The sequence below is a fragment of the Streptomyces sp. NPDC002577 genome, from assembly GCF_053594815.1.
In genome coordinates this window covers 339,018-421,852 of record NZ_JBSFWK010000003.1, presented here as the reverse complement: position 1 = coordinate 421,852, position 82,835 = coordinate 339,018, and the positions used below count along the sequence as shown (strand labels likewise).

Below are 82,835 nucleotides of genomic sequence, written 5' to 3'. Positions count from 1 at the left end.
CACCCCCCCCTCTACACTTTTCCCCCCCCCCCCCCTTTTCCGATGTGGTCCCCGTAAACGGCGCGAGGCCCGGCCCCTGCTGGGGTCCGGGCCTCGCGCCGTACTCGGTCCTGCGGGTGCAGTGGGCCTTAGAGCCCGGCCGCCTTGCGCAGCGCGTCCACGCGGTCCGTGCGCTCCCAGGTGAAGTCCGGCAGGGCACGGCCGAAGTGACCGTACGCCGCGGTCTGGGCGTAGATCGGGCGGAGCAGGTCCAGGTCGCGGATGATCGCGGCCGGGCGGAGGTCGAACACGGCGCCGATGGCCGCCTGGATCTTCTCCTGGTCCACGGTGTTCGTGCCGAAGGTCTCCACGAAGAGGCCCACGGGCTCGGCCTTGCCGATCGCGTACGCGACCTGCACCTCGCAGCGGGCCGCGAGGCCCGCTGCCACGACGTTCTTGGCGACCCACCGCATCGCGTACGCGGCGGAGCGGTCGACCTTGGACGGGTCCTTGCCGGAGAAGGCGCCGCCGCCGTGGCGGGCCATGCCACCGTACGTGTCGATGATGATCTTGCGGCCGGTCAGGCCGGCGTCGCCCATCGGGCCGCCGATCTCGAAGCGGCCGGTCGGGTTGACCAGGAGGCGGTAGCCCTCGGTCTCGAGCTTGATGCCGTCGTCGACGAGGGCCTTCAGCTCCGGCTCCACGACGAACTCGCGGATGTCGGGGGCGAGGAGCGACTCCAGGTCGATGTCACTCGCGTGCTGCGAGGAGACCACCACGGTGTCCAGACGGACCGCCTTGTCACCGTCGTACTCGATGGTGACCTGCGTCTTGCCGTCGGGGCGCAGGTAGGGGATGGTCCCGTTCTTGCGGACCTCGGTCAGGCGGCGCGAGAGCCGGTGGGCGAGGTAGATCGGGAGGGGCATCAGCTCGGGCGTCTCGTCGCAGGCGTAGCCGAACATCAGGCCCTGGTCGCCCGCACCCTGCTTGTCCAGCTCGTCTTCGTCACCCTCGACACGGGACTCGTACGCCGTGTCGACGCCCTGCGCGATGTCCGGGGACTGCGAGCCGATGGAGACGGAGACACCGCAGGAGGCGCCGTCGAAGCCCTTCTTCGAGGAGTCGTACCCGATCTCGAGGATCTTGTTGCGCACCAGCGTCGCGATGTCCGCGTACGCCTTGGTGGTGACCTCGCCGGCCACGTGCACCAGGCCGGTGGTGATCAGCGTCTCGACTGCGACCCGGGAGGTCGGGTCCTCGCGCAGAAGCGCGTCGAGAATGGTGTCGCTGATCTGGTCAGCGATCTTGTCGGGGTGACCCTCGGTCACGGACTCCGAGGTGAACAGGCGACGGGACACAACGCTCCCTGTGGTTGCAGCGGCTGCTGGCTGATCATTGACGGACCGGCCGGAGGCTGCGCCCGGCAATGTCCGAGACCAGTTTATCGGTCGTGCCCGGCCGCCGGACCACGTGTCTCGACACATGGGACCCCCTGTGACCTGGGGCACTGGCATTCTGCGGTACGGCGATCGGCCCGCGCCAGGTCCGCGGACCCCGAAAACACGGGGTCCGCGACGTGCGGCGGAAGGGTATCGCTGTTCACCCGGGCCGCAACTCGGGTCGCCGTTCGAGTGAACGATGACACGATCGACTGTCTGCCCTTCGGCGTGTCGCGCCACCGCACCGGCCAATGTCCGGGCCCTGGGCGACTGCCAGGGGGCGGACGTCGCCGCCCACTCAGGCGAGGCGCTCTGCGACCAGGTCCCACACCGTGTCCGCGAGCGCCTCCTTGGGGCCGTAGGGCACGGGGGTCTCGCTGCCGTCGGCGCTGAGCACCACGGCCTCGTTCTCCCCGGAGCCGAAGGTCTTGTGCTCGCCGACCTCGTTCACGACGAGCAGATCGCAGCCCTTGCGCTGCAGCTTGGTACGGCCGTTTGCCAGTACGTCGTCGGTCTCGGCGGCGAATCCGACGATCACCTGGCCGGGGCGGGGCCGGTCGGCGGAGATCTCGGCGAGGATGTCCGGGTTACGGACCAGGGCGATCGGCTCCGGGTCCTCGCCGTCCTTCTTCTTGATCTTGCCCGTGGCGTACGCCGCCGGGCGGAAGTCGGCCACGGCGGCGGCCATGACGACCGCGTCGGCATGGGCCGCGGCCTTGATCACGGCCTCGCGGAGCTGGACGGCGGTGCCCACGGGGACGACCTCCACGCCCGCCGGGTCGGGCAGCCCGGCGGTGTTGGCGGCGACGAGGGTGACGCGGGCCCCACGCGCCGCCGCGGTACGGGCGAGCGCGTACCCCTGCCTCCCGGAGGACCGGTTCCCCAGGAACCGGACGGGGTCGAGCGGTTCACGGGTGCCGCCCGCGCTGACGACGACGTGGCGGCCTGCCAGGTCGGTCGCGTGCGTGCCGCGGGCCAGTGTCCGGCGGCAGACCTCGAAGATCTCCACGGGATCCGGGAAGCGGCCCTTGCCCGTGTCGACGCCGGTGAGGCGGCCGACGGCGGGCTCGATGACGACGGCGCCACGGCGCCGCAGCGTCGCGACGTTGTCCTGCGTCGCCGGGTGCTCCCACATCTCGGTGTGCATGGCGGGGGCGAAGACCACCGGGCACCGGGCGGTGAGCAGCGTGTTCGTGAGCAGGTCGTCGGCGAGGCCGTGGGCGGCCTTGGCGAGGATGTCCGCGGTGGCGGGCGCGACGACGACGAGGTCGGCGGTCTGCCCGATCCTTACGTGCGGGACCTCGTGCACGTCCGACCAGACCTCGGTCGCCGCGGGATGGCCGGAGAGCGCCGACCATGTGGCGGCGCCGATGAAGTGCAGCGCGGACTCGGTGGGCACGACGCGTACGTCGTGCCCCGACTCGGTCAGCTGCCGCAGCAGCTCGCATGCCTTGTAGGCGGCGATGCCACCACTGACGCCCAGAACGACCTTCGGCTTGTCCACCGTCTGCTCTTCTCCCTGCCGGCCCGCCGGCTCCCGGCCTTCCGACCTGCCGACCTGGTGACCTGCTGACGAACGCGTACCCACTCATGACACACCACAGGCCCGGCAGTCGAGCTGCCGGGCCTGTGGTGCCACGAAACGCCCCCTTGGGCGCTCCGGAAAACGCCTTACTGCGCCGGGCCCTCGACGGACTCGGAGGTCAGCAGTCCCGCGTTGATCTCGCGCAGGGCGATCGAGAGCGGCTTCTCGTGCACGTGCGTGTCCACGAGGGGACCGACGTACTCGAGGAGGCCCTCACCGAGCTGCGAGTAGTACGCGTTGATCTGGCGAGCACGCTTGGCCGCGTAGATCACGAGGCTGTACTTCGAGTCGGTGGCCTCGAGGAGCTCGTCGATCGGCGGGTTGATGATGCCCTCGGGCGTGGTGATGGAAGAGGACACGCTCTACCTTCCGATGGATGGGAAAACCAGAAAGATCAAACAGTGGAGTCCGGGGATCCGGGGTTGCTCCCCACCGGGCTCGTCCGCCCGCTGTGGGGCGGTCCCCGCCGGGCGTGGATCCCTAGTCCCCAGAAGACACCGGCATCAAGGCTAGCAGCTCACGCGCCACGTCCTCGACGGAGGTGTTGACCAGGGTCATGTCGAACTCGGACTCGGCCGCGAGCTCGACCTTGGCTGCTTCCAGACGGCGCTCGATGACCTCGGGCGGCTCGGTGCCCCGTCCGGTCAGCCGGCGTACCAGCTCGTCCCACGAGGGGGGAGCCAGGAACACCAGCAGGGCCTCCGGCATGGACTCCCTGACCTGGCGCGCGCCCTGGAGGTCGATCTCCAGGAGGACGGGCTCGCCGGTCTCGAGCCGCTCGAGCACGGCCTGGCGCGGGGTGCCGTAGCGGTTGCCCGCGAACTCGGCCCACTCCAGCAGCTCGCCGTTGGCGATCAGCTTGTCGAACTCCTCGTCGGTGACGAAGAAGTAGTGGACGCCGTTCCGCTCGCCGGGGCGCGGCTTACGGGTCGTCGCCGACACCGAGAGCCACACCTCGGGGTGCTTTGCGCGCATATGAGCGACGACCGTGCTCTTGCCGACCCCGGAGGGGCCGGAGAGCACGGTCAGCCGCGGACGTACGTCCGGGGGTGCGGGGGTCGCCCCCCGGGTTGTTGCAGCCATGCAGTGATTATCCAGGTTCTCAGGGGTGCCCGAGAACGTCAGGCGGCACCGCCGCCGAACTCGCGTTCAAGCGACGCGATCTGGTTGGAGCCGAGGCCGCGCACCCGACGGCTCTCGGAGATACCCAGTCGCTCCATGATCTGCTTGGCGCGGACCTTGCCCACGCCCGGCAGGGACTCGAGGAGGGCGGAGACCTTCATCTTGCCGATGACGTCGTTCTCCTGGCCCTGCTTGATGACCTCGTGAAGGGAGGCGCCGGAGTGCTTGAGTCGATTCTTGACCTCGGCCCGCTCCCGGCGAGCCGCGGCGGCCTTTTCGAGCGCGGCTGCGCGCTGTTCGGGGGTAAGGGGCGGAAGAGCCACGCCTACGTCACCTCGGATGTCGAACTGTCGGATACGGACCGGTGAGGAACCTAGTCGCCCCACACCTGGGGAGCAACGAGCAACGCTTTGCCCGTGCACTCTCGACGGAGACTAGCGGCCAAGTCCGCCGGAGTCAGCGAGAACAGACGAAAAGTCCTGGTCAGCCTCCATTGAACCCGACATATCGGGCATATTGCCCAGGATTTGAGGGTGTATTCGCACGGAGCTCGGGCCGCGAGGCCCTGGAACGGGGAGTTCGGGCGTCCTGTGCGGCACCCGGAAGCGTCGCGCAGGACGCCGAAGAAACGCTTCCTTGCCGCCGAGCTGCGGGGTGGGGCGGACAGGGGCAGGCCCGGACCGCGGCCCCCTGCGTCCGTCCGCAGCACCGCCCGGCGCGACAGACGCCACAGTGGCGGCGCGGTGACGTGCCGGGCCGGGCCGGTGACGTGCCTCCGGTCCAGGGGCCGGGCCGGTCGGCGAGCACCGAGGCGAGGACACCGGTACCGGGCCGCGGTGGGCGATGCCCACCGCGGCAGGACGAGCCACCAAGCGATACGCGGCCCCGGTGTCACGTCTCGGCCCCGGACCGGTCAGCGAGCCCGACCGATGCAGGCCGCCATCCATGCCGCGGGTCCTCCAGGCCTCCAGGCCTCAGAGGACCCTTGCCACGGCACGACAGAAACCGGGCCGCATCGCACACCGCGCGGGGTGCCACGCCTCGGCTCAGGACCGGCCGACCAGGGCCGTGCCGTGCCCGCCCTGGCGGGCACGGCACGGCCCTGGGATGAGCCGACGCGGGTGTCGCGGTCTCAGCCGTGGGCCCGGGCAGTAAGGGCCGGGGTTATGCGAGCCAGTACCGGGAGCGGATAAAGGCCGTAGTGGTAGAAGTCGACCGCGTCGGCCGTCGTGGTGCTCGCCTGGATCTTCTCCGCGAGGTGGGTGCCCGTCGAGGTGTCCGGGTTGCCCGGGCGCAGGACCGCCCGCAGCTCGGGGCCGTCGCCGATGGCGGCCCGGTAGGCGGTGAGGTCCTGGACGATCCTGTCCGGGTCGCGGGCGTATGCCAGTACGGCGTACCCGGCGGCCGAGGCGGCCACGGCTGCCGGGTCCACGCCGCAGCGCCATGCGTCGTCCACCGCGGGGCCGCCCGTGGGCAGGCCGTCGGCGTATCCCTTGGCCGCCCCGATGAGGTCGATGAAGACGAGCCGTGAGCCCTCGTCCGCCACGGCCGACGCCACTGTCGCCACCAGCGAGCTGACCGTTTCCCGGCGGCCGGTCGCGTAGTCGGCCACGGACCGTCCCACCTGTTCGGCCAGCGCCGCCGGGCTGAGCGGCCCGGGCAGCGGTGTCGCCCCGTCCAGCACCCGCTCCACCGCGCCGGCGGCCTCCGCACGTGCGGACTCGGCGTCCACGCCGTCCGCCCCGGCCCGTCGGAGGCAGTGGGCGCAGAAGCAGAGGCCGAGCAGGAAGTCCTCCACGGGACCCAGCCCGACGAAGTCGCGCTCGTGGTGGTAACCGTGCCCGAACAGGCCGAAGTGGAGCGACTCCGCGACGACCGCGTCCACGCCGGTGCGGGCGACGGAGCGGGCCAGCGCGGTGGCGTAGTCGCGTACGTCCGGGTGGGCGGGGCACAGGTCTGCGGGTGCCGCGCGGTCGCCGAAGCAGTTCTCCTGGGTGATGTCCGGGTGGGCCAGCCCGAGCGTGGTGTTGTGCAGGAACACCGTCCAGCCGGACAGCCCGGCGCCGCGCTCGGCGGTGAGGCGGCGTACCTCGCGCAGGGGCTCGTCCTCGGCCCCGTCCTGGACCGGCGGCTGGAGCCGCAGCCCGTCGAAGAGATCCGCGGGAGGGACGAAGTGCACCCCGTCCCGGCGCAAGGTGACCCGTGACGAGCCGTGCGGCGTGACGTCGCGTGCCCGGTGGTAGGCGGCGGCCAGCGTCAGGCCGCCGCAGCCGTACTCACCGAGCACGCGGTCGAGCACCTTTTCCGGCCCCTCACCGCGCAGGTCCTCGATGAACGCGTAGAGGGACGTCTCCATGTGCACTCCCTGATGACTCGATGACTCGATGGCTCGGTGACTCAATGGCTCGGTGACTGTTGATGACTGGATGGCTCGATGACTCGCATGAGTCGATGACGACGAATCCAGGGCCTCAGCGGGCGGTGTCGCGGCCCCGAGGGGATCCGAGCACCCGCGAGATCTCCAGCCCCGTCCTGGCCACGACGGGGGCGACCTCACGGACCCGGGAGGGCGTCATCCGGGTGGTCAGCCCCGAGACGCTGAGCGCGCCCGCCACGCCGTCCGTGTGGTCGAAGATCGGCGCGGCGACGCACCGCACCTCCGGTTCGTTCTCGCGGTCGTCGATGGCGTAGCCCTGGCGTCGTACGCGTTCCAGTTCGGTGCGCAGCCGCGCCGGGTCGGTGACGGTGTGCTCGGTGACACGCGGCATCCCCGCGGCCACCACCAGATGGAACGCCTCCTCGTCGAGCCAGGCGAGGATGGCCTTGCCGACGGCCGTGCGGTAAGCCGGGACCCGGCTGCCCACGCGGGAGGCCATGCGTACGTGGGCCTCGTTCTCGACCTTGTCGATGTAGACCACGTCCGGGGGCTCGTAGACCACGAGATGGCACGTCTCGCCCACGGCCTGCTGGAGCAGCCGGAGGGGTTCGGCGGCGACGGTGCGCAGGTCGAGCGATGACAGGTAGGCCTGGCCGAGCCGCAGTGTGCCGTGGCCGAGCCGGAACCAGCCGGTGTCCCGGTCGCGGACCAGCAGGTCGGCCTCGATGAGGGGCGTGGCGAGCCGCAGCACGGTGCTCTTGTTGATGCCGAGGTCCTCGGCGATGCGGCTCAGGGACATGCCCCGGCCGGATCCGGCGTGATCACGGACGTACGCGAGGACCACGAGCGCTCGGCGGAGCGACGTCGACTGGTTGCGGGGAGCCGGTGTGGTCGTCATGTGGTACTCCTCGGCAGCAGGCCGCGGGCCACCGTGGCTCCTGCGGCTTCGAGGTGCCGCCCCGCGCGGGCCAGGGAGATCTCGTGGTGGCCGGGGAACAGCGCGTCGACGTCGAGCGTCGCGAGCCGCGCGAGGCTTGCGGCGTACTCCGGAACCCTGCAGTCGTGCAGGTTCTGCAGCGAGACCCGGCCGCCGGTGAAGACGCAGTCCCCGGAGAACAGCGCCCGGTGGCCGGGCGCTGTGAGCAGGAAGCACAGGTGGCCGTCCGCGTGACCTGGCGTGGCCAGCGCCCGGAGTGCCACGCCGCCGCCGAGGTCGATGTCGTCGCCGTCGAGCAGGGGCGCGACGCCGGGGCAGGGCGGGAACGTGTAGTCGGGCGGGTACACGCCGGCCGCCTTGCCCCGGTCGAGGCTGAGGCGTGCCTCGTCCGCCTCGGCGATCCACGTGTGGGCCGGTGCCCCCGCCAGCACGCGCATTCCCGGCAGCCGTCCGGCCAGCGCCGCGGCGCCGCCCGCGTGGTCGGCGTGGCCGTGTGTGAGCAGCAGGTACTCCGGATCGGCGCCGGCGTCGGCCACGTTGCGCAGGACGGCGTCGGCGGAGGGGCCGACACCGGCGTCGACCAGGGCGGCGCTGTGTGCGCCGCGGACCAGGTAGACGTGGCAGTCCAGCGGATCGGTGAGGTCGAACCCGGCGGCTCCGCTGCCGACGAGGGTCACGTACGTGTTCAGTGGCACGGCACCGTTCAGCCTCACGGCGCCTCCGTCTCTGCGGCCCGCGTGCCGACGGCTGTCGACCCGGCTTCCGACCCGGTGCCGGGGCCGACCGCCCGAGCCTCGCCCTCGCCCTCGCCCTCCTCGCCCGGCACGGCATCCGCGGGCCTGAGGTGGCGCAGCGTTGCCGTCACGATGCCGGATGCCAGGGTGACGTCCGCAAGGGCCACGGACTCGGTCGCTGAGTGGGCGTCCGTGACAGAACCCGGGCCGAAGACCACGGACGGTATGCCCGCGCGTGCGATCTTGCTGGCGTCGGTGCCGAAAGGCATGCCTGTCACGTCGTGCGGCAGGCCGTGGTCCGCCAGGACCTGGCACAGGGTGGCGACGACCGGGCTGGTGGCCGGGGTGTCGAGGGCGAGATCGACGGTGAAGGGGGCGTCCACCTCGACCGGGCCGCCCAGGGCGGTGAGTTCGGCCCGGTCCTGGCGCCAGACTTCCGCCGGGTCCTCGCCTGGCAGGGTGCGCCTGTCCACATCGATCTCACAGGTGCCCGGGACGGTGTTCGGCCCGGTGCCGCCGCGTATGCGCGTCACGCACCGCGTGGCCGTGCCCAGCAGCGGGTGCGCGGGCGTTCCCGGGGCCGTGGCGGCGAGGTGCACGATGACCGGGGCCATCAGCGACACGGCGTTGACGGCGTCCCCGGGCCGGGAACTGTGTCCGGCCCGGCCCGTCGTACGGACCGTGTAGCGCACGACGCCCTTGTGCGCGGTCACCGGGGCGAGCCCGGTGGGCTCGCCCACGATCGCGCCGACGACCGTCCGCCCGCCCAGGTGCTCCAGCAGACCGAGGACGCCGCGGTAGGCGTGCTCCTCGTCGCAGACCCCGGCGAGCACGACACTGAACGCGGGCGGCTCGCCGCGGGCGAGCTCCGCGGCGGCCAGCATCAGCGCGGCGAGCGGCCCCTTGGCGTCGCACGCGCCGCGCCCGTACAGGCGGCCGTCGCGCACCTCACCGGCGTACGGATCGACCGTCATGCCGTCGGTCTCGACCGTGTCCAGATGCGATTCGAGCAGCACGGCTCGCTCGTCGCGGCCGGGTACGACGGCGACCACGTTGCACCGGCCCGGCAGCACCTCCTCCAGCGTCGCCCGTACGCCCCGGTGGGCCAGCCAGTCGTGGACGAACCGCGCGACCGCCGTCTCACCACCCGGGCCCGGGGCACCCGGCGCGGCGTGCCCGTCTCGCGGGTTGACGCTCGGGATCGATACCAGCGCTCGGAGCAGCGACTCCACGTCCTCGTCGGTGGCCGTCATGCCCTGCGCTCCGGCTGTCACGTTCTGTGCTTCGGCCGTCACGTTCTGCGCTCCCTTGCGTAGACCAGCAGCAGCGCGATGATCAGCACACCGAGAACGACCTGGCGGAGGCCCTCGGACATGTTCCAGGACGTCAGCAGCGCGGTGAGGAGTGTGAGCAGCAGCGCACCGGCCACCGTGCCCAGGACGTGGCCGCGCCCGCCGAGGATCGATGTGCCGCCGAGCACCACGGATGCGATGGACAGCAGCTGGTACGGGCTGCCCATGGTGAGCGAGCTGGTGCCGGTGAATCCGAGGAGGACGAGGCCGGCCACCCCGGCGAGCAGCGCGCAGGCCGGGTAGGCGATGAACGTCGTAGCGCCGAGTGGCACGCCGGAGGCGCGGGAGGCCGGCTCGCTGGTGCCGAGCGCGAAGATGTACCGGCCCGTACGCGACAGATGCAGCGCCCACCCGGCGACGGCGGTGATCACCAGCCACAGGACGAAGGCGAGCGGCACGCCCAGAACCCTGCCGTTGGCGAGCGAGTCGAGCAGCGGCACCTTCGCCGAGCTGGGTGAGCCGTCGGTGTAGACGAGCAGGCCGCCCGAGATGATCGTGCCCGTCGCCAGTGTCATCACCATGGGCGGCACCCGCAGCCACACCACACCGGCGGCGTTGACGGTGCCGACGAGGACGCTGAGGGCCAGGGCCGCCGTGATGCCCGTCGCGCCACCGGGTCCTGAGGCCACCTTGGCGCACACGACCGCCGAGAGGGCCACCACGCCCGACACGGAAAGGTCGATCCCGCTCATCATGACGACGAGCGTCTGGCCTACCGCGACGATGCCGAGGAACGACGCCGTCTGGACGAGGAAGCGGAAGCTGGAGGCGGTGTCGAAGCCCGATGCGAACAGCACGGCCGCGATCCAGGTGACCGCGAGGACGGCGAACGCCAGACCCGCGCGGGAGCCGCGCAGCGCCTCCAGGAGCCGTGGTGCGGTGACGCCCGGCACGCCGACGGGCCGATCGGATGACGCACTCATGCCAGGGCCTCCTTGTCGGTCGTGTTCCTCGTCAGGAACGTCTTCAGCGCGAGCGCCGCGATGAGGACCACGCCCTGGAGGATGAGCTGGTAGAAGGGCGAGATCCCGGTGAACAGCAGCAGATTGGTGAGCAGTCCGATCACGAGTGCGCCGAGCACGGTCCCGCGCATCCGGCCGACGCCGCCGAAGAAGCCGATTCCGCCGAGTACGGACGCGGCGATGGAGTTCAGCGTGTACGGCGTGCCGATGGTGGGGTCGGCGGAGCCGGTCTGGATGGCCAGGCCGATCCCGGCGAGCCCGGCGAACACGCCGGCCAGCGCGTATCCGCCGATCTTCACGCCTCGCGTGTGGAGGCCGCTGGCGTACGCGCCGTGTTCGTTGCCGCCCACGGCGTACAGGGCCAGGCCGTGCCGGGTCGTGCGGAAGAGACGCCACAGTGCGAGGGCGACGGCGATCGCCACCGCGGGGAGCGCGATGCCGTACCAGCCGTTGTTGTAGGCGTCCACCAGGCCCGCCGGCACACTGCCGCCGGGCTGTGGCAGGACGACCAGGGTGACGCCGGCCCACAGGAACGACGCCGCCAGGGTCACGATGATGGGCGGCAGTCCCGCGTACGCGACGAGCGCCCCGTTGACCGCGCCCGCCACGACGGCCGCGCACAGGGCGAGGATCGCCGCCAGGACGACGTCTCCGGCGCTCCGCGCGTCGGACACCGCGAACACCGCCATGGCGATCCCGAGCACCGCACCCAGCGAGAGGTCGATGCCGCCGAGGAGCATCACCGTCGTCTGGCCCGCGGCGGCCAGGATGAGCGGCAGGAACTGGGCCGAGAGGATGGTGACGGAGGCGGGGGTGAGGAAGCTGGAGTCGTAGCGCTGGTAGGCGACGAGCAGGACGAGCAGCAGTCCGAGCAGGCCGAGGATGTCCGCGTTGCCGCGGGCGGCGGTCCCTATACGGTCACGCACGGGCCACGCTCCCGGGTATGTCCCCGGCTCCGCCCGCGGACCCGGCCGGGGCGGCTGCCGAGGATCCGGCGGAGGGCGGGACATCGGGCAGCGCGGCGCCGTCGGTGTCTTCACCGGAAGCGTCGGCGACGCCGCCGGCGTCCTCGCCGGAGGCCTTCGCGGCAGCGCCCGTGACCGAGGCCCGGACCAGACTCTCCTCCGTCAACTCGCTGCCCGCGAGCCGTTCGACGATCGAGCCCTCGTACATCACCGCGACCTCGTCGCAGAGGCCGACCAGTTCCATGGTGTCTCCCGAGGTGACGAGCACCGCCATGCCGTCGTCGGCGAGGCGGCGCAGCAGGTGGTAGATCTCCCGCTTGGTGCCGACGTCGATGCCGCGCGTCGGTTCGGCGAGCAGCAGCACCCTGGGCTCGGTGGGCAGCCACTTGGCCAGGGCGACCTTCTGCTGGTTGCCGCCGGACAAACGGCGGGACTCCTGGTTCGGCGACGACGCCTTGATGCGCATGCTGCCGGTCAGTTCGGCCACGAGCCGGGTCTCCGCGCCCCGGGCCACGGTGCCCAGCCGGTTCGCCGGCGCCAGTCGGCGCAGGTTGGTGAGGGCGAGGTTCGCCCGGACGCTCTGTGCGACGTGCAGACCCTCGGTCTTGCGGTCCTCGGGGACGTACGCGATGCGGTGGCGGATCGCCTCACGCGGCGAGCCGATCCTGCAGGGCCGTCCGTCGAGTTCCAGCCGCCCCGTGTGACGCTCGAGGCCGAACAGGGCGCGCAGCACATCGCGTTGGCCCTGCCCCTGGAGGCCGCCGAGGCCGATGATCCTCCCCGGGCTGAGATCGAGGTCGACGCCCGAACAGGCGCGGGGGACACTGAGCGCCCGCACCCGCACCGCGGGCTCCGCGGTCTTGGTGGCCGCAGCCTGCTTCGCGGGGAAGAGGTCGGACAGTTCGCGCCCCACCATGAGCCGGACGATGTCGTCGTGATCGGTGCGGTCGCGCTGCCTCGTGGCCATGACCTCGCCGTCCTTGAGGACGGTGAGGCGGTCGCTCACCGCGAAGAGCTCGGCCATCCGGTGGCTGACGAAGATCACCGAGCCGCCCTGGTCGCGCAGTTCGCGCACCACCCGGAAGACGGCCTGCACCTGGTCCTCGTCGAGCGCCGACGTGGCCTCGTCGAGGACCAGCAGCCGCGGCCCGGATGCCAGTGCCTTGGCCAGTTCGACCAGTTGCTGACGGCCCAGCGGAAGCCGGCCGACCCGGGTACCGGGGTCGACGTCCAGGCCCACGCGCTCGAGCAGCGGCTGGGCGCGGGCCGCCAGGTCCCGGGCCCGCACCAGCCCCCGACGGCTCGGCCAGGCGCCGAGGAACACGTTCTCCGCCACGGTCTGGTGGGGATTGAGGCTCAACTCCTGGTGCACGGAGCTGATTCCGGCGGCCCGGGCTCGGTGCGGCGACCACGCCCGGACCGGTTCGCCGTCGTACAGGATCCGGCCCGAGTCGGGAGAGAGCAGGCCCGTGATGAGCGAGAGCACGGTGCTCTTGCCGGCCCCGTTCTCCCCGACCAGGGCCAGCACCTCCCCGGGCTGGACGTCGAAGCTCACCTCACGGAGCACGCGGTTGCCCGCGAACGACTTCGACACCTGATCCACGTTCAGCACTGTCACGGCTGCACTCCTCGGGGCCGGGGCCGGTTACTTGCCGATGAGCTTGTCGATCTCGGACTGCGGCAGCGCCGTGATCGGGTACGAGTCGTCCGGCTGGTCCGGCTTCACGTACTGGCCGAGATTGCTGTCGGTGATCTCAGGAAGCGGGACCGTGATGTCGGACGGCACGTCCGTGCCCTCGCGCTTGGCGACGGCCGCTTCGAGGGCGATCACAGACAGGTAGTTGGGCTGTGCGGTGGCGAGCGAGGAGAAACCTTCCTTCTTTTTGGACTGCCACAGCTTGAGGAAGCCGTTGTAGTTCTCGCCGGTGATCGGGATCAGCTTCTTGTCCTGCTTGACCAGGGTCTGCAGGGCGGCCGCCGACAACGCGCCGCCCTGGGAGAAGACGCCGTCGACGTCGGGGTGCGCGGAGTAGGCAGAGGCGAACGCCTGCGCGGCGGGGGCGAGGTTGTACTCGCTGTGCACATTGCTGACGATCTTGATGTTCGGGTACTTCTTGAAGACCGCCTCCGCTCCGGCCCACCGGTCCTCGCTGACGGCCACGCCCGCGGGGCCGTTCATGGCGATGATGCTGCCCTTGCCGCCGAGCTTGCCGGCGAGCCACTGGGCCATCATGCCGCCCCACTTCTTCTGGTCCGTACCGACCTTGACGACCTTGCTGCTCGTCACCAGCGAGTCGAACGACACCACCGTGATCCCGGCCGCGACGGCCTGCTCCAGCGCCGGGTTCAGCGCGGTGGACGAACCGGCGTCGACAAGGATGACGTCGTACCTCTGCTGGATCATCGCGCGGATCTGTGAAATCTGCTGCGAGGTGTCGCCGTTGGCGTTGAAGGTCTTCAACGACGCAACCTTGCCCTCGGACTTCAGCTTGGAGACGTCGTCCTGAAGCATCTTCAGCGTCTGCTGCATCCACGACGGCGTCAGATAGATCGTCGACCAGCCGACCTTGAGGTCCTTGACCGATGCGGTGCTGCTCTTCGCTGAACTGCCGCCGTCCTTGGCGCTGTCCTTTGACTGAACGTCGCATCCGGTGGCCGTGGCCAGTGCGCTCAGCACCACGACCGCCACGATCCGACGTCTGAATCCTGCGCTCATCGAAGCTCCTCAGGGAGGAAGGGTGCCCGGCTCTGGACAGGAACCGGCGCATGAAGGGAACTCCGGGGCGTTCCGGGCGAATGGCTGCCCGACCCGTTGACAGGCGAAGGTAGAAGGTGGCCGTCGCGCCGCGCCACGTATGCAAGACAGAATTTTGTACTGCACAACACGACCGGTCGGCGTGGGGAATTGCGACCGGTGGAACGGGCGTCGGGATGGAACTCACATCGCCTCAGGGCAGTTGGGCGCACGACGGGGCCATCGCCCAGCACAGAAACGACTCGGCGGGACGGTGCGCCACGAGCCACGGCCCTCTGCAGGCCGCAGACCCGGAGCACACCGCCCCGCCGTATTCGTCAGGTGTTCAGCCGTGCGCGCTCACGCGCCCGACACCGCCTCGCGCACCTCGTCCGCGAAGCGGACCGCCGCCTCGCGCAGTGCCGCCGCCGAGGGGCCGGCCTTCAGCACGGCCCGGCTGACGTTCGGGACGACGTTGCGTACCGCGTCGCCGAAGACCCGCGGCAGGTCGGCCGGGGTCGCCCCCTGGGCACCGATGCCGGGGGCCAGCAGCGGGCCGTTGATGGCGAGGTCGTACGACGAGAGGTCGCCGAGCGTCGCGCCGACGACCGCGCCGAAGGAGCCGAGCGGCTCGGCGCCCGCGTTGTCGTCGGCGAGGTGCGCGAGCATGGTCGCACCGACGGTGCGACCGTCCGCGAGGACCGCGTGCTGGACCTCGGCGCCCTCCGGGTTGGAGGTGAGGGCGAGGACGAAGAGCCCGGCACCGTTCTCGCGGGCGAGATCGACGGCCGGCTTGAGTGATCCGTATCCGAGGTACGGGGAGACGGTCAGCGCGTCCGAGAAGAGCGGTGCGTCCTTGCGGAGGTACGTCTCGGCGTACGCGGCCATGGTCGAGCCGATGTCGCCGCGCTTGGCGTCCATGACGACGAGGCCGCCCGCGTCGCGCAGGTCCGCCACCGCCTTCTCCAGGACGGCGATGCCGCGCGAGCCGAAGCGCTCGAAGAACGCCGACTGCGGCTTGAAGACGGCGACCTGGTCGGCGAGTGCGTCGACGACGGTGCGGGTGAAGGTCTCCAGGCCCTGGATGTCGTCGTTCAGGCCCCAGGAGGCGAGCAGCGACGCGTGCGGGTCGATGCCGACGCACAGCGGCCCGCGGGTGTCCATGGCGTGGCGCAGGCGCGCGCCGAAGGGTTCCAGGGAGCTCATGCGGATGCCTTTCGGATATCGGCGCCGACGGCCTCGGCGAGGGTGGCGTACGGGCTGGTGCGCAGCCGCGCGGCCAGGCCCTTGTGGATGGCGCGCGCCCAGAACGGGCCCTCGTAGATGAAGGCGCTGTAGCCCTGTACGAGGGTCGCGCCCGCGAGGATGCGCTGCCAGGCGTCCTCGGCGCTCTCGATGCCGCCGACGCCCACGAGGGTGATGCGGTCCCCCACGCGCGCGTAGAGGCGCCGCAGGACCTCCAGGGAGCGCCCCTTGAGGGGCGCGCCGGACAGGCCGCCGGTCTCCTTCACCAGAGCGGGGTCGGAGGCGAGGCCCAGCCCGTCGCGCGCGATGGTCGTGTTCGTCGCGATGATGCCGTCCAGGCCGAGCTCGACGGCGAGGTCCGCGACGGCGTCGATGTCGTCGTCGGCCAGGTCCGGCGCGATCTTGACGAGCAGCGGCACGCGGCGGTCGGGGACGCTGCGGTCGGCTGCCTCGCGCACGGCGCTGAGCAGGGGGCGCAGCTGGTCGACGGCCTGGAGGTTGCGCAGTCCGGGGGTGTTCGGCGACGACACGTTCACGACCAGGTAGTCGGCGTGGCGGGCGAGCCGCTCGGTGGACTTCACGTAGTCGCCGACGGCCTCGGCCTCGGGCACGACCTTGGTCTTGCCGATGTTGACGCCCACGGTGGTCTTGAAGACCGGTACGCGGGAGGCGAGGCGCGCGGCGACGGCGGCCGAGCCGTCGTTGTTGAAGCCCATGCGGTTGATCAGGGCGCGGTCCGGGACCAGCCGGAACAGCCGCTTCTTCGGGTTTCCGGGCTGCGGCTCGCCGGTGACGGTGCCGATCTCGATGTGGTCGAAGCCGAGCATCGACATGCCGTCGATCGCGACGGCGTTCTTGTCGAAGCCCGCGGCGAGCCCGAACGGGCCGTGCATGCGCAGCCCGAGGGCCTCGGTCCGCAGCTCCTTGTAGCGGGGCGCGAGCGCGGCGGCGACGAAGGTGCGGAGCACCGGGATGCGGACGGCGCTGCGGATCCAGCGGAAGGCCAGGTGGTGGGCCTTCTCGGCGTCCATTCCCTGGAAGACCAGCCGGAAGAAAAGCTTATACATGGTCATGTCCTCATGAAGGGCCTCATGGAGCCTCGTGAAAAGGCCTCACGAAGAGGGGGACACCGTTTCCGGTGTCCCCCTCCTGGGCTGCTAGTCGCGGGCCGCGGTCAGATGCTCTGCGTGTTCCTGCAGCGAGCGCACTCCCACGCCTCCGTGGTTGAGCGCGTCGATGCCCTGGACGGCCGCGGCGAGCGCCTGGACCGTCGTCAGGCACGGCACGGACCGCGCGACGGCGGCCGTACGGATGTCGTAGCCGTCGAGGCGGCCACCCGTGCCGTACGGGGTGTTGACGATCAGGTCGACCTCGCCGTCGTGGATCATCTGCACGATCGTCTTCTCGCCGTTCGGGCCCTCGCCCTCGCTCTGCTTACGCACGATCGTGGCGTTGATGCCGTTGCGCTTGAGCACCTCGGCCGTGCCGGACGTGGCGAGCAGCTCGAAGCCATGGGCGACGAGTTCACGCGCCGGGAAGATCATCGAACGCTTGTCGCGGTTGGCGACGGAGATGAACGCGCGGCCCTTGGTCGGCAGCGGCCCGTAGGCGCCCGCCTGCGACTTGGCGTACGCCGTGCCGAAGACGGAGTCGATGCCCATGACCTCGCCGGTCGAGCGCATCTCCGGGCCGAGGACGGTGTCGACGCCGCGGCCGTGGATGTCGCGGAAGCGCGACCACGGCATGACGGCTTCCTTGACGGAGATCGGCGCGTCGAGCGGGAGCTCGCCGCCGTCGCCGGTCGCCGGAAGCAGACCCTCGGCCCGCAGCTCGGCGACGGTGGCGCCCAGCGAGATACGGGCGGCGGCCTTCGCCAGCGGCACCGCGGTCGCCTTCGAGGTGAAGGGGACGGTGCGCGAGGCGCGCGGGTTGGCCTCGAGGACGTACAGGATGTCGCCCGCCAGCGCGAACTGGATGTTGATCAGGCCCCGCACGCCGACACCCTTGGCGATGGCCTCCGTGGAGGCGCGCAGCCGCTTGATGTCGAAGCCGCCGAGCGTGATCGGGGGCAGCGCGCACGCCGAGTCGCCGGAGTGGATACCGGCCTCCTCGATGTGCTCCATGACGCCGCCGAGGTACAGCTCCTCGCCGTCGTACAGCGCGTCCACGTCGATCTCGATGGCGTCGTCGAGGAAGCGGTCGACGAGGACCGGCCGGGTCGGGCTGATCTCGGTCGACTCGGCGATGTACGAGGACAGCCGCGCCTCGTCGTAGACGATCTCCATACCGCGGCCGCCGAGCACGTACGAGGGCCGTACGAGGACGGGGTAGCCGATCTCGTCGGCGATGGCCTTGGCCTCGGCGAAGGTCGTGGCGGTGCCGTGCTTCGGAGCCGGAAGACCGGCCTCCGCGAGGACCCGCCCGAAGGCGCCGCGGTCCTCGGCCGCGTGGATGGCCTCCGGAGAGGTGCCCACGATCGGCACGCCGTTGTCCTTGAGCGCCTGCGACAGGCCCAGCGGGGTCTGGCCGCCGAGCTGGACGACGACGCCCGCGACGGGGCCGGCGAGCGACTCGGTGTGGACGATCTCCAGCACGTCCTCGAGCGTCAGCGGCTCGAAGTACAGGCGGTCGGAGGTGTCGTAGTCCGTCGAGACGGTCTCGGGGTTGCAGTTGACCATCACGGTCTCGTAGCCCGCGTCGCTGAGCGCGAACGAGGCGTGGACGCACGAGTAATCGAACTCGATGCCCTGGCCGATGCGGTTCGGGCCGGAGCCCAGGATGATCACCGCGGGCTTGGTGCGGGGCGCGACCTCGGACTCCTCGTCGTAGGAGGAGTAGAAGTACGGCGTCTTCGCGGCGAACTCGGCGGCGCAGGTGTCGACGGTCTTGTAGACCGGGCGGACGCCGAGGGCGTGCCGGACCTCGCGGACGACGTCCTCGCGCAGGCCGCGGATCTCGGCGATCTGCGCGTCGGAGAAGCCGTGGCGCTTGGCGTCGGCGAGCAGCTCGGGGTCGAGGCGCTCGGCGGCGGCCAGCTCGTCCGCGATCTCCTTGATCAGGAAGAGCTGGTCGACGAACCACGGGTCGATCTTCGTCGCCTCGAAGACCTCCTCCGGGGTCGCACCGGCGCGGATGGCCTGCATGACGGCGTTGATGCGGCCGTCGGTCGGGCGGACCGCCTCGCGCAGCAGCTCGGCCTTGTCGCCGGGCTCGCCGACGAACGTGAACTGGCTGCCCTTCTTCTCCAGCGAGCGCAGCGCCTTCTGCAGGGCCTCGGTGAAGTTGCGGCCGATGGCCATCGCCTCGCCGACCGACTTCATGGTGGTGGTCAGCGTGGAGTCGGCGGACGGGAACTTCTCGAACGCGAACCGCGGAGCCTTGACCACCACGTAGTCGAGCGTCGGCTCGAAGGAGGCCGGGGTCTGCTCGGTGATGTCGTTGGGGATCTCGTCGAGCGTGTAGCCGACGGCCAGCTTGGCGGCGATCTTCGCGATCGGGAAGCCGGTGGCCTTCGACGCCAGGGCCGAGGACCGCGACACCCGCGGGTTCATCTCGATGACGATCACGCGACCGTCCTCGGGGTTCACCGCGAACTGGATGTTGCAGCCGCCGGTGTCGACGCCGACCTCGCGGATCACGGCGATGCCGATGTCGCGCAGGATCTGGTACTCGCGGTCGGTGAGCGTCATCGCCGGGGCGACGGTGATCGAGTCACCGGTGTGCACGCCCATCGGGTCGAAGTTCTCGATGGAGCAGACGACCACGACGTTGTCGTTCTTGTCGCGCATCAGCTCCAGCTCGTACTCCTTCCAGCCGAGGATGGACTCCTCCAGGAGCACCTCGGTGGTCGGCGAGAGCGTGAGGCCCTGGCCCGCGATGCGGCGCAGTTCCTCCTCGTCGTGCGCGAAGCCCGAGCCGGCGCCGCCCATGGTGAAGGAGGGGCGGACGACCACGGGGTAGCCCCCGAGCGTCTCGACGCCCCCCAGGACGTCGTCCATGGAGTGGCAGATGACCGACCGGGCGGACTCGCCGTGGCCGATCTTCTTGTTGACCTCCGCCACGACCTCCTTGAACAGGTCGCGGTCCTCGCCCTTGTTGATCGCCTCGACGTTGGCGCCGATGAGCTCGACGCCGTACTTCTCGAGGGTGCCCGCCTCGTGCAGCGAGATCGCCGTGTTGAGGGCCGTCTGACCGCCCAGCGTGGGCAGCAGGGCGTCGGGGCGCTCCTTGGCGATGATCTTCTCGACGAACTCCGGGGTGATCGGCTCGACGTACGTGGCGTCGGCGATCTCCGGGTCGGTCATGATCGTCGCCGGGTTGGAGTTGACGAGGATGACCCGCAGGCCCTCGGCCCGCAGGATGCGGCACGCCTGGGTGCCGGAGTAGTCGAACTCGGCGGCCTGGCCGATGACGATCGGGCCGGAGCCGATGACCAGGACGGACTGGATATCGGTGCGCTTAGGCACGCTGGCCCTCCATCAGGGAAACGAAGCGGTCGAACAGGTAGGCGGCGTCGTGCGGGCCCGCTGCCGCTTCGGGGTGGTACTGGACGCTGAAAGCCGGGCGGTCGAGGAGCTGCAGCCCCTCCACCACGTTGTCGTTGAGGCACACGTGGGAGACCTCGGCCCGGCCGTAGGGGGTGTCGGAGACCTTGTCGAGCGGGGCGTCGACGGCGAATCCGTGGTTGTGCGCGGTGACCTCGACCTTGCCGGTCGTACGGTCCTGCACGGGCTGGTTGATGCCGCGGTGGCCGTACTTCAGCTTGTAGGTGCCGAAGCCGAGCGCGCGGCCCAGGATCTGGTTGCCGAAGCAGATACCGAAGAGCGGCGTGCCGCGCTCCAGCACCGCCTGCATGACGGAGACCGGGTGGTCGGCGGTGGCGGGGTCGCCGGGGCCGTTGGAAAAGAACACGCCGTCGGGGTTGACCGCGTACACGTCCTCGACGGTCGCGGTGGCGGGCAGCACGTGCACCTCGATGCCGCGCTCGGCCATGCGGTGCGGGGTCATGCCCTTGATGCCGAGGTCGACCGCGGCGACGGTGAATCGCTTCTCCCCGATGGCCGGGACGACGTACGTCTCCTTGGTGGCGACCTCGGCGGAAAGGTTCGCGCCCTTCATCTCAGCGGCCTGGCGCACCTCGGCGAGCATCGTGCCCTCGTCGGGCAGAGCGTTGCCGGAGAAGATGCCGACGCGCATGGCGCCACGCTCGCGCAGGTGGCGGGTGAGTGCCCGGGTGTCGATGCCGGAGATGCCGACCACGCCCTGCGCGGCGAGCTCCTCGTCCAGCGAGCGCTTGGCGCGCCAGTTGGACGGCACGCGCGCGGGGTCGCGTACGACATAGCCGGAGACCCAGATCCGCTTGGACTCGGGGTCCTCGTCGTTGACGCCGGTGTTGCCGATGTGGGGGGCGGTCATCACGACGACCTGGCGGTGGTACGACGGGTCGGTGAGGGTCTCCTGGTAGCCGGTCATGCCGGTGGAGAACACCGCTTCGCCGAAGGTCTCCCCCACGGCCCCGTAGGCACGGCCGCGGAAGATCCGGCCGTCCTCCAGGACGAGTACGGCGGGAACCTTCGAGGCTCCCCTTGTGGAGGTGGTCATCGTGCGCCTTCCGTTTGCTTGATCATCTGGTTCAGGGTGTCGACCCACTCGGTGTGCTCGGCCGAGCGGTCGGAGCGGAATCCGGAGTCCAGCAGCTTGTCGCCGTGGGCCCAGGTGACGACGAGCAGTCCGCCCTCGGTGAGGACCTTGCCCGCGATTCCCTTGTCGAGCCTGGCCTCGCGCAGCTGTGCGGCGGGGACGAAGAAGTCGGTCGCTCCGGGACGTACGACGTCCAGTCCCGCGTCCGTCAGCGTGAGCTCGACCCGGCTTCGGGTGCCCAGGCCGTGCGCCACGATGCGGTCGAGCCACTGTCCGGCGGTGGTGGAGCCGTGGTAGCGGCCGCTCATCGTCAGTTTCGCCGGGCCGGGGTCGGCGGGCGCGCCGGGCAGCTCGGGCAGGTCGCTCTGGAGCGTGCCGCGCCACTTCCAGCCCTCGCGCATCAGCCAGTAGACGAGGGCGATGAAGAGCAGCAGCCCGACGACCCAGCCGATGCGGGCGGACCAGTCGGTCACTTGCGCCGACTTCTGTTCCGCGGCGGTGTACGCCGCGGAGGCGTACGTCAGAGGTGTCAGAGCTGTCACGCGAGCTTCCCGTCGACGAGCGTGGCCCGGCCCCGCAGCCACGTGTGGGTGACGCGTCCCGGCAGCTCACGCCCCTCGTAGGGGGTGTTGCGGCTGCGGGACGCGAAGCCCGCGGGGTCCACGGCTCCACGGTATGCCGTATCGACCAGCGTGAGGTTGGCGGGCTCACCAGCCGAGACGGGCCGGCCGTGGCCCTCGGCGCTGCCGATCCTCGCCGGCTTGAACGACATCCGTTCGGCGACGCCCGCCCAGTCGAGCAGGCCGGTCTCGACCATCGTGTGCTGGACGACGGAGAGCGCGGTCTCCAGGCCGACCATGCCCATAGCGGCCGCGGCCCACTCGCAGTCCTTGTCCTCGTGCGGGTGCGGGGCGTGGTCGGTGGCCACGATGTCGATCGTGCCGTCCGCCAGCGCCTCACGCAGCGCCATCACGTCGCGCTCGGTGCGCAGCGGCGGGTTGACCTTGTAGACCGGGTTGTACGAGCGGACCAGCTCGTCCGTGAGCAGCAGGTGGTGCGGGGTGACCTCGGCGGTCACGTCGATGCCGCGGGACTTGGCCCAGCGGACGATCTCGACCGAGCCGGCGGTCGAAAGGTGGCAGATGTGCACGCGGGAGCCGACGTGGTCGGCGAGCAGCACATCGCGGGCGATGATCGACTCCTCGGCGACGGCAGGCCAGCCGCCGAGGCCCAGCTCGGCGGAGACGACGCCCTCGTTCATCTGGGCGCCCTCGGTGAGCCGAGGCTCCTGCGCGTGCTGCGCGACCACGCCGCCGAACGCCTTCACGTACTCCAGCGCACGCCGCATGATCACGGCGTCGTGGACGCACTTGCCGTCGTCGGAGAAGACGGTGACGCCGGCGGCCGACTCGTGCATGGCGCCCAGCTCGGCGAGCTTCTTGCCCTCCAGGCCGACGGTGACGGCGCCGATCGGCTGGACGTCGCAGTAGCCGTGCTCCCGGCCGAGCCGGTAGACCTGCTCGACGACACCGGCGGTGTCGGCGACCGGGAAGGTGTTGGCCATCGCGAACACCGCGGTGTAGCCGCCGCTCGCGGCGGCCCGGGTGCCGGTCAGGACGGTCTCGGAGTCCTCGCGGCCGGGCTCGCGCAGATGGGTGTGCAGGTCGACGAGGCCCGGCAGCAGCACCTTGCCGTCGGCCTCGACGACCTCGGCACCGTCGGCGGACAGGCCGGCACCGACCGCGGCGATCGTCTCGCCGTCGATCAGCACGTCCTGCGGCTCGCCGCCGAGCACCTTCGCACCACGGATCAGGGTCTTGCTCATCGTTCTTACTTCTCCTCGGTGCGGGTGTGGGTGACGGCGGGTTCGTTGCCGCCGAGCAGCAGGTACAGGACGGCCATCCGGATCGAGACACCGTTGGCGACCTGCTCGACGACGGTGCAGCGCTCGGAGTCGGCGACCTCGGCGGTGATCTCCATGCCGCGGACCATCGGTCCCGGGTGCATCACGATCGCGTGCTCGGGCATGCGGGCCATGCGGTCGCCGTCGAGCCCGTACCGCCGCGAGTACTCGCGCTCGGTCGGGAAGAACGCGGCGTTCATGCGCTCGCGCTGCACACGCAGCATCATCACGGCGTCGGACTTCGGCAGCACGCTGTCGAGGTCGTACGCCACCTCGCACGGCCAGTGGTCGACGCCGACCGGCAGCAGCGTCGGCGGGGCGACCAGGGTGACCTCGGCGCCGAGGGTGTGCAGCAGGTCGACGTTGGAGCGGGCGACGCGGCTGTGCAGGACGTCGCCGACGATCGTGATGCGCTTGCCGCTCAGGTCCTGGCCGAGCCCTGCGTCCCGGCCGATGAGGCGGCGCCGCATGGTGAACGCGTCGAGCAGCGCCTGCGTGGGGTGCTGGTGGGTGCCGTCACCGGCGTTGATCACGGCGGCGTCGATCCAGCCCGAGGTGGCGAGCCGGTAGGGCGCGCCGGACGCGCTGTGCCGGATGACGACGGCGTCGACGCCCATGGCCTCCAGCGTCTGGGCCGTGTCCTTCAGGGACTCGCCCTTGGACACGCTCGAGCCCTTGGCGGTGAAGTTGATGACGTCGGCGGAGAGCCGCTTCTCGGCGGCCTCGAAGGAGATGCGGGTGCGGGTCGAGTCCTCGAAGAAGAGGTTGACGACGGTGCGGCCGCGCAGCGTCGGCAGCTTCTTGATCGGCCGGTCGGCGACGCGGGCCATCTCCTCGGCGGTGTCGAGGATGCGTACGGCGTCGTCGCGGGTGAGATCGGCGGCCGAGATGAGGTGTCGCTTCATCTTGGGAAGGCTCCGTAAGGCGGTTCAGGAGAGCGGGGCCCGGGGTGTGTCGCCCCGGACGCGGGCATGCGGGCGCGCAGGCGCGCACTCGGGCTGCGGAGAGCCGAGTACGGCTACTGCAGGCCGGCCGGGGAGGTCTGCTTGGCACCGAGCAGCACGGCGTCCCGGCCGTCCTCCTCGGCGAGCTGGACCTTGACGGTCTCCCGCAGCGACGTGGGCAGGTTCTTGCCGACGTAGTCGGCGCGGATGGGAAGTTCGCGGTGGCCGCGGTCGACGAGGACCGCGAGCTGGACCGCGCGCGGACGGCCGATGTCGTTCAGCGCGTCGAGGGCGGCGCGGATGGTGCGGCCCGAGAAGAGCACGTCGTCGAGGAGGATCACCAGGCGGCCGTCGATGCCGTCACCGGGGATCTCCGTGCGGGCCAGCGTCCGCGGCGGCTGCAGGCGCAGGTCGTCGCGGTACATCGTGATGTCCAGGGAGCCGACCGGGACCTTGCGGCCGGTGATCTCCTCGAGCTTGACAGCGAGCCGCTGGGCGAGGAAGACCCCTCGAGTCGGGATGCCGAGGAGCACCACGTCGTCGGCGCCCTTGGCGCGTTCGACGATCTCGTGGGCGATGCGGGTCAGCACCCGCGCGATGTCCGGGCCCTCGAGAACGGGGCGCGCGGCATCGGAGCCGACAGCGGGGCCGCTGCCGGGAATCTTTGCGTCCATACGAAACGGACCTCCTTCTCCGCCTCACGGGACGGACCTTAAAGGACGTCGGATTTGCGCCATCAACGGTACCAGGCCGCCCAACGCCGCTGATCACGCCCCCACCCCCGGCTCGAACCCGTGATGACCTGCTACACGGAAGTGTCGGTCGGGACCATTCGGCTTGACGGAGGGCCGTAACGCTGCGTAACCTCACAGTGAGTCACCAGTCTGCGTCCGGGGAGCTATATGTCCAGCGAATACGCCAAGCAGCTCGGGGCCAAGCTCCGGGCCATCCGCACCCAGCAGGGCCTTTCCCTACACGGCGTCGAGGAGAAGTCCCAGGGACGCTGGAAGGCCGTCGTGGTCGGTTCGTACGAGCGCGGCGACCGCGCCGTAACCGTGCAGCGCCTTGCCGAGCTGGCCGACTTCTACGGTGTGCCGGTGCAGGAGCTGCTGCCCGGTACGACCCCCGGCGGTGCCGCCGAGCCCCCGCCGAAGCTCGTTCTGGACCTGGAGCGCCTCGCCCATGTCCCGGCCGAGAAGGCAGGGCCCCTCCAGCGGTATGCCGCCACGATCCAGTCACAGCGGGGCGACTACAACGGCAAGGTGCTGTCGATCCGCCAGGACGATCTGCGCACGCTCGCCGTGATCTACGACCAGTCCCCCTCGGTCCTCACCGAGCAGCTGATCAGCTGGGGCGTGCTCGACGCGGACGCGCGCCGTGCCGTCGCCCACGAGGAGAGCTGACACCCAGCAGAAACGTGCCGTCGGGGCGTTCGGGACCATGGGCTTGGTCCCGAACGCCCCGACGGCGTTTCGGCTCACCGGCACCGCCGCGTGCTCGGCCGCGACCTCTCGCCCAGCGCGGCCGGCAGGGCCGCGATCACCGGGGGACGTGCGCTCGGGCAGCGCGCCCTCGTCACCGAGCTCTGACATGTACAGAACCTAGAGCATGCCCCGGAAACGCACCAGGCCCGAAGCTGAAGGAGATTCAGCTTCGGGCCTGAAGGTGTGACCGCACGGCGCGGCAGGGGCGGGGCGCCGGATCGGTTCCGGCTACTCCGCCCTGCGCAGCGTCGGCTTGAGCTCCTTGAGCCGGCCGAGCAGGCCATTGACGAAGGCCGGGGACTCGTCCGTGGAGAACTCCTTGGCGAGCTCCACCGCCTCGTCCAGCACCACGGCGTCCGGCGTCCCGTCGACCCAGATCAGCTCGTAGGCGCCGAGCCGCAGGATGTTGCGGTCGACGACCGGCATCCGGTCGAGCGTCCAGCCCACGGCGTACTGCGCGATCAGCTCGTCGATGCGGTCCGCCTTCTTCGCGTACCCCTCGACCAGCTCCATCGTGTACTCGCTGACCGGCGGCTGCCGGGTGTCGGTCCGGGAGTGCCGGATCCAGTCCGCGAGGACCGTGAGGACGTCGACGCCACGCTGGTCGCCCTCGAAGAGGATCTGGAAGGCGCGCTTGCGGGCCGTGTTACGGGCAGCCACGGTTAGCTGTTCACCCGGCCGAGGTAGTCGCTGGTGCGGGTGTCGACCTTGATCTTCTCGCCGGTGGTGATGAAGAGCGGAACCTGGATCTGGTGGCCGGTCTCCAGCGTGGCGGGCTTGGTGCCGCCGGTGGAGCGGTCGCCCTGGACGCCCGGCTCGGTCTCCGCGATGGTCAGCTCGACGGCGGCGGGCAGCTCGACGAAGAGCACCTCGCCCTCGTGCTGCGCGACGGTCGCCGTGAAGCCCTCGATGAGGAAGTTGGCGGCGTCGCCGACGGACTTGCGGTCGACGTGCAGCTGGTCGTAGGTCTCCATGTCCATGAAGACGAAGTAGTCGCCGTCCATGTACGAGAACTGCATGTCCCGCTTGTCGACGGTGGCCGTCTCGACCTTGACGCCGGCGTTGAAGGTCTTGTCGACGACCTTGCCTGAGAGCACGTTCTTGAGCTTGGTGCGCACGAAGGCCGGGCCCTTGCCGGGCTTGACGTGCTGGAACTCGACGACGGACCAGAGCTGGCCGCCTTCGAGCTTGAGCACCAGGCCGTTCTTGAGGTCGTTCGTGGAAGCCACGGTTGCGGAATCTCCTGGACTGACGTGACGACCAGGGGACCGCGCGGAGCGGCGCCGGAGAAGTGCGGGTGCGTTCCCGTGCCGGGCGGCGCGGGGACGTGCCTGAACTTCCCTGGTGTCGCTAGAGCGCGAGCAGCTCCTTGGTCGTGATGGTGAGTAGCTCGGGTCCGCCATCCGCCTCAGGGCGGACGACGAGCGTGTCATCGATCCGGACACCACCCCGTCCCGGGAGGTGGACCCCCGGTTCGACAGTGACCGGCACGCAAGCGTCCAGTTTACCCATGGCCGCGGGGGCCAGCTGCGGGTCCTCGTCGTTTTCGAGCCCCACGCCGTGCCCCGTGAGCTGTGCGAGGTCCTCTGCGTAACCGGCGGAGTCCAGTACCTGGCGGACCGCGCGGTCCACGTCACGGCAGGCGGCGCCGGGCGCCAGCGACTCCCGTCCCGCCCGCTGAGCGGCGAAGACGAGGTCGTACAGCTCGATCTGCCAGTCCGCGGGCGAGGTGCCGATCACGAACGTGCGGCCGATCTCGCAGCAGTAGCCGCGGTAGGCGGCGCCGAGGCATACCGAGAGGAAATCTCCCTCCTCGACGCGTCGGTCCGTGGGCCGGTGACCGCCGCGGCCGGAGTTGGGGCCGGTGCCGACGGAGGTGGGAAAGGCCGGCCCGTCGGCGCCGTGGTCGACCAGGCGGCGCTCCAGTTCGAGCGCGAGATGGCGTTCCGTACGGCCGACGAGGATGGACTCCAGCAGCTCGCTCAGGGCCTGGTCGGCGATCTCCGCGGCGATCCGCAGACAGCCGATCTCCTCCTCGTCCTTGACCAGGCGCAGCTGCTCGACGGCTCCGCCGAGGTCCGTGAGCCGCAGGCGGGGCGCGACGGATCCGATCGCGCGGTGCCGGGCCACGGTCAGATGGTGCTCCTCGAGGGCGAGCGAATCGACGCCGTGGGACGCGGCGAGGTCGGCGGCGGCCACCGCCGGGTCACCGTCCGTGCCCGGCAGCACCTGCGTGGGCAGGGCCTCATCGGGGCGCTCGTCCTCCGGGCGGCCGGCGAGGGGGCCTGCGTACAGCAGGACGTCTGTGTCCCTGCCGAGCAGGAGCACGGCGCCGTGCGGCGCCGCGCCCGCGAGATAGCGGACGTTCGCGGGACGCGACACGAGCGCGGCCGCGCTGCCTCCCGCAGCACATCGCTCCCGTAGCCGCTCCCGGCGGGCCGCGTACACCTCTGACATATCTCGAGCGTACGAGCGGGAGCGAGAGGCGGCCGGTTGTGCGCGGCCGTCCGGGTCGGGCGGGGCGGCCGGCCAGTGGGCGGTTCGCCCACTGCCCGTGGGTGGATCGGGCAGCTTCTGCGGCTGCCGGCCCGCGGCGGGCTCGCCACCTTCCGGTGGCAGGGTCGGGCGTTGCGCGGCCGCGGGCTGTTATCGGCTGGGGCGCCACCTGCCGGTGGGCCGGGTCGCTGCGTGCGTGTCTGCGGGCGGTGGTCGGCTGGGGCGCCTTCTGCCGGTGGGTGGGTCGGGGCCGCGCCGGGATGTACTCCCCCAGTGCCTCAAGGGCCTGGGAGGTGCCCCCAGGTCTGGCGCCGAGCCGTACGTCGTTCGGGCGAGCCCACACTGTGCGCCAGCCTCCCCCAGCGCCTTAAGGGCCTGGGAGGTACCCCCAGCGGGCGCACATCCCGCCACGTCCCCTTCGGCACGTACGCGGCTAACGGCCGGTGGCCGGTACCGCCCTTTGCGGCGAGGGGCTAGGGCCTAGCCCTAGCCCCGGCCCCCGCTCACCACGTCGGCGGGCTCGCCAACGCGCGGGCCAGCACATCGTCCAGTACACGGGCCGTCCCCGGGACGTCCAGCTGCGAGTTGTCGATGATCGGCAGCCCCGAGCCGTACCAGCCGGCCATCCGGCCGTGGATACGAGCCACCTCCTCGTCCGTGAGGCGTCGGTTCCCGGCGCGCTCGGCGTTGCGCTCCAGGACGACGTCCAGACCCGGCAGGAGGACGACCGGCAGCAGGCCGGGGCCGACATGGCGCTTCCAGCCGCCGAGGCCGACGACCGGGCGGTCGGGGAAGACGGCGTCGTCGAGGATGCACGAGATGCCGTTGGCGAGGTAGTTGCGTGCGGCGAAGCCGCAGGTGCGGCGGGCCAGGCGGTACTGGGCCTCGGAGTTGTCGTTCCAGCCGGACTGGGGGTTCGCGAAACCGGAGCGGACCCATTCGCGTACGTCGTCGAGGCTGATGTGCGCGGTGGGGACGCGGCGCTGGTCCGCCCAGTACCGGGCGACACTCGTCTTGCCCGCGCCTGCGGGGCCGATGAGCAGCACGGCGAGCGTGGTCGAGGCGGGGTCGGCGGCGCCCTGGGCGGGCGGCGTGCTCGGCATGGCCACGGGCCCGCCGGGCGGCAGCCGGACGTGTCCCGTGGTGTCCAGGGTGGGGGGCCTCGGGACCTGGTGCGGGGGCACATGGTGTTGCGGCGCGGGCGCGGACGGCTGTCCCGGGGTCTGCGGTACGGCGGGCCCGTGCGGGTGGGCGGCCGTGCCCTGGGGCGGGGGCGGAGTGGTCGGATAGCCCGGCGGGGTCGCCGGTGGGCCCGCGTGCGGTGTCGGCTGCTGCGCCGCCGGCGGCCGGCTGTCGGCGGATCCCTGCCCCGGCGGGTAGGCCGGCGGCAGCGGAGCCCCCACTGGATGCTGCATCCGGTGCCACTCCGTCTCGTACAGGCAACTGGTGCGGGCGAGCGGGGTCTTGCGGGCCCACTCGCTACCGAACGGTACCTTCCCCGGCCGCCGTTGTGTGAACGGCCGGGGATGTCACGAAGTGCCCAGGAGGACTACCGGGGGTGGCACCGGACGGACAACGCCCCTGCTCAGCCCGCGACTTCGCCGTATGCGGCGAGCAGCACGGCCGGGTCGGGCCCCTCCAGCACGGTGGGCTTGGCGAGGCCGTCGAGGACGATGAAACGCAGCACGTTCCCGCGGGACTTCTTGTCGACCTTCATCGTCTCGAGGAGCTTGGGCCACTGGTCGTAGCGGTAGCTGAGCGGCAGCCCCACCGACGCCAGGATGGTGCGGTGCCGGTCGGCGGTGGCGTCGTCCAACCGCCCTGCCAGACGGCCGAGTTCGGCGGCGAAGTGCATGCCGACGGAGACGGCCGCGCCGTGCCGCCACTTGTAGCGCTCGTTCTTCTCGATGGCGTGCGCCAGCGTGTGCCCGTAGTTGAGGATCTCCCGCAGGCCCGACTCCTTGAGGTCGCCGGAGACCACCTCGGCCTTGACCCTGATGGAGCGTTCGATGAGCTCGGCGGTGTGCGGTCCTGCGGGGGTGCGGGCCGCCTGCGGGTCCTCCTCGATGAGGTCGAGGATCACCGGGTCGGCGATGAAGCCGGCCTTGATGATCTCAGCGAGCCCCGACACGAAGTCGTTGACCGGCAGCGAGTCCAGCGCGGCCAGGTCGCACAGCACGCCCGCGGGCGGATGGAAGGCGCCGACGAGGTTCTTGCCCTCGGCGGTGTTGATACCGGTCTTGCCGCCGACCGCGGCGTCGACCATGCCGAGCACGGTCGTCGGTACGGCGATCCAGCGCACCCCGCGCAGCCAGGTCGCGGCCACGAAGCCGGCGAGGTCCGTGGTGGCGCCGCCCCCGACGCCGACGACGACGTCCGTGCGGGTGAACCCGGACTGGCCGAGCGCCTTCCAGCAGTAGGCGGCGACCTCGGCGGTCTTGGCCTCCTCGGCGTTCGGCACCTGGATGGCGACGGCCTCGTAGCCCTGCTCGGCCAGGTCGGCGCGGAGCGCCTCGCCGGTCTCGGCGAGCGCCTCGGGGTGGATGACGGCGACGCGCTGCGCCTTCTTGCCAATGAGTCCGCCGAGCTCGCCCAGCAACTGCCGCCCGACGAGCACCTCGTAGGGTTCGGTGCCCGCCGTACCGCCGACGTGGATACGCGTCACTGCCTGCTCCGTCAACGTCTTCTCCTGCCGGGGGTCCGGGGGTTGCCCCCCGGGAATCACAGCCTTCAGCTCCAGTGCGTCGAGGACGGCTTGTGCGACCTCTTCGGGGGTACGGCCGTCGGTGGGCACGACGGCGTCGGCGACTTCGGTGTACAGATGGCGGCGCGCCTCCATCAGCTCGCGCCACTGGCGGCGCGGGTTGACCGCGAGGAGCGGGCGCGCGGCGTTCAGGCCGGTGCGCTTGACGGCCTCCTCGACGTCCATCGACAGGTACACGACGCGGTGCGGGGCGAGCAGCGCGCGGGTGTCGGGGTCGAGGATCGCGCCGCCGCCGAGTGCCAGCACACCGTCGTGTTCGCCGATGGCGGTGTGCACGGCGCGCTTCTCGATGGCGCGGAAGACCGGCTCGCCCTCGTCCACGAAGATGTCGGCGATCGTCCTGCCCTCGGCGGCCACGATGTCGTCGTCGGTGTCCCGGTAGCCGCAGCCCAGCAGGTCGGCCAGCAGCTGGCCGACCGTGGACTTGCCGACCCCCATGGGCCCGACGAGGACGACGGCCGGCCGCCCGTTCACCGCGCTCACCGGATCTTCAGGTTCTCGAGGTACGAGGTGACGTTGCGCCGGGTCTCGCCCACGCTGTCGCCGCCGAACTTCTCCGCCACCGCGTCCGCCAGGACCAGCGCGACCATGGCCTCGGCCACGATGCCCGCCGCCGGGACGGCACAGACGTCCGAGCGCTGGTGGTGCGCCTTGGTGGCCTCACCGGTGACCACGTCGATGGTGGCGAGGGCCCGCGGCACGGTCGCGATCGGCTTCATCGCGGCACGAACACGCAGCAGTTCGCCCGTGGACAGACCGCCCTCGGTACCGCCGGAACGGCCCGACGCGCGCTTGATGCCGTCCTGGGTGGCGAGGATCTCGTCGTGCGCCTTCGAGCCCGGCACCCGCGCCAGCTCGAAGCCGTCGCCGACCTCGACGCCCTTGATCGCCTGGATGCCCATGAGCGCGGCGGCCAGCCGCGCGTCGAGGCGCCGGTCCCAGTGCACGTGCGAGCCGAGGCCCACCGGCACCCCGTACGCCAGGACCTCGACGACACCGCCGAGGGTGTCGCCGTCCTTGTGGGCCTGGTCGATCTCGGCGACCATCGCCTTCGACGCGTCCGCGTCAAGGCAGCGCACCGGGTCGGCGTCCAGCTTCTCGACGTCCGACGGGGTCGGGTACACGCCGTACGGGGCCTTGGCGCTCGCCAGCTCGACGACGTGCGAGACGATCTCGATGCCGGCCGTCTCCTTCAGGTACGAGCGGGCGACCGCGCCCAGCGCGACCCGGGCCGCCGTCTCGCGCGCGGAGGCGCGCTCCAGGATCGGCCGGGCCTCGTCGAAGTCGTACTTCTGCATGCCCGCGAGGTCCGCGTGGCCGGGCCGCGGCCGGGTCAGGGGGGCGTTGCGGGCCAGCTCGGCGAGCTCGGCCGGGTCGACGGGGTCGGCCGCCATGACCTGCTCCCACTTGGGCCACTCGGTGTTACCGACCATGATCGCGACCGGCGAGCCGATGGTGAGGCCGTGGCGGACGCCGCCCAGGAAGGTGACCTCGTCACGCTCGAACTTCATCCGCGCACCGCGCCCATAGCCGAGGCGCCGCCGGGCCAGGTGGTCCGCCACCATCTCCGTGGTGATCGGCACGCCGGCGGGAAGTCCCTCCAGCGTCGCGACGAGTGCGGGTCCGTGCGACTCCCCCGCGGTCAGCCAGCGCAACCTGCTCAACGGTGCTCCTCATGCTCGCGCCTGGAACTGCGTTCTACGACGGCGCGACCGGGTGCGCGGCCCTGGCCCGCCACCCCCGATCCTCCCACGTCGGGCGGCGGGCCCGGCTCTCGGTCCATCAGACGGACGGCCGGACGGTCGGGAATGCCGACGAGTGCGGCCTGGCGACAGGCCCTAGCGGGCCGCCAGTGCCTCTTCGCCGGCCTTTCTCATGACGCCGACCGGCGCCGGCACATGCCCGGTCATCTGCTCGACCTGGAGCACCGCCTGGTGCACGAGCAGGTCGAGTCCGCTGACGACCGCTCCGCCGTACGCCGACCAGCGTGCCGCGAGGTTGGTGGGCCACGGCTCGTACAGCACGTCGAAGAGCGTGGCCGGCCGTTCGGGGACGGCAGAGGCGAGAGCGTCCGTGGTGCCCGCCGGGGTCGTGGCGATCACCAGCGGGGCGCGCAGCGCCTCGGCCGCGTCGGACCAGTCCTCGGTACGCAGCTGTACGTCCAGGCGCTCGCCCCACTCGCGCATCTCGGCCGCACGCGCCTCGCTGCGGACATAGGCGACGACCTCGCCCTCGCAGATCCGCGCGAGGGCGGCCAGCGCTGACGAGGCCGTGGCGCCCGCGCCGAGGATGGCCGCGGATGCGACACGGTCGATGCCGCGCTCACGCAGGGCCTCGACCATGCCCGGGATGTCGGTGTTGTCCCCGAGGCGCCTGCCGTCCTCGGTGAACACGACCGTGTTGACCGCCTCGACGGAGGCCGCGGTGTCGCTGATCTCGTCGAGCAGCGGAATCACCGCGCGCTTGAGCGGCATCGTCAGGGACAGGCCCGCCCACTCAGGGCCCAGCTTCTCGATGAATCCGGGCAGCGCCGCCTCGTCGACCTCGAACCGGTCGTACGTCCAGTCGCCCAGGTGAAGTGCCTCGTACGCCGCGCGGTGCAGCACCGGCGAGAGGGAGTGGGCGATAGGAGAGCCCAGAACTGCGGCTCGGCACTTTTTGTCGGTGACGCTCATTGCCCGTTCTTCTGCTGTTGTTCGAGGTATTTCTGGCGATTGCGGTTCTGCTCTTCGTTCGTCTCGGCGAACAGCGTTTCGTCCTCGCTGATGGAGACGAAGTAGTACCAGTTTCCCTTGGCGGGGTGGAGTGCGGCCTTCAGTGCCACCTCACCCGGGTTGTCGATCGGTCCGGGCGGCAGACCCTTGATCTTGTAGGTGTTGTACGGATCGTTGATCTGCCGCAGCTGGTTGACCGAGCCCGTGGCCAGCGTCGACTGACCGCGCAGGTAGTTCACCGTGGAGTCGAAGTCGAGCAGGCCGTATGTCTCGGTGTTGTCCGGCTTCAGACGGTTGTAGACGACGGTCGCGACCTTTTCGAAGTCGTGTTTGTACTTTCCTTCGGCCTGGACCAGGCTCGCCACCGTCAGGACCTGCAACGGGTTGTCGAGATTCAGGTCGTCGGCCTTCTCCTTGAGGCCGAGTTCGTCGTACTTCTCCGTGGCCTGCTTGACCATGCCCTTCAGCACGACCTCGGGCTTCATGCCCTTGGCGACCGGATAGGCGGACGGATAGAGGAAGCCCTCGAGGGGATCCTTGATGTCCTTGTCGTTGTTCGCCCAGTCGGGAAGTCCGAGGCTCTTCCATTCCTTCTTGGCGACGCTCGCCGTGGTGCCCTTCTTGAGCTCCAGCCGCTTGTCGATCTCCGCGTAGACCCAGGAATTCCGCTGGCCCTCGGGAATGATCAGGTTGTTGCGGCTCTTCGGGCTCAGCATGAGCTCGACCGCGGCCGCCGCCGACATCTTGACGTTGAGCGTGTAGACGCCCGCCTGGATGGTGGTCCCGTTCGGATTCTCGCTCTGGGCCGTCACAAAAGCGTCGACGCTCTTGACGACGCCTGCCCGCTTCAGGGCCTGACCGATCTCATAGCCGCCGGCGCCCTTGGGGATCTCGACCGTCACCTTCTCGCTGGTCCCGCTCCCCGCGTAGTCCGGAGCCGGGCCGAAACGATCCTGGTAGAACTGGTAGCCGAAGTATCCGACCCCGCCGATGCCGCCACCGAAGACCAGCACCAGGACCAGGCACGCGCATCCACTGCGCCGCTTCTTCGTCCCGCCGCCGCGGCCGCGCCGGTCGCCGCGTCCCCTGCGGCCGGGTGTGTCGTCGTCCCGGTCGTCGTCATCGTCGCCGCCCGCGAAGAAGGCGTGCTCACCCTGGTCCGGGCCCGGGTCCCAATCGCTCTCCGGCTCGGGCGCGGCGCGTCGGCGGGTGGGTGGCTCGGGCGGCGGGTAGGCGTCGGACGTGCCGTAGTAGTCCTGCTGTTCACCGCCGTACGCCCCGCCCTGAGCGCCGTAGGGGTCGGCCGCATCCGCACCGTACGGAACCTGACCGTGCTGACCCGTGTCCCAGCCACCGCCGTACTGCTGTCCGTCGTAGCCGCCGGACTGCTGCCCGCCGTAGCCGCCAGGGGGCTGCGTGCCATAGCCGCCCTGCTGCTGCCGGGGGTCGTAGCCGGCGGACTGCTGCTGTGGCTGGCCGTAGGCAGACTGCTGGCCGGTGCCCCAGTCGCCGTACTGCTGGGGTTGCTGCGGCTGCTGGGGTTGTTGCGGCTGCTGCGGATAATGTCCCGGCTGGCCGCCGTAGGGGGACTGGCCGGCGCCCGCCTGCTGCCCTCCCCATCCGCCGTCCCCGTACAACGGGTCCTCCGGATGCCACGGTTCGGAGCCTGGGCCCCGGCCATACTCAGTCATCGATCCCCTAGAGCCGCGAGGCGACGGCTGCTCGGCGCTTGTGGCACGGCTCCGGTCCCGCCTCTCTGCTGTGCGGCAGCTGTTCGAACGCTGACCGCATCGCGCGGAACGTTACCGTATCGCGATCAGATGACCACTTCGACGCCCTCGCCCGGAGCTTTACCTGACGCCCGTTCGGTCTCCAGGGCGTTCTGGAGGATGATGACCGCTGCCGCCTGGTCGATGACAGAGCGCCCCTTCTTGGACTTCACACCCGAGGCGCGCAGTCCCTGACCTGCGGTGACTGTGGTCATCCTCTCATCCACGAGTCTGACCGGGACGGGCGTGATGCCACGGGCCAGCTCCTGGGCGAAGGCCCGGACCTTGGCCGCGGCCGGGCCCTCGCCCCCATGGAGGGAGCGGGGCAGGCCCACGACGACCTCGATCGGCTCGTACTCCTCGACGAGCTGGCGCAGCCGCCGGTGGGCGGCCGGGACATCGCGTCCCGGCACGGTCTCGACCGGCGTCGCGAGGATCCCGTCGGGGTCGCACGAGGCGACCCCGATCCGGGCGTCCCCGACGTCGATCGCGAGGCGACGGCCGCGGCGCATGTCCGTCGTCACGCCGTCTCGGCGACGAGGCGCTCGACAGCGGCGACGGCCTCGCCGATGGCGGCCGGGTTCTGACCGCCGCCCTGGGCGACGTCCGGCTTGCCGCCGCCACCGCCGCCGAGGGTCTTGGCGGCCGTGCGGACCAGCTCGCCGGCCTTGAGGCCACGCTCGCGGGCGGCCTCGTTGGTGGCGATGACCGTCAGCGGCTTGCCGTTCACCGTGGTGAACAGGGCGACGACGGCCGGGCGGTCGCCCTGGATGCGGCCGCGCACGTCGAGGACCAGCTTGCGCAGGTCGTCGGCGGTGGTGCCGTCGGGGACCTGGCCGGTCACCAGAGCCACACCGCGTACGTCCTGGGCGCCCTGGGCGAGACCGGCGGCGGCCTGGAGGACCTTCTCCGCGCGGAACTTCTCGATCTCCTTCTCGGCGTCCTTCAGCTTGCCGAGCATGGCGGCGATCTTCTCCGGGAGCTCCTCGGCGCGGCCCTTGACCAGCTCCTGGAGCTGGGCGACGACCGTGTGCTCACGGGCGAGGAAGTTGTAGGCGTCCACGCCGACGAGGGCCTCGATACGGCGCACACCGGAGCCGATCGACGACTCGCCGAGCAGCTTCACCAGACCCAGCTGGGCGGTGTTGTGGACGTGCGTGCCGCCGCAGAGCTCCTTGGAGAAGTCGCCGATGGTGACGACGCGCACGCGCTCGCCGTACTTCTCGCCGAACTCGGCGATGGCGCCCTGCTTCTTGGCCTCGTCGATGCCCATGACCTCGGCCCGGACGTCCAGGTCGCGGGCGAGCACCTCGTTGATCTTCTGCTCGACGTCGGTCATCACGGCCGTCGGTACGGCGGACGGGGAGCCGAAGTCGAAGCGGAAGCGGCCGGGCTGGTTCTCCGAACCGGCCTGGGCGGCCGTCGGGCCGAGGGCGTCGCGCAGCGCCTGGTGGGTCAGGTGCGTGGCGGAGTGGGCGCGGGCGATGGCCTTGCGGCGGCGCTGGTCGATGGTGGCGTGCGCCTTGGCGCCGACCGTCACCTCGCCGACCTGGACGACGCCCTTGTGGACGTACACACCCGGGACCGGCTTCTGGGTGTCACGGACCTCGATGACGGCACCGGAGTCGGCCTTGATCCGGCCCGTGTCGCCGATCTGGCCGCCGCCCTCGGCGTAGAACGGGGTGCGGTCGAGGACGATCTCGACCTCGTCGCCCTCGGTGGCGGCGGGCGAGGAGACGCCGTCGACGAGGATGCCGACGACCGTGGACTCGCCTTCGGTGTCCGCGTAGCCGATGAAGTCGGTCTCGCCGGAGGCGTCGGCGATCTCGCGGTAGGCGCCGAGGTCGGCGTGGCCGGTCTTCTTGGCCCGGGCGTCGGCCTTGGCGCGCTCCCGCTGCTCCTTCATCAGGCGGCGGAAGCCGTCCTCGTCCACGGAGAGGCCCTGCTCGGCGGCCATCTCGAGGGTGAGGTCGATCGGGAAGCCCCAGGTGTCGTGGAGCAGGAAGGCCTTGTCGCCGGGCAGCACGGCGGAGCCGGCGTCCTTGGCCTCGGTCACGGCGGTGTCGAGGACGTTGGTGCCGGCCTTCAGCGTCTTGAGGAAGCGCTCCTCCTCGGCGAGGGCGACGCTCTCGATGCGCCCCCGGTCCTGGACGAGCTCCGGGTACTGCTGGCCCATCGTGTTGATGACGACGTCGATGAGGTCGCCGACGACCGGCCCGGTGGCGCCGAGCAGGCGCATGTTGCGGATGGCGCGGCGCATGATGCGGCGCAGGACGTAGCCGCGGCCCTCGTTGCCCGGGGTGACGCCGTCGCCGATGAGCATGACCGACGTGCGGATGTGGTCGGTGACGACGCGCAGCGAGACGTCGCTGGCGTGGGCCTCGCCGTAGCGGACGCCGGTGAGCTCGGTGGCCTTGTCGATCACGGCACGCGAGGTGTCGATCTCGTACATGTTCTGGACGCCCTGCAGGATCATGGCGAGGCGCTCGAGGCCGAGACCGGTGTCGATGTTCTTGCTCGGCAGGTCGCCGAGGATCTCGAAGTCCTCCTTCGAGGTGCCCTCGCCGCGCTCGTACTGCATGAAGACCAGGTTCCAGATCTCCACGTACCGCTCGTCGTTGACGGCGGGGCCGCCCTCGACACCGAACTCGGGGCCGCGGTCGTAGTTGATCTCGGAGCACGGGCCGCACGGGCCGGGGACGCCCATGGACCAGAAGTTGTCCTTCTTGCCCAGGCGCTGGATGCGCTCGGCGGGGACGCCGATCTGGTCGCGCCAGATGGCCTCGGCCTCGTCGTCGTCCTGGTAGACGGTGATCCAGAGCTTCTCCGGCTCCAGGCCGTAACCGCCCTTGTCCTGGGGCGCGGTGAGCAGCTCCCAGGCGAGCTTGATGGCGCCTTCCTTGAAGTAGTCGCCGAAGGAGAAGTTGCCGCACATCTGGAAGAACGTGCCGTGCCGGGTGGTCTTGCCGACCTCTTCGATGTCCGGCGTGCGCACGCACTTCTGCACGCTGGTGGCGCGCGGGGCGGGCGGGGCGACCTCACCGAGGAAGTACGGCTTGAAGGGGACCATGCCCGCGTTGACGAGCAGCAGGGTCGGGTCGTCCGCGATCAGCGACGCCGACGGCACGACGGTGTGCCCGCGCTCTTCGAAGAAGCGCAACCAGCGGCGGCGGATTTCAGCCGACTCCATCAGTGGTCCTCATTCCGGTTGTACGAGTTCGCCGTTCTGTCGGCGTACTTCGGGTTGTTGCGGTTTTCGATGGCGGCGAGGCGCCTGGGGGCCGGGAGTCCGGACTCGGGTCCGGCGTTCAGCCCGAGCGCCTCGTCGAGCTCGGCCTCCCGCTGGGCCATGCCGTCGCGGACGTCGAGTGCGAAGTCCTTGAGCCGGTGGCCCGCCTCGATCGCCTTGTTCGCGGCCTGCGCGGCGAGGCTCTCGGGGGTCAGCTGCTTCAGCTTGCGGTTGACCTTGGTGGTGGCCCACACTCCGGCGGCTGCGCCTGCGGTGAACCAGAATGTTCGGCGGAACATCGCTGCGTCAGTCCTTCTTCCGCTTCCCGCGCCGTGCGGAGGGGAGGGTGCGGCCCACGATCACGGTACGCCGGGAGCGCTCGGCGGTCACCTGCGGTTCGGCCGGGCCCGTCCTGCGGCCGATGGCCCGGCGCACGCCGTAGCCGAACGCCGCGACCTTGACCAGGGGGCCGCCGAAGGTGGACGCGACGGTGGTGGAGAGCGCCGACGCGTTCGACGTGACTTCCTGGACGTCCGACGCGATGGCGTCGACCCGGTCGATCTGGGTCTGCGCGGAGCGCACTGCCGTGGAGGCGTCGGCCAGCAGCGGGACGGCCTGCTCGGTCACATCCGCCACGAGCTTGGTGGTCGCTCTGAGCGTCTGGGCCAGCCTCGCCAGCGCCACGGCGAGGAAGGAGACCAGGATCGCCCAGAAGACGGCCACCAGGATCCCGGCAACCTCTCCACCGGACACTGTGCACCGCTCTCTGATCGTCGTGCCTGAACATCCAAAAGTCGTCCCCGAGCCTATCGCGCCGGGGGTGCCGCTCCGCACCGCATTACCGCTTGGGGCACGGCCGTCCCGGTACGGGAGGATCGACGGGAGTTGTGTGAAGCGATTGTACGGATAGCGCATGCCTGAGTACGCTGCGTCCGCATGCGGCACTTAGAGCGCTTTGGCCCCGGCCCGGGAGAATCCGACCCGAGATCATCCAAACCCGGCAATCTCTCCATCGAACTCAGCACGTTCGTGGGCCGCGCGGCCGAACTGGAGGAGCTCAGGGGCGCGCTGGAGGCGGAGCGCCTGGTCACCGTGACGGGGGTGGGCGGGGTCGGCAAGTCCCGGCTCGCGGCGCGGGCCGCGTCCATTGCCGAGCCGCGCGACGGCGTCTGGATGGTGGAACTGGCGTCGTTGCAGGAGGCCGAACTCGTCGAGTACGCGGTCGCGGAGGCGCTGGAGCTGACGGACCACACCTCCCGGCCACCCCGCCAGGTGCTCGTCGACCATCTCGCGGAGCGCCAACTCCTCCTCGTACTGGACGGGTTCGAGCACCTCGTCGACGCGAGCGGGTCACTCGTGCGGGACCTGCTGGGCCGGGCGCCCGGACTGCGGGTGCTGGCCGCGGGGCGCAGGCCGCTGGGCGTCGAGGGCGAACGGCTGTTTCCTCTCTGCCCGATGGCGGAGGAGGAGGCCGCCGAGCTGTTCGCGGACCGTGCCGCGACCGTGCTGCCGGATTTCACACTGGATGTCGGCAGCCTCCCCGACGTCCTGGAGGTGTGCCGGCGCCTGGACGGGATTCCGCTCGCCGTCGAGCTGGCCGCGGGCAGGCTGCGGGCGCTGTCCCCGGCGCAGCTGCTGTCCCGGCTCGACGACCGGTTCGGGCTGCTCACGGGCGACCGGCACGGCGCTCTGCCGCGCCACCAGACGATGCGTACCGCCATCGGCTGGAGCCATGAGCTGTGCAGGCCGGACGAGCGGCTGCTGTGGGCGCGGCTCTCCGTGTTCTCCGGGCACTTCGATCTTGAGGCGGCCGAGTACGTCTGCGGTGGCCACGGGCTGGCCGACGATGCGGTGCTCGACGTGCTCGGCCGGCTGCTCGCGCAGTCCCTGGTGGCCCGCGAGGAGACACCGGCCGGAGTGCGCTACCGGATGCTGGACACCGTCAGGGCGTACGGCGCCGACTGGCTGGAGGCGACGGGCGACGCCGCCCGGCTGCGGCGCCGGCACCGCGACTGGTACCTGGGCCTGGCCACCTGGTGCGAGCTGGACTGGTTCTCGGCGCGGCAGCCGGATGTCGCGGCGCGCGTCGAGGCGGATCTGCCGAACCTGCGGATCGCGCTGGACCACTGCCTGTCGGAGCCGGGCGAGGCGCATGTGGGCCAGCATCTTGCGAGCACGTTGTGGTTCTACTGGGTCGGCTGCGGCCGGCTGGCCGAGGGCCGGCACTGGCTGGAGCGCAGTCTCGAGCTGGGAGCCGACCATGCGGAGTCGCGGCTGAAGGCCCTGTGGGTGCTCGGCTATGTGGCGATCCTGCAGGGCGACATGGCGCCCGCCCTGGCCGCGCTGCACGAGTGCCGGGAAGGGGCCGAACGCGGCGGTCATGCGACGGCGGCCGCCTGTGCGATGCACCGGACCGGCTGTCTCGCGCTGGTGACAGACGACATGCCGCGCGCGGAGCAGCTGCTGCGCGAGGCCCTCGACCGGTACCACGAGATGGGCGAGCTCAACACCTATGTGCTGATGTGCCAGGTCGAGCTGGCGCTGGCGATGGCCTTTCAGGGGAATCTGCCCGGTGCTGTCGAGCTGTGCGAGGACGTGCGGCTGGTGTGCGAGGACCACGGCGAGCGCTGGGCCCGGGCGTATGCGCTGTTCGTCCTGGCGTACGCGGCCTGGGCGGACGGGCACCCGGACCGGGCACGGGAACTGCTGGAGCAGTCACTCGCCATCCATTACGGCTTCCAGGATCTGCTGGGCACGGTGCTGACCTTCGAGCTGCTCGCGCTGGTCACGGTGGCGGAGGGGGATCCCGTGGAGGCCGCCGTGCTCCAGGGGGTGGCAGGCCGGATCTGGCCTTCGGTCGGGCTGCCGCTGTTCGGCTCGAGCCACTTCAACGCGCCGCACCAGCTGTGCGAGGAGCTGGTGCGCGAGGAGCTCGGTGCCGATCGGTACGCGGCGTGCCTCGTCGCCGGGGCACGGCTCGGTACGGATGCCGCGGTGGCGCGCGTGCTGAGCGGGCAGCGCACGGACCTGCGGGGGCTGCTGCCGCAGCAGCGTGAGCCGATGCCCGGCGACGCCTCCGGCGATGCCCCGGACATGCGGAAGCCCGCCGCTTCCCCCACCCAGCAGGGCGGGGAAGCGGCGGGCTGAATCGCGGTGTCTACGACCGGATCAGGCGGGGCTGATCAGCGGGCGTAGTACTCGACGACGAGCTGCTCGTCGCAGATCACCGGGATCTCCTTGCGGTTCGGGTCCCGGTCCAGGCGGAACGCCAGCGCCTTCAGGTTGACCTGCAGGTAGCGCGGGGTCTCGCCGTCGAGGGCGTAGCCACCCTCACGGGCGACCTGGAAGGGGTGCTTCTCGCGGGAGCGCTCGCGGACCATCACGACGTCGTCCGGGCGGACGCGGAAGGACGGCTTGTCGACCTTCTTGCCGTTGACCTCGATGTGGCCGTGGACGACCATCTGGCGGGCCTGGTAGATGGTGCGGGCGATGCCGGAGCGGAGCACCAGGGCGTCGAGACGGCGCTCGAGCTCGATGATCAGAGCCTCACCGGTCTTGCCCTGGACCTTGCTGGCGCGCTCGTAGGCGCGGACCAGCTGACGCTCGGAAACGTCGTACTGCGCGCGCAGACGCTGCTTCTCGAGCAGACGGACCTTGTAGTCCGAGTTCTGCTTGCGGCCACGGCCGTGCTCACCCGGCGGGTAGGGGCGGGCCTCGAAGTACTTGACGGCCTTCGGGGTCAGCGCGATACCGAGTGCACGCGACTTCTTGACCTTGGGACGGGACTGGTTCGCCACGAACCAAACCTCTCTATCTCTGTGATATCGGCTTCACCAGGGTTAGGGGAGGTCGCATCCGCAGCCGGGGAAACCCGTCGGGGCCTGCCGGGATCGTGGTGATCCCGGCGGTCTCGGCGGGCAGCCGCTCCCTGGTCTGGGCACATACGTGCAGCACGCGAGTGGCCCACCGACCGCCGTATCACCGGGGTGGTGGGCTGCCCGCGACACCGTTCGACGGTGCGCGACGCTCCTGGAGATCCCCGCCCGAGGGCATTGGGGGCTCCGGCTGCCTGTCCCGTTCTGGTGGTGCCGGCCGAAACCGGACACGGGACGCAGCGCTTCTGGTGAGTCTACTAGGTCGCAGACAGTGCTGCGGACTGGTCCTGACGCTCAGCCGTCCGCTGTTCCCGGCTCCTTCGGCGCTCCCGGCTGCTCGCCCCTGAGGCGCTCGCGGACCCGCTCGGCCACGTCCGCGTACCGCGCCTCCGCGCCGTACCGCGTGGGCCTGTAGTACTGCCTGCCGTCGATGGCATCCGGGGCGTACTGCTGGTGGGCGATGCCGCCCGGCACGTCGTGCGGGTACACATAGCCCTGCGCGTGGCCGAGCTTGGCCGCGCCCTTGTAGTGGCCGTCGCGCAGGTGCGGTGGGACGGGGCCCGCGAGGCCCTTGCGTACGTCCTCCAGGGCCGCGCCTATCGCCAGGGTCGCCGCGTTCGACTTGGGGGCGAGGGCGAGGGCGATGGTCGCATGGCTCAGCGTCAGCGCGGCCTCCGGGAAGCCGATCATGGCGACGGCCTGGGCTGCCGCGACCGCCGTCGGCAGGGCGGTCGGATCGGCAAGGCCGATGTCCTCGCTGGCGGAGATCATCAGGCGGCGTGCGATGAACCGGGGGTCCTCCCCCGCCTCGATCATCCGCGCAAGGTAGTGCAGTGCGGCGTCGACGTCCGAGCCGCGGATGGACTTGATCAGGGCGCTCGCCACGTCGTAGTGCTGGTCGCCGTCCTTGTCGTACCTCACGGCCGCGCGGTCGACCGAGTCTTCGAGGGTCTGGAGTGTGATCTCCTGCTCGCCCTTGGCGAGGGCGGACCCGGCGCCCGCCTCCAGGGCGGTGAGCGCCCGCCGCGCGTCGCCGCCGGCGATGCGCAGCAGATGGGCCTCGGAGTCCTCGGGCAGGCCCACGGCTTCGCCGAGCCCGCGCTCGTCGGCCAGCGCACGGCGCAGCAGGCCCCGGATGTCGTCGTCCGTGAGCGGTTCGAGCGTGAGGAGCAGGGAGCGCGACAGCAGGGGGGAGATCACCGAGAAGTACGGGTTCTCGGTGGTCGCCGCGATCAGGGTCACCCAGCGGTTCTCCACGGCAGGCAGCAGGGAGTCCTGCTGGGCCTTGCTGAAGCGGTGGATCTCGTCGAGGAAGAGGACGGTCTCCTTGCCGAAGCCGCCCGTGGCCCGGCGGGCGCCGTCGATGACGGCACGCACTTCCTTCACTCCCGCGGTGATCGCGGAGAGCTCGACGAAACGCTTGTTCGTGGCCTTGGAGACGACATACGCGAGGGTGGTCTTGCCGGTGCCCGGCGGGCCCCAGAGGATCACGGAGGACGGCCCCGCGGGGCCGCCACCGCCCTCGCCCACGAGCCGGCGCAGGGGTGAGCCGGGCTTCAGCAGATGCTGCTGGCCCACGACTTCGTCGAGCGTGCGCGGACGCATCCGCACGGCCAGGGGACTGCTTGCCGGGTCCTTCTCCTGGCGGGCTTCTGCGGCGGCGGTGAACAGGTCGGGCTCCACGCAGTGAACCCTATGTCACCCGACCGACAGTCCCTCCGCGCCCGTGCGCCGCAAGGCGTCGGAGCCTTGCGGCGCACGGGCGGGGGCGTTCGCGGGCCCCGGGGTCAGCTCGTCCAGAAGTCCCACCAGCGGGTCAGGATCAGCATCCCGATGATCCCGACGTGCAGCACCGGCACGACCCAGGTGAACTCCTCGAAGAAGCCGCGCAGCCATCCCGGTGCGGGCAGCAGGCCGCCCCGGATGTTGAACGACGTCACGTACCAGAACATGAAGATCGTGGCGACCCAGGCGAGGGAGCACCACAGGCACAGCGCGTTGATGTTGTACAGCGACTGGTACTGCAGCCAGGTGCAGAAGCCGACGCCGAAGAGCGTGCCGGCGTTGAACGTCAGCCAGTACCAGCGCGGGAAGCGGGCCCGGCCGAGCAGGCTCATGCCGACGCAGATCACGATGCCGTACGCCACGAGGCCCAGCATCGGGTTGGGGAACCCGAAAGCCGCGGCCTGCTTGCTCTCCATCACGCTGCCGCAGGAGACGACGGGGTTCAGGCTGCAGCCCGGCGTGAAGGTCTTCCCCTCGACCTTGGCCTCGAGCAGCTTGAACTTGTCGATGGTGATGACCCAGGCGGCGAGGAGCCCGGCCGCGCCCGTGATCACCAGCAGCAGCGCGAAGGCGCGGCTCCCGCCGACCGTCCGTGGGCCCTCGGGCCGGTTGTCGCCGGCGGGCTCGGAGGAGGAGACGCCGTCCCTTGCTGTCATCGTCTTGCTCATCACGCCGTTCCGTCGTTCGAGTGGGGGCCTGCGGGCACCGTCATTGTGCCGCACGCGCGCGTGTGTCCACCGTTCGATGGACACAATCGAGAACGACCGAGGGGCCCGGAACGTTCGGTTCCAGGGGGACGCTCGACGACATGACTGCACACGCGAACGAATTCGCGGTGCGCGTACGGGGGCTGCGCAAGCAGTACGGCGACGTGACCGCGGTCGACGGCATCGATCTCACCATCCGACACGGGGAGGTCTTCGGCATCCTCGGGCCCAACGGTGCGGGCAAGAGCACCACAGTCGAGATCCTCCAGGGCAACCGGACCAGGGACGCGGGCGACGTCTGCGTACTCGGCGCCGACCCGGCAGCCGCCACGCGCGCGTGGCGCTCCCGCGTCGGCATCGTCTGGCAGGACGAATCGGCGCCCGCCGAGCTGACGGTCCGGGAGACGGTGCGGCACTTCGCCCGGTACTACCCGAAGCCGCGCGACCCGGACGAGGTCATCGCGCTCGTCGGTCTGGAGGCGAAGGCCCGCAGCCGGATCAAGGGGCTCTCGGGCGGCCAGCGGCGGCGGCTGGATGTGGCGCTCGGCGTGATCGGCGGACCCGATCTGCTGCTCCTGGACGAGCCGACGACGGGCTTCGACCCGGCGGCCCGCCGCCAGTTCTGGGAGCTCGTCCGGCAGCTCGCCGACGAGGGCACGACCATCGTCCTCACGACGCACTACCTGGAGGAGGCCGAGGCGCTCGCGCACCGGCTCGCGGTGATCGCGGCCGGGAAGGTCGTCGCCGAGGGCGAGGCCGGGGCACTGCGCGACCGGTACGGGGCGGAGGCCACCGTCGCCTGGACGGAGCCCGACGGAAGCCCGCGCAGCGAGACCACGAACACCCCGACGCGTACCGTCGCCGAGCTCATGCGCCGCTTCGACGGCGAGATCCCCGGGCTCCGGGTCAGCCGCCCCACCTTGGAGGACGTCTATCTGCGGCTCACCGGCCAGCTCACCCGGCACGAGCCCGCCGCCGATCAGCACACCCAGGACCAGGCCACCCGAGAGGAGACCGCGCGATGAGCACGGCCACGGCGACCGGATCCCGTTCCGTCGACGACCGCACCGCCGGGCGGCTGCCCGGCGCCTGGGGACTGGGGCTCCACCAGGGCGCGATGGAGCTGCGCCAGTTCTTCCGCCAGCGCGACCAGGTGGTCTTCACCTTCGCGTTCCCCATCGTCTTCCTGTGCCTGTTCGCGTCGATCTTCAGCGACGACGTGGAGGGTGCGGGCATCTCGGCCTCGCAGCTGTACGTGCCCGCGATGATCGCCGCGGGCGTCATGTCCACGAGTTTCCAGTCCCTCGGCATCTCGATCGCCATCGAGCGGGACGAGAAGGTGCTGCGCCGGCTGCGCGGCACTCCGATGCCTCCGGCCTCGTACTTCCTCGGGAAGGTGTGGCTCGTCCTGGTCACGGGGCTGCTGGAGACGGCGGCGCTGCTGCTCGTCGGCGCGACGCTGTTCGACGTCGATCTGCCGTCGAGCGCGGAGAAGTGGCTGACCTTCGGCTGGATCTTCTTCCTGGGTCTCAGCGGCTGTGCGCTGCTCGGCATCGCGATCAGTTCCGTCCCGAAGTCGGGCCGGAGTGCCTCCTCCGTGGTCGTCCTCCCGTTCCTGGTGCTGCAGTTCATCTCCGGGGTCTACATCTCGATCGACACCCTCCCCGACTGGATGCTGAACATCGGCGCCCTCTTCCCGCTGAAGTGGATGTGCCAGGGCTTTCGCGGGGTGTTCCTGCCCGAGTCCGCCAAGGTGCTGGAACAGGCGGGGAGTTGGGAGTACGGACGGATCGCCCTGGTGCTCGGCGCCTGGTGCGTCGGAGGATTGCTGTTGTGTCTGCTGACCTTCCGGTGGAAGAACCGGCGAGACGGATGACCGATCCGGCGGGCCCCCGCGACTCCGACGTCTGGGACCGCACCTTCCGACTCTGGGACTGCTACTTCGCCGTCGTGTGGGTGGCCACCCTGGTGTTCGTGCTCGGCACGGACTTCCCCGGGTGGCCTGTCCGCGCGGCCGCCGGCGGACTGCTCGTCCTGCTGATCCCCTGGTACGTGGGGGTGGGCCGCCCGATCCTCATGAGAGAGGGCGAGGACGAACGCCGGAGCCTCGCCTATGTCGCCGGGACGATCCTGCTCTTCCTGCCGCCCGGCATCCTGGTCGGCGAGACGCGGCTGATCACCTTCGCTCTCATCCCGCAGTGCTTCATGACACTGCGCATGCGCCCCGCGCTGACGGCCGCCGCCGTGATCAACATCGCGCCGGTCGTGGGGTGGGCGCTGCTGTGGCGGCCCGATTCCCACGATGTCTTCTCCAACTCGGTCTCCGCGGTGGTCAGTCTGGTCTTCTCGGCGGCCTTCGGCACCTGGGTCATCCGCGTGATCGAGCAGAGCGCGGAACGGGCCGCGCTCATCGCCGAGTTGGACGCCAGCCGCGAGGAGGTCGCCCGGCTGTCCGCCGAACGCGGGGCTCTGGACGAGCGGGAGCGCATGTCACGTGAGATCCACGACACCCTGGCGCAGGGATTCACGAGCCTGCTCATGCTCATCCAGGCCGTCGACGCCGAACTGGAACGCGACGCACCGCAGGCCCGCCGGCACCTGGTGCTGATGGCAGAGACAGCCCGGCAGAACCTCGCGGAGGCACGGGCCCTGGTCGCCGGTGGCGCACCCGCCGATCTGGACAGGAGTTCGCTGCCGGACGCCGTGCGCAGGCTGGCCGCCCGGCATGGAGCGGGCGTTTCGGTCGAGGTCACCGGTACCTCGAGGCCACTGCCCCCGGGCATCGAGGTCGTGGCCCTGCGCTCCTGCCAAGAGGCCCTCGCCAACGTACGCAAGCACGCGGGGCCCGATGCCGCCGCGACCCTCAGCCTCCGCTATGCGCCGTGCGCCCTCACCGTCACGGTGCGCGACACGGGGCGTGGCTTCTCCGCCGGCGTGCCTCACCAGGGGTACGGGCTGCGCGGCCTGCGCGCACGCGCCGCCGAAGTCGGGGGCACGGCCGAGGTCCGCAGCGCCCCTGGTGAGGGCACCACCGTCACCGTCCGGCTTCCCGTTCCCGAAGGACTCGAGAGGACTTCCGCGTGATCCGCATCCTGCTCGCCGACGACCACCCCGTCGTACGGGAAGGGCTGCGCGCCATGCTGAGCGCCGAGCCCGACCTGGACGTCGTGGCCGAGGCGTCCAGCGGCCCTCAGGCCGAGGCCCTGGCCGCCGAGGTGCGGCCGGACATCGTCCTGATGGATCTGCGGATGCCCGGCGGCGACGGCGTGGAAGCGATCGTACGGATGGCCGCCGCGGGGCTGCCGTGCCGGGTGGTCGTGCTGACGACGTACGAGACCGACCGGGACATCCTGAGAGCCGTCGAAGCGGGCGCCGCGGGCTATCTGCTCAAGGACATGGCGCGGGCGGAACTGGCGGACTCGGTACGGGCGGCGGCGCGTGGCGAGACCGTGCTGGCGCCCTCGGTCGCCGCCCGGCTGGTCGACCAGCTGCGGACGAGGCCCGAGCGGCCGCGCCTGTCGGAGCGTGAGACGGCGGTGCTGCGTCTGGTGGCGGAGGGCTGTACGAACGCGGAGATCGGACGCCGTCTGTACATCGGCGAGTCGACGGTCAAGACCCATCTCCTGCGCGTCTTCGGCAAGTTGGGGGTGGACGACCGGACGGCGGCGGTGACGAGCGCGATGCGGTTCGGGTTGCTGGACTGAGGGTTCGCCCCCGCCGAGGGGGCTCCGCCCTTGGACCCCTGCTCCTCAGACGCAGGAGAGGCTGAATTACACGCCGGAGGGGCTGAAGTGTCAGCCCCTCCGGTGTGACGGACCTCAGCCCAGCCGAGCCTGCAGCTCCGCCACGATGTCGTTCGCGCCGATGGCCACCTGCTCCCCGGACTCCATGTCCTTGAGCTGGACGACCCCGTCGGCGAGATCGCGCTCACCGGCGACCACCGTGTACCGGGCGCCCGACCGGTTGGCCGACTTCATCGCGCCCTTGAGGCCTCGGCCGCCGTACGCGAAGTCGGCGGCGACGCCGGCCTTGCGCAGCTGGGTGACCACGCCGAAGAGGACCCTGCGGGCCTCCTCGCCGAGCGGCACCGCGTACACGCTGGTGCCGGCCGGGATGTCCAGCTCGATGCCCTCGGCCTGCAGCGCCAGCACGGTGCGGTCCACGCCGAGCGCCCAGCCGACGGACGGCAGGGACGGGCCGCCGATCATCTCGGACAGGCCGTCGTAGCGCCCGCCGCCGCCCACCGCGGACTGCGAGCCGAGCCCGTCGTGCACGAACTCGAACGTGGTGCGGGTGTAGTAGTCCAGGCCGCGCACCAGCTTCGGGTCGTCCTCGTACGCGACGCCCGCGGCCGTGATCAGGTCGCGGACCTCCGCGTGGTACGCCTTGCAGGCGTCGCACAGGTAGTCGCCGAGGAGCGGCACGCCCACGAGCTGCTTCTGCACGTCCTCACGCTTGTCGTCGAGGACCCGCAGCGGGTTGATCTCGATGCGGCGCCGGGTGTCCTCGTCCAGGTCGAGGCCGCGCAGGAAATCCTGGAGCGCGGCGCGGTAGACGGGACGGCACTCCTTGTCGCCGAGGCTGTTCAGCAGGATGCGGAAGTTGCTGAGGCCCAGCGAGCGGTACGCCTGGTCGGCGAGGATGATCAGCTCCGCGTCGAGCGCCGGGTCCTCGGCTCCGATCGCCTCGGCGCCGACCTGCGAGAAGTGGCGGTAGCGGCCCTTCTGGGGGCGCTCGTAGCGGTAGTACGAGCCGGAGTACCAGAGCTTGACCGGCAGGTTGCCCGCCTTGTGCAGGTTCGCCTCCAGGGCGGCGCGCAGCACGGACGCGGTGCCCTCGGGGCGCAGCGCCAGCTCGTCGCCGCCCTTGGTCGTGAAGGCGTACATCTCCTTGGTCACGATGTCGGTGGACTCGCCGACCCCGCGGGCGAACAGCTCGACGCTCTCGAAGCCGGGCGTCTCGATGTAGCCGTAGCCGGAGTTCTTCAGGGGCGCAGCGATGGCCTCGCGCACGGCGAGGAAGGTCGCGCTGTCCGGCGGGATCAGGTCGTACGTGCCCTTGGGGGCCTTGAAGGTGCTCACAGAAAGAGTCTCGTCACATTCCTCGTCGGGGTGCCGCCGCGGGGGCGGCTCCCTGGCCGGCGGCCACCTGCCGCAGATACGGGTTGGTGGCGCGCTCCTGGCCGATGGTGGTCTGGGGGCCGTGGCCGGAGAGCACCACGGTCGAGTCGTCGAGCGGCAGGCACACGCGGGCCAGCGACGCGAGCATCTCGTCCATGGAGCCACCGGGCAGGTCGGTGCGTCCGATGGAGCCGGCGAAGAGCAGATCGCCCGAGAAGAAGACCGACGGGATGTCGGACGTCTCGGGCATCCGGAAGGTCACCGACCCCTTGGTATGGCCGGGCGCGTGCGCGACGGAGAAGTCCAGGCCCGCCAGGGTCAGCTCCGCGCCGTCGGACAGCTCCCGTACGTCGTCGGGCTCCCCCACGGTCAGCTCGCCCAGGAGCGGCATCCCGATGGAACGGCCGAGCGCCTTCTCCGGGTCGCTCATCATGAACCGGTCCCCGGGGTGGATCCAGGCCGGTACGTCATGCGCTCCGCAGACCGGGACGACGGAGGCCACATGGTCGATATGGCCATGGGTGAGGATGACCGCCACGGGCTTGAGCCGATGCTTCTTCAGTGCGTCCTCGACCCCCTGGGTGGCCTGATGGCCCGGGTCGATGATCACGCACTCCTCGCCTGCGGCGGGGGCGACCAGGTAGCAGTTGGTGCCCCAGGCTCCGGCGGGAAACCCGGCAATGAGCACGATCGTCCTTCGTTCATCTCGTCCGGCGGGAGGCCGCCGCACCCTCCCGTACGGCTCCTGTGGATGCTCCGGAACTCTCCGGCGGGGGATGCAGCACATGAGAGCCTACCGGCGCTGCCGATTCCACAGCGAACCCATATACGGTACGGGACACAACGAAAGGCCATTGACTCACGGCGCAGGCGCCCCACAGGACGCAGGCGTCCCACCCCGACGTATTGAGACGCACGAGGAGAGAACACCGGTGGTCAGCCAGGAACAGCGGCGGCGGCAGCTCGCCCGGGAGAAGTTCTTGCGGCAGCAGGAACGGCGCAGGAGCACACGGCGCAAGGCACGCACGCGTAACGCGGTGATCGCATCAGTGCTCGGCGTGATCCTGGTGGGCAGCGTCGTGTCGTATGCGACCGGGGTGTTCAAGAACGACGACTCGAAGGACACGGTGGCCGCCGAGGTGACTCCGAGCGCCTCCGCCACCAGCAAGGCCCCGGACCCGTGCGAGAAGGCCGCCGCCGGCAAGGTGAAGTCGCTGAGCTACAAGAAGGAGCCGGCGATGACCATCGACACGTCGGCCAAGTACACGATGAAGCTGCAGACGACCTGCGGCGACATCGACATCGCGCTCAAGACCGCAGCCGCCCCGCACACGGTGAACTCCTTCAACTTCCTGGTCGGCAAGGGCTATTTGGACCACACCAAGTGCCACCGGCTCACCACCATGGGCATCTACGTGCTCCAGTGCGGCGACCCGCAGGGCACCGGCACGGGCGGCCCCGGCTACACGATCCCGGACGAGAACCTGAAGGACAAAAGCCTGAAGGGCAACGTCTACCCGGCGGGCACGGTCGCGATGGCCAACCAGTACAACTCCTCGACGAAGGAGGGCCGCGACACCGGCGGCAGCCAGTTCTTCCTCGTCTACCAGGACAGTCAGCTTCCGCCCGACTACACACCGTTCGGGACCATTTCCGATGCGGGAATGAAGGTGCTGAAGAAGATCGCGGCGGCTGGGGAGAGCACCGGGCAGGGCGATGGCACCCCGAACGCAACAGTCGTGATCAACAAGGCGACTGTGACCAAATCCTGAGGCCCAACTGCCTAATTTCGGTCGCGCGGGATGCGGACAGCCGCCCCGCCGGTCGCCTATGTTGGCCGTGACGAAACTGTGGACGATGCCCGGGGGCCGTGGAGCCCGCCGCGCGCATCATGTGGAGGAGGCGCTGTGAGCAGCGACCCGTGGGGCCGCGTCGACGAGACGGGGACCGTGTACGTGCGTACGGCCGACGGCGAGCAGGTCGTCGGTTCCTGGCAGGCCGGTTCGCCCGACGAGGCCCTGGCCTATTTCAAGCGCAAGTACGAGGGCCTGGTTGTCGAGATCGGCCTCCTCGAGCGTCGGGTGAGGACCACCGACCTGTCCGCGAAGGACGCCCAGACCGCGATCGACCATCTGCGCGAGCAGGTGGACGCGCACCACGCGGTCGGCGACCTGGACGTGCTGCGGGCCCGGCTGGACAAGCTCGTCGAGGCGGTCGAGGCGCGCCGTGAGGAGCGCAAGGCACAGAAGGCGAAACAGTCCGACGATGCCCGGCACAACAAGGAAGCGCTGGTCGCGGAGGCCGAGGAGCTGGCGCAGAGCGAGCAGTGGCGGGCGGCCGGTGAGCGGCTGCGGGCCCTGGTGGACACCTGGAAGGGCCTGCCCAGGCTCGACCGGAAGTCCGACGACGAGCTGTGGCACCGCTTCTCGCACGCGCGCTCGGCGTTCTCCAAGCGGCGCAAGGCGCACTTCGCGGCGCTCGACGCGCAGCGCGAGGAGGCCCGCAAGACCAAGGAGAACCTGGTCGCGGAGGCCGAGGCGCTGTCCGGGTCGACGGACTGGGGTCCGACGGCCGCTCGCTACCGCGACCTGATGACGGAGTGGAAGGCCGCGGGCCGCGCGCAGCGCGAGCACGAGGACGACCTGTGGAACCGCTTCCGCGGCGCCCAGGACGTCTTCTTCGCGGCCCGCAGCTCGGTCTTCGCCGAGCGGGACGCCGAGCAGTCGGAGAACCTCAAGCTCAAGGAGGAGCTGGCCGAGGAGGCCGAGAAGCTCCTGCCGGTGACGGATCTGAAGGCGGCCCGTGCGGCCTTCCGCTCCATCAACGAGCGCTGGGAGGCCATCGGCCACGTGCCGCGCGACGCCCGGCCGAAGATCGAGGGCCGGATGCACGCGGTGGAGCGGGCCATCCAGGAGTCCGAGGAAGCCGAGTGGCGGCGGACGAACCCGGAGGCACGCGCGCGTGCCGCTGGGCTCACCGGCCAGCTCCAGGCGGCCGTCGACAAGCTGCGCGACCAGATCGAGGCGGCTCGCGCGGCGGGCAACACCGCCAAGGCCGACAAGCTCCAGAAGGAGCTCGAGGGCCGCCAGGCGCTCCTGGACCAGGCGCTGAAGGGCCTGCAGGAGTTCGGCGGCTGAGGTTTCCGCGCCTGATACGCCGAAGGGGCTCCCGTACGCGATGTACGGGAGCCCCTTCGGCGTGGTCGGGCCGGTCAGGGCCTGCGCGCCGACGTCACCCGGTACACGTCGTAGACGCCCTCCACTCCCCTGACCGCCTTCAGGACGTGTCCGAGGTGCTTGGGGTCGCCCATCTCGAAGGTGAAGCGGGAGGTCGCGACGCGGTCGCGGGATGTCTGCACGGCCGCGGACAGGATGTTCACGTGCTGGTCGGACAGGACGCGTGTGACGTCCGAGAGCAGCCGCGAGCGGTCCAGCGCCTCGACCTGGATGGCCACCAGGAACACCGACGACTGGGTGGGCGCCCATTCGACGTCGAGGATCCGCTCGGGCTCCCTGGACAGCGACTCGATGTTGACACAGTCGCTGCGGTGAACCGATACGCCGCTACCGCGCGTGACGAAGCCGATGATCGGGTCGCCCGGCACCGGTGTACAGCATCGGGCCAGCTTGACCCATACGTCGTCGACGCCCTTGACCACGACGCCGGGGTCCGCGCTGGAGCGGCGCTTGCGGCCGCGCCCGCGGGACGGGGGTGCGGTCTCGGCGATGTCCTCGGTGGCGGCCTCCTCGCCACCGAGCGCTTGGACGAGCTTCTGCACGACGTTCTGCGCGGCCACGTGGCCCTCGCCGATCGCCGCGTACAGGGACGAGATGTCCGGGTAGCGCATCTCGTGGGCGAGCGTGACCAGCGAGTCGCCGGTGAGGATGCGCTGGATCGGCAGGTTCTGCTTGCGCATGGCCCGCGCGATGGCGTCCTTGCCCTGCTCGATCGCCTCGTCGCGGCGCTCCTTGGAGAACCATGCGCGGATCTTGTTCCTGGCCCGTGGCGACTTGACGAAGCCCAGCCAGTCGCGCGAGGGCCCGGCGCCGGCCGCCTTGGAGGTGAAGACCTCCACCAGGTCGCCGTTGTCCAGGGTCGACTCGAGCGGTACGAGACGTCCGTTGACGCGGGCGCCGATGGTGCGGTGGCCCACCTCGGTGTGCACGGCGTACGCGAAGTCGACGGGGGTCGCGCCCGCGGGAAGCGCTATCACGTCGCCCTTCGGCGTGAAGACGAAGACCTCGTTGCGCGACAGGTCGAAGCGCAGGGACTCGAGGAACTCGCTCGGGTCCTCGGTCTCCTTCTGCCAGTCGAGCAGCTGCCGCAGCCACGCCATGTCGTTGACGGCGGCGTCCCTGCCGGCCTTGCCGCTCGTGCTCTTCGGGGCGTCGGTGCGGACCTTTGAGGCGCCGGCGACGGCCTCCTGCTTGTACTTCCAGTGCGCGGCGATGCCGTACTCGGCGCGGCGGTGCATGTCGAACGTACGGATCTGGAGTTCGACCGGCTTGCCGTTGGGGCCGATGACCGTCGTGTGCAGCGACTGGTACATGTTGAACTTCGGCATCGCGATGTAGTCCTTGAACCGGCCGGGGACCGGGTTCCATCGCGCGTGCACGGTGCCGAGTGCCGCGTAGCAGTCGCGGACCGTGTCGACCAGGACACGGATGCCCACCAGGTCGTAGATCTCCGCGAAGTCACGGCCGCGGACGATCATCTTCTGGTAGACGCTGTAGTAGTGCTTCGGCCGGCCGGTGACGGTGGCCTTGATGCGGGCGGCGCGCAGGTCGGACTGGACCTCGTCGGTCACTATCGCGAGGTACTCGTCGCGCTTGGGGGCGCGCTCGGCGACGAGACGGACGATCTCGTCGTACATCTTCGGGTAGAGGATCGCGAAGGCGAGGTCCTCGAGCTCCCACTTGATCGTGTTCATGCCCAGCCGGTGCGCCAGCGGGGCGTAGATCTCCAGGGTCTCGCGGGCCTTCTTCTCCTGCTTCTCGCGCTTGAGGTAGCGCATGGTGCGCATGTTGTGCAGGCGGTCGGCGAGCTTGATGACCAGGACGCGCGGGTCCTTGGCCATGGCGACGACCATCTTGCGCACGGTCTCGGCCTGCGCGGCCTCGCCGAACTTGACCTTGTCCAGCTTGGTGACGCCGTCGACGAGCAGGGCGACCTGGTCGCCGAAGTCGCGGCGCAGCGCGTCCAGGCCGTACTCGGTGTCCTCGACCGTGTCGTGCAGCAGGCCCGCCATCAGCGTGGCCGGGTCCATGCCGAGCTCGGCGAGGATCGTCGTCACCGCGAGGGGGTGCGTGATGTAGGGGTCGCCGCTCTTGCGCTTCTGACCGCGGTGCCAGCGTTCGGCGACCTGGTAGGCACGCTCGATCTGGCGGAGAGTCGATGTCTCGATCTTGGGGTCGTTGCTGCGGACTATGCGCAGCAACGGCTCCAGGACCGGGTTGTAGGGGTTGGACCGCTGGACGCCGAGGCGGGCGAGGCGGGCGCGTACGCGGTTGGAGGAGCCGGAGCGCGCGGGCGAACCCGCCGGCCGTGCCGGGGGCGCCGGGGTGGGCGCGGGGGCCTGGCGTTCGGGTGCGGGTTTGGGGCGGGGCTCCGCCGGGGGGTTGAGGCGCGCCTGTTCGGCCGCGCGGCCGCCCTGCGCGGCGCCCGGGTTCTGGGCGGCTGCGGGCTTCGCGTGCTCCGCCGACGCCCGGCCCTGGGCTGCGCTCGCGTGCGTCGAGGGCAGGGCTGACGCCGCCGTGGCCTGGCCTGGCTGCTTCTGGTCGGCCTTGGCGGCTGAGGGTGTCCCCAGGCGTTCGGCACTGGGGGAGAGTGACTGCGCCTCGTCTGGCAAGAGGGCTCCTCGTGCGCGTTCCGGGTCCCCCGGTCAGGCCCCGGAAGCCCATGGTATCGATCCCCGGCCTCCGGTTCGTCCTCGGCCGGTGACACGGGCTCGTACTTGTGAAACGCGAGAGGCGGGTCCCGGATTCCTCCGAGGCCCGCCCCTCGCTGTGCCGACCAGGTCGACCAGGTGTTCAGACGATGAGCAGCGACTCCAGCGGTGCACCGTCCAGGGCGCTCTCCAGGCGCGCGCGGCCGCCGAGGAAGCCCAGCTCCATCAGCATGACCACGCCGGCGACCTCCGCTCCGGCGCGGCGGATGAGCTGCAGCGACGCCTCGGCGGTGCCGCCGGTGGCGAGCACGTCGTCGATGACGACGACGCGGTCGCCGGCGACCAGATCCTCGGCGTGCACCTCGATCTCGGCCGAGCCGTACTCCAGGTCGTACGCCTGGCTGAGCGTGGCACCGGGGAGCTTGCCCGCCTTCCGTACGGGGATGAAGCCGATGCCGGCGCGGACCGCCGCCGGGGCGGCCAGGATGAACCCGCGGGCCTCCAGGCCGACCACCTTCGTGGCGCCGTTCTGCACGCAGAAATCGGCCAGCGTCTCGGTGAGCGCACCGAACGCCTCGGGGTCGGCGAGGAGCGGCGTGATGTCCTTGAACATCACGCCCGGCTTCGGGTAGTCCGCCACATCCCTTATGCGGCTGAACAGCAGTTCTTTCAGTTCGTTCTTCTCGGTCATCGACGCTTACCTGACGGGCGGCCGCGGCCGCGGCTGCGGGACACGGGCTGGGCGCGGGGGCCGACGACCGCGTGGGCCGCGTCCTCCGGCTCGGCGTCCTCGGGCTCCGTGGCCCCTGACGCCGTGGCTTCCGCCGTCTCGCCCTTCTCGGCGGCCGCGGCACGCTTGGCGAGCACCCGCTTCTTCAGGGCCTTCATCTGCGGCTCGCGCTCCTTGAGCTCGGCGACGAGCGGCGTGGCGATGAAGATCGACGAGTACGCACCGGCGGCGAGACCGACGAACAGCGACAGCGAGATGTCGTTCAGCATGCCCGCGCCGAGGACGCCGCCACCGATGAACAGCAGGCCCGCGACGGGCAGCAGGGCGACCACCGTGGTGTTGATGGAACGCACCAGCGTGCCGTTGATCGAACGGTTGGCGACCTCGCTGTAGGTCCAGCGGGTCTGCTTGGTGATGTCCTTCGAGCTCTCCTTCAGGGAGTCGAAGACCACGACCGTGTCGTACAGCGAGTAACCGAGGATCGTCAGCAGACCGATCACCGTGCCCGGGGTCACCTCGAAGCCGACCAGGGCGTAGATGCCGACCGTGATGGTGATGTCGTGGATCAGCGCGACCAGTGCCGCCACGGCCATGCGCCATTCGAAGGCGATCGCCAGGTAGATCACCACGAGAACCATGAAGATCGCGAGACCGGTCCAGGCCTTGTTGGCGATCTGCTCGCCCCAGCTGGGGCCGACGAGGTCGGCGTTGATGTCGTCCGACTTGACCTTCAGCTCATCGGCGAGCTGCGACTTGATCGCGTCGGACTTTGCCGTGTCCACGCCGCTGATCTGGATGCGGAGACCGCCCGTGCCGAGCTCCTGGACGATGGCGTCGTGCCCGGAGGCCTCCTCCGCCGTCTTCTCGGCCTGGGTGGCGGAGACGCTGGTCTTCGGGGTGGTGAAGACGGCGCCGCCCTGGAACTCGATGCCCATGTTGAGCCCCCGGACCGTGAGGCCGAGGATGGCAGCGACGGTGATCAGGAGCGAGATGCCGTACCAGATCTTGCGCTTGCCGACGAAGTCGTAGCCGACCTCGCCGCGGTGGAGTCTGGCGCCGAGAGTGCCGAGTCGCGACATCTCAGGCCTCCTTGGGGTCGACGGGGGCGGATACGCGGCGGGTGCGGCGCAGCGGGGGCTTGGCTCCGAGCCGCTTCGGGTCCAGGCCGGACCAGGTGTGACCGCTCGAGAAGAACTTGCTGCGGGCGAGGATCGTCATCAGCGGCTTGGTGAAGAGGAAGACCACGACCACGTCGAGCACGGTGGTCAGGCCGAGCGTGAACGCGAAGCCCTGCACCTTGCCGACGGTGACGATGAAGAGCACCGCTGCGGCGAGGAACGACACGAAGTCGGAGACCAGGATGGTGCGCCGGGCGCGCGGCCAGGCCCGCTCCACGGCGGGTCGCAGCGTGCGGCCCTCGCGGATCTCGTCCCTGATGCGCTCGAAGTACACGATGAACGAGTCCGCTGTGATGCCGATCGCGACGATGGCACCGCAGACCGCCGGCAGGTTGAGCGCGAAGCCGATGGTGGGGCCGAGCAGCGCCATGATCGTGTACGTCAGCGCGCCGGAGACCAGCAGCGACGCGATGGCGATGAGCGACAGGCCGCGGTAGTACACCACCAGGTAGATGACGACCAGCGCGAGGCCGATGGCACCGGCGATCAGGCCCGCGTGCAGCTGCTCGCCGCCGAGGGCGGCGGTGACGGTGGTGACGCTCTGCTCCTCGAAGGAGAGCGGCAGCGCACCGTAGGAGAGCATGTTGGCCAGGTTCTGCGCAGACTCCTGGTCGAAGTTTCCGGAGATCTCCGCGCTGCCGCCGGTCAGTGCCTGGTTGACGTACGGGTCGGAGACGACCTCGCCGTCAAGCACGATGGCGAACTGGTTCTGCGGGGACTGGTTCTGCGCGAGCTTGCCGGTGATGGTGGCGAACTTCTTGGCGCCCGCGCCGGTGAAGTCCATCGTGACTTTCCAGCCCGCGGCGTTCTGCGTGTCGTAGACGGCCTTGGCCTCGTCCACGTCGGTGCCCTCGACCTCGGCGGGACCGAGGACGTACTTCTGCCACTGGCCCTGCGAGTTCTTGCCACAGGCCACGGTCGACTCGGACGGCTTGACGCCGTCACCGGCCTTGGCGCGCTGCGCGGGGTCCGTGCAGTCGAGGTTGGCGTACTGCTGCTCCAGGCCGCTGGTGTCCGAGGTGCTGGTCGCGGACGGAGAGGGGCTGGCCGAGGCGGAGGCGCTCGCGGCCGGCGAGGCGGAGGCACTCGCGGCCGGCGAGGCGGTGGAGTCCGCCTTGAGCGCGTCGGTGACCGCGCGTCCCTGGGAGGTGGCCGTGGCCGACGGGGTCGCGGAGGACGAGGGGCTGGCGGAGGAGTCGGACGAGGTCGCCTTGTCCTTGTCGGCCGACGGGGAAGCGCTGCCGGACGCGCTCGGCGAGGGGCTGGCCGTCGAGTTCCCGGCACTGACCTCGGTCGCGAGAACGGGGCGGAAGAAGAGCTGGGCGGTGGTGCCGACCTGCTCGCGCGCCTGCTTCTCGTTGGTGCCCCGGGGGATGTTGACGATGATGTTGTCGTTGCCCTGGGTCTGCACCTCGGCCTCGGAGACACCGAGACCGTTGACACGGCGCTCGATGATGCTCACGGCCGTGTTCATGTTGGTCTGGTTGACCGCGTTCTCCTGACCCGGCTCACTCTTCGCCTTGAGCGTGATGCTGGTGCCGCCGGCGAGGTCGATGCCGAGACGCGGAGTGGTATGCCCGGAAAGGAACATTCCCCCGGTGAGCGCCGCGATGGCGATCAGGATGAGGACCAGCGAGCGGCCGGGCCTGCTCTGGGCGCCCGTTCTCCGGCCCTTCTTCGGTGCTGCCACCTTCTCGTTCTTCCTCTCCAACCGTCCTGCGCGTGAATCTACGCGCATCCGGCCATGACATGGTGTCGAGACGTGCCGAATCCGCACGCCCCGGGGACCGCGGCGCGCGGGCGGGCGCTCCGCGGTCCCCGGTCGTGGCTACTTCGTGTCGGACTCGCCGTCGGTCTTCTTCGGCTCGGCGTCGTCCGCCTCTGCGGCCTCGTCCTTCTTGCCGAGGTCGATGCGCGACTCGTCGGAAGCGTCGGCGGGCTCGTCGGTCTCGGTGAGGGAGGAAGCGTCGTCGGGGACGACAGGCGTGTCGACCTTCAGGTCGTCGTCGCCGGTGCCGTGGACGATGCGGTTGTACTCCTCGTCGTCGAGGACGGCGCCGATCGCGTTCTTCGCGAAGACGAGGTGGACACCGGGGGCGGCCTCAAGGAGGACGGTGTCGGTGTTGACCTCCTTGACCGTGGCGTACAAACCGCCGATCGTGCGGACGCCGGTACCGGGCTGCATCTGGTCGCGCATGTTGGCGGCCTGCTGCTGCTTCTTCTTGGCAGAGCGGGTCATCAGGAACATGGCCCCGATGAGCACGATGAACGGGAGGAGAGTCAGGGTATTCACGGGACGGAATTCCTTCGCACGACCGCGTTGGGGAGCGGCCTGATGGATGGGGGTGGGCCTGCCGCCCGCAAAGGCGGCATCGGCGGAGTCTAGGCGAGTCCGCACCGATGGAACAACGCTCGGCATGTCAGCGTAGTTCCTGACCCACGCGGCGTCCGCGCCGTCACGCCCCGAACAGGTCCTGTTGTCCGTTTCCGCCGGTCGCCTGGCGTGGCGGGGTGAGGCCCAGGTGGGCCCAAGCGGCGGGCGTGGCCACCCGGCCGCGCGGCGTCCGGGCCAGCAGCCCCTCACGAACGAGGAATGGTTCGGCCACTTCTTCGACTGTCTCGCGCTCCTCCCCCACGGCCACGGCGAGGGTGGACAGGCCGACCGGTCCGCCGCCGAAAAGCTTGAGCAATGCCTGAAGAACGGCGCGGTCGAGGCGGTCGAGGCCCCGGGCGTCGACCTCGTAGACGGCGAGGGCCGCGGCGGCGATGTCGCGGCTGACCACACCGTCGGCCTTGACCTGGGCGTAGTCGCGGACGCGGCGCAGCAGCCGGTTGGCGATACGGGGCGTGCCGCGCGAGCGGCCCGCGATCTCGGCGGCGCCGTCGGACACGATCTCGACGTTCAGCAGGCTCGCGGAGCGGTGGACGACGCGCTCGAGTTCGACGGGTTCGTAGAACTCCATGTGCGCGGTGAAGCCGAAGCGGTCGCGCAGCGGGGGCGGCAGCAGACCCGCGCGCGTGGTGGCGCCCACCAGGGTGAAGGGCGGCAGTTCGAGCGGGATCGCGGTGGCGCCGGGGCCCTTGCCGACGATGACGTCGACGCGGAAGTCCTCCATCGCCATGTACAGCATCTCCTCGGCGGGCCGGGACATGCGGTGGATCTCGTCGAGGAAGAGGACCTCCCCCTCCTGCAGCGAGGAGAGGATCGCGGCGAGGTCGCCCGCGTGCTGGATGGCCGGGCCGCTGGTGATACGGATCGGGGCGCCCATCTCCGCCGCGATGATCATGGAGAGCGTGGTCTTGCCGAGCCCGGGCGCGCCGGAGAGCAGCACATGGTCGGCGGTGGCGCCACGCTGCCGCGCCGCCTTCAGCACGAGATCCAGCTGCTCCCGGACCCGTTCCTGACCGACGAACTCGTCCAGCGACTTCGGCCGCAGCGCCGCCTCGACGGCCTGGTCCTCCCCGTCGGCCACGGCTCCGACCAGTCGGCCGGCCTGGGTGTCGTCGGTGACGGGTGACGTGTCGTCCCAGTTCACGGGTGATCGCCTCACGGGTTGGTGGCGGGCGTGCCGCCTGTCGTACGGGTGGTGGGGGCCGAAGGTCCGCGGTAAGGACGTCGGGCGCCGGGGCGCGGTGGCCGGGCCGGGCTCCCGGTCGGCCGCGGTCGAGCCTGTCCGGCTCGAGGCGCGCGGGCGGCTCTGTGAGCGGATGCTCGCCGATGGGTGTGTCCGGCACGAGGCACGCGGGCGTCCACATGAACGACTGTTCGCCGGTGGGGGTGGGGCACCGCGACGGATGCCGTTCGGATCCCGTGTGCCGCGGTGGACGTCGCGCCCGCCGCCGCGGGCGTCGCGTATCCCGCCATGGGCATCGCGAACGCTTCTCGGATGCGCAGGATCCGACGCGCTGCCCGGCCGCCGGGCCACGTGCGCTCGGCCGTGGCGGCTCGGCGCCCGTGTCGCGGCGGGCCGACCGGAGTCACGGTGTCCGCCCGGCTCATCGAGTGCGGTTCAGCGTCTGCAGCGCGGCCTTCAGCAACATGCCCACCTGCGGGTTGCCCCCGGCCGCCTCGGCCTGCGGAGTGACCGCGGTGACCGCTTCGTCGGCCTCCCGGGTGGCGTAGCCGAGGCCGACGAGCGCCGCGTGCAGCTGGTCGCGCCAGCCGGACGTGACCGGGGCGCCGACCCCCGTGCCCGTGCCGATGGGCGCGCCGAGACGGTCCTTGAGCTCCAGGAGAAGCTTCTGGGCGCCCTTCTTGCCGATGCCCGGGACGGCGGTGAGGGCCTTCTCGTCAGCGGTCGCGACGGCACGGCGCAGCGCGTCCGGGCTGTGCACGGCGAGCATCGCCTGCGCGAGGCGCGGTCCGACGCCGCTGGCCGTCTGCAGGAGCTCGAAGGTCTGGCGCTCGTCGTCGTCCGCGAAGCCGTAGAGCGTGAGCGAGTCCTCCCGGACGACCAGCGACGTGGCGAGCTTCGTCTGCTCGCCGATGCGCAGGGTGGAGAGGGTGTTCGGTGTGCACTGGACGGCCATGCCGATGCCACCGACCTCGACCACCGCGGCGTCCGGGGCGAGGGCGGCGACGGGGCCGCTGACGAAGGCGATCATCGGGTGACCTTCCGTGCGAGTGTCTGTTCTTGGGCTTGGGCCTGAGCTTGGGCGCGTGTCTGTGCCTGGGCCCGGCGGGCCTCCGCGTGTGCCTGCTGGAGGCGGTTCATCGCGGGCGCGCGCCAGATGTGGCAGATGGCGAGGGCGAGGGCGTCCGCCGCGTCAGCGGGCTTCGGGGGCGCGGCGAGCCGCAGGAGCCGGGTGACCATGGCGCCGACCTGGGCCTTGTCCGCACGCCCTGTGCCGGTGACGGCGGCCTTGACCTCGCTGGGTGTGTGCAGCGCGACGGGCAGTCCCCGGCGGGACGCGCAGAGCATGGCGACCGCGCTGGCCTGAGCGGTGCCCATGACCGTACGCACGTTGTGCTGGCTGAACACGCGCTCCACCGCGACATATTCGGGCCGGTGCTCGTCCAGCCACTGCTCTATGCCCTGTTCGATGGCCACCAGGCGGTGGCCGATGTCGGCGTCAGCGGGCGTACGCACCACGCCGACGCCCAGCATCGTGAGCGGGCGGCCCGCGACCCCCTCGACGACGCCCACACCGCACCGGGTCAGCCCCGGGTCCACGCCGAGTACGCGCATCGCGTGCTCCCCCCTTTGCGGCTAAACCGCCGCCGCTCTCGCGGACTTGGTTGCTCGCCATCCTGGTTTCTCAATTGATGGTTGCGGTCGTGAGGCATCGATCTTGGCCATGACGTCATCAGGCTATCCGCTGTCACCGACAACGACGGTGGGCCGGTGAGGGGTGCTCCCTCACCGGCCCACCGAGTCGCGCCCCGTCAGGCCTCGACCTTCTCCATGATGTCGTCGGAGACGTCGAAGTTGGCGAAGACGTTCTGCACGTCGTCGCTGTCCTCGAGCGCGTCGATCAGCTTGAAGATCTTCTTGGCGCCCTCCTCGTCCAGCTCGACCTGCATGGTCGGGACGAAGTTGGCGTCGGCCGAGTCGTAGTCGACCCCGGCGTCCTGGAGGGCGGTGCGGACCGCGACCAGGTCGGTCGCCTCGCTGATCACCTCGAAGGACTCGCCGAGATCGTTGACCTCCTCGGCGCCCGCGTCGAGCACCGCGCCCAGGACGTCGTCCTCGGTGAGGTCGCCCTTGGGGACGATCACGACGCCCTTGCGGTTGAACAGGTACGAGACGGAGCCCGGGTCGGCCATCGAGCCGCCGTTGCGGGTCATGGCGACGCGGACGTCCGACGCGGCGCGGTTGCGGTTGTCGGTGAGGCACTCGATGAGCACCGCGACACCGTTCGGGCCGTAGCCCTCGTACATGATCGTCTCGTAGTCGGCGCCGCCGGCCTCGAGACCGCCACCGCGCTTGATCGCGGAGTCGATGTTCTTGTTCGGGACCGACTGCTTCTTCGCCTTCTGCACGGCGTCGAAGAGCGTCGGGTTGCCCTCCAGGTCGACGCCGCCCATGCGGGCCGCGACCTCGATGTTCTTGATGAGCTTCGCGAAGAGCTTGCCGCGCTTGGCGTCGATCACGGCCTTCTTGTGCTTCGTCGTGGCCCATTTAGAGTGGCCGGACATCTGCCTGTCTCCTTCGCGTAACCCATCTTTGAAAACGAACTCCAGAGATCCTACAAGGCTCCGGGGTTCCGATTCTCGCGCACCATGTCCACGAACAGGGCATGCACGCGGTGGTCTCCGGTCAGTTCCGGGTGGAACGACGTGGCGAGCACGTTGCCCTGGCGTACGGCGACGATGTGGCCCTCGTGCTCGGCGAGCACCTCGGCACGGGCGCCGACGGACTCCACCCAGGGGGCGCGGATGAAGACGCCCTCCACGGGGCCGCCCTCGATGCCCGCGATGCCGACCGCGGCCTCGAAGGACTCGTTCTGCCGGCCGAAGGCGTTGCGCCGCACGATCATGTCGATGCCGCCGATGGTCTCCTGGCCCGAGCGCGGGTCGAGGATCTTGTCGGCGAGCATGATCATGCCGGCGCAGGTGCCGTAGACGGGCATTCCGGCCTGCACACGCGCGCGGAGGGGCTCCATCACACCGAAGAGGATGGCCAGCTTCGAGATGGTGGTGGACTCGCCGCCGGGGATGACCAGGCCGTCGACCTCGGCGAGTTCCTCGGGGCGCCGGACCGGCCTGGCCACGGCGTCGGCCGCGGCCAGGGCGATCAGGTGCTCCCGTACGTCGCCCTGGAGCGCCAGGACGCCGATGACAAGTGCGTCGCTCATCTGGTTACCAGCCGCGGTTCGCGTAGCGCTCGGCCTCGGGGAGCGTGTCGCAGTTGATGCCGACCATGGCCTCGCCCAGGTTGCGGGAGGCGTCCGCGATGATCTTCGGGTCGTCGTAGAAGGTGGTGGCCTTCACGATGGCGGCGGCGCGCTTGGCCGGGTCGCCCGACTTGAAGATGCCGGAGCCGACGAAGACGCCCTCGGCACCGAGCTGGCGCATCAGCGCGGCGTCGGCAGGGGTGGCGACACCGCCCGCGGAGAACAGCACGACCGGCAGCTTGCCGAGCTCGGCGACCTCCTTGACCAGCTCGTACGGGGCGCGCAGCTCCTTGGCGGCGGCGTACAGCTCGTGGTTGTCGTAGCCGCGGAGGCGGGCGATCTCGTTCTTGATCTGGCGCAGGTGGCGGACGGCCTCGACGACGTTGCCGGTGCCGGCCTCGCCCTTGGAGCGGATCATGGCCGCGCCCTCGGCGATACGGCGCAGGGCCTCGCCCAGGTTGGTGGCACCGCAGACGAAGGGGGTGGTGAAGGCCCACTTGTCGGAGTGGTTGACCTCGTCGGCCGGGGTGAGCACCTCGGACTCGTCGATGTAGTCGACGCCGAGGGACTGCAGGACCTGGGCCTCGACGAAGTGGCCGATCCGGGACTTGGCCATGACCGGGATCGAGACGGCGTCGATGATGCCCTCGATCATGTCCGGGTCGGACATACGGGCCACCCCGCCGTCCTTGCGGATGTCGGCCGGAACCCTCTCCAGGGCCATGACGGCGACGGCGCCCGCGTCCTCGGCGATCTTCGCCTGCTCCGGGGTGACGACGTCCATGATCACGCCACCCTTGAGCTGCTCGGCCATGCCGCGCTTCACGCGCGCGGTGCCGGTCGCCGGGGTGGTGTCGGAGCCGGGCTGGGTGGTGCTGGGGAGCGTGCTGGACACGGGTGACCTCACTCGGTGAAGAGAGTTTCTGCATCTTCGAGGAAACCGTCGCGATGCAGGCCACATCAAGGGCCAATGGTGACGCGGTGGCTCATTTTTCCTCACCACTGTGCTACCACCGTGCCCTCACCACTGTGCCCTCACTGCTGCGGAACAGGCCAACGGCTCACAAGCCGTGGGTCTGAGAAGCCGCTAAGAAGCCGCGCGGTCCGCCAGCGCCGCGGGCGGTTCGTCGTCCATCTCGAAGGCCATGGGGAACGGCGCGTGCCCGGCGAGCCGGAACCATCTCACCTTGCGGTGCCGGCGCAGTGCGCGGGTGGCCCGTACGGAGTCGTTGTGGAAGCGACGGGCCATCGGGACCCGGCGTACCGCCTGGGCCAGCTCACGGGCGGCCTCCTCGCCGCCGGGCGCCTCCCGTACCGCCTCGACCTGCTCCGTCTCGCCGAAAATGGCCCGCAGCGCCTGACTGAGCTCGCTCTCGGCGACCTCGCGCTGCTCCTCCTCGGCTTGCCGCGCCGCGTGCGCCGCCTCGTAGAGCACGATCGACGCGGCCGGGTCGAGCACGCCCGAGGTGGCCAGTTCCTGCGCGACCGACGCACGGCGCAGCAACTGGGCGTCGAGTGCGGCACGCGCCGCGTCGATACGGGCGTGCAGCCTGTCGAGGCGGCCCGCGGTCCAGCTCAGGTAGAGGCCGATCACGACGAGGGCGACGACGATCCAGATCAGAGTGGAGGTCACGGGCGGCAAGGCTACCGGGGGCGGTGGCACGCCGACCGGCCCGGGCAGCGGGGGCACGGGGCCGCACGGCCCACGCCCCGGGGGTTGGCGCACACGCGCGTGCGCCCCCTCTCCGCGGCTCGCCTCAGTCCCGCGCCAGCCCGAACCGGGCCCGCAGTCCGGTGCGCTCGTCGGTGGCCACCGAGGCTGCGCCGTCCGTGACCGTCTCGTAGACCGCGAGGATGTCCGCGCCGACCGTCGACCAGTCGAAGCGGCGCACATGCGCGCTGCCGCGCTCGCGGAGCTCCGTGCGGCGCTCGGCGTCGCCGAGGAGGCGTACCGCCGAAGTCGCCAGTGCGTCCGCATCCTCGTTGGTGAAGAGCTCGCCCGCCTTGCCCTGGTCCAGTACCTGGGCGAACGCGTCGAGGTCGGAGGCGAGGACGGGCGCGCCCGCGGACATCGCCTCGACCAGGATGATCCCGAAGCTCTCGCCGCCGGTGTTGGGCGCCACGTACAGATCGACGCTGCGCAGCAGCCTCGCCTTGTCCTCGTCGCTGACCATGCCGAGGAACTCGACGCGGTCGCGCATCTGTGCGGGCAGGGTCTCGACGGCCTCTTCCTCGTCGCCGCGTCCGGCGACGAGGAGCCGGGCCTCCGGACGCTCCGCGAGGATCTTCGGCAGGGCCTTCATCAGCACCGGAAGCCCCTTCCGGGGCTCGTCGATGCGGCCGATGAAACCGATGGTCTGCCCCTGCCACTCGGCCTTGGGCCGGGCGCTCGCGAAGAAGTCGACGTCCACGCCGTTGGGGATGACCACCGCGTCGCCGCCGAGGTGCTCGACGAGCGTCCGGCGTGCGTACTCGCTCACCGCGATGCGCGCGCTGATCTTCTCCAGCGCGGGCTGCAGGATCGGATACGCCGCGATCATCGCCCGGGACCGGGGGTTGGACGTGTGGAAGGTGGCGACGATGGGCCCCTGGGCGGCCCAGCAGGCGAGCAGCCCCAGCGACGGCGACGTGGGCTCGTGGATGTGGATGACGTCGAAGGTGCCGTCGTGCAGCCAGCGCCGCACCCGCGCCGCGGACAGGAAGCCGAAATTGAGCCGCGCTACCGAGCCGTTGTACGGCACGGGGACCGCCCGGCCCGCCGACACGACGTACCCGGGAAGCGGGGTGTCGTCGTCCGCGGGGGCGAGGACGGACACCTCGTGCCCGAGGCGGATGAGGTGTTCGGCCAGGTCCCGGATGTGGAACTGGACGCCGCCCGGCACGTCCCAGGAGTACGGGCAGACGATGCCGATCCTCACGCCGGCGCCCCCGGCTCCGCGGAGCCCTCCGGCTCCTTGGGCTCAAGGTCAGCGAGCCACAAACGCTGCAGCATGTGCCAGTCCTCCGGATGCTCGGCGATCCCCGTGGCGAAGGCGTCTGCCAGCGCCTGTGTCATGACAGACGTCTTCTCGGCCCGGGTACCTGATTCCGGGACCGGAATGGGCGGATGGACGCATCCCTTCATGACGGCCGAGTCGTCGTACCAGAGGGTGACCGGCAGCAGCAGCGCGCCGGTCTGCTGGGCGAGCATGGCCGGGCCCGCGGGCATCCGGGCGGTGTCGCCGAAGAACCGGACCTCGACGCCGGACGCCGACAGGTCCCGGTCGGCGACGAGGCACACCAGGCCCCCGGCGCGCAGCCGCCGTGCCAGCGTGCCGAAGGCGGCGCCGCCGGTGTGCGGCAGGACCTCCATGCCGAGGCTCTCGCGGTAGGCGACGAACCGGTCGTACAGCGTCTCCGGCTTCAGCCGCTCCGCGACCGTCGTGAAGGGCACGCCGAGGTGCGTGGTGACCCAGGCGCCCGCGATATCCCAGTTGGCCAGGTGCGGCAGGGCGAGTATGACGCCCCTGCCCTCGGCGAGGCCGTCCGTCAGGTAGTGGACGTCCTTCGGGTCGAAGGCGGCGTCCACGCGCTCCTTGCTGAACGCCGGGAGACGGAAGGACTCCATCCAGTAGCGCAGGTAGGAGCGCATGCCCGCCTTGGAGAGCTCGGCGAGGCGCTCGGGGCCCGCGTCGGGCACCACGCGCGCGAGGTTGGCCTCGAGCCGCTGCACGCCCTTGCCGCGGCGCTTCCACGCGATGTCGGCGACGGTCCGGCCGAGCCGCACGGCGACGGGCTCGGGGAGTTGCTTGACGGTCGCCCATCCCAGTCCGTACAGGGCGTCCGTCAGCCGCTCCTGGACAGGGCTCATGAGGCGGCCCCACTCTCCTGCGAGTCCTGTGCCGATGCGGCGGCCTCGGCCTCGGCGGACTCCCTGCGGACGGTCACCACGCGCTGGACGAGGGTGACGAGGCTGCCCACGGCCACGATCCACAGGGCAATCGGCAGCAGCACCTGGATGCCCGGCACCCCGAACGCGTGCAGACCCGCGAGACCGGCAGCGACCAGCGAGATCACCAGCCGCTCGGCTCGCTCGACGAGACCGTTGACGGCGACCGGCAGGCCGATCGATTCTCCACGTGCCTTCGTGTACGACACGACCTGCCCGCTGGCCAGGCAGAAGATGGCGACGGCGCACAGGACGTTGTCGTTGCCGTTGCCCGCGTACCAGAGCGCGAAGCCGCCGAAGATGGCTCCGTCGGCGACGCGGTCGAGGGTCGAGTCGAGGAAGGCGCCCCAGCGGCTGGAGCGGCCGAGCTGGCGCGCCATGTTGCCGTCGACCAGGTCCGAGAAGACGAACAGCGTGATCACGATGGTGCCCCAGAAGAACTCGCCCCTGGGGTAGAAGACCAGCGCGCCCGCCATCACCCCGGCCGTACCGATGAGCGTGACCGTGTCGGGGCTCACCCCTCGGCGGATGAGAAACGCGGCGAACGGTGTGAGGACACGCGTGAAGAATGCACGCGCGTACTTGTTCAGCATGGCCTTCCCGACGGTCGGTGAGCCGCGTGGCCCTGCTGACCACCGGCTGGCCCATCGTAGCCACGCGCGCGTGGCCGCGAGCGCCGGGCGTCGAGGCCGGGTGATCTCGTACGACGTATGGACGCACCGTTACGGGAGTGCAAAGCTCGAAACATCGGGGCGTCGCCGGAGCCGCCACCGCTGGGGTGCCCCCGGCCCATGGCTGGAGGAGGGAAAGCCGCAGGTCCACGTCCTGACAGACCTCACCGTGCAGGAAACCGGGAGGCAGGAAAATGGGCGACAAGGCGAATGCACAATCCGGAGCCGCCGGCAGGGCAGCGACGGCCGACCACCCCTCGTCCGTACGGAATGTGGTTCTGGTCGGCCACAGCGGATCAGGCAAGACGACTCTGGTGGAGGCCCTCGCGCTGACCGCGGGGGCGGTGAACCGGGCGGGCCGCGTCGAGGACGGCGGCACCGTTTCCGACTACGACGAGATCGAGCACCGTCAGCAGCGCTCGGTGCAGCTCTCGCTGGTCCCCGTCGAGTGGGACGGCTACAAGATCAACATTCTGGACACCCCCGGATACGCCGATTTCGTCGGGGAGTTGCGGGCCGGTCTGCGAGCGGCGGACGCGGCCCTTTTCGTCGTCTCGGCGGCCGACGGCGTCGACGGCTCGACCCGCATGGTGTGGGAGGAGTGCGCGGCGGTCGGCATGCCCCGGGCCATTGTGATCACGCATCTGGAGGCGGCGCGGGCCGACTTCGAGGAGATGACGCGGATCTGCGCGGAGACGTTCGGCGGCGACGACCCCGACGCCGTACTGCCGCTGTACCTGCCGCTGCGCGGTGAGCCGGGGCCGGACGGGCACGCGCCCGTGACGGGCCTCATCGGGCTGCTGACCCAGCGGCTGTTCGACTACTCGTCCGGCGAGCGCAAGGAGTCCGAGCCGGGCCCCGACCGGCTGCCGCTCATCGAGGAGGCGCGCAACCGGCTGATCGAGGGCGTCATCGCCGAGAGCGAGGACGAGACCCTCATGGACCGCTATCTCGGCGGCGAGGAGATCGACGTCAAGACCCTGATCGAGGACCTGGAGCGCGCCATCGCACGCGGCAGCTTCCACCCCGTGCTGGCCGCGGCACCCGCCCGGGAAGGCGGCCGCCAGGGTCTGGGCACCGTCGAGCTCCTGGAACTGGTCATCCGCGGTTTCCCGACGCCCATGGAGCACGAGTGCCCGGCGGTCACGACACCGGGCGGCACGTCCCGGCCGGAGGTCACCTGTGATCCCGAGGGGCCCCTGGTGGCGGAGGTCGTCAAGACGGCGTCCGATCCGTACGTCGGCCGCGTCTCTCTGGTACGCGTCTTCTCGGGCACCCTGCGCCCCGACGAGACCGTGCACGTCTCCGGGCACGGCCTGGCCGACCGCGGGCACGAGGACCACGACGTCGACGAGCGTATCGGCGCCCTGTCGGCGCCGTTCGGCAAGCAGCAGCGGACCGTGTCGCAATGCGTCGCGGGCGATCTCGCATGCGTCGCGAAGCTCGGCCGTGCCGAGACCGGCGACACCCTGTCGGCCAAGGACGATCCGCTGCTGATGGAGCCGTGGGACATGCCAGACCCGCTACTGCCGGTGGCCATCCAGGCACACAGCAAGGCGGACGAGGACAAGCTCTCCCAGGGCCTGTCCCGGCTGGTCGCCGAGGACCCGACGCTGCGCCTCGAGCAGAACCAGGACACCCACCAGGTGGTGCTGTGGTGTCTGGGCGAGGCGCACGCGGACGTCGTCCTGGAGCGGCTGCGCGGGCGCTACGGCGTGCAGGTCGACGTCGTACCGCACAAGGTCTCCCTACGGGAGACGTTCGCGGGCAGGTCCGCCGGGCGCGGCCGGCATGTGAAGCAGTCGGGCGGTCACGGCCAGTACGCGATCTGCGAGCTCGAGGTGGAGCCGCTGCCGGGCGGCTCGGGCATCGAGTTCGTGGACAAGGTCGTCGGCGGCGCGGTGCCGCGGCAGTTCATCCCGTCGGTCGAGAAGGGCGTGCGCGCGCAGGCCGCGAAGGGCGTCGCCGCCGGCTATCCGCTCATCGACGTGCGGGTCACGCTCCTCGACGGCAAGGCGCACTCGGTGGACTCCTCCGACGCCGCGTTCCAGACGGCGGGCGCGCTGGCGCTGCGGGAGGCGGCATCGGATGTGCGGATCCATCTGCTGGAGCCGGTCGCCGAGGTCCAGGTGCTCGTCGGCGACGACTACGTCGGCCCGGTGATGAGCGATCTGTCGGGGCGGCGCGGCCGGGTGGTCGGGACCGAACAGGCTCCCGGCGGACGCACACTCGTACGGGCCGAGGTTCCCGAGATCGAGATCGACCGCTACGCGGTGGACCTGCGCTCGATCTCGCACGGCACCGCGCGGTTCAGCCGCCGCTACGCGCGGCACGAGCCGATGCCGCCGCAAGTCGCCGACAAGGTACGCGAACAGGCCCAGGAAGCCGCGTAGTCCGGATCGCGCTCGCCTCCCGGCCGGGCCTCCCGCGGGCCCGGCCGGGCGGTCCGGTGGCCGGCGGCGACCCGCCCAATCCCCTTCTGGGCGGGCGGCCTTCGGCCTGCTCGCGCCGCACATGCCGCACCCGTCGTGCTGCGTGTGCGCCCCCTCGGGCCCACTGACGGATGTCGGTCCCGCCCTATACGCTGATGACCTGATCAAGCTGATGGGCGATCAAGCCGATGAGCCGATCAACAGGTGTGCGGGGCAGGGAAGTCGGGAAGGGCCGCAGCATCGAAGGCGCGGCGGCGATGGGGGCGGCAGTGGCGGACGACGTATTCGATTTCAGGCCCGGGGCCCAGGTGCCGCTGTCGGGCTCCGCGGGGCAGACGGCGGCGACGCAGGCCCTCGCCTCGGCCGCGTACCGGGACAACGAGGTCGACGAGATCCTCAAGGCCAACAGCGACTGGCACAAGTCCGAGGTGAAGAAGGGTCTTTGGGGGGACCTCTTCAAGCCCAACCTCGGCGAGGCCTTCTCCCGTGCCGTCCAGCTCCGGATGCTCGGCGGCGCCCGCAAGCCGCTCATCCAGTCCTTCGGAACGGAACCTCAGGTCGTCGTCGAACACTGTCTCGCGGCCAACCGCATCCGCCGTGAGCGCGACAGCTGGCTCACGGCCGTGATGGTGCTGTGCGGGCTGCTCTTCCTGCCGGGCCTCGTGGTGTGGCTGCTGGTGTTCCAGATCAGGAGGACGGTCGCCAAGACCGAGGACAAGCGCGCGTCCGTGCTCGCCACAGCCGTCCTGGTCGCCGTGGGCGTGCTGGCCGTGATCTTCCTTCTCCGGCTGCCGTTCGGCGGCTTCTGGGCCTGGTACACACGTGCCGCGATCGTCGCTCCCGTGGCCGGCTGGTTCTGGGCGCGGCAGATCTGCGAGCGGACCGCCAAAGACATGCGCGAGCGCTGGGACAGCCTGCTGGCCGGCGGGGGCGTCGGCGCCAAGATCCCAGAGGCGGTGCCGGGCAGCCCCGGCGAGACCGCGGCCGAGCGGCTCCGCCAGGGCCTGGCCCGGCTGACCGCCGAGCAGCAGTCCAACACCGTCTTCTACGCCGGGCCCAAGGGCATCCTGGGCTTGGGCACCCGCTGGGGCAGCTGGCAGCTCGCCGAGGAGCTCGTGCCGCGCGAGAAGGGCACGGAGATCCACCCCTTCCGCAGCTGGGACGTCATCCGGTCCATCCACGACCAGTTGCGCATGCTGGAGCGCGGCCCGCTGCACACCGGCGGCTTCCCCACCCCGTCCATACGGCACTGGATCGTCTCGCCCATCGGTGAGAACGCCGACGAGGTGGCCCGGCCGACCGGCACGGACGTCGAGGCGTTCCAGATCAAGTCGCACGAGGTCCAGCGCATCTGCAACGAGCAGCAGTTCGGCAGTGGTGACCGCCACTATCTGGGGGTGCAGTTCACGCTCTGGGACGGCCAGTTGGTGATCACCATGCTGATCACCGTGACGGTGCTGCACGAGACGTTGCGCATCGAGGTCACCGGGCATGCGCTGGGTCCTGTGCACGCCCTCTTCACCACGAAGCCGAAGGCGAAGGTGAAGGAGGTCGCCAAGCCGGTCAGGTTCTGGGAGACCTACGAGAAGAAGCTGCCCCTGGTCGAGCCCGACGAGGTGGTGCGCCTCGCGGTGCGCGCACCCTTCACCTGGTATCCGCCGATGCTCGACTTCCTGGGCGGCAAGATCAAGCTCCCCGAGCCGTTCGGCCTGCGGCACGCCTGGGCGGACAAGCCCTGGCGCCACCGCTTCATGGCCGACGACGCGCTGCGCACCGCCACACCCGTGCTGCGCGTGGTGCACGCCGCGGCGATCAAGGTGCTCTCCGAGAACGGCGTGGACACGAAGAAGTTCGACACGCGCTCGCTGCTGCTCAGCAACCTGGTCCAGGACCCCACGCCCATTGCAGCGGACCTGTACGAGACGTGATCCCGCACAGGGCTCCGCTCTCGGAGCCCTGTCCCCCGGCTACGCAGTCGGCCAGGCGTCCGCGATCATCTTGCGGGTGTCGGCCAGCAGTTGCGGCAGCACCTTGGTGTGGCCGACAACCGGCATGAAGTTCGTGTCGCCGCCCCATCGCGGGACGATGTGCTGGTGCAGGTGGGCCGCGATGCCCGCGCCCGCCACCGTGCCCTGGTTCATGCCGATGTTGAAGCCGTGCGCCCCGGAGGCGCTGCGCAGCGCCGTCATGGCCTGCTTGGTGAGCTCGGCGAGTTCCGCGGTCTCAGGGCCGGTCAGGTCCGTGTAGTCGGCCACGTGGCGGTAAGGCACGACCATCAGGTGGCCGCCGTTGTACGGGTAGAGGTTGAGCACCGCGTACACGTGCTCGCCGCGTGCGACGACGAGCCCGTCCTCGTCCGACTTGCCCGGGATCGAGCAGAAGGGGCAGCCGTCGTCCGCTCCGGGACCGGTCGGCTTGTTCTCGCCCTGGATGTACGCCATCCGGTGGGGGGTCCACAAACGCTGGAACGCGTCCTGCGTCCCCACTCCGATCTGCTGCTCCGGCTCACTCGTCATGCTGTGCAGCATATGGCTTCGCCCGTTCGGAACGTGTCGCCGGGGCGCCCCTGCCCGGCGCCCGGCCAAGCTGACCGGATGGACCACGACGGCGGCTCGTCACACACCGACAACAGGCAGGCACGCTGGGAGAGCAGGACGGAGATCCCGCTCACTGTCGCGTCACTGGTGTATCTCGCCGGCTACGCGGTGTGGGTGCTCGGCGAGTCCCTGCCCGAGAACTGGCGCGACGCCTGCTTCACCGTGGCCATGGCCTCCTGGGCACTGTTCGTCGTGGACTACGCCGTGCTGTGGCGGATCAGCGGCCAAGGTCTGCGGTTCGTGGGGAAGCACTGGCTGCACACCGTCGTGCTCCTGCTGCCGCTGCTCCGGCCGCTGCGTTTCGTACGGCTCTACGAGGCGATGCAGCGTCGGCGCCACGAACCACGGCTGGCCGTGTACGCGCGTGTGGTGGCCTACGCGAGCATGTCGGTGGTCCTGCTCGGCTTCACCGGGTCCCTCGCCGTCTACCACGTGGAACACACGGCTGAAGGGGCCAGCATCCGCACCTTCGGGGACGCCGTGTGGTGGACATGCTCCACGCTCTCGACCGTCGGATACGGCGACGTGGTGCCGGTGACACCCATGGGTCGCCTGGTCGCCGTGGGGCTGATGTCCTGCGGCGTGGCGCTGCTCGCCGCCGTGGCCGGCTCGTTCTCGTCCTGGCTCATCCAGGTGTTCACGCGGGAGGCCGAGGCACGCGCGGTCGAGGCACGAGGTTCTCAGGCGCGCGGGCACGGAGAAAGGGCCCCGGGGAAACCCCCGGGGCCCTGAACCCACGTAAGCGGGCGATGCTCAGACCTGGATCCGGCGCTCCACCGCGTCGACGATCTTGTCGAGTGCCTCGTCCCGCGGGATGCCGTTCTCCTGCGAGCCGTCGCGGTAGCGGAAGGAGACCGTCCCGGCCTGCATGTCGTCGTCACCGACGATGATCATGAACGGAACCTTCTGCTTCTGCTGGTTCCTGATCTTCTTCTGCATCCGGTCCGAGGAGGCGTCGACCTCCATGCGCAGACCCCGCTTCTTGGCCTCGGCCGCGAACTCCTGCAGGTACGGCACGTGGCTGTCGCCGACGGGGATGCCGACGGCCTGCACCGGCGCCAGCCACGCCGGGAACGCACCCGCGTAGTGCTCGAGGAGCACCGCGAAGAAGCGCTCGATCGAGCCGAACAGCGCGCGGTGGATCATGACAGGGCGCTGCTTGGAGCCGTCGGGCGCGGTGTACTCGAGGTTGAAGCGCTCCGGCAGGTTGAAGTCCAGCTGCACCGTGGACATCTGCCAGGTCCGGCCGATGGCGTCGCGCGCCTGCACGGAGATCTTCGGACCGTAGAAGGCGGCGCCACCCGGGTCGGGGACCAGCGGCAGGCCCTGCTTCTCCGCGACCTGGCGCAGGGTCTCGGTCGCCTCCTCCCAGACCTCGTCAGAGCCGACGAACTTCTCCGGGTCCTTGGTGGACAGCTCCAGGTAGAAGTCGGTCAGACCGTAGTCGCGCAGCAGGTTCAGGACGAAGGTGAGCGTCTTGTCGAGCTCGTCCGCCATCTGCTCCTTGGTGCTGTAGATGTGCGCGTCGTCCTGGGTGAAGCCGCGCGAGCGGGTCAGGCCGTGCACCACGCCCGACTTCTCGTACCGGTACACGGTGCCGAACTCGAAGAGGCGCAGGGGAAGTTCACGGTAGGAACGCCCGCGCGCATCGAAGATCAGGTTGTGCATCGGGCAGTTCATGGGCTTGAGGTAGTAGTCCACGCCCTCGTCGAGCTGCATGGGCGGGTACATGCCGTCGGCGTACCAGTCCAGGTGGCCCGAGGTCTCGAACAGCTTGCCCTTGGTGGCGTGCGGCGAGTAGACGAACTCGTAGCCCTCCTCCTCGTGCCGCTTGCGCGAGTAGTCCTCCATGACCCGGCGGATGATGCCGCCCTTGGGGTGGAAGACGGCGAGACCGGGGCCGACCTCCTCCGGGAAGGAGAAGAGGTCCAGCTCGCTGCCCAGCTTGCGGTGGTCGCGCTTCTCGGCCTCGGCGAGGAAGTCGAGGTGCGCCTTCAGCTCGTCCTTGGACGGCCAGGCGGTGCCGTAGATGCGCTGCAGCATGGGGTTCTTCTCGCTGCCGCGCCAGTACGCCGCCGCGTTCCGCATCAGCTTGAACGCCGGGATGTTCCGGGTGGTGGGCAGGTGCGGACCCCGGCAGAGGTCCTTCCAGCACAGGTCACCGGTCTTGGCGTCCAGGTTGTCGTAGATGGTCAGCTCGCCCGCGCCGACCTCGACGTTCGCGCCGTCGTCCGAGGACGCGGAGCCCTTGAGGCCGATGAGCTCCAGCTTGTACGGCTCGTCGGCGAGCTCCTCGCGTGCGGCCTCGTCGGTGACGACGCGGCGCGCGAAGCGCTGCCCGCGCTTCTGGATCTCCTGCATCTTCTTCTCGATGGCCTTGAGATCCTCGGGGGTGAACGGCCGCTCGACGTCGAAGTCGTAGTAGAAGCCGTCCCTGACCGGCGGGCCGATGCCCAGCTTGGCCTCGGGGAACAGCTCCTGCACGGCCTGCGCCATGACGTGCGCGGTCGAGTGGCGCAGGATGTTCAGGCCGTCCTCGGAGGAGATCTCGACGGGCTCGGCCTTCTCGCCGTCCTTGATCTCGTACGCGAGGTCCTTGAGCTGGCCGTCCACGCGGGCCGCGACGATGGTGCGCTCACCGGCGAAGAGGTCGGCGGCCGTAGTGCCCGTCGTCACCACGCGCTCTTCCCGCTCGGAATCGCGATGGATGATCACACGGACGTCTGACACCGGTCTCTCCTGCCTGAAGGTGATTGCGCACGCCACCGATAAGCGACGCACTAACGGATCGTACCGAGTCGCCGGGCCCGCTCGCGAAACGGTTTGCCCGACCGCGGTCATCGGGCCACCCCGTGCGGTGCTCCCGAGGTGCCGTACGCGCAGGTGGGGGTCGTACACGCAGGTGGGCGTCAGTCGTCTGCGCCGCACGCCTCCTCGAGGAAGTCGAGGTTCTCCTGCAGGGACTTCATCAGCCGGTCCCGCTCCGCGTCGTCCACCTGCACCGGAGCCACCCCGGACGCCCCGGTCAGCCGACGGAAGCCGCCGCGGCTCTCCAGCCTCCCGTGCACCCGGATCGGCAGCCCGACGAGGTGCGCGTGGCCGGCTATCCGGTACGCCTCCTCGTCCAGTGTGAGCCGGACATGCGGCACCTCCGCGCCGGCGATGACACGCAGCCGCACCGTGCCGTCGCCGCGCGGCCCGGACCTGCGCATACGCACCACGGTGCCGGTCAGACGCACCGGAACCGACGGCTCCACGCGCATGTAGCGTGCGCTCGCCTCGCGCAGGACGGACAGATCGCCGGGCGAGAACTCGACCGCGTCCGGGGACGTCGCGCAGCCCTCGGGGGCCCCGGCGGCGGGCGCCCACTCGACGGCGATGCGCGCCCCCTGCGAGCCGCGGACCAGGGCGATCAGCGCCTCGGTCAGCTCATGGCTGACGCCCGCCCCGACAGCTCCGTCGAAGGCGTCCATGCCGCCGGTGGCCCGCCGGTAGTCGATGGCCTCGCGGGCCGCGTAGAGCGCCTGGTGCAGCCGTACGGCGAGGGGGCGCCCCGGCGTGACGTGCACGAACGCGGTGAGCTGGCGCCCACCCGGTGCCGGTCCCACCAGGACGCTCTCGAGGGACTTGGCTGCCGGACGCCGGTGGCGGGCGCCGTAGTACCCGGCGCGGCCGCGCACCGCCAGGGCCGCGGAGAGAAGCATCTGCCGCGCGGCGGTCCGCAGCTGTTCCTCCGCCGTCCAGGCCGCGGCGCCCGCGGGTCCGGTCGGCACGTCCCGCCACCAGCGGATCTCGTCGCTGGGCACGGCGAGCCCGACCAGCACCTCACGGGCGGCGGGCGCCCCGCTGCGGCTCAGCGCCATCAGGGCCTCGCCGATCAGGTCGTCGCTGTCGGGGAAGGCACGGTTCTCCGGCACGAGCAGGCTCGTACGGCTGCTGCCCGGGCCGGGCGGGGTCCAGCGTCCGTACCGGCCTGCGGCGCCGCCACGGCGCTGCCAGCCGTGCCGGTGGAGCAGCGCGCTGAGCACAGCGGGGTCGACCTGGTCGGGCTCGGGCGGCTGCGCCCCGAGCGCCGCGGCGTCGGCGGGGTGCTGCCGCGGGGCGCCGACGGGGCGCAGGGGCTCGTCGATCGGGCGGTGCGTCACGGTTTCCCTCCCGTCCCGACCCTCGTCATGATCTCGCAGAGCGCCCGGTCGTCGAAGATGCGCGAGGTCGGTATCCGCACGGTGGTCCTGCGACGGCCGGTGATGGGGTGCCCGGCGAGGTTGATCCAGTAGCAGCAGTGCCGCAGATCGAGCCGGTCGTGGCCGGCGCGCAGCCAGTCGTCCTGGGACCTGGGCACGATCATCACGACGAGGATCTTGTGCACCGAGACCGGGGTGCGGGCGAGCTTCGCGAGGTGGGCGTTGTCGAGCGTGAACGAGAACGCGGGCCCCGGCGGGTTCGGCGCGATCTGGTACGTGGCCTTCAGCTGCACCTTGATGGTGATTTCGTCGTCGACCGTGTGCCCGGGGGCGCTGTGGCTGACGTGCCAGTCGATCCCGTTGTCCGGAAAGGGCTGGGACAGCGAGCAGCCGGCGGCGGCCGCGACGGCATGCAGATAGCCCACCTGCAGTGTCTCCATACAGGCGGTGGTGGCGAGCGAGCCGCGCGGCGGAGCCATCCGCTCGGGCAGCAGCCCGCCCCTTTCGGGCTGCGCGAGCGCCATCTCCAACAAGCCTTCCGCTGTGGTGAATCCCCGTTGAATCCCCGTTCGGGCCACTGAAGTTCCCTGACCCGTATCTGTGTTGTCTCCCCCCTGCGTACGCCGCAAACGGCCGGGTATCACCTGGTCGGGGCAGGGGACGCACGTCAACTGCCGACGGGTGAACGAGGAGTTGTGTGCGTATGACGTGCTGGTACGAGGGACCCCTGGTTGCCTTCGACACCGAGACCACCGGCGTGGACGTCGAGACCGACCGGATCGTGTCCGCTGCCGTCGTCGTGCAGGACGCCGCGGGCCTCCGCGCGCGTGTGACCCGCTGGCTGGTGAACCCGGGGGTGCCGGTCCCCGAAGCGGCCACGGCGGTACACGGCCTGACGGAGGATCATCTGCAGCGCAACGGCCGCTGGCCGGCCCCCGTGATGGAGGAGCTGGCCAGGGCGCTCGCGGAGCACGTGGCCGCGGGCCGCCCGCTCGTGGTGATGAACGCGCCGTTCGATCTGACCCTGCTGGACCGGGAGTTGAGGCGGCATCGCGCCTCCTCGCTCTCCCACTACCTGGAGAGCTCCCCGCTGTGCGTGCTCGACCCGCGGGTCCTCGACAAGCACCTGGACCGCTACCGCAAGGGCCGGCGCACGCTCACGGATCTGTGCGAGCACTACGGCGTGGTGCTGGACGGCGCCCATGACGCGGCGGCCGACGCGCTGGCCGCCCTGGATGTCGTACGAGCGATAGGCAGGCGGTTCGCCGCCCGCCTCGAGCGGCTCTCGCCGGCGGAGCTGCACACGCTGCAGGCGGTGTGGCATGCGGCACAGGCGCGTGGGCTGCAGGCCTGGTTCGCCCGGAGCGGTTCCCAGGAGGCGGTGGACCCGGCGTGGCCGCTGCGGCCGGAGTATCCGGCGGCGGCCTGAGCGCAACAGGCGCCCAGGCGCAACAGAAAACCGGTCCGCCTGCTGGCGGACCGGTCTCTCCGGGTGGGCGATACTGGGTTCGAACCAGTGACCTCTTCGGTGTGAACGAAGCGCTCTCCCACTGAGCTAATCGCCCGGGAACGCACTGAACCATACAGGTCTCGGGGGGTTCGCTTCAAACCGCATTCAGCAGAGCGGTCAGTCCGCGGCGGCCGCCGCGCATCATCAGCGCGTGGTTGACACGGAACAGGCCACGTGCAGGCACCGCGAGGCGCCGCATGACCGGCTTGCACACCTCGACCTCCTGGTCGTAGCACGCGCGCGTGCCCGTGCCGCCGGGGGCCGGTCCGAGTGTCCAGCGGGCCCAGCCCTCCAGATCACCGGTCATCCCGATCTCCAGCACCCCTGCCGCCGGGTCCCGCCGCCGCTCATGGGCGGTGACGACGAGGTCGTACGGCAGGACGGAGCGGAAGCGGGCCACGCCGACCCGGTCGCCGAGGGGCGTCACCTCCCGCACCTGGGGCCACCAGCGCGGATACTCCTGGGCCCGTTCCAGCACGGCGTACACCTCGGCCGGCGGAGCCGGCAGGTTCCAGACGCTGCGGAAGCGGTAACGACACCAGTCCACGTACCGAGTCTGCCCAGCTGGAGCCTTCCTGTACGCGGGCTGAGTACGTTCTGAGTACGCACACTCATGCCGTACGACGTGACGGGGACCACACTCCGAGGCATGACGTCCATCCCGCCTCCGGCAGACGAGCTGCGGCTCCTCGACGCCGAGCTGCGGCAACTCGACTCCCGCCGAGGCCAGTTGCTGGCCCGGCGCGCCTGGCTGGTCGCCGCGCTGCAAGCGCAGCCGCAGCCGGTCCGGCCGACACCTGTCGTGCCCCGCCCCGAGACCACCGCGCCGCGTGTCCAGAACCTGCTCCTCGTGCTCGGCGGCGTCCTGCTCACCGTCGCCGCGACGGCCTTCACGCTGGTCAGCTGGGGACACCTGGGGATCGCCGGGCGGGCCCTGGTGCTCGGCTCGGTCACGCTGGCCGTGCTCGCCGTGCCGGTGCCGCTCCTGAAGCGCGGGCTGCGCTCGACGGCCGAGTCGGTGGCGGGGCTCGGACTCGCGCTGACGGTGCTCGACGTCTACGCGTTGCACGAGACCGCGTTCACGGGCGCGGACGGCACGGGGTACGCGGCGGTCGCGTCGGCGGTGCTGGCAGCGGTGTGGGCGGCGTACGGCCGGGGGCTCGGCCTGCTGCCCGGCCTGGCCTCGCGCGCCTCGGACGACCCTGGGCGGGAGGAGGTGCAGCGCCTCCCGCTCCGTCTGCCTCTGCCCGCCGCTCTGGCCGCTGCCCAGCTCCCGCTGGTCCTCTGGGCGATGGCGGTCGCCGCGGGTCCGTACGGGATCACGGCCGCGCTGCTGGTGACGGCCGGGTTCGACACGATTGCGGCGCTCCGGAGCTCCGCCGGGTCCGTGCGTGTCGTCGCCGCCGTCGGCGCGTACGGCATGGGCGGCCTCGGCGTACTGGCGGCCGGCTGGCTCTCCTGGGACGCTGCCGGCGCGAGCGACGCCGCCCGTGCGTCCGCGGTCCTCGCCCTCGCGGCGGCGATCGCGCTGGGCGCCGCGTGGCAACTGCCGAAACCGGCTCACGCCATGGGTACCGCACTCGCCGGCGGACTTCTCCTGGTCGCGGCGGTCGGCGGGATCCTGCGCGCGGCCCTGCCCGGCGACTGGGCGGTCATCGGATATCTGGCGGGTGGTGTCGCCCTGTTGGCGGCGGTACGCGGGCGGCTTCCCGACCCGGTGCGCCGGGGCCTCGCGTGGGCCTCCGGCACGGTCCAGGTGCTGTCGCTGCTCTGGGCCCTGCCGCTCGTCGTGGTGGCGCTGCTGGGCCCGGTCGGCTGGGCGGTGCGGCCCTGGACCGGCGCGCCGCCGGATGCCCGCGCCGCGGTGACGGCCGACGTTCCGTGGCCGTCGCACGCGGCGGCGGCCGCCGTCGTACTGGCCGTCCTCGCCGGGGTGCTGGCGGCGGTCGTCCGGAATGCGACCTGGCGTCCGCGAGCGCTGACCGGGGTGCTGCTGCTGACCTGGGCGACCGCGCTCGTCCTCCCGGCGGTCCTCGGAGTTCCCTACGTCGTCGGCTTGTCGGCCCAGGGCGTCACGACGGTGGCCGCTCTCGCGGCAGCGGCGCATGCCCGCCTGTCGCCGCCCGCACAGACGACGACCCTCGTCCTCTCGCTGGTCACCTCCCTCTCCCTCGCCTTCCTGTCCCTCGCCTCGGAGGGCGCGACGCTGGTGGTGCTCACCGCCCTGACCGTGCTGTTCGCGGCGGCCTCGCGGTTCGCCCGCCTGGCTCCCGTCACGGCCCCGGCCGCGCTCGCATACGCCGCCGCGCTGGCCTGCGCGAGCGGCGCCTCCGCAGGCTGGCGGCCGGAGCCCACGGCCCTGCTCGTCCTGGTGGTGCCCGTGGCCGCGGCCCTGCTCGCACCGCGGCTCGGCGGCTCCCTGGCGACCGTGCCGGTCGAGGTGACGGGAGCCGCCGCGGGACTGCTCGCCGTCGCACTGGCCGTCGCCGACGCGCCGATGCTCGCCCTGGTGCTCGCCCTGTGCGGCGTGATCGCCGCAGGCACCGCGGTCCGGCCCGACCGCCGCTCCGCCGGCTACGCGGCGGCCGCCCTGTTCATCCTGGCCACCTGGGTGCGGCTGGCCTCCTGGGACGTGGACACCCCGGAGGCGTACACGCTGCCGGTGACCGTCCCCGCGCTGTTCATCGGCGCCCTGCGCAGGCGCCGCGACCCGGAGGCCTCGTCATGGACGGCATACGGCCCCGGACTCGCCGCCACGCTCGTGCCGAGCCTCGTCGCCGCCTGGAGCGATCCGCACTGGCTGCGTCCGCTGCTGCTCGGCGCGGCGGCGCTGCTGGTCACCCTGCTGGGCGCCCGGCACCGCCTCCAGGCGCCGCTCCTCATCGGTGGCGCCGTGCTCACCCTGGACGCACTGCACGAACTCACCCCGTATCTCGTCCAGATAGCCGGTGCACTCCCCCGCTGGGTACCTCCCGCACTCGCCGGGCTCCTGCTGCTCGCCGTCGGTGCGACGTACGAGC

At 70.8% G+C, this 82,835-nt stretch carries 71 protein-coding genes and 1 tRNA gene (1 of these 72 only partly in view); 13 read left to right on the top strand and 59 right to left on the bottom strand.

From position 1 onward, the window contains the following. Positions 1–128 precede the first annotated feature (128 nt). The 21 genes from metK to pyrR all read right to left on the bottom strand — a co-directional run bounded on the left by metK (position 129) and on the right by pyrR (position 24,592). Positions 129–1,337 carry a methionine adenosyltransferase gene (gene metK, locus ACWD4J_RS07555; protein ID WP_451394353.1) on the bottom strand — a complete coding sequence of 403 codons (1,209 nt, stop codon included), beginning with the start codon at positions 1,335–1,337 and terminating at the stop codon, positions 129–131. Positions 1,338–1,716: 379 nt separating this feature from the next. Beyond that, positions 1,717–2,922, bottom strand: coding sequence for a bifunctional phosphopantothenoylcysteine decarboxylase/phosphopantothenate--cysteine ligase CoaBC (gene coaBC / locus ACWD4J_RS07550; protein ID WP_451394352.1), 1,206 nt, complete (start codon positions 2,920–2,922; stop codon positions 1,717–1,719). 167 nt (positions 2,923–3,089) lie between these two features. Then, entirely contained in the window at positions 3,090–3,362 is a 273-nt protein-coding gene (gene rpoZ / locus ACWD4J_RS07545; protein WP_067276962.1) for a DNA-directed RNA polymerase subunit omega, read from the bottom strand. Between the two features lie 121 nt (positions 3,363–3,483). After that, entirely contained in the window at positions 3,484–4,086 is a 603-nt protein-coding gene (gene gmk, locus ACWD4J_RS07540) for a guanylate kinase (RefSeq protein WP_451394351.1), read from the bottom strand. 38 nt (positions 4,087–4,124) lie between these two features. Next, a complete protein-coding gene (locus ACWD4J_RS07535) occupies positions 4,125–4,448 on the bottom strand; it encodes an integration host factor (protein WP_005319887.1) in 324 nt (107 codons plus the stop codon). 809 nt (positions 4,449–5,257) lie between these two features. Continuing rightward, positions 5,258–6,481: a hypothetical protein gene (locus tag ACWD4J_RS07530; RefSeq protein ID WP_451394350.1), complete on the bottom strand. Its 1,224-nt coding sequence runs from the start codon at positions 6,479–6,481 to the stop codon at positions 5,258–5,260. 115 nt (positions 6,482–6,596) lie between these two features. Next, the gene (locus tag ACWD4J_RS07525) at positions 6,597–7,400 is read right to left on the bottom strand and encodes an IclR family transcriptional regulator (protein WP_451394349.1); all 804 of its coding nucleotides are present in this window, start codon (positions 7,398–7,400) and stop codon (positions 6,597–6,599) included. Continuing rightward, positions 7,397–8,152, bottom strand: a complete 756-nt coding sequence (locus tag ACWD4J_RS07520) for an MBL fold metallo-hydrolase (protein ID WP_451394348.1) — start codon at positions 8,150–8,152, stop codon at positions 7,397–7,399. Before ACWD4J_RS07520 ends, ACWD4J_RS07525 begins: the two co-directional genes overlap by 4 nt. Then, positions 8,149–9,468 carry a M20/M25/M40 family metallo-hydrolase gene (locus ACWD4J_RS07515; RefSeq protein ID WP_451394347.1) on the bottom strand — a complete coding sequence of 440 codons (1,320 nt, stop codon included), beginning with the start codon at positions 9,466–9,468 and terminating at the stop codon, positions 8,149–8,151. Before ACWD4J_RS07515 ends, ACWD4J_RS07520 begins: the two co-directional genes overlap by 4 nt. After that, the gene (locus tag ACWD4J_RS07510; RefSeq protein WP_451394346.1) at positions 9,465–10,448 is read right to left on the bottom strand and encodes an ABC transporter permease; all 984 of its coding nucleotides are present in this window, start codon (positions 10,446–10,448) and stop codon (positions 9,465–9,467) included. The genes ACWD4J_RS07515 and ACWD4J_RS07510 overlap by 4 nt, the downstream gene beginning before the upstream one ends. Beyond that, positions 10,445–11,413 (bottom strand): ABC transporter permease, encoded by a 969-nt coding sequence (locus tag ACWD4J_RS07505; protein ID WP_451394345.1) that lies wholly within the window; start codon positions 11,411–11,413, stop codon positions 10,445–10,447. Before ACWD4J_RS07505 ends, ACWD4J_RS07510 begins: the two co-directional genes overlap by 4 nt. Beyond that, positions 11,406–13,070: a sugar ABC transporter ATP-binding protein gene (locus ACWD4J_RS07500; RefSeq protein WP_451394344.1), complete on the bottom strand. Its 1,665-nt coding sequence runs from the start codon at positions 13,068–13,070 to the stop codon at positions 11,406–11,408. Before ACWD4J_RS07500 ends, ACWD4J_RS07505 begins: the two co-directional genes overlap by 8 nt. Before the next feature lie 27 nt (positions 13,071–13,097). After that, entirely contained in the window at positions 13,098–14,168 is a 1,071-nt protein-coding gene (locus ACWD4J_RS07495; protein WP_451394343.1) for a substrate-binding domain-containing protein, read from the bottom strand. A 378-nt stretch (positions 14,169–14,546) separates the two neighbouring features. Then, entirely contained in the window at positions 14,547–15,392 is an 846-nt protein-coding gene (gene pyrF, locus ACWD4J_RS07490; protein ID WP_451394342.1) for an orotidine-5'-phosphate decarboxylase, read from the bottom strand. Beyond that, entirely contained in the window at positions 15,389–16,498 is a 1,110-nt protein-coding gene (locus ACWD4J_RS07485; RefSeq protein WP_451394341.1) for a quinone-dependent dihydroorotate dehydrogenase, read from the bottom strand. Before ACWD4J_RS07485 ends, pyrF begins: the two co-directional genes overlap by 4 nt. A gap of 90 nt (positions 16,499–16,588) precedes the next feature. Beyond that, positions 16,589–19,897, bottom strand: a complete 3,309-nt coding sequence (carB, locus tag ACWD4J_RS07480; RefSeq protein ID WP_451394340.1) for a carbamoyl-phosphate synthase large subunit — start codon at positions 19,895–19,897, stop codon at positions 16,589–16,591. Next, positions 19,890–21,032, bottom strand: a complete 1,143-nt coding sequence (carA, locus tag ACWD4J_RS07475; protein ID WP_451394339.1) for a glutamine-hydrolyzing carbamoyl-phosphate synthase small subunit — start codon at positions 21,030–21,032, stop codon at positions 19,890–19,892. The genes carB and carA overlap by 8 nt, the downstream gene beginning before the upstream one ends. Beyond that, positions 21,029–21,604, bottom strand: coding sequence for a PH-like domain-containing protein (locus ACWD4J_RS07470; protein WP_451394377.1), 576 nt, complete (start codon positions 21,602–21,604; stop codon positions 21,029–21,031). Before ACWD4J_RS07470 ends, carA begins: the two co-directional genes overlap by 4 nt. Before the next feature lie 5 nt (positions 21,605–21,609). Then, entirely contained in the window at positions 21,610–22,896 is a 1,287-nt protein-coding gene (locus ACWD4J_RS07465; protein ID WP_451394338.1) for a dihydroorotase, read from the bottom strand. A gap of 5 nt (positions 22,897–22,901) precedes the next feature. Beyond that, a complete protein-coding gene (locus ACWD4J_RS07460; protein WP_451394337.1) occupies positions 22,902–23,879 on the bottom strand; it encodes an aspartate carbamoyltransferase catalytic subunit in 978 nt (325 codons plus the stop codon). Positions 23,880–23,992: 113 nt separating this feature from the next. Further along, a complete protein-coding gene (gene pyrR / locus ACWD4J_RS07455) occupies positions 23,993–24,592 on the bottom strand; it encodes a bifunctional pyr operon transcriptional regulator/uracil phosphoribosyltransferase PyrR (protein WP_451394336.1) in 600 nt (199 codons plus the stop codon). A 228-nt stretch (positions 24,593–24,820) separates the two neighbouring features. On the opposite strand from pyrR, the gene bldD reads away from it, so the two are divergent. Continuing rightward, positions 24,821–25,321: a transcriptional regulator BldD gene (gene bldD / locus ACWD4J_RS07450; protein WP_030607052.1), complete on the top strand. Its 501-nt coding sequence runs from the start codon at positions 24,821–24,823 to the stop codon at positions 25,319–25,321. Positions 25,322–25,630: 309 nt separating this feature from the next. Here the strand turns inward: bldD and nusB are convergent, their stop codons facing one another. From nusB to ACWD4J_RS07390, 12 genes are all read right to left on the bottom strand, one after another. Further along, complete coding sequence (nusB, locus tag ACWD4J_RS07445; RefSeq protein WP_451394335.1) at positions 25,631–26,062, bottom strand: transcription antitermination factor NusB; 432 nt, start codon at positions 26,060–26,062, stop codon at positions 25,631–25,633. Positions 26,063–26,064: 2 nt separating this feature from the next. Further along, positions 26,065–26,631, bottom strand: a complete 567-nt coding sequence (gene efp, locus ACWD4J_RS07440) for an elongation factor P (protein WP_451394334.1) — start codon at positions 26,629–26,631, stop codon at positions 26,065–26,067. 121 nt (positions 26,632–26,752) lie between these two features. Continuing rightward, positions 26,753–27,859, bottom strand: coding sequence for an aminopeptidase P family protein (locus ACWD4J_RS07435; RefSeq protein WP_451394333.1), 1,107 nt, complete (start codon positions 27,857–27,859; stop codon positions 26,753–26,755). Between the two features lie 542 nt (positions 27,860–28,401). Further along, the gene (locus ACWD4J_RS07430) at positions 28,402–29,313 is read right to left on the bottom strand and encodes a Pro-rich N-terminal domain-containing protein (RefSeq protein ID WP_451394332.1); all 912 of its coding nucleotides are present in this window, start codon (positions 29,311–29,313) and stop codon (positions 28,402–28,404) included. Between the two features lie 170 nt (positions 29,314–29,483). Continuing rightward, a complete protein-coding gene (gene aroB, locus ACWD4J_RS07425) occupies positions 29,484–31,100 on the bottom strand; it encodes a 3-dehydroquinate synthase (protein WP_451394376.1) in 1,617 nt (538 codons plus the stop codon). A 41-nt stretch (positions 31,101–31,141) separates the two neighbouring features. Beyond that, positions 31,142–32,326 carry a chorismate synthase gene (gene aroC, locus ACWD4J_RS07420; RefSeq protein ID WP_451394331.1) on the bottom strand — a complete coding sequence of 395 codons (1,185 nt, stop codon included), beginning with the start codon at positions 32,324–32,326 and terminating at the stop codon, positions 31,142–31,144. A 174-nt stretch (positions 32,327–32,500) separates the two neighbouring features. After that, positions 32,501–33,337: a shikimate dehydrogenase gene (locus tag ACWD4J_RS07415; RefSeq protein WP_451394330.1), complete on the bottom strand. Its 837-nt coding sequence runs from the start codon at positions 33,335–33,337 to the stop codon at positions 32,501–32,503. Next, the gene (mltG, locus tag ACWD4J_RS07410; RefSeq protein WP_451394329.1) at positions 33,334–35,067 is read right to left on the bottom strand and encodes an endolytic transglycosylase MltG; all 1,734 of its coding nucleotides are present in this window, start codon (positions 35,065–35,067) and stop codon (positions 33,334–33,336) included. Before mltG ends, ACWD4J_RS07415 begins: the two co-directional genes overlap by 4 nt. A 125-nt stretch (positions 35,068–35,192) precedes the next feature. Next, the gene (ruvX, locus tag ACWD4J_RS07405; RefSeq protein WP_451394375.1) at positions 35,193–35,657 is read right to left on the bottom strand and encodes a Holliday junction resolvase RuvX; all 465 of its coding nucleotides are present in this window, start codon (positions 35,655–35,657) and stop codon (positions 35,193–35,195) included. Between the two features lie 8 nt (positions 35,658–35,665). Next, positions 35,666–38,335 (bottom strand): alanine--tRNA ligase, encoded by a 2,670-nt coding sequence (gene alaS, locus ACWD4J_RS07400; protein ID WP_451394328.1) that lies wholly within the window; start codon positions 38,333–38,335, stop codon positions 35,666–35,668. After that, positions 38,335–38,673 carry a DUF6167 family protein gene (locus ACWD4J_RS07395; RefSeq protein WP_451394327.1) on the bottom strand — a complete coding sequence of 113 codons (339 nt, stop codon included), beginning with the start codon at positions 38,671–38,673 and terminating at the stop codon, positions 38,335–38,337. Before ACWD4J_RS07395 ends, alaS begins: the two co-directional genes overlap by 1 nt. A 7-nt stretch (positions 38,674–38,680) precedes the next feature. After that, positions 38,681–39,127, bottom strand: a complete 447-nt coding sequence (locus ACWD4J_RS07390; RefSeq protein ID WP_451394326.1) for a DUF948 domain-containing protein — start codon at positions 39,125–39,127, stop codon at positions 38,681–38,683. A 183-nt stretch (positions 39,128–39,310) separates the two neighbouring features. Between ACWD4J_RS07390 and ACWD4J_RS07385 the strand changes: the two genes are divergently transcribed. Continuing rightward, on the top strand, positions 39,311–41,521 hold the full coding sequence (locus ACWD4J_RS07385; RefSeq protein ID WP_451394325.1) for an ATP-binding protein: 2,211 nt from the start codon (positions 39,311–39,313) through the stop codon (positions 41,519–41,521). A gap of 35 nt (positions 41,522–41,556) precedes the next feature. Here ACWD4J_RS07385 and rpsD read toward each other — a convergent pair whose 3' ends face one another. The 3 genes from rpsD to ACWD4J_RS07370 form a co-directional block, all read right to left on the bottom strand. Beyond that, positions 41,557–42,171 carry a 30S ribosomal protein S4 gene (gene rpsD, locus ACWD4J_RS07380; RefSeq protein WP_351289766.1) on the bottom strand — a complete coding sequence of 205 codons (615 nt, stop codon included), beginning with the start codon at positions 42,169–42,171 and terminating at the stop codon, positions 41,557–41,559. Between the two features lie 372 nt (positions 42,172–42,543). Continuing rightward, positions 42,544–43,932 (bottom strand): replication-associated recombination protein A, encoded by a 1,389-nt coding sequence (locus ACWD4J_RS07375; RefSeq protein WP_451394324.1) that lies wholly within the window; start codon positions 43,930–43,932, stop codon positions 42,544–42,546. A 104-nt stretch (positions 43,933–44,036) separates the two neighbouring features. Continuing rightward, positions 44,037–44,702 (bottom strand): vitamin K epoxide reductase family protein, encoded by a 666-nt coding sequence (locus tag ACWD4J_RS07370; protein ID WP_451394323.1) that lies wholly within the window; start codon positions 44,700–44,702, stop codon positions 44,037–44,039. Positions 44,703–44,842: 140 nt separating this feature from the next. Between ACWD4J_RS07370 and ACWD4J_RS07365 the strand changes: the two genes are divergently transcribed. The 4 genes from ACWD4J_RS07365 to ACWD4J_RS07350 are packed head-to-tail and all read left to right on the top strand — an operon-like array spanning position 44,843 to position 48,445. After that, positions 44,843–45,766: an ABC transporter ATP-binding protein gene (locus tag ACWD4J_RS07365; RefSeq protein WP_451394322.1), complete on the top strand. Its 924-nt coding sequence runs from the start codon at positions 44,843–44,845 to the stop codon at positions 45,764–45,766. Continuing rightward, a complete protein-coding gene (locus ACWD4J_RS07360; RefSeq protein ID WP_451394321.1) occupies positions 45,763–46,617 on the top strand; it encodes an ABC transporter permease in 855 nt (284 codons plus the stop codon). Before ACWD4J_RS07365 ends, ACWD4J_RS07360 begins: the two co-directional genes overlap by 4 nt. Beyond that, positions 46,614–47,825, top strand: a complete 1,212-nt coding sequence (locus ACWD4J_RS07355) for a sensor histidine kinase (RefSeq protein WP_451394320.1) — start codon at positions 46,614–46,616, stop codon at positions 47,823–47,825. The genes ACWD4J_RS07360 and ACWD4J_RS07355 overlap by 4 nt, the downstream gene beginning before the upstream one ends. Continuing rightward, positions 47,822–48,445 (top strand): response regulator, encoded by a 624-nt coding sequence (locus ACWD4J_RS07350; RefSeq protein ID WP_451394319.1) that lies wholly within the window; start codon positions 47,822–47,824, stop codon positions 48,443–48,445. The genes ACWD4J_RS07355 and ACWD4J_RS07350 overlap by 4 nt, the downstream gene beginning before the upstream one ends. Positions 48,446–48,559: 114 nt before the next feature. Here ACWD4J_RS07350 and hisS read toward each other — a convergent pair whose 3' ends face one another. Together hisS and ACWD4J_RS07340 are read right to left on the bottom strand one after the other, a co-directional pair. After that, complete coding sequence (gene hisS / locus ACWD4J_RS07345; protein WP_451394318.1) at positions 48,560–49,822, bottom strand: histidine--tRNA ligase; 1,263 nt, start codon at positions 49,820–49,822, stop codon at positions 48,560–48,562. 13 nt (positions 49,823–49,835) lie between these two features. Beyond that, positions 49,836–50,549, bottom strand: coding sequence for an MBL fold metallo-hydrolase (locus ACWD4J_RS07340; RefSeq protein WP_451394317.1), 714 nt, complete (start codon positions 50,547–50,549; stop codon positions 49,836–49,838). Between the two features lie 244 nt (positions 50,550–50,793). On the opposite strand from ACWD4J_RS07340, the gene ACWD4J_RS07335 reads away from it, so the two are divergent. Both ACWD4J_RS07335 and ACWD4J_RS07330 read left to right on the top strand, forming a co-directional pair. After that, entirely contained in the window at positions 50,794–51,633 is an 840-nt protein-coding gene (locus tag ACWD4J_RS07335) for a peptidylprolyl isomerase (protein WP_451394316.1), read from the top strand. A gap of 135 nt (positions 51,634–51,768) precedes the next feature. Then, the gene (locus ACWD4J_RS07330) at positions 51,769–52,998 is read left to right on the top strand and encodes a DUF349 domain-containing protein (RefSeq protein ID WP_451394315.1); all 1,230 of its coding nucleotides are present in this window, start codon (positions 51,769–51,771) and stop codon (positions 52,996–52,998) included. A gap of 74 nt (positions 52,999–53,072) precedes the next feature. On the opposite strand, the gene ACWD4J_RS07325 is transcribed toward ACWD4J_RS07330, so the two are convergent. From ACWD4J_RS07325 to pgsA, 15 genes are all read right to left on the bottom strand, one after another. Further along, a complete protein-coding gene (locus tag ACWD4J_RS07325) occupies positions 53,073–55,601 on the bottom strand; it encodes a RelA/SpoT family protein (protein ID WP_451394374.1) in 2,529 nt (842 codons plus the stop codon). Positions 55,602–55,890: 289 nt separating this feature from the next. Further along, complete coding sequence (locus tag ACWD4J_RS07320; protein WP_451394314.1) at positions 55,891–56,439, bottom strand: adenine phosphoribosyltransferase; 549 nt, start codon at positions 56,437–56,439, stop codon at positions 55,891–55,893. Further along, on the bottom strand, positions 56,436–57,557 hold the full coding sequence (gene secF / locus ACWD4J_RS07315) for a protein translocase subunit SecF (protein WP_451394313.1): 1,122 nt from the start codon (positions 57,555–57,557) through the stop codon (positions 56,436–56,438). Before secF ends, ACWD4J_RS07320 begins: the two co-directional genes overlap by 4 nt. Position 57,558: 1 nt before the next feature. Then, positions 57,559–59,346, bottom strand: a complete 1,788-nt coding sequence (secD, locus tag ACWD4J_RS07310) for a protein translocase subunit SecD (protein ID WP_451394312.1) — start codon at positions 59,344–59,346, stop codon at positions 57,559–57,561. 138 nt (positions 59,347–59,484) lie between these two features. Beyond that, positions 59,485–59,949: a preprotein translocase subunit YajC gene (gene yajC / locus ACWD4J_RS07305; protein ID WP_451394311.1), complete on the bottom strand. Its 465-nt coding sequence runs from the start codon at positions 59,947–59,949 to the stop codon at positions 59,485–59,487. A gap of 163 nt (positions 59,950–60,112) precedes the next feature. Beyond that, entirely contained in the window at positions 60,113–61,192 is a 1,080-nt protein-coding gene (gene ruvB / locus ACWD4J_RS07300; RefSeq protein WP_451394310.1) for a Holliday junction branch migration DNA helicase RuvB, read from the bottom strand. A 460-nt stretch (positions 61,193–61,652) separates the two neighbouring features. Continuing rightward, a complete protein-coding gene (gene ruvA / locus ACWD4J_RS07295; protein ID WP_451394309.1) occupies positions 61,653–62,261 on the bottom strand; it encodes a Holliday junction branch migration protein RuvA in 609 nt (202 codons plus the stop codon). Continuing rightward, positions 62,258–62,845, bottom strand: coding sequence for a crossover junction endodeoxyribonuclease RuvC (gene ruvC / locus ACWD4J_RS07290; RefSeq protein WP_451394308.1), 588 nt, complete (start codon positions 62,843–62,845; stop codon positions 62,258–62,260). Before ruvC ends, ruvA begins: the two co-directional genes overlap by 4 nt. A 197-nt stretch (positions 62,846–63,042) precedes the next feature. Next, entirely contained in the window at positions 63,043–63,795 is a 753-nt protein-coding gene (locus ACWD4J_RS07285; RefSeq protein WP_451394307.1) for a YebC/PmpR family DNA-binding transcriptional regulator, read from the bottom strand. A 50-nt stretch (positions 63,796–63,845) separates the two neighbouring features. Further along, complete coding sequence (gene pdxT / locus ACWD4J_RS07280; RefSeq protein ID WP_451394306.1) at positions 63,846–64,454, bottom strand: pyridoxal 5'-phosphate synthase glutaminase subunit PdxT; 609 nt, start codon at positions 64,452–64,454, stop codon at positions 63,846–63,848. A 4-nt stretch (positions 64,455–64,458) separates the two neighbouring features. Beyond that, the gene (pdxS, locus tag ACWD4J_RS07275; protein ID WP_351289808.1) at positions 64,459–65,388 is read right to left on the bottom strand and encodes a pyridoxal 5'-phosphate synthase lyase subunit PdxS; all 930 of its coding nucleotides are present in this window, start codon (positions 65,386–65,388) and stop codon (positions 64,459–64,461) included. Positions 65,389–65,580: 192 nt separating this feature from the next. After that, entirely contained in the window at positions 65,581–66,126 is a 546-nt protein-coding gene (locus ACWD4J_RS07270; protein WP_451394305.1) for a hypothetical protein, read from the bottom strand. A 124-nt stretch (positions 66,127–66,250) separates the two neighbouring features. Continuing rightward, complete coding sequence (locus ACWD4J_RS07265) at positions 66,251–67,411, bottom strand: glycosyltransferase family 4 protein (RefSeq protein ID WP_451394304.1); 1,161 nt, start codon at positions 67,409–67,411, stop codon at positions 66,251–66,253. Next, a complete protein-coding gene (locus ACWD4J_RS07260) occupies positions 67,408–68,343 on the bottom strand; it encodes a phosphatidylinositol mannoside acyltransferase (protein ID WP_451394303.1) in 936 nt (311 codons plus the stop codon). Before ACWD4J_RS07260 ends, ACWD4J_RS07265 begins: the two co-directional genes overlap by 4 nt. Beyond that, positions 68,340–69,014 (bottom strand): phosphatidylinositol phosphate synthase, encoded by a 675-nt coding sequence (gene pgsA / locus ACWD4J_RS07255; protein WP_451394302.1) that lies wholly within the window; start codon positions 69,012–69,014, stop codon positions 68,340–68,342. The genes ACWD4J_RS07260 and pgsA overlap by 4 nt, the downstream gene beginning before the upstream one ends. Positions 69,015–69,286: 272 nt before the next feature. On the opposite strand from pgsA, the gene ACWD4J_RS07250 reads away from it, so the two are divergent. Further along, complete coding sequence (locus tag ACWD4J_RS07250) at positions 69,287–71,485, top strand: elongation factor G-like protein EF-G2 (protein ID WP_451394301.1); 2,199 nt, start codon at positions 69,287–69,289, stop codon at positions 71,483–71,485. Between the two features lie 296 nt (positions 71,486–71,781). Continuing rightward, positions 71,782–73,452, top strand: coding sequence for a hypothetical protein (locus ACWD4J_RS07245; protein ID WP_451394373.1), 1,671 nt, complete (start codon positions 71,782–71,784; stop codon positions 73,450–73,452). Between the two features lie 39 nt (positions 73,453–73,491). On the opposite strand, the gene ACWD4J_RS07240 is transcribed toward ACWD4J_RS07245, so the two are convergent. Beyond that, positions 73,492–74,052, bottom strand: a complete 561-nt coding sequence (locus ACWD4J_RS07240) for an HIT family protein (RefSeq protein WP_451394300.1) — start codon at positions 74,050–74,052, stop codon at positions 73,492–73,494. Between the two features lie 66 nt (positions 74,053–74,118). Here ACWD4J_RS07240 and ACWD4J_RS07235 point away from each other — a divergent pair, with 66 nt between their 5' ends. Then, entirely contained in the window at positions 74,119–74,853 is a 735-nt protein-coding gene (locus tag ACWD4J_RS07235) for a potassium channel family protein (protein ID WP_451394299.1), read from the top strand. Between the two features lie 21 nt (positions 74,854–74,874). Here ACWD4J_RS07235 and thrS read toward each other — a convergent pair whose 3' ends face one another. The 3 genes from thrS to ACWD4J_RS07220 all read right to left on the bottom strand — a co-directional run bounded on the left by thrS (position 74,875) and on the right by ACWD4J_RS07220 (position 78,829). After that, positions 74,875–76,851 (bottom strand): threonine--tRNA ligase, encoded by a 1,977-nt coding sequence (thrS, locus tag ACWD4J_RS07230; protein WP_451394298.1) that lies wholly within the window; start codon positions 76,849–76,851, stop codon positions 74,875–74,877. Between the two features lie 179 nt (positions 76,852–77,030). Beyond that, positions 77,031–78,266 (bottom strand): hypothetical protein, encoded by a 1,236-nt coding sequence (locus ACWD4J_RS07225; protein WP_451394297.1) that lies wholly within the window; start codon positions 78,264–78,266, stop codon positions 77,031–77,033. Next, positions 78,263–78,829 (bottom strand): DUF4365 domain-containing protein, encoded by a 567-nt coding sequence (locus tag ACWD4J_RS07220; RefSeq protein ID WP_451394296.1) that lies wholly within the window; start codon positions 78,827–78,829, stop codon positions 78,263–78,265. Before ACWD4J_RS07220 ends, ACWD4J_RS07225 begins: the two co-directional genes overlap by 4 nt. Before the next feature lie 179 nt (positions 78,830–79,008). Between ACWD4J_RS07220 and ACWD4J_RS07215 the strand changes: the two genes are divergently transcribed. After that, a complete protein-coding gene (locus ACWD4J_RS07215; protein ID WP_451394295.1) occupies positions 79,009–79,734 on the top strand; it encodes an exonuclease domain-containing protein in 726 nt (241 codons plus the stop codon). Positions 79,735–79,798: 64 nt separating this feature from the next. Here the strand turns inward: ACWD4J_RS07215 and ACWD4J_RS07210 are convergent. Both ACWD4J_RS07210 and ACWD4J_RS07205 read right to left on the bottom strand, forming a co-directional pair. After that, a tRNA-Val gene (locus ACWD4J_RS07210) sits at positions 79,799–79,870 on the bottom strand. 39 nt (positions 79,871–79,909) lie between these two features. Next, complete coding sequence (locus ACWD4J_RS07205; RefSeq protein ID WP_451394294.1) at positions 79,910–80,362, bottom strand: SRPBCC family protein; 453 nt, start codon at positions 80,360–80,362, stop codon at positions 79,910–79,912. A 102-nt stretch (positions 80,363–80,464) separates the two neighbouring features. Between ACWD4J_RS07205 and ACWD4J_RS07200 the strand changes: the two genes are divergently transcribed. After that, positions 80,465–82,835, top strand: partial view of an SCO7613 C-terminal domain-containing membrane protein gene (locus tag ACWD4J_RS07200; RefSeq protein ID WP_451394293.1) — the 5' portion only. 53 nt of this gene lie beyond the right edge of the window; 2,371 of the gene's 2,424 nt are visible here — the first part of the coding sequence; it begins with the start codon at positions 80,465–80,467; the stop codon falls past the right edge of the window.

Bases quoted from the DNA above. Each gene is read 5' to 3' on its own strand.
- ACWD4J_RS07220 (WP_451394296.1), bottom strand. From the start codon at position 78,829: ATGGCGCTCGCGCAGCCCGAAAGGGGCGGGCTGCTGCCCGAGCGGATG.
- ACWD4J_RS07485 (WP_451394341.1), bottom strand. From the start codon at position 16,498: ATGTATAAGCTTTTCTTCCGGCTGGTCTTCCAGGGAATGGACGCCGAG.
- mltG (WP_451394329.1), bottom strand. From the start codon at position 35,067: ATGACTGAGTATGGCCGGGGCCCAGGCTCCGAACCGTGGCATCCGGAG.
- ACWD4J_RS07465 (WP_451394338.1), bottom strand. From the start codon at position 22,896: ATGAGCAAGACCCTGATCCGTGGTGCGAAGGTGCTCGGCGGCGAGCCG.
- ACWD4J_RS07385 (WP_451394325.1), top strand. From the start codon at position 39,311: ATGCGGCACTTAGAGCGCTTTGGCCCCGGCCCGGGAGAATCCGACCCG.
- ACWD4J_RS07250 (WP_451394301.1), top strand. From the start codon at position 69,287: ATGGGCGACAAGGCGAATGCACAATCCGGAGCCGCCGGCAGGGCAGCG.
- ACWD4J_RS07415 (WP_451394330.1), bottom strand. From the start codon at position 33,337: ATGAGCGTCACCGACAAAAAGTGCCGAGCCGCAGTTCTGGGCTCTCCT.
- ACWD4J_RS07510 (WP_451394346.1), bottom strand. From the start codon at position 10,448: ATGAGTGCGTCATCCGATCGGCCCGTCGGCGTGCCGGGCGTCACCGCA.
- ACWD4J_RS07530 (WP_451394350.1), bottom strand. From the start codon at position 6,481: ATGGAGACGTCCCTCTACGCGTTCATCGAGGACCTGCGCGGTGAGGGG.
- ruvA (WP_451394309.1), bottom strand. From the start codon at position 62,261: ATGATCGCCTTCGTCAGCGGCCCCGTCGCCGCCCTCGCCCCGGACGCC.
- gmk (WP_451394351.1), bottom strand. From the start codon at position 4,086: ATGGCTGCAACAACCCGGGGGGCGACCCCCGCACCCCCGGACGTACGT.
- pyrF (WP_451394342.1), bottom strand. From the start codon at position 15,392: ATGAGCTCCCTGGAACCCTTCGGCGCGCGCCTGCGCCACGCCATGGAC.
- pdxT (WP_451394306.1), bottom strand. From the start codon at position 64,454: ATGAGCGACGCACTTGTCATCGGCGTCCTGGCGCTCCAGGGCGACGTA.
- carA (WP_451394339.1), bottom strand. From the start codon at position 21,032: ATGACCACCTCCACAAGGGGAGCCTCGAAGGTTCCCGCCGTACTCGTC.
- ACWD4J_RS07365 (WP_451394322.1), top strand. From the start codon at position 44,843: ATGACTGCACACGCGAACGAATTCGCGGTGCGCGTACGGGGGCTGCGC.
- ACWD4J_RS07235 (WP_451394299.1), top strand. From the start codon at position 74,119: ATGGACCACGACGGCGGCTCGTCACACACCGACAACAGGCAGGCACGC.
- ACWD4J_RS07360 (WP_451394321.1), top strand. From the start codon at position 45,763: ATGAGCACGGCCACGGCGACCGGATCCCGTTCCGTCGACGACCGCACC.
- bldD (WP_030607052.1), top strand. From the start codon at position 24,821: ATGTCCAGCGAATACGCCAAGCAGCTCGGGGCCAAGCTCCGGGCCATC.
- ACWD4J_RS07525 (WP_451394349.1), bottom strand. From the start codon at position 7,400: ATGACGACCACACCGGCTCCCCGCAACCAGTCGACGTCGCTCCGCCGA.
- ACWD4J_RS07320 (WP_451394314.1), bottom strand. From the start codon at position 56,439: ATGACCGAGAAGAACGAACTGAAAGAACTGCTGTTCAGCCGCATAAGG.
- ACWD4J_RS07460 (WP_451394337.1), bottom strand. From the start codon at position 23,879: ATGAAGCGACACCTCATCTCGGCCGCCGATCTCACCCGCGACGACGCC.
- ACWD4J_RS07370 (WP_451394323.1), bottom strand. From the start codon at position 44,702: ATGAGCAAGACGATGACAGCAAGGGACGGCGTCTCCTCCTCCGAGCCC.
- alaS (WP_451394328.1), bottom strand. From the start codon at position 38,335: ATGGAGTCGGCTGAAATCCGCCGCCGCTGGTTGCGCTTCTTCGAAGAG.
- ACWD4J_RS07285 (WP_451394307.1), bottom strand. From the start codon at position 63,795: ATGTCCGGCCACTCTAAATGGGCCACGACGAAGCACAAGAAGGCCGTG.
- ACWD4J_RS07435 (WP_451394333.1), bottom strand. From the start codon at position 27,859: ATGTCAGAGGTGTACGCGGCCCGCCGGGAGCGGCTACGGGAGCGATGT.
- ACWD4J_RS07245 (WP_451394373.1), top strand. From the start codon at position 71,782: ATGGGGGCGGCAGTGGCGGACGACGTATTCGATTTCAGGCCCGGGGCC.
- ACWD4J_RS07260 (WP_451394303.1), bottom strand. From the start codon at position 68,343: ATGAGCCCTGTCCAGGAGCGGCTGACGGACGCCCTGTACGGACTGGGA.
- ACWD4J_RS07215 (WP_451394295.1), top strand. From the start codon at position 79,009: ATGACGTGCTGGTACGAGGGACCCCTGGTTGCCTTCGACACCGAGACC.
- ACWD4J_RS07495 (WP_451394343.1), bottom strand. From the start codon at position 14,168: ATGAGCGCAGGATTCAGACGTCGGATCGTGGCGGTCGTGGTGCTGAGC.
- ACWD4J_RS07395 (WP_451394327.1), bottom strand. From the start codon at position 38,673: ATGTTCCGCCGAACATTCTGGTTCACCGCAGGCGCAGCCGCCGGAGTG.
- pgsA (WP_451394302.1), bottom strand. From the start codon at position 69,014: ATGCTGAACAAGTACGCGCGTGCATTCTTCACGCGTGTCCTCACACCG.
- ruvC (WP_451394308.1), bottom strand. From the start codon at position 62,845: ATGCGCGTACTCGGCGTGGACCCGGGGCTGACCCGGTGCGGTGTGGGC.
- aroB (WP_451394376.1), bottom strand. From the start codon at position 31,100: ATGGGGGTCGGCAAGTCCACGGTCGGCCAGCTGCTGGCCGACCTGCTG.
- ACWD4J_RS07240 (WP_451394300.1), bottom strand. From the start codon at position 74,052: ATGCTGCACAGCATGACGAGTGAGCCGGAGCAGCAGATCGGAGTGGGG.
- secF (WP_451394313.1), bottom strand. From the start codon at position 57,557: ATGTCGCGACTCGGCACTCTCGGCGCCAGACTCCACCGCGGCGAGGTC.
- pyrR (WP_451394336.1), bottom strand. From the start codon at position 24,592: ATGGACGCAAAGATTCCCGGCAGCGGCCCCGCTGTCGGCTCCGATGCC.
- ruvX (WP_451394375.1), bottom strand. From the start codon at position 35,657: ATGCGCCGCGGCCGTCGCCTCGCGATCGACGTCGGGGACGCCCGGATC.
- ACWD4J_RS07355 (WP_451394320.1), top strand. From the start codon at position 46,614: ATGACCGATCCGGCGGGCCCCCGCGACTCCGACGTCTGGGACCGCACC.
- ACWD4J_RS07430 (WP_451394332.1), bottom strand. From the start codon at position 29,313: ATGCAGCATCCAGTGGGGGCTCCGCTGCCGCCGGCCTACCCGCCGGGG.